The following is a 115,343-nucleotide window of genomic DNA, read 5'->3' on the forward strand; positions in this document are numbered from 1 at the left end:
TTTTAGGTAAGCTTAATACAGCCAAAGGAATTATGCTAGCACATGATGTTCTATCTAGTAATGAGAATACCATAGCTTTTGGAAATATTAAAGATGTAAAAACGGTTGTTATTGCTAAAATGAAAAAAATATACTCAGGCGATAAATTAACTGCAACTCAAAAAAACATTAAAGATGTTGTTGTTAATGAAATAAAACCAAATGATAACTTACTTGAAATAACTTGGTTAAATAAAGGCCAAAAATTCACATCATTTTGTGTTTACAGAGACTCAGGAATTGTATGGGATAATGTACTAAGTGGCTTAATAATTATGGATCCTAAAGGAAATACTGAGGTTTCTAATGAAGGTCAATCAAAAATTGCATCAAAATGGTACAAACAATGGTGGACAGCTACTTGGCTTTGGGGATCAGACCGTGGAGAAATTGGTTATCAAATAACAATTTACTATAGCGGTTCAACTGTATCTAATACAGATGTTAACGATTGGGGGTCAATGTCTTTAGGCTCAGCTAGAAGCGAAAGCAAAGTAACAAAAGAAACTGGTAGTTATGGTCAATGTAGATATGCACTAGGTTTATGTACTCCAACCGGTTCTTTAAGTTTTAGCTATAGTTCTTTTTCAGTATCTTTTTCAGGACTTGGAAGCAATATCATTGCTAACGGAAATAAATCTCTTTATCCTTGATTTGATTTCCAATAAAAGCAAAAAACTCCTGAATTATTCAGGAGTTTTTTTATATGATATTCATTTATATTCAGAATTAGAATATAGTAAGAGAAAATCTATACAATTTTGAGTAACATTCTTACGCTAAACACAATAACTAAAAAAGCTACTAGTAAAATAGCTGTTTTTTGCGGAAGTTTTCCTGCTAGCTTTGCGGCCAAAGGAGCTGCTAGAGAGCCTCCTAAAATTAAACCTACCACAATATACCAATGACTAACTCCTAAAGAAGCAAAAAAAGTAATTGATGCAGCCAAAGTCACAAAAAACTCAGCTAAGCTTACTGTTCCAATTACATATTTTGACTTTCTCCCTTTTGCCAAGAGTGTAGATGTAACAATAGGTCCCCAACCTCCTCCTCCAAAAGCATCAAAAAAACCTCCTGAAAAACCTAAAACACCAGTATGTTTCACTTGTTTTTTATCAATCTTTTCACGAAAAGCAATCACTATCAACCGAATGCCTATCAACATTGTGTAAGTCGCTAATACACCATAAGTAATTGTTTCATACTTATCTCCTAAGTAAATCAACAACAAAGCACCACTTACGGCTCCAATAGCACCAGGAATAGCCAACCAAAACAATAGTTTTTTATTTACGTTACCAAATTTATAATGCGAAAAACCACTGATACCGCTTGAAAACATTTCGGCTGTATGAATACTACCACTAATCGCTGGTAATTTTATACCAAAAAGCATCATACTTGTAGCACAAGTCACGCCATATCCCAATCCTACAGCACCATCTACAATTTGTGCAAAAAATCCAACAGCAATCATAGCAAAAAAAGCTTGAGGGATATTACTAGCTAAATGATTCAAATCGGTTACAGAAATTATTGTAGATAAACCATATCCAAAAAATACTGCTAAAAAAATACCTGCAATTTGAAAAACTAGTTTTTTATAATTTTGTTCCTTCTTAGTAGAATTTGTCTGATCTACTAAAACTGAAGTCACTTGATTCAAAGAAGCTAATTTACTCTGAAAATCACCTTTGTGTTTCTCTCTAAAAGCATTTAAATTTTCGATGCTTTCATTAATATTTTCTGGAATAGTATCTTCTAAATGTTCGCGCAATCTTCTGGCCAATACAGGTGACTTTCCATTGGTCGAAATGGCGATTTTAAGATGCCCTTTCTTTACAATTGATCCTAAATAAAAATCACATAAATCTGGCTGATCAGCAGAGTTAACCAATATCTTTAGTTGATTTGCTTTTTGTTTAATTTGTGTGTTTAAAACTTTATCATTCGTCGCTGTTATAACAAAATCAGTTTCTTTTAAATCATTCTCTTCAAAAGGACGCTCATGAAAAACAATATGCGGGTTTTGAGCTAAAACTTCCTTCACCTTTAAAGAAATCTCTATAGCAATTAATTTGATGCTAACATTAGGATTTTGGCGTAACAAAGTCTCTGTTTTTTCTAAACCCACATTGCCACCACCTACTATCAAAAAACGTGCTGTTTCAGTTTTTAAAAATATTGGAAATAGAGTATTAGTCATTGTTCTTTTTATTTAATTCGATTGTGTGAAAAATTGATAGTCTCAAAATGTCTCTATTATAAAAATCTGTTCCTGTATTTAACTGTTGGAACCAATTCATATAGCCAACTTCAAAAGCCAATGATTTATTCCATTTGTAATTTAGACCTAGATAAATTCGATTTTGGTCAAAAGTATTTTTAACAACTTTTTTACCCATGTTAAACATCACCTCATCTTTTACTTTTACGATTAGTTTTTCGTCTCCTTCATTTTTTAAAATTGGAAAATCAATTCCTAATTGATATCTAAATCTAAAATTAGAAAAACGATAACCTCCAACTAAACGATTGTTTTCAACATCGTGAAAAAAACGTGCCTCGGCTTTATAACGATGATTTATAGTTAAAAAACGTAGCTTTTGCTTATTGTTAAATCCAAAATCTGGTCTTAATTCTGGAACTGTGAGATTGCTTTCAGATTCAGGATCATTTGGGTTTTGTAAAAAATAAGTTATTCCTGCTGATGCATTCCAATTACCTGTCAACTTTCTTTCCAAATTTGATCGAAAAACCAACTGATGTTGCGCTGTTGGATTATAAAATTGGCGCTCTTGAATTTCACTCAACAAAGACCATTTTTCATTAAATTTTAATGTATTATAATATCCATACCAGATAAGCTGTTGTTTTTCTATATTTTTTTGTGCCAATAAAAGCTTTGGAAATAATAAAACTGTAAGCAAAATTATTTTTTTCATTTTTCTAAAATCACACGATAAGTATAATCGCCAAAAGTTTCTGAATCCAGTCTTTCTTCAACATATCTTCCTAATAAAACATCAACTTCTTCTAGAATCTGCGCTTCTGTTTGTTTCTCTTTATAAATTTTGTTTAATCTTTCCCCGAATCGGTCACCACCCAACATGAAATTATATTGCTCTGGCCCAGTGCCTACGAAACCTAATTCGGCTACATATGGACGACCACATCCATTAGGGCAACCCGTCATTCGAATTGTAATTTCATCATTAGTTAAACTATGCTTTTCTAACAAAGGCTCAATTTTAGTAACCAATTCCGGAAGGTAACGTTGTGCTTCCGCCAATGCTAGTGGACAAGTTGGTAATGCTACACAGGCCATCGAATTTTTACGCAAAGCACTTACCTGTTTTTCGATGTCATGCTCAACCAATAATGCTTCAACCTTAACTTTGTTCTTATCTTCAATTTCTCCTAGAATCAAATTTTGATTCCCTGAAAAAATAAAGTTGTTAATTTTCAATTGAGCCAATTCATATAAAAACTGTTTTTGATAAGGCTGTACAACTCCGTGCTCTACAAAAAGCGTATAAAACCATTTTCCTTGGTGATTTTGTTCCCAACCAAAACGGTCACTTCTTTCAGTAAACTTGTAAGCTCTTTCTGGTTCGAATTCAAATCCGATACGGCTTTCCAATTCCTTTTTAAAACCTTCAACAGTCAGTTTATCCACAGTATATTTCAAACGAGACAATTTTCTATCGACTCTGTTTCCAAAGTCACGCTGTACTGTTAGAATTTCATAAACTGCTTTTAATGTTTTTTCTTCAGTATCTGTAAAACCAATGATGGTAGCTAAGCGTGAATACGTATTAGGATTACCGTGGGTTGTTGCCAATCCGCCGCCAATAGCAATATTAAACCCTTTCAATTCATCATTTTCAATAATAGCAATTAAACCAATATCATTGGTAAACACATCGACATCATTACTTGGTGGAATGGCAATACCGATTTTAAATTTCCTAGGCAAATAACGGTCTTCATACAAAGGATCAGCTTCAGATGAACGCTCATAAATCTTTTCTCCATCAATAAACACTTCATAATACGATTGTGTTTTTGGTAGAAGTAAAGTCGAAATCTTGTCGGCATACTCATAAATCTGTTTATGGATAGGCGAAATTTGTGGATGCGAACTCACAATCACATTTCTATTCACATCACCACATGCTGCAATTGAATCCAGTTTTGCTGTATTGAACGCTTGAATAGTTGGTCGCAATTGATGTTTTAACAAACCATGCAATTGAACTGTTTGTCGTGTAGTAATTTTTAAAGTTCCAGTTCCATATTGTTCCGATATTTCGTGGGTTGCCAACCATTGATCAGCATTAATCACTCCTCCAGGAATACGAAGACGAATCATAAATGAATACAGTTTGTCTAATTTTTTTGCTGCTCTTTCTACTCTTCGGTCACGGTCATCCTGTACATACATTCCGTGGAATTTTACTAAGGTCTCATCATCCGGACGTACATTTCCTGTGTGGTTATCGATATCAATACTTTCTTTTAGCGTTCCTCTTAATCCGTCGCTGTTAATTTTTATATATTCTACTGGTGATAATTTCTCGCTCATTTTTTATTGGCTTTAGGCATTACGCTTTAAGCTTTAGGCATATTGCTTATAGCTTATAGTATATTGCATATTAATACACGTCTTTTTGATATTTACCTTGTTCTTCTAATTGATCTAAAACTTCTTTTGCTTTTTCTATAGATATGTTTCTTTGTGTAGCGATTACTTCAATAATCGTATTTTCAACATCCTTACTCATAGGGTCTTTTTGTCCGCAGATATAAATCGAGGCCCCGCTTTCCAACCAAGAATTGAATTCGGCTGCATTTTCTTTGATACGATCTTGCACATAAATTTTACGCTCCTGATCTCTAGAAAAAGCTGTACTTAACTTCGTTAATACACCGGTACTTAACCATTCCTGAATTTCAGTTTGGTAATAAAAGTCTAAAGCGAAATGTTGTTCACCAAAGAATAACCAATTTCTACCTTCAGCACCAGTTACGTCACGTTGTGCCAAGAAACTTCTAAACGGTGCAATACCCGTTCCTGGACCAATTAAAATGATATCACTATCATCAGCTGGGAGTCGGAAATTATTGTTTTTATGGATATAGAAATCATAATCAGTATCCAAAGGATAATCCGCTAAAAACTGAGAAGTCAAACCTGTTCTTAACTCATCACCCACTTTGAAACTATTCAAATTTACCGTCAAATGAACCTGCCCATCATGTGCTTCCGAAGCGGATGAAATAGAATACAATCTAGGCGCAATAGGATGCAGTACAGCCAATAAATCTTCAAGTGCTCCTTTCTCAGGTTGGTATTTTTTAATTACATCAACCAAATCTGCTTTCTCTTCTTCAATTGTAACATCCCAAATTTTCCCGAGGGCTTCCAGTGATTTTTTAGACAAACCACGAATGTTTTTATTTTGGAGTTGTGCTATATCGGATATACCAAAATGATTTGTAATAGCCAACAATTCAGTTTCATTATTTTTTGGAATTAATCCCAAAGCATCACCTGGTTCGTATGTCACTTCTTCATTCGGAGTAATCTCTAAATGATACGTTTCTTTATTGGAACCTCTATCATTTAATACAATCTTATGAGTGATTTGGCCTGTAAAATTTTGTTTGTGCGAAGAACTTGCTACTGCTGCTTTTACTACTGAAGCAGCTGTTGTTCCATTAGTATTGAAAGCATTTTGCAAATCACTTTCCCATGTAGGAATCAAATTTGCGTAATCTACATCTGCCTTTACTAAAGGCAATAAACGTTTTGCTCCTTTTTCAGCCAGAACCTCATCTAATAAAACTCCAGCATTACAGAACAGAGGATACGAAGAATCACCTAAACCAAATACTGCAAACGACAATTTATCCAACTTACCATTGAATGCTTTTACCGCTTCGTAAAACCCAACAGCATTCTGAGGAAACTCGCCTTCACCCTGTGTACTTATTACAAATAAAACATGTGTTTCTTTTTGCAGCTTTGTCAAATCGAACTGCGCTACATCGACACTTTTCGCTTGGATTTTATTCTTTTTGAAAGTTGCCTGAATTTGAGAAGCTACTTTTTTAGAATTTCCCGTTTCGGTACCATAAACAATTAACGGTTTAACCACTACTGCTGGAACATTATTTTGAATTACAGGGACATTTCCTGTTGTTTCGATTCCAAAATTCTTAGCTAAATAACCCGCTAAAAAACCCTTAGCATAGATAAGCTCTTCATTGGTCGCATTTTGCACCAATTGTTCTAATAAATTATGTTTTGTTTCAGATAGCATTTTGATAAATGGTTTTGTGATTATCGAAATAAGATTCGGTTACTGATTTTTCCTTGAACCAAGCAAACTCTTGATGTAGTGACACTACATTTCCTACAATGATTAAAGTTGGAACATATTCAAATTCAGGAATTGGACCATTTAATATTTCATTGAACGAAAACACTTTAGTCTTTTGGCTAGGCGTTGTTGCCTGCTGGATCACTGCAACTCCTTTTTTTGAGTCAATATTTTGAGCAATTAATTTTTGGGCTAATACATCTAATTTTTGGCCACTCATATAAAAAACTAAAGTATCATTTGTTGAAGCCCACTCAGCCCATTGCTTATTTTCAACATTTTCTAAATCATACAAAGTCAGGAATCGAAGTCCGCGGGAATATCCTCTAGCGGTTAACGGCATACCAGTATAAGCAGCAGCACCAAAAGCAGCTGAAATTCCAGGGATAATTTCGTAAGGAATGTTATTTTTAGCCAAAACCTGAAGTTCATCCAATATATTTGAGAACAAAGTCGAATCACCTCCTTTTAATCGAAGTACCAATTTTCCTTGTTGTGCAAAAAGAACAATTAACTCGTTTATATCTTGTTGCGGCGTCCAAACTCCCTTTGAACATTGTTTTCCCACATACACAATTTCAGCCTCTTTACGAGCATATTCATCAATAAGTTCAGGCGAAACTAGTCGGTCAGTCAAGACCACATCAGCTTTTTGCAAGTACTTCAACGCCTTGAGGCTGATGAGTTCAGGATCACCTGGACCTGCGCCTGCCAAGATTACTTTTCCTGTATGTTTTATACTTCTTTCCATTATTTTTAGGTATGAGTAGTCCCTGTCGAGCCAGTTAAGACACGATAAAACACTATTATTTAAATGATTATTTTTTAAGAATTAGAACAACCCTTCAATAGACAGATAACGCTCACCGGTATCGTAATTGAAAGTTAAAATCGTAGCATTATCAGGTAAAGTCGCCGCTTTTTTAGCCACAGCCGCCAATGAAGCCCCAGTAGAAATTCCTACTAAAATTCCTTCCTGTTTTGCGATGTTTCTTGCATATTCAAAAGCTTCGTCTTTACTTACCTGAATTACCTCGTCGATTAAATCACCTTGATATATTTCAGGTATAAAACCTGCTCCAATACCTTGAATTGGATGTGGAGACGGAGCACCACCACTTAAAACTGGTGACAATTCCGGTTCAACCGCAATGACTTTAACGTTTGGAAATTTCTCTTTAACTATTGAAGCAACACCAGTTATATGTCCACCTGTACCTACTCCAGTTATGATATAATCCAATCCGTCAGGGAAATCAGCAAGAATTTCCTGTGCTGTTGTTTTTTTATGTACTTCAACATTCGCTTGATTGGCAAACTGAGAAGGTGACCATGCATTTGGTGTTTGGCTTACCAATTCGTTAGCACGTTCAATAGCACCTTTCATACCTTTTTCACGAGGGGTTAAATCAAATTCGGCTCCGTAGATTTCCATTAATTTTCTACGTTCTATACTCATAGATTCAGGCATTACAAGGATTACTTTGTATCCTTTTACAGCTGCCACCAATGCTAAACCAATTCCGGTGTTTCCAGAAGTAGGTTCAATAATTACACTATCAGCATTTAAAATTCCTTTGGCTTCAGCATCTTCAATCATGGCTAGAGCAATACGGTCCTTGATACTGTTGCCTGGATTGTTTCTTTCTAATTTTAGAAAGACATTTTGGTTTTTATATAACTTATTAATTTTTACTACTGGAGTATTTCCGATTGTTTCTAAAATAGTATTTGCTTTCATGATATTAAATCTTTTATTGTGTTGTTATTATTTTTTAAATCACATAATTAAGTGGTTCAGGAAATTCGCTTTTTTTCTTAATCTCGATCTCGCTTTTATGATAAACCAAAGAGTTTTCTGGAACCGAATTCGTTAACCAAACATTCCCCCCTATGACTGAGTTTGCTCCAATTGTAGTTTTACCTCCTAAAATGGTTGCATTGGCATAAATGGTGACATTATTTTCAATGGTTGGGTGGCGTTTTTCTGAAGCGCTGTCTTTAGAAACCGATAAAGCTCCCAAGGTCACTCCTTGATAAATTTTTACGTTGTTACCAATTTTAGAAGTTTCACCTATCACAATCCCGGTTCCATGATCTATAAAAAACTTTTCTCCAATTTCTGCTCCTGGATGGATATCTATTCCTGTTTTTCCGTGTACATATTCCGAAATAACCCTTGGAATAATAGGCACATTTAATTTCCAAAACACATTTGCTATCCTATACGCCGTGATGGCAAAAAAACCAGGATAAGCAATTAACACTTCTTCTTTGGATTTAGCCGCAGGATCAAAATTCACTATGGTTTCCAAATCATTATCCAAAACATAATGTAATTGTTCAAGTTGTTCGAAAAAGTAATTGGAATACACTATTATTTGATTTGTATCTTCGACTGTTTTAGCCAAAATATTTTGAAGTTTGATTTGGAGTAATTTTTCTTTATTCTGAAAAAACCGATAATTATTGTACTCCTGATTGATATCAAACAACCAATTGATTAATTCATCCACCCAATCTTCAACATTTCGTTTATTGATTGGGTTTCTGACCCTTTCTTGATTTTTTAAGTAAATTGAATATGACATATTACAAAAACATTAAAGCACCAACGGTATTATAACTTGTTTCATCTATTAAAACCGCGTTACCTGATTTTGAATTTTTATCAAAAGCATCGTAAAACAACGGTTGATTTGTTCTCAGAGTTACTTGTGCGATATCATTTAACTGTATCGTATCGCCCTCTGTAAATTGCCATTGATTAACATTCCATTTACGGTTTACTTCTTGCACCTTAACCCTTACATTTTTAAATCGGTGTTGCAACAAGTATGTTTTTCCAACCTGTAAAGAAGCATTATCCAACCAAGAAATCCAAGTAGTGATTTGGTTTGATTCTAAAGGAAGCTGATTGCTTAAAACCACTGTATCACCACGGCTGATATCTACATCTTTTTCAAAATGCAAAACGACATTATCTCCTGCTACACCTTCATTAATTTCTTCTAAATTTTTCTCTATTTTGACAATTTTGGTTTCAATTTTAGAAGGTAGAATCGTCACTAAATCTCCCACTTTATATGTTCCGCTTAATACTAAACCTGCATAACCTCTGTAATCGTGATTCTTTTCATCTTTGGGACGAATTACCCATTGTACTTGAAAACGTGAAGCCAAATCTTTGGTAGTATTAATCTCTACAGATTCTAAAGTTTCTAAAAGAGCTTTACCGGTGTACCAAGGAGTATTTTCTGATTTTCTAACAATATTGTCCCCAACCAAAGCGCTCACAGGAATATAAATTACTTCATCATAATTCAATTCTTTTTTAATTGTTTCGAAATCCGATTGAATTTGATTGAAAGTTTGTTCTGAATAATTCAGCAAGTCAATCTTATTAATAGCTATAATAGCTTTTTTGATTCCCATTAATGAACCAACGCTTGCGTGACGTTTTGTTTGTTCTGTAATTCCATTTCGAGCATCGACTAAAATGATGATCAAATCGGAATTTGAAGCACCAGTAATCATGTTTCGAGTATACTGTTCATGTCCTGGAGCATCAGCAATGATGAATTTTCTTTTCTTAGTTGAAAAATATTTATAAGCTACATCAATAGTGATTCCTTGCTCGCGTTCTGCACGAAGGCCATCTGTGATTAATGACAAATCAATGTCAACTCCTTCTTGTTTCGTTTGCTTTTGTAAAACACCTAGTTGGTCTGTATGTATACTATCAGAGTCATAAAGTAAACGCCCTATTAAAGTACTTTTACCGTCGTCTACGTTTCCTGCTGTTATAAATCGTAATGTGTTCATTTTGAGTTATGAATTATAAGTTATGAATGATGAGTTGTTACTATTCTTTTCGTTTGTACAACTCCTTCACTTCTTTTCTTTTATCTTTTTTAAAAATATCCTTGTTTTTTTCTGTCTTCCATGGCAGCTTCCGAGAGTTGGTCGTCTAATCGTGTTTGACCTCTTTCACTAATTCTTGTTTGTATGATATCATCAATAATATCCTGAATCGTTGCTGCTTGAGAAGGAACTGCTGCTGTACAAGTCATATCTCCTACTGTTCTGTAACGTACTCTTTCAACTACTACTGTGTCTCCTTCTTGAGGTTGAATAAATTGTGAAGTAGCGACTAATTTATCTTGATGAACAATACATTCTCTATCATGAGCAAAATATAAACTTGGTAATTCTATGTTATATTTTTGAATGTAATTCCATACATCTAACTCGGTCCAATTGCTGATTGGAAAAACACGAACATTATGTCCTTTTTGAACTTTTCCGTTTAAGATATCCCACAACTCTGGACGTTGCAATTTGGGATCCCATTGACCAAAGTCATCGCGAACTGAAAAGATACGCTCTTTAGCTCTGGCTTTTTCTTCATCACGTCTTGCACCACCAATACATGCATCAAATTCATTTTCCTGAATTGTATCTAATAAAGTATATGTTTGTAATGCATTACGTGAAGGAAATCGTCCAGCAGTTTCTTTCAAATTGTATTTTTTGATACTTTCTTCAACATTACCCACTATCAATTTCTCTCCAATTTGATTCACCAATTTATCTCTGAATTCTATCGCTTCAGGAAAATTATGCCCCGTGTCTATGTGAACTAATGGGAAAGGGAATTTTCCAGGTCTAAAAGCTTTCAATGCTAAATGAACTAAAACAATAGAATCTTTTCCACCCGAAAACAACAATGCAGGTTTTTCAAATTGAGCAGCAGTTTCACGAAGAATATAAATTGCTTCGTTTTCTAATTGTTCCAAATAATCGTTAGTATGACTCATCTTTATTTTGTTTTTTATTTATGTAATCCACATTCTTTTTTTGATTGATCTTCCCACCACCAGCGGCCAGCTCTAAAATCTTCTCCCTCTCTCACCGCTCTGGTACAAGGAGCACAACCTATGCTAATGAAATTTTGATCGTGTAGGGTATTGTAAGGCACTCCTTTTTGTTTTAAATAATGCACTACTTCATCAGTTGTCCAATGTAGCAAAGGGTTGTATTTGTACAATTGATTTTGCTCATCCCTCTGAATAATTTTTAAATCATTACGATTATCAGATTGTTGTGCGCGTAATCCAGTAATCCAAATTTTAGCTCCTTTCAAAGCTTTTTTTAATGGTACTACTTTTCTAATATTACAGCACTCTTTTCTTAGTTCTACCGAATTATAAAATCCATTAATTCCGTTTGCATTTACATATTTTTCTAAATGATCTGCATCTGGATAATACACTCTAATAGGTTGATTGTATTGCAACAATGTTTTATCCCAAACTGCATATGTCTCTGGAAACAATCTTCCAGTGTCTAATGTAAAAGCCTCGATATTTTTTAATTTTTGACTAAAAATAGCATCAGTAATTACCTGATCTTCGATACCAAAACTTGTTGAAAAAACAATCTTATCTTCAAAATTGTCTGAAAGGAATTTTAATCCTTCCTCAAGACTCTTTTTTTGTTCTAATTGCTCTAAAAAATTATTCATTTGATTTTGTTTGTTATTTTAAAAATTGGGATAAAAAAAGCCTCTTGGAATCAAGAGGCTTCGTTTATGAATATATTATTTACTTTAAACAATACAATAGACGTCCTCTTGCGAAGTTTCGCATACAACAACACATCATCATACAAGCTGCAGATGTTAGTAAAGTCGTTATGATAATTATTGTATTCATTTAAATTTTATTGGTAATTATTTATTCAAAAAAAAAAACTCCTCAATTGCTTGAGGAGTTTTTTGCTTTTATATTGTAAATGTTTCAAACATTAACGTGTAGCATATAACCCCTCAGTTTCTGAGCAGCACATACACATCATCATATTTAAAACCTGATTTTTCATTATTTCTTTATTCTCTTTTGAATACTGCAAACGTATAACATTTTTATAATACACTCCAAACAAAAGATAATAATTTTTCAAAATAAAAAACATAAAACACTTAAAGACAACAACTTAGAATAATAAAAAAAATAACGAAATCAATTTTTAAATCGACAGTTTACTTTTCATTTTAAATAATTCATCTATTTTTTGATGAAACTTTTTTGGCGAAACTTTATACAATTCGTTTATTAAATCAGTTGATATTGGGTTCTTATTTGGAAATTTATTATTTAATAAAAATTGTTTTAAAGCCTGATTCACTTTTTCTTCACCAATCATTTCACTAAGAAGATACATTACCACAGTACCTTTTGAGTAAGAGATATGACGATCATCTGGTCTTACCTGATATAATGGTATTTCTTTATAAAAACCTTTTTCATTATTATAAATATCTAAATGCATTCTGACTCTATTGAGCATTTCTTCTTTACCATACATTTTTTTGAGAAGCATCATCTCAGTATACATGGCCAAAGTTTCAGTCAACATCACAGCTCCATCACGATTATCAGGATAAATTTGATTGCCTCCCCACCACAAATGGGCTAATTCATGACCTGCCAATTCATTAATTACATCTTGCTGTTTGTCTGCTTTTATATTACTGTGAAAAATCATATCCTCAGTCATGTAAATTGTTGCTGGATAAGCTGTAGCAGCAAAACCTTTTGTAAAACTTGAAACTTCAGCAAAACGAATAATTTTAAAAGGATATGACCCAAAATTCGTATCACAATAATCCATTGTTAACTTTGCATTTTTAATTAAGTGCTCTACATTTTCATAATGTGTTGGATGATAATACACCTCAAAACTCTTCCCTTTATAATGCTCTTTTTTTATAGAATATTTTGCAGATGAAACCGCAAAACGAAAAGGAATTTGGCTAACATGATATTCAAAATAATTTCGATTCCCTTTTTTCCATTGATTAACCAGTTCTCCCATCCCAATTGCTGTTTGATCATTAGAAGTACTAATTATCATATCCAAATTGATAAAATCATTATTAGGAGTTTTGGGAGCATTAAAAGCTTTTGAAACTGTCTTTTTACCCAATCCAAATTGCTTACGGATACTATCTTCTTGAATTTCATTATCCGAATCATAACCAAGCTGTGGATAATATCGACTGATTCGCATAAAAGATCCGTTTCCAACAATAGCATTAAACGATTGATGACCGTTTACTGGTTTCCAATGATAGGCTAATTTGAAACTAAAACTCGCTCTTTCTTTTGGTAGCATCGGTTGATTAAGTTTCAAAATTTGATGTTGATTTGTAACCAAATGAAGTTCATTTTTAAATTGAAAATCCGCTTTTTTAATTTCAAAACCATCTGAAAAACCGATAAGAACTTTATTAATTTTCGCTTCTGTTTTGTTTTCTAAAGTATAAGTTCCCTCAATCGTATAGCAATTTTCTTCAGGAAATAATTCAACTGTAGTTTTAACATCAGTGATTGTTGGCTGAGGCAAATTTTGATAACTCCTAAACTGTTTTTCATAATTGGCTTGAGCTTGCCATTCTAAATTTTCATTTTTAGAAATATATCCGTCATTTATTTTCTGGCTAAGTCCAAAAGCACTTAATCCTAACAATATAAGATATATATTACCTTTTTTAAAATGAAGTTTTCGAAGATGAATTAAGTAAAATGAGATAGATAACAATACAAAACCAAACAACAATCTATAAATAAACGCTTTTTCATAAGCTCCAAAACCATTCATATCGCTGTAATCGAAACTTATGCTATATAAAAACTTTAAAATAGGAAAAGTAACTAGCTTCTTTCCGAGAGGTGTTGCCATTAAAAAAGCAAATAAAGAAGCCAATCCAAGCGCAACATATTTATTAGAAATTATTCTTTGGATAACCAATAAAAAACCACTTAAAATAAATAACGGTAAAGAATTAAATAAAAACACTTTAGCATAAACACTCCATTGCAAAATAGAATAACCATATAAAAACTGAAAAGTAATTCCTTCTGCAATTAAAACCACTGAAAAACTCATTATTACAAACCACAGTGTAAACCAATGTGCCCAGAATTGCATTTTCACATTATAAGTACTCTCTTCAATAAGATTGAAATTAGCGTTCTTGCTTCTCCAAAAAACATCATGAGAATAAAATAAAACAACAATCACTCCCATTACATAAAAATTCTGAATAATCGTAGAAACCATTAAGCCTGAAGTGGCATACTTTTGAGGAATTCGGATGCCTTTCTCAATTTCTGCATACATCTCCATCCCAACAGCAAATAACAATGCTATGACAATTAACACGAATGGAATACTTTTAAAAATGTAAATCAGATTGATTTTAACGAACGTAAACAACGACTTGATTCTAAGATGCAAGCCTTCATTAATTTCGATAAAAGCAAAAGGAACGTTTTCTGAATCTTCATTTGTAGTGATCAAAACATTTTTTCTAAGCTTGGACTTTTTTGTTAAAGAAAATTTTTTGAAAGCAATAAAAAGTAACAATATTGAAATTAAAAGGATTCCTAATCGGTTCCAGATGAAAACGCCGTCAAAACCAATTATTTCAAAATTTCTTTGGCTTACCGTCCAATGCGCTGTTTGATTAAAAAAGGCTGACATTCCGAACGGATCCAAAATTCCTGAAATAAATTTTGTTTCTTCTGATTGTGGTAAACTTTGTGCCATGAATGGTGAACTTGAAAACAATAAAGCCACCATATACAAAATATAAAGTAACAAACCCCCAACATAAATCGACATCTTTGATTTTGAAAACCATGCTACTAAACACAAAACAGAAGTAACGAAAACTGTATTGACGACTGTGAAATAAAACATTGGAACAACATAATACATTAAATGAAATTCACCGCTTTCCATCATTTTTTTATTACTCATCTGTCCGATAAAAAAACTAATCGTCAAAACCAATGTCAATAAAAGACTCAAGCTTAAAACAGAAATAAAACGTCCAACTAAAAATTGCATTTTATCGATGGGAGTACTAAAATAGATTTGTTCAAAACGGTTATCGATTTCTTTAATTGCTAATTGTGCTGTAAAAAGAGTACTAAAAAAAATCGTAGTTAAACTAATAAATGCTGTAATAAAACTAACTTGATATGAAGAGTTGTAAAACACATTTTCACCTACTGAAAAACGAGCATTTTGTCCGCCAAAAACTCCAAAAATGAAAATGAAAAGTAGGACCAAGTAAAATCCCCATCTTTTGAAATAGGATTGCAAATCAAATTTAAAAACTGTTTTCATAGCACTAAAGATTTTTGATTCAACGTTGCAAAATATACGTCTTCCAAAGTCGGATTCACTTCTTGAAATCCTGACGGTTTATTATCCGAAAGCAAATGAATATTCATTTTCCCAGCTGTAAATTGTGAAGAGATAACCTGATACTTATTTTTATATGATATCAACTCCTCTTTTTGGATTTGTTTTCTCCAAATTTTCCCTTGCAAAGACTGAATAAGTTCTTCTGGATTACCTTGTAGAAGTACTTTTCCTTGGTTCATTATAGCCATGTTCGAACACAAATTACGAACGTCCTCCACCAAATGTGTTGAAAGAATTACGATACGTTCCTCTCCTATTTCACTCAATAAACTATTGAAACGGTTTCGTTCTTCTGGATCCAAACCTGCTGTGGGTTCGTCTACAATAATAATTTTTGGGTTACCCAATAAGGCTTGTGCCACACCAAAACGCTGACGCATCCCACCAGAAAACGTACTTAGTTCCTTTTTGCGATGCGATGACAAATTCACCTTTTCTAATAAGGAAAGAATCTGAATTTTTCGATCATTTATATTGGTGACACCTTTTAAAATAGCCAGATGATTTAATAAATCATACGCCGAAACCTTAGGATATACTCCAAAATCCTGTGGCAAAAAACCTAACTGCTTTTTAATGAATTCGGGGTTTTCTAAAACATTTACTTCGTTGAAGAAAATTTGCCCTTCATCTGCAGATTGCAAACCTACAATGGTTCGCATCAACGACGATTTCCCTGCTCCGTTTGGCCCTAACAAACCAAACATTCCATTGTCTATTTCAAGCGAAATGTTGTCAATGGCTTTTACTCCATTTTTATACTTTTTTTGGAGATTTTTGATGATTAAACTGTTCATTTTTGATTGATTTTTTTCCGATGCGCTCCAAAAAGTTTGGCTACGCCTCGGGTGATGATTATTGATTAAAAATTATATAATTCTGCTTTGAAAAATTGAGACAAAAGAAACCCTGTCGGTCAAAAAAACCGATAGTTAAAACTCTAATAAAATGATGCTTATTCGCTGATGTATTCTAACACATCTCCAGGCTGGCAATCCAAGGCTTTACAAATCGCTTCAAGCGTTTCAAATCGAATACCCTTTGCCTTTCCAGTCTTCAGAATAGATAAATTTGCAGGAGTAATCCCTAGAATTTCTGCCAATTCTTTAGACTGCATTTTACGCTTAGCTAGCATTACATCAACATTAACTATAATTGGCATATTTAAATATATAAATCTTGTTCGTTTTGTAAATTCAAACCTTGTTGAAAAATAGCAGCCATAAAAAATATAAAAATTCCCATTATTGCATGAGCTACAATCATGGCAAAAAATGGAAAATCTTCTACACTAAACAATGACCAAATAATTGCTGAAATTGGATACAAAATCAAATTGAACTGATAAAATTGTTTCAAGTTTTTCAATCCATCCACTGTAAATAATCGTTCTTGCTTAAAGGTCTTAAATACACTACTCAAAACCAAAAAAAACAAACCATAAATAGCCAAACCTAAGACCATTTCCGAAACATAAGCAACTGTATATTCAGACCCCAATAAAAAATGTTGCTTTGTAAAAGGAAAATTAATTGCATATCTGTTCTTTTCCATTATTTCGAAAAAAGGGCCTTCAAAAACACAATTAATCAAGGCATAAATAGCAACCAATAAATAAAAAAAAGCGACAATTTTAGTAACAACATATAAAAAAGAAGCTATTATTCGAACTACTTTCATAAATATCTTTTTAAATTCAACAAAGCAAATGTAACAATTAATTATCGTAAAACAATAATTTATTATCTTATTTTTATAATTTTAAAAAAATAATGTTTTAGAAATAAAATTTTTTACATAAAAAACTTGCGTATTCAAAAATCATTTCTATAACTTTGTAACGTTGTAAAACAATAACAGAAATGAACAATATTTTAAACAATACTTGGTGGTGGAATTACTTACGTCGAAAATCGTGAGCGAATCCTCCTATCTGTATTTTTAAAATCAAAATAGATAAAAAGGCTTGTCAATCACGACAAGCCTTTTTTTATTCTCAAAACCGAAGCATCATGAAATATAAATTACATACATATCACAAACAAATTCTTGCCGATACGATTACTCCGGTGAGTATTTATTTAAAAATTCGAGATAAATTCCCGAATAGCCTTTTGCTGGAAAGTAATGACTATCACAGCAATGAGAACAGTTTTTCTTACATTTGCTGCAATCCATTTGCAAGCATTAAAGTAGAAAACGAAAGTATCTCTGTAACACTTCCTGATGGAAGTACAACCAAAAAACTAATCGAAAACCAAACCTCTGTTACAGAAAGCATTCAGGAATTTGCTTCGCGTTTTGAATCGGAAAAAAACGCTTTTAAATTTATCACCAATGGATTATTTGGTTTTACCAGTTATGATGCTGTTCGTTATTTTGAAAAAGTAAGTATTACAAAAAGAACTAACGATTTACAAATTCCCGATCTGTATTATGCCGTTTATCAGAACATAATTGCCATTAATCATTTCAAAAATGAGGCTTATATTTTCTGCCATAGTATTGACAAGCAGAATAACATTCCCGAAATTGAACAATTAATTCAATCTAAAAATTTTGCTTCTTATTCGTTTAGCAAAGAAGGAGAATCCTTTTCCAACTTAACAGATGATGACTTCAAAAACAATGTAGTTTTGGCCAAAAAACATTGTCAGCGTGGTGATGTATTCCAGTTGGTTTTATCAAGAAGATTTACTCAAGGTTTCAAAGGCGATGAATTCAATGTATACAGAGCTTTACGTAGTATTAATCCGTCACCCTATTTATTCTTTTTCGATTATGGTAATTTTAAAATTATGGGGTCTTCTCCCGAAGCTCAATTAGTCATCAATAATAAAAAAGCGGAGATTCACCCAATAGCAGGGACTTTCAAACGTACAGGAAATGATGAACAGGATGCCATTTTAGCTAAACAATTATCTGAAGATCCAAAAGAAAATAGTGAACATATCATGCTCGTAGACTTAGCCAGAAATGATTTAAGTCGCAACGGACACCAAGTAAAAGTTGAGAAATACAGAGAAGTGCAATTCTTTTCCCATGTAATTCATTTGGTTTCCAAAGTTTCTGGACAATTACATGATAATGCAACTACAATGCAGGTTGTTGCCAATACATTCCCAGCTGGGACACTTTCAGGAGCACCAAAACATAAAGCTTTACAATTAATTGAATCTATAGAAAATACTAACCGAAATTTCTATGGAGGCGCTATTGGTTTTATGGATTTTGAAGGTAACTTTAACCATGCCATTATGATTAGAACTTTTTTGAGTAAAAATCATGAATTGCATTATCAAGCTGGAGCCGGAATTGTTGTCGATTCGAGTGAAGAAAACGAAATGCAAGAAGTATATAACAAATTAGGCGCTTTAAATAAAGCCTTAGAATTAGCCGAAACTATTTAGTTAACAAACAAAATTTAAAAAATGAAAAAAATAGTAGTCATAGATAATTACGATAGCTTCACCTATAATTTAGTTCACTATCTGGAAGATTTGAATTGTGAAGTAACTGTATTCCGAAATGACGAATTCTATATAGACGAATTGAAATCTTTTGATAAAATTTTGTTATCACCAGGACCGGGAATTCCTGATGAAGCAGGTTTACTTAAAGAAGTCATTAAAACCTACGCTCCTACTAAAAGTATCCTTGGTGTTTGTCTTGGCCAACAAGCAATTGGAGAAGTTTTTGGCGGAAGCTTAATCAACCTTGAAAAAGTATATCATGGTGTGGCTACAAAAGTTAGCATCACTGTTCACGATGAAGTCCTTTTCAAAGGTTTAGAAAAAGAAATCGAAGTGGGACGCTATCATTCGTGGGTAGTTTCCAAAGAGAATTTTCCAGAAACACTTGAAATCACTTCGGTTGATGGTAACGGAGAAATCATGTCGTTACGACACAAAACGTTCGATGTAAGGGGTGTTCAATATCATCCCGAAAGCGTTCTTACTCCCAATGGAAAGCAAATTCTTGAAAATTGGGTTAATTCTTGAGTGCATAGCTCTTAGTCCTTAGTAACTAGTATTTAGTACTTAGTCATATTGACTAGCAATTAGTGAAACATAATTAAAATAATATTTATGGATAGTAAAATTACTAGCCCTGGCCTTTTACATCCTTACACTAAACACCAAAACAAAGATGAAAACATTATTAAACCGATTGATACAACATGAAACGCTGACTAAGGAAGAAGCGAAGCAGACATTGGTCAACATTTCCAACGGGCAATACAATCCGGCGCAGATAGCCAGTTTTTTAACTGTCTATATGATGCGAAGTATTACCATTGATGAACTTGCCGGATTTAGAGAAGCCTTACTAGAACTTTGCGTTGCAATCAATTTGTCGGATTACGATACGATTGATTTATGCGGAACAGGTGGTGACGGAAAGAACACATTCAATATTTCGACACTAGCTTCATTTGTAGCTACTGGAGCTGGAATTCAGGTGGCTAAACATGGTAATTATGGAGTTTCTTCAATTTCTGGATCAAGTAATGTCATGGAGACTTTAGGTATAAAATTCAGTAACGATAGTGATTTTCTTAGAAAAAGTATGGACGAAGCAGGAATATGTGTTTTACACGCACCACTCTTCCATCCTGCCATGAAAAATGTAGCCCCTATTCGTAAAGAGTTGGCTGTAAAAACCTTTTTCAACATGTTAGGCCCAATGGTCAATCCAAGTTTCCCAAAACATCAGTTGGTAGGTGTATTCAGTTTAGAATTAGCTAGAATGTATGCGTATTTGTACCAAAACACTGAAACCAACTTTACCATTTTACACAGTTTAGATGGTTATGATGAAATCTCATTAACAGGCAATACTAAAATCATTTCCAAAAACTATGATCAAATACTAAAACCTGAAGATTTTCAGCTTCAAAAATTAAACGAAACAGAAATTGAAGGCGGAGTAACTGTAGAAAAATCAGCAGAAATTTTTATTGATATACTATCAGGAAAAGGAACAGAAGCCCAGAATAATGTGGTTTGTGCTAATGCTGGAATGGCGATTGCAACAGTTAAAAATCTAAATCCTATCCAAGGATTTGAATTAGCTAAAGAAAGTCTTTTAAGCGGAAAAGCATTTCAAAAACTAAAAAAACTACAAGAATTAAGTCGATAATCATGAATATTTTAGATAAAATAATACTTGACAAGAAAAGAGAAGTTGAACTCAAAAAAGCATTGATTCCAGTTTCTCAATTGGAAAATTCTGCATTGTTTGGGTCAAGAACTCAATCCTTAAGCAAAAACTTGCGTAACAATCTTATAGGAATCATTGCCGAGCACAAACGTCGTTCTCCTTCAAAATCAATCATTAATAATTCTTTTTCAGTTGAAGAAGTTGTTGTTGGTTATCAAAATGCTGGTGCCTCAGGGATTTCGGTGTTGACAGATGGAAAATATTTTGGTGGTTCGTTAGATGATTTACTATTGACGAAAGCCTCAACAACCATTCCGCTTTTGAGAAAAGAATTCATTATTGATGAATATCAGATTTTGGAAGCCAAAGCATTTGGAGCAGATACTATTTTACTAATTGCAGCGGTGTTGGATAGAACTGAAATCAAACAACTTTCTGAATTTGCACAGTCGCTTGGTCTAGAGGTTTTACTTGAAGTTCATAACCGTAAAGAATTGGACAAATCAATCATGCCAAGTATTGATATGATTGGCGTAAACAATCGCAATCTTAAAACTTTTGAAGTAACAATAGAATACAGCAAAGAATTAGCCATTCATATTCCAGATGAATTTGTTAAAGTTTCAGAAAGTGGTATCGATTCAACTGAAGCCATTTTAGAATTACAACAATATGGCTACCAAGGATTTTTAATTGGTGAACACTTTATGAAAACAGAAAACCCTGGTAAAGCTGCTAAAGAATTAATTAATATTTTAATTTCTTAGGCCATGAAACTAAAGATCTGTGGTATGAAATATGAAGAAAACATCAAGGATGTTGCTCAATTGCATCCTGATTATATGGGGTTCATTTTCTATGAAAAATCACCTAGATATTTTGATGGTAATCTTCCTATTTTGTCTAAATCTACTCAAAAAGTAGGTGTTTTTGTAAATGCCTTTTTAGATGACATCCTCGATAAAATTAGAAGATATAATCTACAATTTGTTCAGCTACACGGAAACGAAACACCAAGTTTCTGCAAAGCTTTTAAAAAAACAGGTGCTAAAGTAATCAAAGTATTTTCTGTCAACGAAAATTTCAATTTTGATACCATAGAGCCTTACGAATCGGTTTGTGATTACTTTTTATTTGATACAAAAGGAAAATATCATGGAGGTAACGGAGTTTCTTTTGATTGGAATCTTTTGAAAAATTATCCTTCTAAAAAACCATTCTTCTTAAGTGGAGGAATTGGTGTAGAGGAGATAGAAAAAATTAAAAAAATGAATTTACCCATTCACGCTATCGATGTGAATAGCAAATTTGAAATAGAACCAGGACTAAAAAACACACAATTAATAAAAGAATTACAAAATGAAATATCAAGTTAATGAAAATGGATTTTATGGTGAATTTGGAGGAGCATTCATTCCAGAAATGCTTTATCCTAATGTAGAAGAATTACGCAAGCAATACCTTGATATTATTGCAACAGCTGAATTTCAAAAAGAGTTCCATCAATTACTAAAAGATTATGTAGGAAGACCAACTCCTCTTTATTTTGCAGAGAGACTTTCGGCTAAATACAACACTAAAATCTATTTAAAAAGAGAAGATTTATGTCATACAGGAGCTCATAAAATCAACAATACAATTGGTCAAATTTTACTAGCTAAACGACTAAGAAAAACACGAATCATTGCCGAAACTGGAGCTGGTCAACACGGAGTGGCGACAGCAACTGTTTGTGCCTTAATGGGTTTAAAATGCATCGTTTATATGGGAGAAATAGACATTCAGCGTCAAGCTCCTAATGTAGCTCGAATGAAAATGCTTGGTGCAGAAGTTCGTCCAGCAACCTCAGGGTCCAAAACCTTAAAAGACGCTACAAATGAAGCCATAAGAGACTGGATTAATAACCCTATTGATACTTTTTATATTATTGGGTCTGTGGTTGGACCGCATCCTTATCCTGATATGGTTGCTAAATTTCAGAGTATTATTTCTGAAGAAATTAAAAAACAATTACATGAAAAAGAAGGCAAAGAAAATCCAGATTATGTAATAGCTTGTGTGGGCGGAGGAAGTAATGCCGCTGGAGCATTTTATCATTTTCTTGATGAAGAAAAGGTAAATTTAATTGCTGTGGAAGCAGCTGGAAAAGGAATCCATTCAGGAGAGAGTGCTGCAACTTCTGTTTTAGGCAAAATAGGCATCATTCACGGTAGTAAAACTTTATTAATGCAATCTGAAGACGGACAAATTACAGAGCCCTACTCTATTTCGGCTGGTTTAGATTATCCAGGTGTTGGACCATTACATGCGCATTTACATGACACTAAAAGAGCCGAATTTATAGCTATTACGGATGATGATGCCATGGCAGCAGGCTTAAATTTGTGCAAAACTGAAGGCATTATTCCTGCCATTGAAAGTTCACATGCCTTAGCAGTTTTAGACCAAAAGAAATTTAAAAAAGATGATATTGTTGTGATCAATTTATCAGGTCGTGGTGACAAGGATTTGAATACATACATCAACTATTTTGAGCTTTAATCAGTAATAAATTAGATTTAGAAAACATGAATAGAATAAACACAAAATTACAAGAAAACAAGAAGTTACTTTCTATCTATTTTACTGCTGGTTACCCAGAACTAAACAGCACTGTTTCCATTATACAAGAACTTGAAAAAAGTGGTGTCGATATGATTGAAATAGGCTTGCCTTTTAGTGATCCATTGGCCGATGGCCCAACAATTCAAGAAAGTTCAACTATAGCTTTGGAGAATGGAATGACTACAAAATTGCTTTTTGAACAACTTGAAAACATTCGAAAAACGGTTGAAATCCCTCTTATAATAATGGGGTATTTTAATCCAATTTTGCAGTTTGGTATAGAAGAATTTTGTAAAAAATGTGCTCAAGTTGGTATTGATGGATTGATTATACCTGACTTGCCTTTGGATGTTTTTGAACAAGATTATAAAACTATTTTTGAGCAATACAACTTAAAAAACATATGCTTAATTACACCTCAAACTTCAGACGAACGAATCCATAAAATAGACCAAATTTCAGATAGTTTCATTTATATGGTGAGTAGTTCGAGTACAACTGGTAGTCAAAATTCTTTTGGTGATGTTCAAAAAAATTACTTCAAAAAAATATCCGATTTGAAACTGAAGAACCCACAAATCGTAGGATTTGGAATTTCAAATTCAGAGACTTTTACTGAAGCTATCAAATATCAAAAAGGAGCAATTATTGGAAGCTCATTTATTAAATTTATAAAAGATCATCCTATTGAAAACATCTCAACTTTTATAAATAAATTAAGATAAAGATTACTTTTACACATTCTTAAAAATTAAACAAAACGAGCCTGTCTTACTTAATTGACGGGCTTTTTAGTAATTACCATTGATAAAAAATAGTTGTTAAAAAAAAGTTAAAATTAATTTAAACAAACGTTTAATTTAAACAAGTGTTTAATTTTGTACTCGAATTTAAGATTAAATTAAAATGACAGATTTTAACGAAAAGCAATTAGAAATTTTACAAGTAGCTGAAAAGCTATTTGCAGAAAAAGGCTATGACGGAACTTCTGTTCGTGATATTGCAAAAATTGCTAACATTAATATAGCAATGATTTCCTATTACTTTGGTTCAAAGGAAAAACTTCTTGAATCATTGATTGTATATCGTATTTCTGATATGCGATTACAAATGGAAAACTTATACCAACAAGATCTAAGTCCTCTTGAAAAAATTGATGGTCTAATTGAATTGTATATCAAACGAATCAATAAGAATAAAGGAATGTATCAAATCATTCATTTCGAAATTTCATCAGGAAAAAGGATAATTAATTGTGATTCATTCAACGAAATGAAAAAATACAATTTAGCTATTCTAAAAAACATGATTTCCGAAGGTCAAGAAAAAGGTTTATTTAGAACTGACATCAATATAGAATTAATCCCTACAACTATTATGGGGACTTATTTTCACTTCCAAATGAATAAACCCTTTTTTAAAGATATAATGAACCTGAATACCGAAGAAGAATTTGAAGCGTATATCAATTCAGAGCTTACTCGTCATATAAAACAAACAATAAAAGCCCTCTTAACCTATGAAATATAACAAAATAACAATCATTATTACCCTTTTGGTAATGTTCTCTGGGTATTCCCAAGAGAAAAAAAAGTTATCCCTAAAAGAAGCAATTAGCTTGGCGATTACAAAAAGTGATCAAACAACACTATCAAATTTAAAAGCCCAAACTGCAAAACTAGAGATGGAAACGATTAAAAACAATCAATATCCAACTGTTAAGATTTCTGGGCAATACATGCGTCTTACAAATGCTGATGTGACTTCTGCATTTAGTACTGGATCTGGTGGAAAAGGAATTGAAGTGAATCAACTTTTATTTGGACAAGCCAATGCTTCTATGCCATTATTTAACGGTTTCAAGTTAAAAAACTCAATCGATGCTTCAGAAAATATGTATAAGGCCGAAGCTTCAAATAGTATTCATGCAAAAGAAGAGATAGGTCTTTATGTTGTAGAACTTTTTGCAAAACTGTATCAATCACAAGAAATGATAGAGTTATTCAAAGAAAATCTTAAAAGTGCACAACAGCGAACTAAAGATTTTTCGGCTATGGTTGATAACGGATTAATGGCTAGAAATGACTTATTGAAAGCCCAATTACAAGAGTCTAATATCCAATTATCAATGGATAATGCTCAAAAGAATTTCAATGTCATTAATTATCAATTAGTAACTCTTTTAAAATTACCTGAAAATACCATAGTAGATATCGACATCGAAGCTGTTAAAAACGACATGGTTTTAAACAGAAATGCATATGTAGAAGCAAAAAGAAGTGATTTTGAAGCTTTAAGTTTCCAACAAAAAGCTGCTGAAGCAAATGTAAAAGCATCTCAAAGTGGCTATTATCCTTCAATTGCTTTAATGGGTGGTTACATTGCTTTTGATTTAAAAAATGTATTGACAGTAACTAACGCTATGAATTTTGGTGTAGGAGTAAACTATGATTTATCAAATATTTTCAAAAATGGAAAAGAAGTAAAACTAGCAAAATCGAAAGCTGAACAAGCTAAGACTGCTGTTTCTATGATGAATGATAAAATCAAAGAAGAAGTTCAACAAGCTCAAGAAAATTACAATCTTTCTGAAAAACAAAATGCAGTATACAAACAAGCGGTAGAACAAGCAGCTGAAAATTACCGTATTGTGAAAGACAAATACGATAATAGTTTATCTACAACAAACGACTTATTAGAAGCCGACACACAACAGTTACAAACTAAAATAAACTTAGCCTTATCACAAGCTGATATTGCTCTTAAATATTATCAATTACAATTTGCTTCTGGAAAGCTAATTAACTCATTCAATTTGACACAAAAATAAAATAGTACTATCATGAAAAATAAAAAACCATCAAATAAAAAGTTTGTCATTATCCTAACATGTTTAGTAACACTAGGAACAATTTATGGCGTATTTAAATACATGCATGCCCAAGCTCATGAAGAAACAGATGATGCTCAGATTGAACAAAATATGAGTCCAATTATCCCAAGAATTGCTGGATATATATCTGATGTAAAAGTTAAAGACAACGATTTTGTAAAAAAAGGTGACACATTATTAGTTATCGATAACAGTGATTTTATTGTTAAAGTTGAAGAAGCAAAAGCTGCTTTAGTTGCTGCAGAAAATACATTAGAAGTATCTAGAGCAGATGTAGGAGCAGCAGCAGCAAATATTTCTATTACTGATGCTACGATTCAATCAAACTCTGGTAGTATTGATGCTGCTAAAATTAGATTAGAAAGAGCTACAAATGATTTTGAACGTTATTCAAATTTGTATAAAAATCATTCCATTACAAAACAACAATTCGAACAAGCATTAGCTGCAAAACAAGAAGCAGAAAAGCAAGTAGAAATATTACAACAACAACGTAATGCAAACATTCACCAACGTGAAGCGGTGGCGTCAAAAACAAATGTCGCTAGTAAACAAACTGGTGTTGCATCGGCTAACATAAAAAGAGCAAAAGCTGTTCTAGAAGCAGCTCAATTAAACTTAAGTTATACAGTAATAACTGCTGCGACAGATGGTCAAGTTTCTAGCGTAAAAGTACAACCTGGTCAAATGATTCAACCTGGCCAATCTTTATTCTACATTGTAAACAGTAAAGACACTTGGATTGTAGCTAATTTTAAAGAAACTCAGTTAGACAAAATGGTTGTAGGACAAAAAGTTGGAATCAAAGTTGATGCTTATCCTGGAACTAAATTTGAAGGTGAAGTAAGTTCTTTCTCTCCAGCAACAGGAGCTAAATTTTCAATATTGCCTCCAGACAACGCAACAGGGAACTTCGTAAAAACAATTCAAAGATTACCTGTAAAAATTAAATTAACAGCTAATAATGATGTTGAAAAAGTAAAATTATTACGTCCTGGAATGAACGTAGAAGTTGATGTACATGTAAAATAATATGGCTGCTACACAAACAGATGATTTAGTAGAATATGGCTTTAGAAGAGTCATAATAACAATAACCGCAGTACTTTGCGCTCTTTTGGAAGTTGTTGATACCACCATTGTAAACGTGGCATTAAACGACATGAAAGGAAGTCTTGGTGCTACCTTAACAGATGTTGCTTGGGTAATTACTGCTTATGCAATCGCTAATGTAATTGTTATTCCAATGACGAGCTGGTTATCACAACAATTTGGAAGAAGAAATTACTTTGCTGCGTCAATTATAATCTTTACCGTTTCTTCCTTTTTATGTGGTAATGCAAGCAATATATGGGAGTTGGTAATTTTTAGATTCATTCAGGGTATGGGTGGTGGAGCTCTTTTAGTTACGGCACAAACCATTATAACCGAAAGTTATCCAACTGAAAAAAGAGGTATGGCGCAAGCCATTTACGGAATGGGTGTTATTATTGGTCCAACATTAGGTCCGCCATTAGGAGGTTATTTAGTAGATAATTTTTCATGGCCTTACATTTTTTATATCAACATTCCTTTAGGAATCATTGCAACGTTCTTAACACTGTCTTTTGTAAAAAGCCCTAAATACGGAGAAAAGCTGAAAGCAAACCAAGTTGACTGGTGGGGAATTGTTTTCCTAACAGCTTTCATTGGGTCATTACAATTCGTTTTAGAACATGGTCAGCAAGATGACTGGTTTGAAAACACAACTATTGTAATCTTAAGCATAGTTTCATTTTTTGGATTGATATTATTTCTCTGGCGACAACTCACCTATAAATATCCAATTGTAAACCTTAGAGTACTAAAAGACCAAAACTTGCGAATAGGAACTATCATGTGTTTCATTCTTGGTTTTGGATTATACGGAACAACATTTGTTGTGCCAATTTATACTCAGGCCATTTTAGGTTGGACAGCTACCGACGCTGGTTTGTTATTGATTCCAAGTTCTATTATGACAGGAATTATGATGCCTATTATTGGTAAATTAATTCAAAAAGGAGTCCCACAAGCCTATTTAGTTTCTTTAGGATTCTTGATTTTCTTCGGATTTACTTTTTGGATGCACAATGTAATGACACCTGATACTGGTGCCGAACACATGTTTTGGCCTCTAATTTTAAGAGGAATTGGATTAGGATTACTATTTGTACCAATAACAACTTTGGCACTTTCAACCCTTAAAGGAAAAGAAATCGGTGAAGGAGCCGCATTTACTGGAATGATGCGTCAACTAGGAGGATCATTTGGTATTGCATTAATTACAACATTTATTTCAAGATTTGGTCAGCAACATCGAGTAGATTTAATTTCTCACTTAGATGCTACAAAATTTGAAGTACAGCAAAGAATCCAGCAGTTACAAATGTCATTTATGTCAAAAGGCTTTACTGCAAATGAAGCTCTTGACAAAGCACATAAAGCAATCGAAGGTTCAGTTATCAAACAAAGTACTGTACTTTCATATATGGATGTATTTCTTTATTTAGGTATTTTATTTCTGCTTTGCATACCATTTATGTTGATGGTAAAAAAAGGCTCAGGAAAAGTAGATATGTCAAATGTACACTAATACATGACATACTTATGTTGGTTGGAACTCCGGCTTTAGGGTCGGAGTTTTTTTACTTTTAATAACATTTTATTATGACTCAAAACCAATCAATTTCGAAAGAATAAGTATATATTTGCAAAAAATTTCAAACATCATGAACTTACACAACATCCCTAACATCAAGCATTTAGATAGCGGGAACTTTTTTATATTAGCTGGTCCTTGTGCTATTGAAGGAGAAGAAATGGCTATGCGTATTGCTGAAAAATTAGTAGGCATCACAGATAATCTTAAAATACCATATGTTTTCAAAGGATCATTCAAAAAAGCGAATCGTTCAAGAATTGATAGCTTTTCTGGAATTGGAGACGAAAAAGCATTAAAAATATTACAAAAAGTTGGGAAGGAATTTGGAATTCCAACCGTAACTGATATTCATACAAATGAAGATGCAGCAAAAGCCGCAGAATATGTAGATGTTTTACAAATCCCTGCTTTTCTTGTACGTCAAACAGATTTAGTAGTTGCAGCTGCTAATACTGGAAAAACAGTTAACCTTAAAAAAGGGCAATTCATGAGTCCTGAAAGCATGAAACATGCTGTTCAAAAAGTATTAGATTGTCAAAACGAGAACGTTATGGTTACTGATAGAGGAACAATGTTTGGTTACCAAGATATGATTGTAGATTTCCGTGGAATTCCTACAATGCAAAATCTTGCAACAACTGTTCTAGATGTAACTCACTCTTTACAACAACCTAACCAAATGGCAGGTGTAACTGGTGGTCGTCCAGACATGATTGAAACTATTGCAAAAGCTGGTATCGCTGTAGGTGTTGATGGTATATTTATCGAAACACATTTTGATCCAGCAAATGCAAAAAGTGATGGTGCAAATATGCTTCATTTAGATTATTTTGAAGATTTAATGAAGAAACTTGTTGCTATACGTCAAACTGTAAATCAATTTTAATCTTTTTTAAGCAAAAATGAAACAACCATTTTTAATGGCTGTACTAACTTTTTGTGTTTTTTCACAGTACACCTTTTCGCAAGAAACAGTAGAAAATCCTGAAAAATACACAGCACACAACAAAGGAAAATTTTTTATTTCATGGGGTGGAAACAGAGATAGTTATAGTAGATCTGATGTAAACTTTAGAGGAAAAGATTACAACTTTACCGTTCATGATATGGTTGCTCATGATAAACCAAAAGGATGGCATATTGATTATATAAATCCTGTAAACATGACAATTCCTCAGACTAATTTTAGATTTGGATATTTCTTTAGTGATCACTACAGCGTTTCAATTGGGTGGGATCATATGAAGTATGTAATGAGTCAGTATCAAATTGCTAATGTTTCTGGTTATATTAATTTACCTTCAGATGCGCCTGGAAATATATATAATGGAAATTATAATAATACACCTGTAGATATGTCTCAAGGTGGTGCTCAAGAAGGAGGTTATGAAAATGGGGTTACACCAGTTGGTGGTCCTGCATTTTTAATGTATGAACATACAGATGGTTTAAACTATGTGAATACCGAGGTTTCTAGACATGATGATATTTCTAAATTGTTTGGTTTACCAAATACTGATAAAGTTCAAATTAATTTAACTGGAGGTTTAGGAGTAGGAATTTTATATCCTAAAACAAATGCTACACTTTTAGGAAAAGAGCGTCATGATGATTTTCATGTTTCCGGATATGGTTTCTCTGCAAAAGCCGGAATTAACTTTACTTTCTTTAAATATTTTTATGTACAAGGAGAGTTAAAAACTGGTTATATTGATATGAAAAACATCAGAACCACAGTAAGTAATGAAGATAAAGCTTCACAACATTTTACATTCGTACAGAGAATTATTGCTGTAGGAGGAATATTCAAAATATAATAAAAAAAGCCCTGATTCTTCAGGGCTTTTTTATTTTCGATTAAAATTAAAAAAAATCGACAACGAACAAAAACCAAAGTTATTATTTGTAAGAAAATATTTATTTTTGCATGATTTATAATTAAATGCAATCATGAAATTTTTATTCTCCACAATTTTAAGCTTAGTTCTAACTTTTTCAACTTTAGCACAAAGCCAACAATCAAAAAAAACAAAAAAGATTACACCTTCAGAAGAAGTTGCTCAACCAGCAAAATCAGCTGATTTCAATACTACAAGTGTAGATACCATACACATTTCAAAAGGAAAACCTACTTTACTTCTTATAAATGTATTAGGACAAAATACTGCTGGATATAAAGACATTCGAGAAGAAAAAGAACTTCAAAACAATTTTGATAAAAACAAAGTTCAAATCATAAATATATCCAGACATTCTTTCATTGTTTTTGAAAACAATCAAACATTAGATGTAAGTGATTTTAAAAACAATTATGAATCGAAAGCTTTTTGGAATGGAAAAATAAAGGAGCAAATTCAAACCGAATCTGGTCTTCAAAAATCAACAGAATTTTTTGCCAAACAACTAAAAGTAAAAAAAGAATCGTCTTACATTATAAATGCAAGAAAAAATAAAAAAGAATTTGAATCTATTCTGAAAAAGAACATCATTACTGACAATTCGAAAACAGTAATGAATACATTTCTTAAAATCTATTCAAATCCTATTGTAAATGAAGTTCGTGAATTAAAGTTTTTCGAACAAGATAATTCCAAGGTCAAAACAATCAATGTTTTCTTTTCAGAAAAAAAAGGAAAGAAAATTTTATTCAGATCTTATGAATTTAATGAGGCAGAGCAACCTTTATCCCTAAAGCTGTTTAAAGAAAATGGAAAATTAGAAGGGGAAATACTGTTTAATTATGAAAACGGAATACTAAAAGATATAACTGAAGGCATCGTAGTTAAAAAAGTAAGCTACAATAATGACAAAATGATTATCACTTCAAAAAAAGATGATGGTGAAGAAACAAAATTATATTGGATAGAAAATAATGAACTTCTTGAGAAAAAATTTACTTTAACTAATGATGACAATTTAGCATATCACAATACTGTTGTGGAAACTAAATTTGAAAACAATTGCAAATCGACCATTTACAACGACGAAATAATACGAAAAGAATGCTACTCAAAAAAAGAAGATAACCCTTTTATTTATGAGTTTATCTCCTACCAAAAAGAAGAAGTTTTACAACATTACAAGATAAAAGTCATCAAAAAGAATGACAAGTTATATGAAAGATTCACTTCAGAATCAAATGATGCAAAAGACTACAAAGACAACTTTAAATTATCTGGTAGTTATCAACTAAATGATAAAAAACAGTTAAGTACATTCAAATTCATTAAAGACAAAACTGAAAAAACTATCAAAATAGAATACAACTACTTTCAATAATTCTTTCTTAAAAAAATTAAAATTTATTTGTTCTGCATTAAATTTTTAATTTACTTTGTAATTCAAAGTTCTTTCTAAAAATAAAATTATGCTAAACAAAAATCAACTTTATGTAATAGGAGCAACATTGCTGTTATTACTTATTCCGCTTATTGGAATGCAATTTACATCTGAAATTAATTGGAGTATTGGAGACTTTATCATTATGGGGACATTAATACTTAGTTTAGGTTTTGCAACCGAATTTATTTCTAGAAAAATTTCTAACAAAACATACAAATTAGCAATGATAGCAATATTTGTTATTGTATTTTTGCTGATATGGATTGAATTGGCTGTAGGTATTTTCAACAGTCCGTTTGCTGGCTCATAAGTTAAATCAGAAAACAAAAATCTGTTATTACATGGATTCTAACAATTATTTAAAAGACATAAAAGACATCAAAAACATGATGTCACAATCGTCACAATTTATTTCTTTGAGTGGATTATCTGGAGTTCTTGCAGGGATTTATGCCATTTTAGGAGCAATTTATGTAAATGGTCTACTATTAAACCATTATGAAACATATGTAACACTAGAAAGCGATACATTCAAAAAAATTGTGATTACGGCATTAGTTGTATTAACAGCTTCTTTGCTTACAGCTTATGTAATGACTGTTAGAAAAGCTAAAAAATTAGAAGAAAGCGTTTGGAACCCTTCATCAAGAAGACTTTTAATAAATTTTTTGATTCCGTTAGTAACAGGAGGGATTTTTGCGCTACTCCTACTTCGTCATGGACATTACGGCTTGGTGGCACCTATAACATTATTGTTCTATGGATTGGCTTGTTTAAATGCTAGTAAATATACTTTGCGTGATGTACGATATTTAGGCATTACTGAGATCATTTTAGGATTATTAGCCGTTGAATTTTCAGGATTTGGTTTGTATTTTTGGGCGATCGGATTTGGTTTGTGTCATATTATTTATGGTGGAATGATGCATTTTAAATATGATAGGAAATGAAAAAAGTAGTAATTGGAGTTTTAGTATTTTTAGCAATAATTTATGCCTATGGATATTACTGTGCAAGAGAAGTTGATAAAGCTTTCTCTACAATAAATAAAAATATTTCTAAGGACTTAAAAGATGGAGATATAATTTTTCAAACATCGGAATCTGCGCAATGTGAAGCTGTCAGATTAGCAACGAATTCTAAATTTTCACATTGTGGGATTATTTTCAAAATGGATGGAAAAAGTCATGTTCTTGAAGCTGTTCAACCAGTAAAGATAACTCCATTAACAGATTGGATTTCGCATGGAAAGAATTTCGAATATTTAATTAAAAGATTAAAAAAACCTAATTCTTTAGACACTACTAAAGTTAAAAACATGAAAGATTATGGCTTTCAAATGCTTAATGCTGATTATGATTTGTATTTTGAATGGTCTGATGAAAAAATATATTGTTCAGAATTAGTTTGGAAAGTATATAAAAATGGAGCTGGAATAGAAATCTGTCCATTTAAAAAACTAAAAGATTTTAATTTATCAGACCCAAAAGTAATTAAAATCATGAAAGAAAGATATGGTAATAACATACCTTTAGAAGAGAATGTTGTTGCACCATCACAATTAGCAGATTCTAATATTTTAGAAACTGTCGTTGACACATATAAAAATTGAAAAACATAATTCAAAATATCAACAAAGCCTTTGATCACCGAATTCGTTTAGGTATCATGTCTGTACTTATGGTTAATGAAAGTGCCGACTTTACCACATTAAAAGAATTACTTGGTGTTACTGATGGAAATTTAGCCAGCCATGCAAAAGCATTGGAAGGTGAAAAGTATATTGTTGTAGAAAAACAGTTCATTGGTAAAAAACCAAACACAAGTTACAAAGCCACAAAAGAAGGTCGTAAAGCATTTCAGGAGCATATCGATGCCCTTGAAAAATTAATATCTAAAACCTAATCTATTTTTTAACTATATACTTTGAATTTCAAAGTTCTTTTAAATATGTAAAATGAAAACAATTAAAAACATTCCCTTTTCAACCATATTTGCTTTAGGCTCATTTGGTATTGGCACATTACTCTTTATTTCTTATATGATTTTTCAAAATTTTAACATTATAGTAATTGGTTTTTTCTATGTATATGCAGCAGTAATTTTAAACATATTAGTACTACTCAATTTACTATACCAATTATATTCAAAATCAAATAAAGAAGATATTCTTATCAGGATACTAATCCTTGTAAGCAATATTCCAATAGCATACTTCTATTATATAATAGTCGATAATAAATTCAACAGTTTACACCCTTTTAATCAATAACAATGGAAACACAATTCAATCAACAAAAAAACAGTTTTTTTCAGTCAACAACAGTAAAAATGGCTATGGTAGGCTTTCTAACCTTAATTCTACTTATCCCATTAGCATTTGTAAAAGATTTGATTTCAGAGCGTTCAAATCGTAAAAAAGAAGTCGTAGAAGAAGTATCAAACCTTTGGGGAAAAGACATTTATTTTTATGGACCAATTTTAAAAATTCCATACAAATCGTATGACGAATACAATATTACCAATCCTAAAACTGGAACAGTAACTATTGAAAAGAAAGTAACAACTAAAAATGCATATTTCTTTCCGGAAAACTTTAGCAACAAAACAAACACGAAGAAGAACACATCTTTAAAACGTGGGATTTACAACAATGTAGTTTTTACTGCCAATATGAATTTTCAAGGAAACTTTGGTAAACTAAATTTTGAAAAGCTTGGTATCAAAGCCGAAGATTTACTTTGGAATCAAGCTTCGATAGTAGTAAAAACAACAAACTTAAAAAGTTTAAAAAGCGATTTAAACATTGCATTGAACAATCAAAAAATGAATTTTGAATCTAAATCAGATGAAGATAATTTCTATGGTACTTTAGAATCAGATAAATTCGATTACAATACTTTAAGTAAGAACAATGCTTTAAACTTCAAATTTGCCATGGAATACAACGGAAGTAAGAGTATCAAGTTTATTCCAATTGGTAAAAAAAGTACGGTTAGTATAGATTCTGATTGGGATTCACCGAGTTTTGAAGGTGCTTTTGCTGCAAATGACACTACAAAAACGATTAACAAAAAAGGCTTTCATGCTGATTGGAAGATTCTTGATATAAACAGAGCTTTTTCACAACAACATCTTGAAAAAATTCCGAACCTAAATGAATATGCTTTTGGAGCAAAATTCATCGAAACCGTTGATGAATACCAACAAAACGAACGTGCATCAAAATATGGTTTTTTAGTTATAGGGCTAACATTCTTAATATTCTTTTTAATTCAATCTATTAGTAAAATAAGTATACATATTTTTCAATACTCGATGATTGGATTGGCCTTAATTATGTTCTACACTTTACTAATTTCAATTACTGAACATTCGAGTTTTACATTAGCTTATATAATTGCTGGATTAGCTGTAGTTGTTATGATTGGATTGTATTCAAGATCGATGCTCAACAATAAATTTGCTGGTTTTATTGCGATTGCATTAACTGCCTTATATACTTTTATCTATGTAATTATTCAGTTAGAAAGCTATGCATTGTTAGTAGGAAGCATAGGATTATTTGCAATCCTGGGTGCAGTAATGTATTTCTCTAGAAAAATTGAGTGGAAGTAATTTATTAAAGAAAAGCGCCGTTTGGCGCTTTTCTTTTTGAACAATAGTATATTACAAATACATCAGATTAACAGTTTTTTCTCATCTTTGTGTAAACTTACTATTTATGCTCAATAAACTACTTTTAACGATATTCATCTTAATTTTCAATCAAAACCTTTTTAGCCAAACCTATACTTTTAAAAAAAAGTTTAATTCTGATGATCGTATAGAATTCTTGGGCTTAACAAAAGAAATCTTTGAAATAAACAAAAATATTTCATATAATGTTGGAAATTACGATACTGCACAATTTGAACAAATAAAACCAGTTCAATACAATGATGATTATTTAAAAAAAATACAAACAGAATTAGCCAAAGACTCACTTAACGCAATAACACTAAGCAATTTTGCAAATTATTATTCTAACACCGGAAACGGTTCTTTGGCTAAAATTTATTTTACAAAATCACTCAAAAATTGGTCACTAAAAGCCAAAACAAAAAAAGATAGTGCCTTCTATTATTCTTTCAAAGGAATTTTAGAAATGAATTTAGAAAAAGAGAATGCAATTGAAGACATAGAAAAAGCATTAGAAATAAATCCTAAAGATTCTATTGCACTAAATTTTTATCCAATATTCTTGATACAAAAAAAAGAGTTTTCTAAAGCAAAAAAAGTATGTTCAACAGCTTTAGAAGATCCAAAAAATGAAAACCCAGAAATAGCTTATTTATTTTTTAGCTTGGGAGTAATATTCGAAAACATGGAAAAAGTTTTTGATGAATCAAAAAAAATAGAGAATAGAAAAAAAAGTTACACTGAGTTATTTGATTACAAAAGCATTGAAAATGCATCTGCTCTACATCAAAAAAACCAAAGAATACTATATCTAAAAAAAATGATGGATATTTTAGGGTTGACTGTAAAAATGCTAACCTTTGAGACAACACCCGACAACAATGTAATTAGGGATTATGACAAATTTGAAATTAAAAAAATCAATCAATTAAAATTAGATTTTCAAGAGTTATTAATTAAAAAGAAAATAAATCCGTACTCAGCAAACAAAAGCCTTGCAATGCTATATTTCTTTACTAATGAAAACGAAAAAGCTATTGAACACGCAAAAAAAGCAATTACTATTTTCCCTGATTCAAAAAGAACAAGCTATTTTAATTCTGATGAAGTTTATGAATTATTACAAACTTTATATTTAACCAAAAAAGATGATATTAATTTTGAAAAAACATTGAAAGAAAAAATAGAAAAAACCTCTAAGCATCAAAAATCAATAAATGATTATACCAACATGGCATATCTCTATTTATATAAAAATGATTTTGAAGAAGCCGAAAATTGGTGTAATAAGGCCCGTGAAATTGATCCTGACAACTTTAAAGCACTTTCACTATTAGCACATCTAAAACTAATGAAAAATGGTTTAGAAAGTGGCATAGGCCAATTTTATTTAGGACAATCTTCAAAACAAATAAAAGATGAGAGTGATAATTTCAATCTTTCTATCCAAGCAGCGACATATATGATACTTTATGGTAATAATGCGAATGCTAAATCAGCCTATGATAATATCGAAGCCTGCAAAAAATTAGTCCCTAAAAAAACTGGATTTTGCGATGAGTTAATTAATTCTTATATTCAAATAAACCCATAAAAAAAGTCTGACATAGTAGTCAGACTTTTTTATATCTAAATCCCATACTTATCTATTAAATAAATCAACGAAGTCATTGTAGCTGCACCAAGTTCTAACTCTCTTTTATTGACCGCATCAAATTTATCATTAGCTGCATGATGATAATCAAAATAACGCTGAGAATCTGGTCGCAATCCTGCTTTTACAATTCTTTTTGAAGTTAAATCCTGAATATCTGAACCTCCGTGGCCTTTGATAAAACTATGAATCAAATAAGGCTCAAAAAGTGTTTTCCAATCTTGAATTTTGTTAAAACTTGTATCATCTGCTTCTAATGAGAACCCTCTTGGTGTAAATCCACCTGAATCACTTTCCATGGCAAAAATGTGATTCTCATTATTTTTTAAAGACAACTCTTGATACTTATCTCCTCCTCGCCCCCCATTCTCCTCATTCATAAACATCACTACTCTAATAGTGTTTTTAGGTTTATAGCTTAGATTTTTAAAGACATTTGCAACCTCTAAACTCTGTACACAACCAGCACCGTCATCATGAGAACCATCGGCTAAATCCCATGAATCTAAATGACCTCCAACAACTATGATGTTTTCTGGCGTTACAGTTCCTGTAATTTCTCCAATTACATTAAATGATAAAACATCACTCTCTTGATAACATGATTGTTTAAAATAAAATGTCAAATTTGGATTTTGTTTTAACTGCTTACTCAATATTTCAGCACCATTTGTGCTAATAGCAGCAGTCGGGATTCGTTGTTCTTTGGGTATGTCTCCATAACTGGTGCCGCCTGCATGTGGAAAATCATCCAATCTAAAATTTAACGATCTAACAATTGCCCCTACAGCTCCATATTTTGAAGCTTCTTTTGCTCCAGATCTTCTCTGATCACCAGCATCACGATAGGAATGAAATGCTTCTACATTAGCTGGATTCATAGGTCTATTAAAAAAAACTATTTTCCCTTTTATTTTTTCTGCGCCTAATTGTTCTAATTCTTTTAAGGATTGTACTTCTATAATTTCTGCTGTAACTCCACTTTTTGATGTAGCTATGCTTCCTCCTAGAGCGCAAATAGGAACTTGAATCTTTTTCCCTTTAATTTTAATATATGCCTCTTCCTTTTCTCCTCTAACCCATTTTGGAACCATTACTTCTTGCAAATACACTTTATCAAAAGCACCAGATTCTTCCATTTGCTGCTTAGTATATTTAACTGCTTTTTCAGCACCAATTGATCCAGACAATCTATGACCAATAGAGTTTGACAAATACTCTAATTGAGCATAACATTTAGAATTAGTTAAGGCTTGATTGTAAATGGCTTTTAACTGTTCTTCATCTGAAGTTTGTGAAAATCCTAAAGAAGAAACTAATATCGATAAAAGGGTTATTCTTTTCATTTGGGTTGTTTGTTTTCTCAAAAATAATTCAGTTTTAACTGATGACCTACTATTTTAGACAGATTTTTTATCAATGTCAAAAGAAATAAAAAAGCCTCAAAAATTGAGGCTTTAAAGTTTAGTTTTAGTATTTTGATTATCGATTTTTTATAAATCTTATTCTTTACCATCAACATAATTTTGAAGGTATTTAAACTTGTCTGTTAGTTTACCATCTTTACAAATTACGGCTCTTGATAAAATCCCATCTTTATCATTGTTATAAAAAGCAGGAATTACATGTTCCAAAAACATCTCTCCAAATCCTTCACTAGCATCTTTAGGCAATTCACAAGGTAAATTATCAACCGCCATAACCACAATTGCTGCAGGGTGATTAACATCTACTTCTTTATCTTCGCTAGGATAATAACCATACAATGGTTCTGCAATAGTTGATGCTCTTAATGTACAAGCTATTGGACCTGCCACATCACAAGAAATATCTGCGACAACTTTAATTTTATTGTCAGCAGCATTCAACATATCACGAGTTAAAATTACTGGAGCTCCATTTCCATAAAAATGTCCAGCCATAAAAACATCAGACACTTTTGTAAAACGTTCAAAATCTGAAATATAATCTTGTGGATTTGTATAAAAATCGTTTTTATCAGAAGGTTTACCATCTTTACGTTTGTTGTAATCTAATACATCAATTTGAGTGTAAACTGGTTGAGTATATGTTTTTGTCAAATAATCTTCAATAGAAACCTGCTTGATCTTCATATCATCAAGTATTTCCTTAGCCCCCATCCCTACTTTACCATGACCAGTTAAAACAATTTTAATGGGTGGCAACATAGGACGACGTAAACGTTCTACAAGAGCTACTTTATCTGGTAAAGTTTCTGCTTTAGGTAAATTAAACAATTCATATTTAATTCCAAAAGCTCTAAAACCATTATATGCGCCTACAATTCCAGCATATCGTCCAAAACCAATCAAACGGTGGTTAGAGGCATTTACAATAGTTTCATGATCAATTAACTCAATGTTTTTCTCTAAACAAGCCACTAATAGCTTTCTATTGTATGGCTGCTTTTTGATGGTATGAGAAAAGAAAAAATATTTCTTATTTGGGATTAAAGCCTCTACTGGTACTTCTTTTACACCAATTAGAACATCACAATCAGAAACATCTTCACTAACTTCAAATCCTAATTTTGAATATTCGGCATCAGGAAAAATTCTAATATCTGAAGATTCTACTTTTATTTCAGCCATAGGAAACTGATTTTTAAGTTTTACTAATTCCTCAGGTGTAAAAACTACTCTTCTATCTGGAGGGTTTTTTCTTTCTTTAATTAAACCGAATTTCATATAAGTATTTGATTTTAAGACAACTGATTATTATAACTAATAATATATCAATTGTTACAAATATAACACTTTAAAAATCTTTTACAACCCTAAATAAAATTGTTTACCGTATTTTATTTCCTTCATACTTTATATATATTTGCTTCTTACCCTTTGAAAAATGACTAATAAATATACTGTAAATATTATCCTACTATCGTTTTTTTTAATTATCTCATCTTCATGTAGTGAGAAAAAAAAGGAAATTAAATTAAAAAAAGAGAAAACTAAAGTTGGATCCGTTTATGCGATGCTCCCTTTTGAAAACAATCTTCCCAAGATTAACAAAACAGAAGAAAAAAGATTACAAAATACAATTCAAGAGTTTTATAAGAAAGTTTATATCCCTAATAATTTTTCAGGAAGTATGCTCGTTGCAAAAAATGGACATATAATTTACGAAAGTTATAGAGGCATGTCTAACTTTGAAGAAAAGAAACCAATAACAGCAGAAACTCCAATACATATAGCTTCTCTAAGTAAAGTGTTAACAGCTACTGCCATAATGCTTCTTATTGATTCTAAACAAATCAAACTAGACCAAAAAGTAAATACCATTCTTGATGATTTACCATATGAAGATGTGACTGTTAGAACTTTACTAAACCACAGAAGCGGCATTAGAAATTACAGCTATTTTACAGATAAGAGTAGTGAATGGAGTAAACGAGATACTTTACGAAATAGTGATTTAATCCCTTTTATAAATAAATTTAATGTAAACCTAGAATTTAAGACCAATTCTAGATTTAGTTATTGCAATACAAATTATGCTTTACTGGCCTTGATTATTGAAAAAGTAACTAAAATGGATTATCGCACAGCCATGAAAGAATTAATTTTTGAGCCTCTTGATATGAAGAACACCTTTGTTTTTGATTTAAAGAAAGATTCAAAAACAGCTAGTCATTCATATAAAGGGAATAAAATAAGATATGCCTACAATTACTTGGATGATATTTATGGTGACAAAAATATTTACTCAACTCCAAGAGATATACTAAAATTTGATATGGCTACTTATAGTCCCTCTTTCTTGAACAAAGAATTACTTTCGGAAATATTTAAAGGTTACAGTTATGAAAGTAAAGGAACAAGAAATTATGGTTTAGGCATTAGACTTTTTGAATGGGAAGATGGAAAAAAAATGTTTTATCATAATGGTTGGTGGCATGGCAACACTTCTGCATACATCAAATTAAAAGATGAAAAAGCAACACTTATCTGTCTATCAAACAAATACACCAGATGTACTTATCGATTAAAACTTCTTTCTTCATTATTTGGTAATTATCCTTTTGAAATAAAAAGCAGGGAAGAAAGTTTGGAATAAAATTTGATATAAATTTAGTACTTTTGCAGAATACTGGGGTCGACTGGTTTTGACAGCGAGTGGAATTAATCAGTAAGCATGTTGAGCATTGAGGTGTTGCTCATTAATATAATGTCTCAAACTTTTAAACGGCGAAAATAATTACGCTTTAGCTGCTTAATCCGAATTATAGTACGATTTGCCTAGTCCCGACCAGGTCGGGAAGCTAGATTCTCCTCAAAAGCCTTGGTTTATGGCGGTTGATTTAGGGGAACCGTAAAAGTAAACCTAGAGAAGGTAATGCTTTAAATCCTTCTTGACACTTATAAAGCTAAGCATGAGGTTGCTGTTCTTGGCATCGCCTTTTGTCGAAAATCTAATCAAGAACTAAACATGTAGAAAGCTTTTTGATTGCTTGTTTGGACGAGAGTTCGATTCTCTCCGACTCCACAAAAAACCCTGTAAAAAATTAATTTTACAGGGTTTTTATTTTTAGAATATTATTAAAAACCTTCAGCTATAATAGATAATAATTTAGTGTCAATAATTTCTATAGAACGTCCATTATTTTCTAAAATCCCTTGAGATTCAAAAAAACCAATTACTCTAACCACTGTTTCTTCTGATGTTTCTGAGTATCTCGCAATATCAGATTTTGTAATGGTTATTTCAGATTTTTCATTTTCGTCTCTATATTTTTCATTTAAAATCAATAAAATGAGTGCTATTTTTTCTTTAGCAGATTTATGAGATAAGGAAGATATTATGTTTACCCAAACATTAAACTCAAAGCTTAAAATTTTAACCAAATTAAAAGATAAATTGGGAGCCCTTTTTGATATATCAATAAATTTTTCTCCTTCATAAATTTCAATTTCACTTTCTTCCAAAAAAATTGCTGTTACCGGATGTTTTTCATTACTGAGCAATGGTCTGAAACCAAAAAATTCTCCCTGTGTATATATATATACTATTCTTGTTTTACCATCTTGATTAAGCTGTTCAATTTTAACCTTTCCTTTAGTAAGTCTATAAACTGCTTTAGGCTCACTTCCTTCTTCGTATAAAATATCATTTTTGGAAAACGATTCTAAGCTTTTAATTTCTTCCAATTCCAACATAGATTCTGGCTTAACATTATCTAAAAGTTCATTACTCTTAAATGAATATTTTGAAAGTATAAAAGTCATAGGTAAATATTTTTTATTTATTGACCGTCGTCAATATTTAGTAGTTAAAGGTAATCTAACTTTGTAACAAAGTAAAATACAATTCACAAAATTATTACACAGAACATCTAATTTTCGCTGATTTAAAAAACTATTACTGGCAAGGTATGGCTTATTATTAAGATCTATTATGCAACAGTACTGGTTTTTATTTTTTTAAATCAAATAGAAAATTTTAAAAAATTAATCTGATAACATGAAAAAAATTATTTTTTTATCATTACTAATTGCTATCCCTACATGCACTATTAATGCACAAAGCAAAACTATTTCAAAAAGTATAATTAGCCCTTCAGCAGTACTTAAAAAATATCACGAAAAAGGTGAACTTGACGGTATGCAAAAAGGTGATTTAGTTGATTTGTATGTTGAAAGAATAAAAGTTATAACTAATAAACTACCTTTCATCGCCTTAACAAATAAAAGAGGTGTTACGATTAACGATGTAGGAATTCCTGATAGTCCAGAAAACAACAAAATATTAGACAAGCAACAACAAACAATAAGAACTTTTCTTTCAGAAACAGAAACTTTTGAAAGAACATTAACTCCTTTTGCAGATAAATCTGATATAGTTGATGCTATCTTGTTTTGCGAAAACATACTAAAAGAATTAATGTTAATAAGAGAGTAATTAACACAAATAGCCTAGAAAAGCTAAACCCTGGACTAAAATAAAATTCAGACATCTTACTCTTTATAACTAAGTATAATTATTTATTCAATAAAAATCCCGCTTTAAAGCGGGATTTTATTATTTATAACGATTTATTAAATATTATTCTATAATAATTCTTCTCGCTTCTTTTTTACCAGCACTTTCTATATTTAAAATATATACACCAGAAGATATTGTATTTAAATCTATTTCTTTATTGAAAACAGCTCCGTCAGATTGATATGACTTATTATAAACCGAGCGTCCTCTAATATCAAAAACCTCTACTTTAACCTCATCAGAGCTAGAAAGAACTACATTAAATTTGCCTTTAGAAGGATTTGGATAAACTACAAATTGTTCAAAACTATTTTCTTCTCTAGACAATGTACCTTGAACAACAAAATTATCAATTATTACACCTTCTTGATTTGCAGCATCATCTGATACAAAAGTAAATCTAAAAATTGCATTTGAAGGATTCCCTAATGAAGTTAAACTATGTGAATAGTTACGCTTATTACCATTAACTCCAGTACCACCAGAAGGAGCAGTAGCATAGTCGCCAGTCCATTGTTTACCTATACAATTAAAACAATCTGTTCCATTAGGTAAACGAGAACTATTATACCAATTTGAATCTGCTGAAGTACCAAGAACATTCCAACTTACTCCTGAATCTGTAGAATACTCGAAATAAATGATGTCCCAATTTGATTCTAAATCAAAAGCCATGTCAAAACTTACCGATGGATTTACAACATTAGATAAATTATAACACTGTGATACAAGATAAGATGTTGTTTTATCAGGATAATTTCCAGTTAACTTAGTAGCATACACCTTTGATCCATCAACTGCATTTGTTAATAATGTTTTATTAACATTCCCTCTTTCCCAAACAGAATTAGTTTTACCATTTTGATCAATCGAAACTAATGCATCTGAAGTATTTTCAAAAGTGTTCGTTGCACTAATTACTCCGTTGTCATTAACCGTTACATAAGCTGTTTTAGAATTATTATTTAAATATGTATCACCCGCTAAGGTTACAGTAACTAATATAACATGAGTTCCTCTTGATAAAGTTCCCAATGCAACTGTGTAGTTTTGAATTGGATTGGTACAAACAGATAAAGCAGAACCTGTCCAAGGAATTGATATTTGAGTACCACCATCAACAGAATATGTAATAGCTGCTGAAGATATCGATGGTGAGTTAAAATTTTGCAAATCAAATGAAAATGAATGAGATGCACCACAAGCAACATTAGAATCTCCGGTAATAGAACTTAAATTTAAATCCAAATCTGTATATTTAGAACCAAGATTTACTGCAAACCATGAATTTACAGTAGCTATATGTTCTGCTGAACCACAACCAAATAAGTTTTTAGCAACCGTTGATGAAAGATCACGAGCATCAAAATAAGTTGAATTTGGTGTTAAATAATCCCTCTCAGTAAAATAAGCAATTTGAGCTGCTTTTAACATACCTATACCTGTAACAGAATACGTATCTCTTTCAGCTATTGGGGCATTATTTGTACCTGAACCTCCAACTGTTAATAAATAAAACCAATAATTTAGAACACCACTATTTTTATGAACTCCTCCATTGTCACCTGTACCCGTGTACCAATTTGTACCATTATAACAGTTTGGATCACCTTTACTATTTGGATTAGACATTGATCTTAAACCACCTGTTGTAATATCTTCACCAACAATCCAAACATTCGAATTAATTGTTCCTCCCATAGAACCAGTTCTTCCATAATGTTCAATGCATGCTCCCCATATATCAGAAAAACCCTCATTCATTGCACCAGATTGGTTAGCATAAACTAAATCAGCTGTATAGCTACAAACTGCATGTCCTATCTCATGCCCACAAATATCTAATCCCGTAAATGGCTTTGTAGAACTTTCTCCGTAATCCATTGTACTACCATTCCAATGAGCATTTGCCCATGGTCCTGGAGTAGCTGGCGCATCATCATAATGTACGTAACTTCTTATTTGTGCATTATTGTCATCAAAACTATTTCTATTAAAAATATTTTTCCAAAAATCATATGTCTTTTCAGCTCCCCAATGTGCATCTAGTGCCGCATTATCTTTAGTTGATGAATTTGTTGCATAATTACCCGTATTCCAAGTATTATTTGTGTCTGTAAAATGAGTAGTACCATGACTATTTGTTCCTCCTGCATTATATGTCACAATACCATTACCTCTTGTATTATCCTGAAGTACATATTTGTTTAATCCCGCATTAAAAGTAGTTTCAATAGATTGATTACCACTATATCTCGTAGGTACAGTAGTTGCAACCATTTGCTCAAATTGATCAGTAACTTTATTTACTTTAATATTTGAATTTTCACTTTCCAAACTTAGATGTTTGATTATAGGGTTCTTAAAGAGAATTTCTCCAGTATGAGCATCTACATAAACCTCATTTCTTGAAGTAGGTGAAATAGCAAAAATATCATATTTATAGGCTAATCTAATTTCATCTGAATTTATTTTTGGAAAAATAACCAACTCTCCCTTAGGCATTTCATAATTTAACTCTTTAGCAGATTCCGCTTCTTCCCATAAATACTTTTCAGCATTTACATTCTTTTTTGCTAAAATTAATCCTTGAGCTGGAGTTATTGAAGGTTCAATTTTTAAACCTTTAGCATTATACAACTCTCCATTAATACTTTCAACTATACCATTGCGAGAATGTGTAATAAGTGTTCCATATTCAACTTTTAATCCATTGAAGTATTGCTGATGTCTCTGATGACTCATTCCTGAAATATCTACTGTTTCTTTTTTGGGAAGAAAAGTGGTATTTGCATCAAGCCCATAAGAATCCATGAATTTTAAAACCGCTTCATCTTTTGTAGTGTTGTAATACGCAATTTTATTTTGATTTTTTTGAGCGTAAACCCCAAATGATAAAAAAGCAAAAAAAACTATGTAGTTATTTCTCATTATTTATGGTTTTTGGTTTTTTTTGCGAATATATTAAAAACAAATCATTTAAACATATAATTTCTTAAATTTGAATTAACATTAAAACAACACTTAACTATGTCTAAAACAAAACTTTATTTATTAGGCATTATAATAACTATAGTTATTGGATGTTTTTTATATCCTCGCTTTTGTTGTGAAAAATGCAAAATGACTGACTCTAAAGAAAACAAGATTGTAACTCCTAAATCAATCAATAGTTTTGAAAAGAAATTCGAGTTTTCTGATGAAACCTTAGAATATTCGTGTGAAACGAACTTCAACTTTGAAAAAGATAGATTCAATTATTCTCCTCCCACTGACTCTTGCATAAATATTGGAATTGAAAAATTAAAATCATATCTATCTAAAAACAAAGAAATTAGATTAGAGATTACGGGATACACAAACATTACTGAAAAAAACACTTCTGCATTTCCAAACCTTGGTTTTGCGAGAGCAAACGATGTAAAAAATTATTTTATATCTAAAGGAATTCCGTCCAACAGATTTGAAATTAATGGAGAAATAAAAAATAATTTAAAAATAGTCGAAAAAAGAGTCATTGGCCCTATCAGTTTTAAATTAAGCAAAACACAATCTTTTGTCAAAGCTGAAAATTGGAACGAAATTAAAGACAAATACTCATCTACTCCTTTAGTGTTGAATTTTGATTCAAATCAAACTGAAATTTCATTATCTGATTCTGAGAGAGAAAGCATGGCCGAAATTGTAAAATATATTGACAATGTCGCTAATTCTAAAATAATTTGTACTGGTCATACTGACAATAGTGGTAATAGAATACGAAATATTGAATTGGGACTTGAAAGAGCCAATTTTGCTAAATATTATCTTATAAAAAATGGAATGTCTGAATCTAAAATAGAAACTTACTCAAAAGGGCAAGACGAACCTATTTCTGATAATTTGACTCCAGAAGGAAAAGCAAAAAACAGAAGAACTGTTATAACATTAAAATAGCAATATTATGAGTATACCTTGTTTTTTAATACCAGTATTAGTAGGCCTTATTAGCGCCTTTCTAGGTTATTTATTAGGTAAGATGACAGCAGGTGGTAGTGATCTTAATCTAAAATCTAAGCTAAAAGATTATGAAGATGAAAATGAAAAACTAAACAATCAATTGTATTTACTACAAAAAGAAGAATCAAGAGCTAATTCTACTAATTTACAAATTGAACTAAACGAATGCATTTCTAAAAATAACAAATTACAAGCTGAAATTGAAAACTTAAAAAACAAACACATAAGTCATTCATTTGTAAGTACCCCTGAATTTATCATTCCTTTTGATGCTGAATTAGCTGCTTCGGTTTATGGCAAGAAAATAAAACATGATGATTTAAAGATAGTTGAAGGCATAGGCCCTAAAATAGAAGAACTATATCATAATGCTGGAATAAAGACTTGGAAAGCGTTATCTGAAACTCCTATAGAAAAATCTAAAGAAATATTAATTGAAGCTGGCGAAAGGTTTTTTATTCATAACCCTTCTACATGGGCTAAACAAGCATTACTAGCTTATCAAGGAAAATGGCAGGACTTGAAAGACTGGCAAGACAGCTTAAATGCTGGAAAAGAGTAGTTATTTCAAAAAGCTCTGAACATCAATATTCCAAGGTATAGAGGTTGAATATCGTAATTTACCATCTACAACTTCTAATGGAGATTCAAAATTATTAGTAAAAAGTGAACCAGTACCAAGCCCTTGGGGCATATTAGTATCTTTTGTAAAAGTATACTGCGCTATGGCATTAAGTCCAATATTGGATTCTAATGCTGAAGTTATCCACCATCCAATATTATATTTTTCTGCTAGAGCGATCCATTCGTCAGTTCCTTTAATCCCTCCAACAAAACTTGGTTTTAAAATTATATATTGAGGTTGTATCTTTTTTAGTAGATTTTCTTTGTTCTCAAAGCTAAAAACACCTATTAGTTCCTCATCCAATGCAATGGGTAATTTTGTTTCATGGCATAATTTTGTCATTACTTCAATTTGTTTTTTAGCGATAGGCTGTTCAATACTATGAATACTTAACTCTGAGAGCAAATCTAATTTATCCATCGCTTCTTCTGGTTTGAAAGCACCATTTGCATCTACTCGTATTTCTATTTGGTTTGAAGTGAAGTTTTGCCTGATAAACTTCAGAAGTTCTAACTCTTTTTCAAAATCTATAGCACCAATTTTAAGTTTAATACAGGTAAAGTTTTGATCTATTTTTTCTTGAATTTGCTGCTTCATAAAAGACTGCTCTCCCATCCATATAAGACCATTGATTGGGATAACTTTATTACCAGAAGTAAACTCTGATGGAAATAAAACAAAAGTATCATCATTTTCTAACGATAAAAAAGCCATTTCTACACCAAACTGGATAGATGGAAACTCTATTAATGATTCCCAAAGCAAATCTTTACCCAATGAAATATTCTCACAAACCCATTGTAGCTTCTCTTCATAATCTGGTCTATCATCTACTGAAAGTCCTCTCAGAATTCCGCATTCTCCTATTCCATACTTACCTTGATTTTCAATTATAAGAAACCAAGTTTCTTTTTGGTTTAAAATACCTCTAGAAGTTCCTGAAGGTCTTTTAAAATCTAAAACATATTTCTTATATGAAGCTTTCATTTTATGAAAAACTAGTTATAAAGTCTCCAAATCTTTTGAATATTGTCCTGTGGAAGATTCGTTTTTTTGAATTTATCCAAATCGTTCACAGCCTTGTTTTTCCATGTTTGTTTTGCAGAAACATTTTGGTTCATGTATTTTTTATGAATTTCCTTGGCTTTAGAAACCTCATCCATAAACATGTAAACATGAGCCAAATTCATTTGAACTTTTAATTCACTTGAGTCTAAATTTTCAGCGGTTTTAAGAGCTTTTAATGCTTTATCAAATTGATTCGACTGAATATATAATTCCGCCAAAGTATTATAATTTAAAGCAGTTGCACTAGGCTTTGCAATAATTTTATTATTGATCAAGTCAATACCTTCTTCTGTTTTACCTTCTTTAGCCAGTTTTAAGGCCATTTTACATATGATATCGTTAAAAACAGACGAAATCCCTAAAGCATTGAATGCTTTTTCTTCTGATTCTTGAATGACTATTTTCTTTTCTTCTGAAGCCAATTTTTGAAAATCTTCAAAACGGTATGCTTTCGAAATTAAATCAACTGTTTTGTATCCTATTTCAGACTTTTTAGAGTCATTCATTGTTTGTAAAACCCCAATAGAATAAACTGAAGTTAAAACCACTTGCTTATTCTTTTGTGACCATCCGCGGCTTGCTACATTATCTACCCATGGCACGATTTCAAGAACAATTTTTTCGTTCATCAGCCAGTTTTTATTTTCGAATGCAAACCAAACATTTTTAGTTTCTTCTTTAATACAAGTTGATTTTGAAGAAACTACTTTAGCGTCTTTACTTACTGGATTGGGTTGATACAAACAAGCTGTTTTAAAATCAGAATTTTTAGAAAATTCATTTGCTTTTGCTTCATCAGTAAAAACGGCATAAATACATTTATCTGAACCAGAAATAGACGATACTAATGACAAGGCTCCTCCTGTTCCTTTACCTATAAAATAAGGATCTGGAATGGCTTTAAGTGTTGATGCCAAATCATCAACCATTTTTTGATTTTCGTCTAAAAGTGTAATGCGATAGACGAATTCGGTAGTTCCAACAGGAAAATCTTCAGATTTGATAATGATTTTATCTCCCGCTGATAGTTTTATTTCTTTATTCGTTATTCGTTGGTTGTCCCAATATCCGTTTACATCTTGTGATTGAGCAACACCAACTGAAAAAAGTATAAAAATTGAAAATAATTTAAATTTCATTGTTTTGTTTTTGGTATTTACCAGCAATTTAAATGCCAGTTTGCAATAATTTACTAGCCCCGATGGAAACGGCATCCTTTTTTAAGTTCATTGTGCGTAGTCGAAATGAACAAAAAAGATACAGTGGACAGCGGGAAATAGCTCCTATAAATCAATACTCTGTCCTATATCAAGCAACATAAGATCTTTGCCCGCATCAAAAAACTTTTTGATGGCTTCTTCATGGTTAATTTCGATAAAACCAAAAGTGTCGTAATGGTAACCAAGCACTTTATCACAATCAAGGAAATCTGATGCTACAATAGCATCATCTATATCCATTGTAAAATTATCACCTATTGGTAAAATTGCTAAATCAAGTTTGGTTCGCATAGGAATAAGTTTCATATCGAAAGTCAATGCGGTATCTCCTGCGATGTAAATGTTTTTATGTTCTCCTTCGATTACAAAACCTCCAGGATTACCTCCATAAGTTCCATCAGCAAATGAACTTGTATGAATTGCATTTACATATTTTACATTTCCAAAATCAAAATCCCAACTTCCTCCATGATTCATTGGATGGTATTTAAGACCCTTTGCGGCATAATGCATTGCAATTTCATAATTGGAAACCACTACAGCATTAGTTCTTTTACCAATTACCTCAACATCGAGTACGTGATCATTGTGTGCATGAGTAACAAGAATATAATCGGCCTTAATCGAATTGATATCTATATGAGAAGCTTTAGGATTTCCTGTAATAAAAGGATCAACTAGAATATGTTTACCAGACACCTCAATTCCTAAACATGCATGACCGTAGAAAGTGATTTTCATAATTTTTGATTTAAAAAATTAAAACCATTGCTAATATGATAGATAGTAAAAATGTGCTTATTGCCAACTTTTTAAGTTGTGGGTCCAATCTACGATTATCATCACAATAATACACCGTTTTTAAATGGCTTAACAAAGGAAAATAAGCCACTAAAAAAGCATATTGATCCCATCTAAAACCTATTCCGTTATATATAGCAGCAAAAACAAGAACTAATAACATGGCTCCTCCTACAAGAAAATAGTGGTAGAACTTAGCATTCTTCCCTCCCATTTTTACTACTAGTGTATTTTTACCTGAGTTCTTATCTGAAATCTCATCACGCATGTTGTTCAAGTTTAAAACCCCTGTACTCAACATACCAATTGCAGCTGCTGGTAAAACCAATTGCCAATCGAATTGTTTAGAATATAAAAAATTTACACCAAGAGTACTTACTAACCCAAAAAAAACAAAAACAAAAACATCTCCAAACCCTTTATAGCCATAAGCAGAATCTCCAACTGTATATCTAATTGCTGAAGCAATAGCTACTATTCCTAAAATTAAAAAGAATAATGAATATAATAGATATTTATCATGAAACGAAACATATATTAGAAGCACTGCCGAAATAAAGGTTAGCAATGCTGTAATGTACATTGCTTTTTTCATTGCTTGCGGTGATATAGCACCACTTTGTATAGCTCTTTGCGGTCCTACTCTTTCATCGTTGTCAGTTCCTTTTACACCGTCACCATAATCATTGGCAAAATTTGACAATACCTGAAAACCAATAGTAGTTAATATTGAAAGACCAAAAATCTTCCAGTTAAAAACTTGGGTAGGAGTTAAAATATCATTTGTAGGGTTTGCTAAAGCATATAAACTGCCTACTAATATTCCCGATACAGACAATGGTAACGTACGTAATCGAGCTGCTTCAATATAAGATTTTATCATTTTTTATAAAATTCCATAGATTATTAATATTCCCATTATAATAGAAATTGGCGCAAAAAAACTTAAATATATTGGCTTCAATTTTTGGGATGCATAGACTGAAAATTTATTGTGCTTTTTAATAGGAACTAGCATTAAAATTAGAGCAGAAATAATTAAAAAATACCCAACATACGTATAAACAAAATCGTATTTTGTTTTTACAAACACAAAAGAAATTCCTATAATTAATCTAGTTATTAATTCGGCATAATTGATGAACAATGTACTTCCTGCTAAAGCTATAATTCTTTTAACCTTTTCAGGATTAACGAACATCATAAAACCAGACCAAACAAGGAATAAAGCAAAGACTGTTAAAATAACAAAATATAAAATGTTCATACTTTAAAAAATTATGGCAACCATTTTTTCTCGAAGTTAGGTTTTCTTTTCTCAAGGAAAGCATCTCTACCTTCTTTTGCTTCTTCAGTCATATAGGCTAAACGTGTTGCTTCACCAGCAAAAACTTGTTGACCCACCATACCGTCGTCAGTTAAGTTCATGGCAAATTTTAGCATTTTAATAGACGTTGGTGATTTTGCCAAAACTTCTTGTGCCCATTCGTAAGCAGTGTCTTCTAATTCATCGTGAGGAATTACAGCATTTACCATTCCCATTTCGAAAGCTTCCTGAGCCGAATAGTTTCTTCCTAGAAAGAAAATTTCACGAGCTTTTTTCTGTCCAACCATTTTAGCTAAATAAGCAGAACCATATCCTCCATCAAAACTAGTTACATCAGCATCTGTTTGTTTAAAAATAGCGTGTTCTTTACTTGCTAGAGTCATATCACAAACTACATGAAGAGAATGTCCTCCTCCTACAGCCCATCCTGGAACTACACAAATAACTGCTTTTGGCATAAAACGAATTAATCGTTGCACTTCAAGAATATTTAATCGGTGGTAACCATCATCACCTACATAACCTTGATGCCCTCTCGCTTTTTGATCGCCTCCACTACAAAACGACCAAACACCATCTTTACTAGATGGTCCTTCTGCAGATAACAAAACCACTCCTATCGAAGTGTCTTCTTGTGCATCATGAAATGCTACTAATAATTCGGCAGTTGTTTTAGGTCTAAAAGCATTTCTAACATCTGGTCTGTTAAATGCAATTCTAGCAACACCATTACATTTTTTATAGGTAATGTCTTCAAACTCTCTAGCGGTTTTCCACTCTATTTTACTCATTTTTTATATTATTTGGGCGTTCCCACGTCTTTGTCGTGGTCGGGCTTTTTGCAGTGCAAGGCACTTAGCTGCAATCCCTAACGCATATTCAACTTTAATTCAATTTCATGGTAAAATTAAATTATTTACGCTAACTAAAATAGTGTTATAAAAAGAAATCTTACAAGTTTTAATCGAAATGTTAAAATTGAAAAAAAACGAAGAATATTTACTTTTATGATTTAAAAAATGACTATTTTTATATAACTGAAAATCAACAAATTGCAAGTTGATTTTATAAGTTCACTGATTTATTAATTTAAAACGAAATTATTGAGAAAATCTGTTTTAATTGTCGCTCTTACATTTGGTGCATTGCTTACAAGTTGTAACAAAAAAGTAGAAGAAACTACTCAAGAACAAATGCCCACTGAGGAAATAACACAAGAGGTTGTAGATAGTACTCAAGTTGATACAGTAGCAACTATGGTTGAACCAAAGGATTCGATTAGTAAACCATAATTAAGACTTCAGTCCTTAAAATTATTAATAAACCACAGTTAATAAAGCGAATATTGATTTTGTACTAGACAATCCCCCCAAGTTGTTTTAAGACAAGAACAAAAAAATGGAATAAGAAGAAGGTTAATGTTAACGATTACCTTTAGTGAAAGAAATTATTCCGAAAAGTTTATTTAATTTTTTGATTAGTAAAGATGTTATTATCACTTTACGTATGTTATCGGTTACTTCAAAGAGTAAAATTGAGGTAATTTGAGAAAAATGCCAACTGGTTAAAGGTTGGCATTTTTTGTTATTATTCTTGAATTAAATAAATTCCGTCTTCTTTTATATCAATAAGCTTTTGCTTGTAAAGTGTACCTATTGCTTTTTTGAATGTTTTTTTACTCATTTTAAGTACTGTCTTGATATCCTCAGGGTGTGAGTCATCATTTAAACGTAAAAAACCTCTACTTGCTTTAAGTTCATCTAAAATGTATTGAGCACTTGGTTCTACTTTATCAAAACCTAACTTAGTTGCAGAAACATCTATTTTCCCATCTGGTCTAATATTTTTTATGTAACCAATAATACGATCACCTGTTCTCAAATCATCATATACTTCATTTTTATACAAGAGACCTTTATGCTTTTCGTTTATGATTACATTGATACCAACTTCGGTAATATGAGAAACAATTAAATCTACCTCTTCACCTACTTCAACAGAAATTTCTTTGTTATCTAAAAACTGATTAGTTTTACTGGAAGCTACTAATCTTTTGGTTTTCTCATCAATATACATGTAAACCAAATAGCGTTTTCCTTGCTCCATAGGTCGTGCCTGCTCTTTAAACGGAACGAATAAATCTTTTTCCATTCCCCAATCCATAAAAGCACCAAATTGGTTGGTATAATTCACTCTTAACAACGCAAATTCATTCAAGAAAATATATGGCTCTAATGTTGTAGCAACTGGTCTTTCTTCATGATCTAAATACACAAAAACTTCAAGTTCATCACCTACTTCGTATGTTTTTGGCACATACTTGTTGGGCAATAAAACATCATTCTCACCATCTGTTAAATACAAACCTACTTTTGTTGTTCGTGCTATTTTAAGAACATTAAATTTTCCTATATCAATCATTTTCCAAATATAAAGCGACAAAGGTACAAACTTAAATCAATAAAAAAACCACGCTAACGCGTGGCTTCTATATAAAACATTACTATCACTTGTAAACACTTTCCTTTTTAAAGTGAACAGCTAGTAAATAATAAACAACTGCCCTATATTTATTTTTATTAGACCTTCCATATTTTTCAATAACAGCATCAATCGCTTTGTCAAGATCAGGTCCATCCTTTAAACCCAACTTTTTAATCAAAAAATTGTTTTTTACAGTATCTAATTCAGATTGCTGAGTACCTGAAACTGTCGCGGCATCAGGATTGTAAATTGATGGTCCGCATCCTACTACAACTTTAGTCAATAAACCCATGTCTGGGGTAACACCACATTTCTCTTTCAAGTCTGCGGCGTATTTTAGAATTAATTCATCTTTTTTACTCATAATTGTATAGTTTTTTATTTTATGTATTTCAAATTTAACATTTAAAAAACTAATAATGAATTATTTAAAAAAAAAAAAAAAAAACAACTTATCTACTTTAACTTTTTAAAATAGTTCAATAAAATTTGATCGTTGATTTTTGTTGGAGTAAAAACCTCTAAAATGGATTTTGATTTTCGATTAAAAAAATCACTCAAATTTTCTTCCAAAGAAATATTGTCTGAAGCAGTATGATATTCAAAATGGAACATTTTCGCTAAATGCTCTGCAGTTAAACAATGAGAAGTTTCAAAATATCTATTAAAAGTATTCGTTTCTTGGTGACCTGGTAAAATTCTAAAAATACCTCCGCCTCCATTATTAATCAAAATGATTTTAAAATTCTCTGGAATGTATTCGTTCCACAATGCATTACTGTCATACAAAAAACTTATATCTCCTGTAATTAGTATCGTTTGCTTATTATTCACAACAGAAGCTCCAATTGCAGTTGATGTACTCCCATCGATACCACTTGTCCCTCTATTACAAAAAACCGAAATGTTTTTATCTATAGGGAATAATTGTGCGTAACGAATAGGAGAACTATTACTTATTTGTAATTGTGCATTTACTGGAATTGCCAACAAAATTTTCTCAAACACTTTTAAATCCGAAAACTCAATTGATTTTAGGTAATCTGAGTGCTTAAAAGCCCTTTCATTCCTAATTGACAGTGCATTAGTTTGATAGTTTGATGAAGATGTAATTGTTTTAGGCAAAAATTCTTCAAAAAAACTATTTGGAGATACTTCAAAATGTTGAGTCAAACTATCAAAGGTATTGTAAGCACGTAATTCATCTATATGCCAATGTTCCTGCGGTTTGTACTTTCTTAAAAAAGCTTTCACTCTTTTTGATACAATCATTCCGCCAAAAGTGATTAAAATTTCTGGCCGAAATGCTTTAAAATCCTCATCCGTAAATGGCGTTATTATAGTATCAATATTGGTGATAAAATTATCATGATGCGCATTTGAAGTCACTTCGGTCATTACCACAACTGAAGAATCCTTTCCTAAAACATCTAAATACTTTTGGTCAACAGATTCAGGATCATTACCTCCAACCAGAATCATTTTTTTAGATGATTGATTCCATAGAGCAGCAAACTCATCTAAATTAGGTTTTTCTTTCTTTTCTGGAACCAAATTAACCAAACTAGGCTTTACCAAAAGCTCTTCGACAACTTCATATAAAGGCTCTTCAAAAGGAACATTAATATGAACCGGTCCTTTTTTTGAAGTTGCTAAAAATAAAGCTTCCTGAATTTTTAAATCGTTTTCTTCAGATGCTTCTTCCAGCAAATTAGCATTGTACAAAATATGATTGGCATATACGTTTTCCTGACGTATGGTTTGTCCGTCGCCAATGTCAATTTTATCATGAGGTCTATCTGCCGATATAACAATCAAAGGAATTTGATTATAAAAAGCTTCAGCAACTGCGGGATAATAATTAAGTAAAGCCGATCCCGACGTACAAACTACTGCTACAGGCTTTTGCAATTGTTGTGCGATTCCTAGAGCAAAAAAAGCGGCACATCGTTCATCAGCGATACTATAACAAGTAAAAGACGAATTATTTGTAAAACCAATTGTTAACGGTGCGTTTCTGGATCCTGGAGAAATTACTATATGTTCAATTCCTTTAGACTTAAAAATTTGAATAATGCTTTGTGCTAAAGGTATTTTTGGGTAAATCATTCTTTAAATAATAGGTTCACAAATATACAAAGTAATCTATTAAACAAATTGTTAATTGTTGTGATAAGGAATGCGTTCATACTCCTTTATTACTAAAAACTTATAAAAAGTAAAATGAGAAACACCATAAGAAAGTATTACGATTTGATAAATAGCTTCATTCTTAACATAAAACTTATTTACAAAAAAAGCAGCAATTTGAATTACAAAAAGAATAGCACTAATAAGCAACCAATATCCTTTTTTGTCAGAATTATTGATATAATAAATTACTGCTATACCAACAATAAAAGAAGTCAGAAGTGTATTTAGTATCCAAATAATGTATGTGTCTCCTAAACTCAAAACAACAAAATCAATAACATAAAGAAATAACACAAAAAAGGGAATCATAGCAACTGCAACAGCTATCTTAATTTTTTTTGTTACTAAATCTACTACAAGAAAACAAAGGCAAACTTTAAAACACAAAGAACTAATACTTGCCCATGTAAAAAATGCAGGATTGCTTGTCGCAAATAAAATGGAAGCTAATTGATATAGAATTAATGCTAAAAAATATAACGTTTGTTTTTTCATTGAAGTTGTATAATACAAAACAACCAATATGGGAATTCTTATAAACCAAAATATTTTTTCGAAATAATCAAATGAAAAGATTGAAGAAAAACTGTATAATAACAGATTTCCAAAGTATATAATTATTAGTACTTTTGAAATATTATGTAATTTCAAACCCATTTAGTGCAGTTAACACCTTAAATTTACTAAAATTAATCTACACTTCCAATTTTTATAATTATGTCAATTACAATCAGAAAAGCATCCATAGCAGACATGTCTTCAGTTTTAGAAATTGTAAACTATGAAATATTAAACACAACAGCTATTTGGGATTATGACATTAGAACTTTATCTGAACAAGAAACTATTTTCAATGAAAAAGTTCAAAAAGATTTTCCATTCTTAGTGGCCGAAATGGAAAATAAAATTGTTGGCTTTGGAACGTATGGGACTTTTAGATACAAAATTGGCTATCGTTTTACTGTAGAACATTCAGTTTATATACACAAAGATTTTCATGGTAAAGGCATTGGTAAATTACTTTTACAAGAGTTAATTGAAATTGCAAGAAATCAAAAACTTCATACAATGATTGGCGTAATAGATTCTGAAAATATTGGAAGCATTGCTTTTCATAAAAAACTAGGTTTTCAAGAAGTGGGAAATATTAAAGAAACTGGATTTAAATTTAATAGATGGCTAGATTCTGTTTTTGTACAAATTTTACTATAAGTAAACATGGTAACTTAAACATAAACTTTGGTTAATTTTTTAATATTCACAACTTAAACCTAACTTAATATACAACACTGACTTTTGTTTGAAATTAACAAACCAAACAATATGTCTAAAATTTACTTTTTTCTAATCAAATCAATAACTTTTGTTATACTAACATTAGCAATAAGTGTTCAAGCCCAAACTCAAATCGCTTTTGCTTCAACTTTCATTGTAACCAATGAAAACCAAGGGAATTTGAATGTAACTTTAAACCTTACCAATCCTTCTACTTCATCTGTTCAACTGGTTGTAAAAGGAGCTCCTTTTAGTACTGCTAATTCAAGTGACTTTACATTAAGCACCCAAACATTAAACTTTTCTGCAGCAAGTAGTACTACACAAACAATCACCATCCCAATAATTGATGATGCCATTGTTGAGCAACATGCTGAATATTTTGTTTTAACGTTAGAAAATCCAACTGGATTAACCGTAGGAACAAACGGATATACTACAATTTATATTAAAGACAATGAAACCACAGCTCCCATTGCAAACAACAATATAACGCTAGATTACGTTGGAAGTTTTGACCCATCTGGTTCGAGTTCAAGCACATGCGAAATTGTTGCTCACGATCCCATTTCTCAACGTTTATTTACTATTAGTTCTGTTACAAAAAAACTTGACATTATAAACTTTTCTAATCCAACAAATTTAAGTTTAGTTAATTCGATAGATATGACTCCTTATGGTGGAATCACTAGTGTTGCTGTAAAAAATGGAATTGTAGCTATTGCTTCACCTAATGCAAACGAACAATTAAATGGTTCAGTTGTATTTTTTGACACTAATGGAATATTTTTAAAACAAGTTACAGTAGGAGCTCTGCCAGACATGATTACTTTTACACCTGATGGAAATAAAGTCATGACTGCAAACGAAGGTCAGCCAAGTAACGACTATACTGTTGACCCAGAAGGAACAATTTCTATTATAGACATAACAGGAGGAATTCCATCATTGTCTCAAGCTAATGTAACAACACTAGACTTTACAGCTTATAATTCAACAGAAAGTACACTTATTGCTTCTGGAATACGTAAAGTAAAGTCTTCAAGTACATTATCTCAAGATTTCGAGCCTGAATACATAACTATTAGCTCTGATTCTCAAAAAGCATGGGTAAGCATTCAAGAAAACAATGCTATTGCCGAAATTAACTTGAATACAAACACCATTACAGATATATGGCCATTAGGAACAAAGGATGTTAGTATTCCAGGAAACGGAATGGATATTTCAGATAATAACAATCAAACTTTAATAGCCAACTGGCCAATAAAAGCTTACTATACTCCAGATGGAGTTGCAAACTATATTGTTGATGGAACTAATTATTTAGTTACTGCAAATGAAGGTGATGAAAAAGAATATACAGCTTTTACTGAAAGAACAACTATAAGCGCTGTTGCTCTTGATGCAACTAGTTTTCCTAATTCGACTATGCTTAAAGCAAACAATAATGCAGGTAGAATGAGAATTACAAATGCTAATGGAAACACAGATGCAGATGCTGCTTATGAAGAATTATACTGTTTGGGTACTCGTTCTTTTTCAATATTTAATACTCAAACAAAAACATTAGTCTATGATAGTGGTGATGATTTTGAAAGATATACTGCTTTGAACACTTCAATTTCTAATTTATTTAATGCTGATCATAGCGACAATGTAAAAAAAGGAAGAAGTAGAGCAAAAGGTCCTGAACCAGAAGGAATTACTTTAGCAGAACTTAACGGAAATACTTTTGCATTCATAACACTTGAAAGAGTTGGTGGTGTTATGGTTTATGATATTACTAACCCCAATGATGTCAAATTTGTTGATTATAAAAACAGTAGAAATGTATCTGCGTATGGTGGTGATAATGGTCCTGAAGGTGTTATTTTTATAAAAGCTGAAAACACAACAACTGGTAAAAACTATGTCGCTGTTGCTAATGAAATTAGCGGAACTATATCTTTATTTGAAGTAAACACTACAAATCTTTCAAACAATACATTTAATATAGAACCTAAGACCTTTGTGATTTTCCCAAACCCAAGTCAAAAAGGAATAGTATATTTTAATAGGATTGCCGATTATAAAATGTACGATTTTACAGGAAAACTAATTAAATCAGATAAAAATGCATTAACAATAAACACTTCTCAACTTAATTCAGGAATATATTTGGTTGAAACATCTGAAGGAGTTATAAAAAAAGTAATTATTGATTAATTCGTTGTGTGTTTTTTATTTAAAACCAGAGCAAATGTTCTGGCTTTTGCGTTTAATTAAATCTGAAGTAATCACTACATTTGCAAAAAAATAAATCAATGCAAAACTTATATATAGGCTACCATTTTCAAGTAGAACCAAAAGATTTAGGATCAGAAATTTTAATTGCTGAATTAGGAGAACTTCCCTTTGATAGTTTTATTGAAACTGAAAATGGATTTTCGGCTTATATTCCAAAGGAAAATTGGAACGAAAATATTCTGGAAGATATTTACATCCTAAACAATCCTGAATTTAAAATCAGTTATACAATCGAGGAAATTGAGCAAAAAAATTGGAATGCTGAATGGGAAAAAAACTTTGACCCCATTGATGTAGATGGTCTATGCCATGTTCGTGCTCCTTTTCACCCTAAAACAGATGCCCAATACGATATTGTAATTGAGCCAAAAATGAGTTTTGGAACTGGACATCATGAAACAACTCACATGATGATACAACATTTATTAGAAATGGAAGTAGCAGGTTTAAAAACACTCGATATGGGATGCGGAACAGCAATTTTAGCAATTTTAGCAGAAATGAAAGGTGCTCAACCTATTGACGCTATAGACATTGATAACTGGTGTTATTTAAATTCTATCGAAAACGCAGAACGTAATAATTGCAAACACATTTCTGTTTACGAAGGAGATGCTTCTCTTTTAAAAGGCAAGAAATATGATTTAATTATTGCCAACATTAACAGAAACATACTGTTAAACGATATGCAAACTTATGTAGATTGTTTAAACCCTAATGGTGTAATTTTATTTAGTGGATTTTACGAACAAGATATCCCTCACATAGATGCTTCTTGTACAGAAAAAGGGTTAACTTTTGTTAAAAAAATAAACCGAAACAACTGGGTATCATTAAAATATGTAAATTAGTAATACTGTAAATACAACCAAATTCAAATGGGAACGATTGAAAAAACACAAGAAGAATTAGAAGTATTAGAGTTAGTTGCTACTAACCACGAGATTATTTTATACAACGACGATGTAAACACCTTTGATCATGTAATAGATACCTTAATTAAGGTATGCAACCATGAAGAACTTCAAGCAGAACAATGCGCTCTATTAGTACATTACACAGGTAAATGTGGTGTTAAAACTGGATCATTTGATGAATTAAAACCACAATGCACAGCTCTTCTTGATGCTGGTTTAAGTGCCGAAATTATTTAACAAATAATTTGTTAAAAGTTAAATTCTCCATATCTTTCACTTTTAAATTGTAAAGTAAATATGGAAGTCTACGGAAAAATACTCATCATTGCAATGCCATGTTTTTTGGCCCTCATTATTATTGAAAAACTTTATGGCTATTTCAAAGGAGTTGATCATGCTCCACTAATGGATAGTGTTTCGAGTATAAGTTCCGGAGTTACTAATGCTACTAAAGATGTTTTAGGTTTAAGCATTACCATTTTAACATATGAGTGGATGGTTTCAAAAATGGCTTTATTCACTATTCAAGAATCAGCTTTAGCATATATTGTAGCATTTATAGCCATAGATTTTCAAGGGTATTGGACGCACAGATGGGCACATCAAATAAACATTTTTTGGAATAAGCACGCAATTCACCACAGTAGTGAAGAGTTTAACTTATCATGTGCTTTACGCCAATCGGTTTCTCAATTTTTCAATTTATTTACTTTCCTTTTATTACCAGCAGCCTTATTAGGAGTTCCTGCTAAAGTAATTGCTATTACACTTCCTATTCAATTTTTTGTTCAGTTTTGGTACCATACCAGATACATCAACAAAATGGGGTTTTTAGAAAAAATCATTGTAACTCCTTCACATCATAGAGTACACCATGCGATTAACCCTGAATATATGGACAAAAACCATTCACAGGTTTTTATAATTTGGGATAAGCTATTTGGTACTTTTCAAGAAGAATTATCTGAAGTTCCAGCTGTATTTGGAATTACTCGACCAGCAGAAACATGGAATCCTTTTAAAATCAACTTTCAACATTTATGGGTTTTAATTAGAGATGCTTGGCGTGCAGAAAAATTTTCGGATAAATTAAGAATATGGTTTATGCCTACTGGGTGGCGTCCTGAAGGATTTGATGAAAAATATCCAATTCATAAAATTGACAATGTTTACAACTTTCAAAAATTTGGAACTAATAATAGTAAAACATTGATTGGTTGGTCAATTGCTCAATTACTTCTTACTTTATTACTTATTAGTTACTTTTTCGACAATATTGCTATAATTGGAATTCCAGGCATCTTTATTTATGGTTTATTCGTCTTTGTAACGGTTTACAGCTATTCTGAATTGATGGATAAAAATAAATACGCTTTTGTCTATGAAGGAATTCGTTATGCTTTTGCAATTGCGATAGTTTATTTAACAGGAAGCTGGTTTAAAATTGACGATCTAATTCCGTATGGAACAATTATTGTCATGAGTTATTTGACTTTATGCCTTTTAATAAGCATCTATTTTGTAACTGTAGAATTTAAAGAAACCCAGAACCAACCTGCCTTAAGCTAATTTTATGAGTAATTTTTTAAAGATTTTTACTGGAATAAGTGTGTTTTATCTTATTCTATTATTTATTGGCCAAGATGAAATTGCTTGGTATTTGAAGCCTGTTTTACTTCCTTTTTTAATTTTAGAAACCTATTCATCTGAAAATTTTAAAACCAAAAACCTATTGCTTTCGGCTTTGGTTTTTTCATGGATTGGAGATATAATTTTAATGTTTACGGATAAAGGCGAATTGTATTTTATTTTTGGTTTGGTTTCATTCCTGGTTGCACATATTATATTCATATTATTATTTACAAAACAAGAAAAAGAAAATACCTCAACAAACAAATTGTTTTGGATAGGATTAGTAATTGTTGGAATCTATCTTTTTGGGATGTTATCACTTCTCTACCCTAGTTTGGGAGATTTAAAAATTCCGGTTACTGTTTATGCAATTACAATCTCAACTATGCTTTTAATGGCTATAAAAGGATATTTTAATTGGAAAAAACCTAATAATCTTACAGTTCTATTGGGTGCTTTAATTTTTGTTTCTTCTGATAGTATTTTAGCAATAAATAAATTTCATTCAGAACTACCAAAATCAGGCTTTTTAATTATGATAACTTATATTGTTGCACAATTTTTAATCACTAAAGGAATTTTGAGTTTAAATAAAAAATAAAAAAAGGCTTGTCAATGACAAGCCTTTTTTTAATCTATAAAATTATTAATGAGGTAATTTATCTTTTAAAACTCCATATAAAAAAGTTCCTAATAAAGCTCCAATTAAAATAACTCCAACACTCATAAATCCTGCTCCAATAAGGATAAATATGGGACCTGGACAAGAGCCTACAAGAGCCCATCCTAAACCAAAAAGAGTACCTCCAAGCCAATATCTAATTGATCCTTTTTCTTTATCTAAGATTTCGATTGGCAAACCATCAACATCTTTAAGATTTTTTCTTTTTATAATTTGAATTCCAATAACTCCTGTAAAAATCGCCACTCCAATTATCCCAAACATATGAAATGATTGAAACTGAAACATTTCATAAATTCTGTACCATGAAACCGCCTCGCATTTTGTTAGAACAATTCCAAAGAAAAAACCAACAAGTAAAAATTTGATTAACTTCATGATTAATTAAAAATTAAAGGTAAAACAAAATGAGAAACTATCAATCCGCCAATAAAAAAACCAATTACTGCCTTTAATGATGGTAATTGCAAATTACTTAATCCAGAAATTGCATGTCCAGACGTACATCCACCTGCGTAGCGAGAACCGAAACCTATTAATAAACCTCCAATTAATAAAATCGCAATCATTTTAGGTGAACTAAAAATTTCCATTCCAAATAAGGCATCAGGAGCTAATTTTCCATGTGGCGCATCGATACCCATTGCTGCTAATTGACTTATTGTAGTTGTATTAATTGATACATTTGATGGATCAGATAAAAAATGAGTAGCAACATAGCCACCTAACATAGCACCTACAACAACTACTAAGTTCCAGCGCTGAGATTTCCAATCCCAATTAAAAAAAGAAACAAATTTTCCAGCACCTGCCATAGAACATAAGCTTCTTAGATTAGAAGACATTCCGAAAGCTTTTCCGAAATATGTTAATGCTAACATTACCATACCAATCAAAAAACCGGATATAGACCAATGCCATGTTTGAGTAATAAAATCCATGCTAATATTTTTTACAAAAGTAAAAGAATGTTGCTATATTTGTTATGAGTCTATCAAATTCTATTAAAGAAAAGCAATTAATGAAATTTCGAATTCTAATTTTACTACTTATTTCTATCTCTTTTACATCGTGTATAAGTACTAGATCAACCATTAAAAATATAGATGACTCTATTCCTGGGCCAGCTTTAAACGAAACCTTTAATAGTTTTATAATTACCAAAAAAGCAACAAGTAAAAAGTATGCTTATAATGAAGATTATCCTGTTAATGTAGGTTTTACTACACTAGAAGACGCAAATAACAATCAAATTAGATTTTTAAATGCATTGGCAGGACCTAATGGTGAAAAAATTACTTTTGTAAAAAAGGATCCATGTTGTCCTTTTCCAACCAAAAGATCTGATATGGGAGCAGGAATGATCGATACTTTTGAAATTACTTGGGAAGGCCAAAAACAACCAGTGCTTCTCTATATAAATAAATTTGAAAAAGGAGAGTTAATGATTCCGATAGGATTTACAGCAAGAAAATAAAAAAAGCCCTTAATGGGCTTTTTTTATTTTATGTTATAAGTTAGCAACAAGATAATTGTAAATTGATGCTTTCTGTTCATCAGTAATTTTAGCTTTCTTAGCCATTCTGTCTAATGTAGGAACCCAGTCTTCTTTTGTATGTTTTGTTGGCTCAAATAATTTGTGACACTTACCACAATTATTTTCATACAATGACTTTCCTTCAGCTAATTCAGGAGTTAATTCTATTTTTTTAACTTCAGATGTTTGTGCAGTAGTTGCTACTTTTGGAGAACATGCATAAACAAATGCTCCTACAACAGCAATTACTAATAAAACTTTACTTTTCATATCTTTTTGTTTGGATTGAGGAGTAAATATAACAAACTTTTTTATTCATTTTAAACCCTTGAAAAATTCTCTTCAAGAACTGGAGTATATCTCCTATAAACATTCCCTAGAAGAACTTTCGAAATTTGCTCAGAAATTGCTCCGTCAATTAGCCTATCTAACCAAAAGAACTCACCTGCCGAGTTAATTTCAAGGAAGTAATATTCATCATCTGGAGTAACAATAATATCAATAGCTCCATAATTAACCTGATAAATATCCATCATTTGAAGCAACTTTTCTTTAATTTCTAATGGCAATTCATAAGGAACCCAATCTGCAATCATTGCATTCCCTTCTTTCCTCCAATCTACTTTTGCATTTTCAGATTTCTGTGAATCAATTGCAAAAGTAAATACCTCATCACCTACTATAGTTACTCGAAGTTCAAGTTTCTTTTCTAACTTTTCCTGAAACTGCATTGGGCAAAATTGTAAAGAATCAATACTGTCAAGATCTTCTTCTTTTACAACATTTGTAAATACAACATTCTCAATTCCATCTTTTACAATTGCAAAAGAACTTTGCATTTTAGAAATTACTCCATTAGGTCTTTCCTGTACAAATCTTTTAGCCTCTTGTGGATTGTTTGTAATGCAAGTCTCAGGAACTTTCAAGCCTAAGTGAGTTGCAATTTTCATTTGTTCCTCTTTACTATCTAATCGTCTATACTGACTGAATTTACTTATCTGAAAGCAATTTAAACTTTCTAGCATTCCAAATAATGTAGTTCTAATTTCTCCATAGGCACTACTCACAAATTCTTTATCTAAAACATTTGATAGTCCAGCACCTAAATTATGACTACGTCTATACCAAACTGCTTCAACATCATTAATAGACACTCTAACTCCTTGATAGTCTAAATACACTTTCCACTCGTTATTTTCATAACATGAACTTATACTATATTTTAAAGGATATTCATCAACATTAAAACGTATAGGTAAACCATTTAACTCTTTAATTTTTTTTGAAACTACTTCAATACATTCATTATCTTGAGTATGGGTAATAATTAATACTTTTTTCATTATGCAGTAATACTATGTTTTTTATTGTTTATTTCAAGTTCATTTTTTGCAATTCTATTTGCCATTTTTATAGCTATTGCTTCCCCAATGGGCAAACCTAAATCTCTTTGAAGCATTCCCCATTCCCCTTGAGGGTTAACTTCTAAAAATATATATTCTCCATTTTTTTGACGAATCATATCAATTGCACCAAAAAAAAGATTCATTGTATTCATCATTTTTTTTATTGAATTCCCTATCTCTAAGGGCAATTCATATTTTTCCCATGTAGGACGAGTATCATTAGCAGCTCTCCAATCTGTTGACCCTGCTATTGAATTTTGTGCGTTTATTTTTCCTGTGAAAAAATCACCATCTACATAAATAATTCTTAATTCATATTCCTTTTCGATTTTCTCTTGAAAAATCATTGGACAATAAATTAAAGAATCTAAATTTTCTAAATCCTCTTCATGAATAAGCGTTGTTGGAAAAAAAGGTGTATTTCCAAACATACTCCTTGATAAAGCCCCATGAAGTTTTGCAATCATTTGTTTATTACATTCTGAGTAAAAAAAATCTCTAACTGCTTCTGAATTATTCGTAAATAAACTCTTTGGCACAAGCAAACCAGCTTCTGAAGCCAACTTTAATTGCTCTAATTTATTATCAGCAATTTCATGATCTATTTGAATGGGATTTATCCAAGGCACATTTTTTAAAGATTCAAAAAAAATGCTTCTCATTGTGTTGTATTCCTGATAATAAATTTTTTTATAGTTATCATCAAGATTTTCAGGAATTGAAACATTCCAAAGTTTTCTATACCAAACTGCTTTTATTTTATCAGAAGTTATTTCAAAATCTGAACCTTTCAATTTTAGTATTTGTTGTCCTGAAAAGTTATTATACTCAAAACTGATTTTATATGAAAAATCATCAGAGTTAAAACGCAATACTTCTACCCCCAATTCTTTTAGTTTATTAATAACTATATCTATCGTATAAAAGTCATTGCTGTGAGTAATACATAAAATCATAAGTAAAAAATAGTTGAGCAGTACTAAAGCACTGCTCAACATTTATAAATTAAATTTCAGAGTAATCCTCATCACTATCAGAAGGATACTTCATAGTTTGTGCAGTATCATAAATTGGTTTAGTTGGATTCCCTGGTCCATCTTCGCTATCAGAAGGATATTTCATAGTTTGAACATTGTCAGTTAAAACACTTGTTGCCCCACCTTGAACCGCATTTTGCTCGTCTTTTGAAATTTGATTTTCTAAGAAATTAGCAAAAAATGGCTTTTTTGAATTTTCATTTTTTTTCATGATTCTCATTTTAAATTTTAAAGTTTGTTGTCTTTTTTATTTGCAAATATTTGACTTGCTAAAAATAGAAAAAAAATATTTTGTAGGTTATTTATTACGCAAAAATTAACATTAAATGCAAAAAAAGCCGCCTAACTGGCAGCTTTGTCAAAACTTATATAGAAAATAATAGATTATTTTACATCCATTAATTCAACATCAAAAACTAAAGTTGCATTTGGAGGGATAACTCCACCTGCTCCTCTATCTCCATAACCTAAATAAGCTGGAATTACAAAACGTGCTTTATCACCTACTTGAAGTAAAGCAATACCTTCATCCCAACCTTCAATTACATGACCTTTTCCTAAAGGAAATTCAATTGGCTTTTTACGAGCATATGAACTATCAAATGTTTTTCCATTTTCTAACGAACCTTGATAATGCACCGATACAGTTTTACCAGCTTCAGCTTGTTTACCATTACCTTTTTGAATAATCTTATATCTCAAGCCGCTTTCTGTTTTTTCAAAACCAGCCGCTAATTTTTCCATAGCTTCTTCTGCTTGGCGTTTTGCCTCTTCTATTCTTTTCAAACGAGAACCTTCAAAAGTACGGAAAGCCTCAATAGCATTCCAATTTTCGGCATCAGCCCCAACTCTTATAATTTCAACACTTTCTAAAGCATCGCCCTGCGCAACAGCATCAACCACATCTTGTCCTTCAACAACATGTCCAAAAACAGAATGTTTACCATCTAACCATGGCGTAGCAACGTGTGTAATAAAAAATTGAGAACCATTTGTCCCAGGACCAGCATTAGCCATAGATAAAATCCCAGGCTTATCATGTCTTAATGATGGATGAAACTCATCATCAAATTTATAACCTGCATCGCCAGTTCCAGTTCCAAGAGGACATCCTCCTTGAATCATAAAATCCGGAATAACACGGTGAAATTTTAAACCATCGTAATATTTTTGTCCTTGTGGTTTTACTGAATTTTCTAAATTCCCTTCAGCTAAACCTACAAAGTTTCCTACCGTACCGGGTGTTAAATCGTGAGTTAATTTTACTAAAATCGACCCTTTTGAAGTATTAAATTTTGCGTAAATACCGTCTTGCATCGTAATTATAATTAAATTTGAATGACAAAATTACGATTTTATATTCAAATGGAAATTAAAATAATTGGTTACAATTCACAATATAAAAATGACTTTATAAGATTAAATAAAGCTTGGCTCGAAGAATACTTTTATGTGGAACCACATGATTTAGAAACGTTCAATAACATCGAAAATGACATTATTGAAAAAGAAGGGGAAATATTCTTTTGCCTTATAGATAATGAAATAGCCGGAACAGTTGCTATGATAAAAACTAATGAAGAAACTTATGAACTAGCTAAAATGGCTGTAGACAAAAAGTTTCAAGGAATGAAGTTGAGTAATTTATTAATGGAAGCTTGTATTGAATTTGCCCAACAGAATAATGCAAAAAAAATATTTTTGGTTTCCAACAGAAAATTAAAACCTGCTTTAAACTTATATTCTAAATTTAACTTTATTGAAGTCCCAATGGACGAAACAGATTACGAAAGAGCAGACATACAAATGGAATACACATTATAATGAATGATTTAAATTACCTAGAGATAAATAAGAAAACATGGAACGAAAAGACAGACTTTCATGTAGATTCGGAATTTTACCGAAATGATGAGTTTTTAAAAGGGAGAACTTCTCTAAATGACATCGAACTAAATCTCCTTGGAGATATAAAAGGAAAATCTATTTTACACCTACAATGTCATTTTGGACAAGACACACTTTCTTTTACTAGAATGGGCGCTCATGCCACTGGTGTTGATTTATCAGACAAAGCAATCGTAAAAGCAAAAGAATTCAACAAGCAGTTAAATTTAGATGCAAAATTTATTTGTTGCGATATTTATAATTTACCAAATCATTTAGATGAACAATTTGACATTATATTTACAAGTTACGGAACAATAGGCTGGCTTCCAGATTTAGATAAATGGGCAAATGTTATTTCTCGTTTTCTAAAACCTCAAGGAAAATTCATTTTAGCTGATTTTCATCCCATTGTTTGGATGTTTGACAATGATTTTAAAGAAGTCTTTTACAGCTATTTTAATGTTGAACCTATTATTGAAGAAGAAACAGGAACTTATGCCAATAAAGATGCTTCTTTAGAAACCAAGACCATAACTTGGAATCATCCAACAAGTGAAGTTTTAAATGCTCTTATTCAATCGGGATTAGAAATCAATTCATTTAATGAATATGATTATTCGCCTTACAATTGTTTTAATCAAACAGAAGAGTTTGAACCTAGAAGATATCGAATCAAACATTTACAAAATAAAATCCCAATGGTATTTTCATTAACCGCAACCAAAATATAAATTATGCCGAGTATCTTTAATCTAAATGATAACCAAGAATTAATTAATCGAATTGAAAAATTAACTCCAACCACAGCTGCTCAATGGGGTAAAATGTCTGTCGACCAAATGCTAAAACACACCATTGCTCCTATAGATGTAGTTTTTGGAGATTTAGTACTAAAAATGCCTTTTTATTTGGGTTGGCTTGGACGTTTATTCAAAAAATCTGTTTTAAACAATGAATTCAAAAAAGGTAGTCCAACTGCTAAAGAATTTATTTTTACTGGAAGTTATGATTTTGAAAAATCAAAGCAAGAGTTAATTGAAAAAACAAGAAAATTTCAAGACGGCACAAAAGTTATAAAATTAGAAAAACATCCATTTTGGGGAAAAATGACTACTCAGGAGTGGGACACCTTAATGTGGAAACACCTTGATCATCATTTAAAACAGTTTGGAGTATAATTCTATCTCTTAGACTTATCATAATCTTCCATATTTAAATCTTTATCGAAAGGACTTTTTGTAAAGGGATAAACCGCTTGTTTTACATACCCTTTAGGAAAATCTATTTCGAGTAAACCTGTGTCTTCTGGCCAAACATTATTTGGTAAATAGTAAGTTCCAAATAATTTATCGATAAACGGAAAGATAGTAGCAAAATTTTTTCCATAATATTCAGAATCCTTACAGTGATGCCAATGATGATATTGAGGTGTAGCAAAAATATACTTTAAAACACCAAAATTGATTCGCGTATTTGAATGAATAAGAACTGCATGAATAGCCATAAAAATCACATAAATATTAAAGGTAATTGTTGAAAAGCCTAAAATATAAAGTGGAACAAAAGCCATAGACCTAGTCACGAAAATATCAACAAAATGTGTTCTTGATCCTGCTAGCCAATCCATATTTTCTGTTGAATGATGTATGGAATGGAATCGCCATAAAAAAGTATGTCTATGAAAAATACGATGTGTCCAATATTGAAATAAATCGGAAATAAAAAAGGCAAAAAACAATTGTATTAAAATAGGTTGATTCTGAACAAAATTTTGAATTCCATCTAATCCCATCCATCCGAAAAATAATTTTGCTGGTTGCTGGGTAATTACACCAAAGAATTGCACTAATAAATGACTAACAATAAAATACATTAAATCTGTTCTCCACTCTTCGTGAAAAGTAGGTTGATTTTTACGTTTCGGAAAAACAATCTCTATTGGAACAAATATGATTGCCATTAAAAACAAATCTAAAATTAGCCAATCCAAGCCTAAATGAACTTTAGTCATATTAACACTTCTAGGATTAACATCAAAACCTCCTAAAACAATTGCTAAAACACAAAATACCATTCCGTATAAAGCCCATTTCTTTTGGTTACTTCTAATAAGACTTATTACACCAAAAAAAAGAGAAGCTATAATTACTGCTGTTAATAGTATCTTCATCGATTCACCAGTATAAACATTTCTAAATTCAGGCGTTGTAAGCCATTCTGGGTATTTAAAACAAAAAACTCCTAAAAAAGAGAGAACACCAAAAAAAATAGAAGTATATCCACTAATAACTCCTTCTCCAAACTTTACATTTTCTTTGATATCCATAGGTAAGTGCAACGGTTTTAACTGTAATTTGTCCAAAATTAGTTTTTTATATTATCTAAACAATTTTATCCAATTAAACTTTTAAACTATTTTTGCTCAAATTTTGAATCATGCGCATCGATATTATTACCGTTTTACCAGAATTAATGCGTAGTCCTTTTGAAGGCTCAATCATGAAAAGAGCAATTGAAAAAGGACTAGTTGAAGTTCATTTTCACAACCTAAGAGACTATGCATACGATAAACGACGTAGTATTGATGATTATCAGTTTGGAGGTGGTGCAGGAATGGTTATGATGATTCAGCCAATAGATGAATGTATAACGAAGTTGAAATCTGAAAGAGATTACGATGAAATCATATACATGACACCTGATGGAGAAACATTAAATCAACCTATGGCTAATAAAATGTCTTTGTATGAAAACATTATCATTTTGTGTGGACATTATAAAGGAGTGGATCAACGTGTTAGAGATTTACATATTACTAAAGAAATTTCGATAGGAGATTATGTTTTGTCAGGAGGAGAAATTGGCGCTATAGTATTTTGCGATGCCTTAATTCGTCTAATACCAGGAGTTCTAAGTGATGAAACATCTGCCCTAACTGATAGCTTTCAAGACAATTTACTTTCCCCTCCTATCTACACTCGTCCAGCTGAATATAAAGGAATGAAAGTTCCTGATGTATTACTAAGTGGTCATTTTGCCAATATTGAAAAATGGCGTGAAGAAAAAGCTTATGAACACACAAAAAATAGACGACCTGACCTTCTAGAAGAATAAATAAAAATTGAATCATAAGTTTATTCTCATATAACTCAATGATATCCTTTAATTTAGCTTTTGAAAAAAATATTAAAAAAACTCAAAACTAATAACTCACAATTCATAATTATTTATTAATTTTGCATCCACATTTGACCAACCTCTGGCGAAAACCGTGAATGTTGCTCAGAATTTAACTTTAATAAGCAAAGAAATGGCAAGTTTATTAGATTTCGTTAATAACGAATTAACTGCAAAAAAAGATTTCCCTGTATTTGGTGCTGGAGATACTATCACAGTATACTACGAAATTAAAGAGGGTGAAAAAACAAGAACTCAGTTCTTCAAAGGAGTAGTTATCCAAAGAAGAGGTACTGGTGCAACTGAAACTTTTACAATCCGTAAAATGTCAGGAGCTGTAGGTGTAGAGCGTATCTTCCCTATCAACATGCCAGCATTACAAAAAATTGAATTGAACCAAAGAGGTAAAGTACGTAGAGCTCGTATCTTCTACTTTAGAGATCTTACTGGTAAAAAAGCAAAAATCAAAGAAAGAAGAAGATAATCTTTTTTCTAAAATGCATAAAAAAAGCCTCGATATCCTCGAGGCTTTTTTATTTCATAAAAATTCAACCACAAAATTGACAATTCCTCATTACAACTTTGTCAAAAAAATCAATCTTGCAAAACGGTCTTTTACAATTTCTTTTTCATCATTTTCAGACTGATTTTCTTATATTTGCAATGCTTCAAAAAAAAGCAATTGTTTTTAAAACATCAATTTATTCATACGAAAAAAGATAACGATGAGTCAAAAATCAAAAATTCATTACACACTTACAGATGAAGCGCCAATGCTGGCAACACATTCATTTTTACCAATAGTACAAGCTTTTACTGCTCCGGCAAACATAGATATAGAACTTAGAGACATCTCTTTAGCAGGGCGTATCCTAGCGAATTTCCCTGAATTTTTAAAAGAAGATCAAAAAATACCAGATGCGTTAACCGAATTAGGGAACTTAGCAACAACTCCAGAAGCTAACATTATAAAATTACCTAATATCTCTGCTTCAATTGTTCAATTAAAAGAAGCTATTGCCGAATTACAATCTCATGGTTTTGCAGTTCCTAACTTTCCTGAAGAGCCACAAAACGAAGACGAAAAAAACATCAAAGCTAAATATTCAAGAGTATTAGGTTCTGCCGTAAATCCGGTTTTACGTGAAGGAAATTCTGATCGTCGCGCTCCAAAAGCAGTAAAAAACTACGCAAAAGAAAACCCGCACAAAATGGGTACTTGGGCTTCAGACAGTAAAACTTCTGTTGCTCATATGAATACTGGTGATTTCTACGGAACAGAAAACTCAACAACAGTAGAAAAAGAAAGCAAATTCAGAATTGTTTTTACTAGCAATGATGGAACAACAAAAGTGTTTAAAGATTTTTCAAACTTAAAAGCTGGTGAAGTTATTGACTCATCTGTAATGAGCCTATCATCACTAAAATCTTTTGTAAAAGAAGCTATTGCTGAAGCTAAAGAAAAAAACGTATTGCTTTCTGCCCACTTGAAAGCTACTATGATGAAGGTTTCTGATCCAATTATTTTTGGAGCAATTGTTGAGACTTTCTTTTTAGATGTTTTCACTAAATATTCAGATTTATTCAAATCTTTAGATATCAATCCAAATAATGGATTACAAGACTTATACGAAAAATTATCAGGAAACGCTCAAGAAGCTGAAGTTAAAGCTGCAATTAATGCTGTTTTAGCTAACGGACCAAGAGTTGCAATGGTAAACTCTGACAAAGGTATCACAAACTTCCATGTTTCTTCAGATGTGATTGTTGATGCTTCTATGGCAGCTTTAGCTAGAAATGGTGGTAAAATGTGGAATACTGAAGGTAAAGAAGAAGATACTGTTTGTATTATTCCAGATCGCACCTATGCTGGTTTCTACCAAGCGGTTGTTGACGATATGATTGCAAATGGAGCATTAGACCCTAAAACAATGGGAACAGTACCGAATGTAGGTTTAATGGCTCAAAAAGCTGAAGAATATGGCTCACATGATAAGACTTTCCAAGTCTCAGCTGCTGGAACTGTAAAAATTGAAGATGAAAACGGCACAGTCTTATTATCTCAAAAAGTAGAAGCAGGTGACATTTTCAGAATGTGTCAAACAAAAGACGCTCCTATTCAAGACTGGGTAAAACTAGCAGTTACTAGAGCTCGTTTATCAGATACTCCTGCTATTTTTTGGTTAGACAAAGGTCGTGCTCATGACAGAGAAATGATTAAAAAAGTAGAGAAATATTTAAAAGATTACGACACAACTGGTCTTGACATTCGTATTATGGATGTAAAAGATGCAATGACAGAAACTTTAAAAAGAATTAGAGAAGGAAAAGACACTATCTCAGTTTCTGGAAACGTATTACGTGATTATTTAACAGATTTATTCCCAATCCTAGAATTAGGGACTTCTGCTAAAATGTTATCTATTGTTCCTTTAATGAACGGTGGTGGTTTATTTGAAACTGGCGCTGGAGGTTCTGCTCCTAAACACGTTGAACAATTTGTTGAAGAAGGTTATTTACGTTGGGATTCATTAGGTGAATTTTTAGCATTACAAGCCTCTTTAGAGCATTTAGCACAAACACAAAATAATCCTAAAGCTCAAATATTAGCTGATACTTTAGACGAGGCTAACGCTAAATTTTTAGCAAATGACAAATCTCCAGCCCGTAAAGTAGGCCAAATAGACAATAGAGGCTCACACTTCTACTTAGCTTTATATTGGGCGCAAGCTTTAGCGAATCAAACTAAAGATGCTGAGTTACAAACTAAATTTGCTCCAATAGCTGAAGAAATGACAGCAAATGAAGTAAAAATTGACGCTGAATTAATTGGAGCACAAGGAAAGCCTCAAAATATTGGAGGTTATTACCATCCATCTGAAAGTGCTACAGAAATTGCAATGAGACCGAGCAGCACTTTTAATTCTATTTTATCTAAATTGAATTAATTATTTTATAAAAAATAAAAAAGGCAGCCTTTGGCTGCCTTTTTTATTAACCCTATTTTAACAAATGTTTTTGTAAGAAATTCGGATATTTGTACAACATCTTCAATAAAATAAAATGTCCACATTTCAAAAAATAAGTCTTCTATTCATCCTTATCCTAGGAACATTTAATGGCTTTTCACAAGAAAAATTTACTTTGAGTGGTATAATAACCGACTCAAAAAGTAACGAAACACTTATTGGGGTATCTGTCTACATTAATGAAGCAAAGACATCTGTTTTAACCAATGAATATGGCTTTTATTCTATAACACTTCCTTATGGAAATTATAATATCTCAGTAGATTATTCTGGATTTATAACTATCAATGAAAAAATTAGTTTAACCGAAAACGTTAATAAAAATTTTGCGTTAATCGAAGAAAACAGGAATGTAAAACAACTAGAAGAAGTTACTATTGTTCAAAAAAATATTGCGAACATTAGGAAACCAGAAATGAGTGTAAACAAACTCAGCATTCAAACCATAAAAAAAATGCCTGTTGTATTGGGTGAAGTAGATGTTATAAAGTCACTTCTTTTCCTACCGGGAGTTACAAATGCTGGTGAAGGTCAATCAGGATTTAATGTTCGTGGTGGTGGTGCTGATCAAAACTTAGTATTACTTGACGAAGCAACAATTTACAACACTTCACATTTATTTGGGTTATTCTCTGTATTTAACCCTGACGCAATTAAAGATTTAAAATTATATAAAGGAGGAATTCCATCAAAATTTGGTGGTAGAGCATCTTCGGTATTAGACATTTACCAAAAAGATGGAAATAGCAATAACTTTAGTGTTAATGGAGGAGTTGGAGTTGTTTCGACTAGAATTTTGGCCGAAGGCCCAATTGTTAAAGAAAAAGGCTCTTTCCTTATTGGTGGTAGAGCTTCTTATGCCCATTTGTTCTTAAAACTGACTGACAATCAAAACTCGGCTTATTTTTACGATTTGAATACTAAAATGAACTATAAGCTTAATAAAAACAATAATATTTACCTTTCTGGATATTTTGGTAGAGATGTTTTTACTTTGAGCGACAGCTTTACCAACACTTATGGAAATTCAACATTTAATTTACGTTGGAATCATCTTTTTTCTGATAAATTATTTTCAAACCTATCAGTTATTTATAGCAATTACTATTATGGCTTAGTTTTAGACTTTGTTGATTTTAATTGGGAATCAGGAATTGAAAGTTATAATTTCAAATATGATTTTAAACATTATCTTTCTGATAAATTGAAACTTAGCTACGGTGTTAATTCTATTTATTACAAGTTTAATCCTGGAACAATAGAACCTTTAAGCGAAAATTCATCAATTAATTACAGACAATTAGATAGAAAATATGCGTTTGAACCTGCTGTTTATCTAGATGCAGAACAAAAACTATCAAAAATATTCTCGATAAATTATGGCTTACGTTATAGTTTATTTTATCGTTTAGGAGAATCTACTATCAACTATTATGAGAATAACCAACCTGTAGTTTATGATGCCGATTTAAAAGTTTATGACAAAGCAAAACCAATTTCAACGCAATACTTTGGTAAAAACAAAAAAATAGCCAACTACAGTAATTTTGAACCTAGAATTTCATTAGCCATGGAGATCGATGAAAATCAATCTGTTAAAGTTAGTTATAATCGAATGGTGCAATACTTACAACTGATTTCAAACACAGCATCTCCCACTCCTCTTGATGTTTGGACTCCTAGTGATAATTATATAAAACCACAGCTGGCAGATCAAGTCGCTGTTGGATATTTCAAAAACTTCAATGATGACAATTACACACTCGAACTTGAGAGTTTTTATAAAACAGTTAAAAACAGACTAGACTATATTGATGGTGCTGATTTAATAGCAAATGAAGCCATTGAACAAGTAATCCTAAATGGCGAGATGAGATCACATGGTTTAGAAGTTCTTGTTAGAAAAAACACAGGAGATTTTAGCGGTTGGATTGCCTATACTTTATCAAAATCAGAACAAAGAACACCCGGAAGAACTCCAGAAGAAATTGGTATAAACAATGGGCAATGGTACCGTTCTGCCTATGACAAAAGACATAATGTAGCCGTTACAGCAAGTTACAAACTGAACAAGCGTTTGAGCTTTGCAGCAAATTTTACTCTTCAATCAGGACAACCTGTTACTTTTCCAAAATCATATTATACTTTTCAAGGCGCAACTGTTCCAAGCTATGGGTTACGTAATGAAAATAGGCTTCCAACCTATCATCATCTTGATATTGCTGCAACACTTACAACCAAACAAAAAAGAGAAAAGAAATTTAAAAGCGAATGGGTTTTCAGTATTTACAATTTATACAATAGAAAAAATGCTGCCTCAATTAGTTTTGGCAAAAACAATGAAACAGGGGTTAATGAAGCCACCCGACTTTCAATTTTTGGCATAATCCCATCAGTATCCTACAATTTTAAATATTAAATCATGAAAAGATACATTCAATATATACTACTATTATTACTTACATTTTCGCAATTGAGTTGTGAAGACACAATAAATGTTGATTTAAATAACGAAGACCCAAAATTAGTAATTGATGCTGTTCTAAAATGGCCTAAAGGAACTAATGGAGAAAATCAAACTATTAAACTTACTAAAACCAGTGATTTTTACAATAATGAAGTACCGCCAGCTTCTGGTGCTATAGTAACAGTTACCAATAGTAGCAATGTAGTTTTTAACTTTATTGAAGATGCAAATACTGGGATTTATAATTGTACTAATTTTGTACCTGTAATTAATGAATTATACACTCTACACATAACTTACGAAGGACAAACCTATACAGCAACCGATAAACTATATGCTACTCCTGCAATTCAATACGTAGAACAAACTAATCTTCCTCCAATTGGCGGAGGAGAAGAAATAGTTCAAATCAAATTCTTCTTCCAAGACAATGGCTCAGAAGATAATTTTTATTTGGTTGGAGCTCAAAATCCTAATTATGTAACTCCTGATTATGGTGTTATAAGTGATGAATTTTTTCAAGGAAATGTAATGTTTGGTTTCTATGCAAACGACAACCTTAAACCTGGACAAAATTTAAAACTATATTTACAAGGAGTCTCAAATCCTTATTACAATTACATGAACAAATTAATTGCAATAAGCGGAACAAATAACGGAAATCCTTTTGCAACACCTCCAGCAACATTAAGGGGAAATATTACAAATCAAACCAACAAAGATAATTATCCCTTAGGATATTTTAGTTTGGGAGAAACTGACAGTAGAGATTATTTGATTCAATAAGACCATAAATTCTCATACATTTGTATTTTATATACTCATCTTAAATGTCATCACATCATATTGTTCGAGACGATCAGGAGCCTGCTCTAATTATTGCTAATGGTGCCGAATGTTCTCAAGAATTATTAGGTCAATTATTAGAATGGTCTCCTTATGTGGTTGTCCTTGATTCGGCCATAGAAAGAGTTTTTAATTTAGGAATAAAAGTAGATGTACTTTTAGGAGATTTTGATCGTGGATTTGATCCAGAATACTTTAAAGAACAACAATATCCTTTAGACATTGTCTATGCTCCAGATCAAAATAAAACAGATTTAGAAAAAGCTTTCGAATTTCTTATAGAAAAAGGTCATAAAGCTGTAAATGTTGTCTGGGCAACTGGAAAAAGAGCTGATCATACTATAACCAACATAACAAATATCATTCGTTATAAAGACCAATTAAAAATTGTAATTATTGATGACCATTCTAAAATTTTTTTACTTCCAAAAAAATTCGAAAAATGGTATACTAAGGACAGTATTATTTCCTTAATCCCAATTGGAGAAGTCACAGGTATACATTCAAAAAATTTGTTTTATCCGCTAGAAAATGATACCTTAACCATAGGTTTTAGAACTGGAAGTAGCAATCATGTGGCTGAAGATGGTATGGTTGTTGTAAGTTATGAAACTGGTAATTTATTATTAATTGAATCTTTTGACCAAATATGAAAAATCTATTTAAAATTTTAATCCTACTTGCTACATTTTCTGTAAGCGCACAAGAAAAACTAACTTTTGATCAATCCCTTACAAAAGCTCAAAACGAGCATAAAAATGTTTTTTTATTCTTTTCGGGTTCAGACTGGTGTGCGCCATGTGTAAAATTTAAAAAATTCTATGTCGACACTGAGCAATTTAAAACCTTCAGTGATGAAAAACTGGTAGTTTACAATGCAGATTTTCCTCGTCAAAAGAAAAATCAGCTTGCAAAAGAAATAGCTGCCGAAAATGGAAAATTAGCTGACAAATACAATTCTAAAGGACAATTCCCTATGATTTTATTATTAAATGACAAAGGAGAGGTTATCAAAAAATGGGAACAACTTCCAAGTGAAACTTTAGAGCAGTTTATCGAAAAACTTAAATCTTAATGCTTTTAAAAAAGGTTGAAAAATTAATGGGAAATCGATTTGAGATTTCAGTAATTGGACCTGATGAAAATTGGTGTACCAATAAAATTAATTTAGCAATAGAAGAAATAAGACGCATTGAAAGATTATTAACTACTTTTTCAAACGAAAGCATAACGTATCAGATTAATGAAAATGCAGGAATAAAACCAATTGAAGTTCCTGACGAAGTTTTTAATCTAATACAGCGTTGCCAAATGATTTCTCAAATGACTCAAGGAGCTTTCGATATTAGCTACGGAGGATTAGATAAAAAATTCTGGAATTTTGACACAAAAATGACATCACTTCCAGATCCAGAGTTAGCTAAAAAATCGGTTGAGTTAATCAATTACAAAAACATAATTCTGGATAGCGAAACAAAAACTGTTTTTCTGAAAAAAGCAGGTATGCGTATTGGTTTTGGAGGTATTGGAAAAGGATACGCCGCCGAAATGGCTAAAAAAATTCTTAAAGAAAATGAAGTAAAAAGCGGTATTGTAAATGCTTCAGGAGACTTATCAGCATGGGGCCATCAAGAAAATGGTAATCCATGGACAATTGGTGTTGCAGACCCTAACCATCGTAACGAAATTTTTTCTACATTTAATATCACAAATACGGCAGTAGCTACATCAGGTAATTATGAAAAATTTGTAATGATTGGTAATAAAAAATATTCCCACACTATAGACCCAAAAACGGGTTTCCCGGTTAGAGGAATAAAAAGTGTTACTATCATTGCTCAAAATGCAGAAATTGCAGATGCATTAGCTACACCTGTAACAGTCATGGGAATTGAAGTTGGGATGGATTTTATAAATCAACTTAAAAATATTGGCTGCATAATTATTGACGATAACGATAAAAAATATTTTTCAAAAAATATCAACCTAACCTAAACACTATGAAACCTATAATATGCCTTCTGTTTTTACTTGGTGTCAGTTGCACATCTGTAAAAGAGTATGAAAAATCAAAAATAAACGATGCCGAAATGGCGCTTTCATCAAAAAAATCTGAAAAGTTCGAAAATACTTTTGAGTTATATCGTGAAGCGAGTTCTGGTGCTAATGGAGGTAAAACAGGTGGTGGCTGCGGCTGTAATTAATTTATATTTTTTATGAAAAAAAGAGTCATTACAGCTTCTCTGCTTGCTTTTATTTTTGGAAACTTAAAAGCACAAGAAACAGTTCAAGATAGTTCAGCTTATAAAAAGCAAAAGTTAAAAATTGAAGAAGTAAATTTTATTTCTAGTTATTATTCACAAGACGGAAATAACTCGGCAGTCACTGGGGGGTTAGGTACAGAAAAATTAACAGATATTGCGACAACTATTGATGTTCATGTTTCTAAGTACGATAAGAACAACAACAAACATAGTCTTGTAGCAGAAATAGGTGTAGACAGTTACACATCAGCATCTTCAGACAAAATTGACCCTAATACTGTAACCTCTGCATCTTATCAAGATGTGAGAGTGTATCCGTCATTTAATTATGCTTTTGATAACGAAGAAAAAAACTATAGCTTAAATGCTGGAATTTCTGGTTCTGCAGAATTTGATTATACATCGTTTGGTTTTAATGCAGGATTTACAAAACTCTCAAAGGATAAAAACAGAGAATTCTCGGTCAAAGGAATGGCATTTTTCGATACTTGGAAAGTAATTTTGCCTATTGAACTAAGGAATAACCCCTCTGACAATGATGCCAAACACTTAGATAGTAAACCTAGAACATCGTATAATTTAGGCTTGGCGTTTTCACAAGTAGTCAATAAAAACTTTCAAACATCATTTTTATTAGATTTAGGTTATCAACAAGGACTTTTGGCAACAAAATTCAATCGTGTATATTTCATGGAAGACCCTTCAATTGTAAAATCTGAAAAACTTCCTGACACAAGAATTAAAATTCCTTTTGGAGTTCGTGCAAACTATTTTCTTGGAGACAATATAGTTTTAAGAAGTTATTACAGATATTATTGGGACGACTGGGGAATTAATTCTCACACAATAAGTTTAGAACCAAGTTATAAGATAACTCCTTTTACTTCAATATCGATACCTTATCGTTTTTATACACAAACAGCAGCTGATTATTTCAAACCTTTTCAAAAGCATAGTGTTTTAGACGAATTGTATACTAGTGATTATGATTTATCTAAGTTTAATAGCCATATGATAGGTGCAAGCTATAGAGTTCTGGATTCAGGAAATGGAATTTTTCATATAAAAAGAATTAATTCATTAGAATTGAGATACGGCTTTTACACTCGAGACAATGGTCTTGACTCCCATATAATTACATTAGCTTTACGTTTTAAATAATTTAGGGCTGATTAAACTTTAAAAATAAGACTTTTAAAAGTCTTATTTTTTTTATAATTTACTTTTTGTTGTAATACTTAATTAACGAATGAATATGAAAAATCTATTTGAATACTTGAACTTAGAAAAAGAACTAGATGATTTTGATATAATTCATGAAAAAGTTGAAAAAGATATTACCTTCAAAGGAACAAATCTTTGGATCTTAGTTTTTGCCATTTTTGTAGCATCAATAGGGTTAAACACAAACTCCACTGCAGTTATAATTGGTGCCATGTTAATATCTCCTTTAATGGGACCAATAAACGGTATGGGATATAGCGTTGCAACCTATGATTTTCCTTTGTTTAAAATGGCGCTTAAAAACTTTGGCTTTGCAGTATTAGCAAGTTTGATTGCTTCTTCTTTATATTTTACAATAAGCCCTTTATCAACAGCACATTCGGAATTATTAGCAAGAACGAGTCCAACAATCTATGATGTTTTAATTGCTTTTTTTGGTGGTTTAGCCGGAATAGTAGCAATTAGTAGCAAACAAAAAGGGAACATCTTACCTGGCGTAGCAATTGCAACAGCCTTAATGCCTCCTTTATGTACCGCAGGTTATGGATTAGCTACAGGAAATCTTAACTATTTTTTTGGAGCATTTTATTTATTTACAATTAACACTGTTTTCATAGCCCTTTCTTCTGCTTTAGTTTGCCAATTTTTAAAATTTCCTATTCGTGCACAAATTGATGAAAAGAAGAAAAGACGTGTAAATCAAATATTGTCACTAATAATTTTTGTAACAATTGTACCAAGTATTTATTTTGGTTATGGATTAGTGCAAAATGAAAAATTCACTGAAAACTCTAAAAAATTCATAGAAACTATTTCTGTATTTGAAGATAATTACCTTTTAAAAAACAGTATTGATCCCTCAAAAAAAACAATAACTTTAGGTTTTGCAGGTAATATCTTAAATCAAGATTATAAAAATAAAATTTATGCTAAAGCCAAAGATTTTGGCATATCTAAAGAAAACATTATATTTCAAAAAGCACTTACTTTCGGAAAAGAAAACATTTTGTCTAAATCAGAAAATCTACAAACTGAGGTTAACAAACTACAAGCACATATACAAAAGGAAATTAGAAAAAATGACAGTATAAACAATATTGGCAAACAATTACTTAAAGAGATAAATACTTTATATCCAGAATTTGAAGAATGTTCATTTTCAAAAACAAAGAATTACACATTAAATGACAGTATAACATCAATAAACTTAATATCACTAAGCAGTAATAAAATCATTGATATAAAAGAAAAAGAAAAAATTAAAGCTTGGTTGTCTTCAAGGCTAAAAAACAAAGACATAAAAGTATTTTTCGAAGAAAATAACAAATAATTAATACCTCAAAATTTCATACAAATTTTAGAATACTATAAATACAATTTTTAAAAGGCAATTAATTTTCAAGATTGAAATTATAATACATTTTTCTAAAATAGTATTACAATATATTTTAGACCCCTAAGTAATTTTAAAACACTATAAAAACAATTGTTTTATGATAAAATTACTATTAAAAATAAGTTTATGTTTTTTATTTATAAACTGCGCAACTATTCGTGAAAAAGAATATGTTTTCAAAAGTAAGAACCATAAAAAGGCATATATAAAAAGCTATAATAAATCCTTAAAACTTTGGAATGTACCTTATCAGGAAGAAGACATTTCAACAAGTTTTGGTAAAGCGCACATCATTATTACTGGACCAAACAAAGGCACTCCTTTAGTACTACTTCATGGAATGGATGCCACATCAACCATGTGGTTTCCCAACATTGAAGCACTCTCAAAAAAACATCGTGTCTATGCTATAGATTTTATAAATGAAGCAGGAAAATCAAAACCTTTTGAAAAATCTCTCTCTAAAGATGAAATCATAAAATGGTACAATGAAATCTTTGATCATTACAAGCTAGAAAGAATTACTTTAATTGGAGCATCAAAAGGTGGGTGGATAGCCACTTTACTTGCGATTCAAAAAGATGAAAAAATAGAAAAAATAGTATTATTAAGTCCAGCACAAACATTTAAAGGAATTGATCAAGTTGGCAAATCTTCATCTGCTTTGTTTCTAAAATTTTTCCCATCTAGAAAAAAACTAAACAAAACACTAAATGCTTTTTCATTTTATCCTAAAAAAATAAATGCAACATATAAAGAACAGCTTTATTTATCTTATAAACACACAAAATCCAATTCCAGTTTTTTGCAATTACAACCATTTTCAAACGAAGATTTAAAAAAAATAGCCATTCCAGTTTTATTGCTTATTGGAGATAATGATGTTATTAATTCTGAAAATAGTTTAAAAAATGCAGAGGAAAACTTATCTAATTGCAAAGCAGAAATCGTAAAAAATGCTGGTCATTTTTTAAGTATTGACCAAGCAGAAAAAGTAAATGATGCAATCGTTAATTTTATCGAATAATAAAAAAGGATAATTCAATTTTCAGATTTTACTTTGTAACTTTACGCTCCTGCCAAAAAATGGAAAGGTAAAATAACACAAGACACTCCGTTTATTAAAATGAAATTCCAAGTTGTATCTGAATTTGCTCCCATGGGAGACCAACCTCAAGCAATTGAAAAATTAGCTAAAGGAATTCTTAATGGTGAAAAATACCAAACTCTACTTGGTGTTACAGGATCTGGTAAAACATTTACTGTTGCCAATGTGGTTCAAGAGGTTCAAAAACCAACTTTAGTCTTAGCCCATAATAAAACACTTGCGGCACAATTATATTCAGAATTCAAACAGTTTTTTCCAAACAACTCGGTACAGTATTTTGTTTCTTACTATGATTATTACCAACCAGAAGCTTTCATACCAGTTACAGGAACTTATATTGAAAAGGATTTATCAATTAATGATGAACTGGAAAAACTTCGTTTAAGCACCACTTCTGCCCTTTTATCTGGACGCAGAGATATTATTGTAATTTCTTCTGTGTCTTGTTTATATGGTATTGGAAATCCTGTAGAATTTCAAAAAAACGTAGTTTCTATTGAAAGGGACCTAACAATTTCTAGAACCAAGTTTCTACATCGATTAGTACAAAGTTTATATGCTCGTACCGAAGCCGATTTTACACCGGGAACATTTAGAATAAAAGGTGACACAGTAGAAGTTTTCCCAAGTTATGCTGATGAACCTTTCCGTATTCACTTTTTTGGTGATGATATAGAGGAAATTGAAGCTTTTGACGCAAAGACTTCTAAAGTAATTGAGAAGTATGAAAAATTAAATATATATCCTGCCAATATGTTTGTGACTTCTCCAGACGTACTTCAAAATGCTATTTGGGCAATTCAACAGGATTTGGTCAAACAAGTAGATTATTTTAAAGAAATTGGTAAACATCTCGAGGCAAAACGGTTAGAAGAACGCACCAACTTTGACTTAGAAATGATTCGTGAATTAGGCTATTGTTCAGGTATTGAAAACTATTCAAGATATCTGGACGGACGTGATGCTGGTACTCGCCCATTCTGCTTGCTAGATTATTTTCCTGATGATTATTTAATGGTTGTTGATGAGAGTCACGTTACTATCTCGCAAGTTCATGCTATGTATGGTGGTGATAGAAGTCGTAAAGAAAATTTAGTTGAATATGGTTTTAGACTTCCTGCTGCAATGGACAACCGTCCATTAAAGTTTGAAGAATTTGAAGCCTTACAAAATCAAGTAGTGTATGTTTCTGCTACGCCTGCCGATTATGAATTACAAAAATCTGAAGGTATTTATGTAGAACAAGTGATACGTCCTACTGGTTTATTAGATCCAATTATTGAAGTACGACCAAGCGTTAATCAAATTGATGATTTAATTGAAGAAATTCAACAACGTTGTGAAGTGGACGAACGTGTTTTAGTTACTACTTTGACCAAAAGAATGGCTGAAGAATTAACTAAATACCTAACAAAAGTATCTATACGTTGTCGTTATATTCATTCTGATGTAGATACATTGGAACGCGTAGAAATTATGCAAGATTTACGCAAAGGTTTATTTGATGTTTTGATTGGCGTTAATTTACTTCGAGAAGGTCTTGATTTGCCCGAAGTTTCTTTAGTTGCTATTTTAGATGCTGATAAAGAAGGTTTTTTACGCAGTCATCGTTCGTTAACTCAAACTGTTGGACGTGCGGCTCGTAACGTTAATGGTAAGGCTATTATGTATGCTGATAAAATTACAGCATCGATGCAAAAAACTATAGATGAAACCAATTATCGTCGAGAGAAACAAATCAATTTTAATACAAAACACGGATTATCACCCAAAGCTCTAAATAAAAGTTTAGGAAATGCTTTAAGCGGAAATTCTGTTTCTACAAAATATTATGAAAATCAGGTTTTAAAAGCTGCTGAACCCGAAAGTGAATACCTATCTAAACCCGAAATAGAAAAGAAAATTCGCGAAAAACGTAAAGCTATGGAGAAAGCTGCTAAAGACCTAGATTTTATGCAAGCTGCAAAGCTTCGTGATGAAATTAAAATTTTACAGGAAAAAATTTAATTTAACTGTTCGTGAAAAGCACCCAATAGTATTTGTGCATCTACCATTTGATCAGGAGATTTCTCCATCAAATGCAACACTCTTTTCATGGCATTAGGGTTTAGCCCCATGTTGATACCAATTTGATTAATTGCAATTTTTTCTCTTTCATGCAAAAAACCATCGCAATGCATTAACAAAGCCAATCGATAAAAATGTAATATCCTATGAAATTCATCCTTTATCACTTTAAGTTCACTTCTTTTATCAAACAAACTCAAAAATGTTTCTTTATCAATTTGCAATTCTTCTGAAACCATCTTTAAAAAATCATACTCACGATCATGTAATTCTCCATCGATCACAGCAAAAGCAATCATTTCAGACAGTAAACTAATTTTCTCTTCGTATGAATCCATAAAATACTTATTTTTAGCAAAACTATACTTTTTAATGTAAATCTGAAATATGTTGAAGCAAATAATCTTTTTTGTAACTTTTCTCTTCCCATTCCTTAATACTATTTCTCAGGAAAGTACTGCCAGCAAACAAGTTTCTACTTTCTCCATTGAAGCACCGCAACTCAATACCTCAAAAAAAATATGGGTCTATTTACCTAAAAACTACTCTGAATCGAAAAAAAAATATCCTGTTATTTACATGCACGATGCTCAAAATTTGTTTGACAAGTCTACTTCCTTTGCTGGTGAATGGAATATCGATGAGACTCTTGATAGTCTAAATGCTGAAGTAATTGTAGTGGGAATAGAACATGGAAACGAAAAAAGAATCGAAGAGTTAACGCCATTTAAAAATGAAAAATACGGGGGTGGAAATGCTGATAATTATCTAGATTTTCTTGTCAAAACTCTAAAACCTCAAATTGACAAAACCTATAGAACAAATAAAAAAGTAGAAGTAACAACTATTGCTGGAAGTTCATTGGGTGGCTTAGTTTCATATTATGCACTATTAAAATATCCTGATGTTTTTGGAAAAGCAATAATTTTCTCCCCTTCTTTTTGGTTAAGTAACGAAATCTATACTCTAACCGAAAATAGCCCTAAAATAAATACTAAAATGTATTTTTTATGTGGTGATAATGAAGATGAAGCCATGGTTAATGACCTAAATAAAATGACTGATTTATTAAAAAGAAAGGTTAATTCTTTTAGTCAAATTGAAATTCAAGTAATTGAAGGAGGCCAACATAATGAAAAATTATGGCGAGAAGCATTTCCAAAAGCGTACCTTTGGCTTTTAAAATAATAGCATATGAATAACAACGAAATATTCAAAAAACTAAGAGTAGCGCTTCAATTACGTGATGATCAAATTGTAGAAATCATGCAATTAGTAGATTTCAGAATGTCGAAAGGTGAAGTAGGAAATTTTTTCCGTAATGATGATCATCCAAAGTATATGGAATGTGGTGACCAAGTGCTTCGTAATTTTTTGAATGGTTTAGTTATTCATTTAAGAGGCACGAAAGATAATCCTAAAAACCCTACTGAAGTATTAAAGAAAAATCAGGCAGAAGCTAAATCATTTTCAAAAAGCAATCCTAAAACAGACAAACCAAAATCAGACAAGCCTAAAACAGGAAGCTTTAAAAAGAATTTTAATTCTAAATCATCTTCAACTCAAAAAAAAGAGCCAGTTGTTCAGAACGTAAAATTCAAAAATGGTAAAAATAAGACTAATAAAAACTAATTTCTAAGTTTAAATAAAATCAAAAGGGTGTCAATTGACACCCTTTTTTGTAAAAAAAATAACCACTTTATTTATTGAGGTGAATTTGCAGCTGTATTTGGCAAAATACATCCTAACCAATTGAATGCACCTCTAGCAATATTATCATAAGTCACATAAAAGTAGCCACTTCTTCCCCAGCCAGATCCCCAAGAGTTTTGAACTTTAAACTGTCTTGTAGCATCATTGTACCCAACGATACAAACACAGTGTCCTCCTTGTCTTGATCCATAAAGCGAAGACCAAACATAATTATAGTTTCTTGCGTCATAAAAGCTCTGATTTACATCAAAACAAGCAGCTACTGGATAATTTTGACTTAAATAATATTTAATATCATCTACAGACGTAGTATTTACATAAAACCATCCATTCGACTTTCTTCCTGCTGCCCATGTTCTTTGTTGTGTTGTTGGTTGCGTATAACAGCCTCCTGCTACATAAGGCATTTGTGAATTACTACATTGCCCTTGATTTTTAATTAAATTCATTGCGTCATTAGGATATGAGCCTGAGCCACAGTTTGAAATTTTAATCTGATTGTAAACATAAGCAGCACTTCTTGAAGCTCCACCCCAATTACTTTGATGAACAGTATTATTAATATAACGTGTAATTCCGTGAGCAGCATACCCTACACCCCAACCAACACATGACCCTTCTGATCCTTGATCCCCAATTGGTTGAGCAGGTAAATTATAACTTGTAGGTAATACCGTTGTATTTGCAATACTTTTTTGTGAAGCTGTTAAATCTGGACGCAATACAGATAATTGTGCTCTATATTCGTTTGGAGTTGTAAAATCGATAGATTTTAAATACTCAGGAGAAAATTCGGCGCAACCATACCTTCCTGGATCGAGAAGATTGACTTTACCATCCATCAATTTTCCATCTTGTGAGTTATCACTTACATCTTTATCACAAGAAACAAATACTAAAATAGCGAAAAGAAAAAATCCTAACTTTTTAATTGCTGATTTGATTGTTTTTTTCATAAAATACTTTGGTTTACGTAGTTAATTAATTAATATTGCAAAAATATTAACTCTTTAACTAAACATTTGACAGAAAAATACTCATAAAAAAACCTTAACTTAATCACAATAATAAATTAAGCTTAAGTTATAACAACCAAAAACCAAATCTACTATGAAAGCGATAATTGATTTGCTTAAGATGAGTATTTGCAATTGCGAAATTGTAAAAAATAGTTCTATAGGTGTTTGTACAAAATGGAAGAGAGCACAGTTTATAACACTTTCTGAAATCATAGCTGAAACTCTTTCAAATTCAGAACATCTTCAAGGAAAGAAAAGAAATGAGCTAGGTACAACTATATCTAGTATTACGCTTCAACGAATTTTTAATGACGACTATTCTGCAAAAGAAAATCCAGACTTACGTTTTCTAAAAACATTAGATAAACTAGCCATTTTTTTAGGATATTCTTCATTAAATAATTACTTAAAAAATCAATCAAAATCGGAAATCATCAATGAGGTGACAAACAAAAAAAATGTTATTGAAGAAGAAATAAATGATCTTTTTTTTCAAGACATAATCTACAATTATTGTCATTCTGAGTTTCTTTGCATGCAAAAACTTCCAATTGTAGATTTGACACCTATAACAGAATATGTTTTTGAAGATGCACCTTTCAAAAAAAGAATTTCAGATTATTTAGAAAGGCATGCTAAACTAAATTACAAAGTAAACAGTGAGGACAATAGATCAAATTTTGAAGTTTTTGATTTCAAAACCAAACATCTAGATAATGACTTAGTAGTCGCGCAAGTCAATGAATTTTGGAATATAGAATGGTTGGACGAGAACAACAAAATTGCCAAAAACTACAACAAACTAAACAAACAAACCTATTTTATAAAAAAAAGACAAGGTGTTTGGAAAATTTGGGACAATCATAATCCAGATTACAATTATCTTTCGGCTGAAGTCAAAGAACCTCAAGAACAAAACACAATATAAAAAAGGGCTCAAAAAGCCCTTTAATTTTTATCTAAGTCAGAGAACTATTCTGGTTTAAAAGTAACCACAAAAGAATACAACTTTCCTGCAGTCATAATTCCCTTTTCAATTTTTTGATAGCTTAACTTTTGAACAAGGTAGTTTTTAAAAGCTTCATTTTTTGTATTCACTTGTAAAACAACAAGCTCATCATTGTTGTTTACCATTGCAGTAAATCGTATAGTTTCAGCTTTTTCAAATTCTTCAGTAATAGTTAATGAACCAAGTAACTTAGTAATGTTTTTTACAGCTTTTGGATAGTCATCAACAGGCAATACATCATTTGCTTTCGCAAACGTAACATTCAATAATAAAACACCTAATAATAGCATTAATTTTTTCATGTTTTCTTTTTTTTATTTGTTTAAGATTACATTTCAAAATTACTCCAGATATCCATGCAAAAAAGTGTTAATCAATATCTTAACTTACTTTTAATCTTATAAAATGACACATTATCAATCTGTTTAAGAAATTCAAAAAACTTTGACAACCTTACAAATAAGAGAGAAATTTATTACAAAAAATACAATTATAAATTACAATTTAAGAAGCATTATCTTAACTCATCATAAAGGAAACTTAAAAATTTACAATGAGGTAACAAAAAAGCCTTAGTTTTCACTAAGGCTTTTTCTATTATTTTGACAAAAAGTGTCTTTTATTAGCTTAATGCAGCTTTAACTTGATCAGCAGCTTCTTGGAATTGTACTGCAGATAAGATTGGCATACCAGAATTATCGATTAATTCTTTAGCGATTTCTGCATTAGTTCCTTGTAAACGCACAATGATAGGCACTTTAATATCGTCACCCATATTTTTGTAAGCATCAACAACACCTTGAGCAACACGGTCACAACGAACGATACCACCAAAGATATTGATTAAGATAGCTTTTACGTTAGGATCTTTTAAGATAATACGGAAAGCTGTTTCTACACGTTTAGCATCAGCAGTTCCTCCTACGTCAAGGAAGTTTGCAGGTTCGAAACCTGCATATTTAATTAAGTCCATAGTCGCCATTGCTAAACCAGCACCGTTAACCATACAACCAACAGTTCCGTCTAGGTCAACATAATTTAATCCAGCTTCTTTAGCTTCAACTTCAATTGGACGCTCTTCTGTAATATCTCTCATTTCAGCTAAATCAGCGTGACGGTATAAAGCATTGTCATCTAACGATACTTTAGCATCAACTGCCATGATTTTGTTATCAGAAGTTTTTAATACTGGGTTGATTTCAAACATTGAAGAGTCTGAACCAATATAAGCTTTGTATAAAGCATCAACAAATTTTACCATTTCTTTGAATGCTTCACCAGATAAACCTAAGTTGAAAGCAATTCTTCTAGCTTGGAAACCTTGTAAACCTACAGCAGGATCAATTTCTTCAGTAAAGATTTTCTCTGGAGTGTGCTCTGCCACTTCTTCAATATCCATACCACCTTCAGTAGAATACATGATCATGTTACGACCTTTACCACGATTTAATAAAACCGACATGTAAAACTCTTTAGTTTCACTTTCACCTGGATAATATACATCCTCAGCTACTAATACTTTATGAACTCTTTTACCAGTTGGAGATGTTTGAGGCGTAATCAAATCCATTCCAATGATTTGACCAGCGATTTCCTGAACTTGCTCTAAATTTTTAGCCAACTTCACTCCTCCTCCTTTTCCACGACCACCAGCGTGAATTTGAGCTTTAATTACGTGCCAACCTGTTCCAGTTTCTGCCGTAAGTTGTTTTGCTTTTGCAACCGCTTCCTCAGCGTTATTCGCCACATAACCACGTTGAACACGCACTCCGTAGCTTGCTAATATCTGTTTTCCTTGATATTCGTGTAAATTCATAATGTATCTTTTGACTTTAATAAAGTGCAACAAAAATAATAAATTCCTAAACAATTTTACACTTAAAATCACTTTCTTTTTTGTGTGATTTTTTAAATATATTTTTTATCAATTGTCTTAAATATAACTTTTTGTTATTTTTTTATATTATTTGTTTAATAATTTTATTCTAAATTTATATAAACCTATTTTTGCCAAAAATTAAAAGAAATGGAAACGCAACAACTTTTACAAATTGCAAATGAATTTGGAGCTCCTATTTATGTATATGATGCCCACAAAATTGAATCACAGTATCATAGATTAACTTCAGCTTTTTCTAAGGTTGAAAAACTTCGTATAAATTATGCTGTTAAAGCTTTGTCTAACATTTCTATCTTAAAACTTTTTAAACAACTAGGTTCAGGATTGGACACAGTTTCTATTCAAGAAGTACAATTAGGACTTCGCGCTGGTTTTTCACCAGAAAGCATTATTTATACACCTAATGGTGTTTCTATGGATGAAATTGAAGAAGTAGCTGCTTTAGGAGCACAAATCAACATCGATAACTTGTCAATATTAGAGCAATTCGGAGCAAAACATCCCAAAACCCCAGTTTGTATCCGAATAAATCCTCATGTCATGGCCGGCGGAAATTCGAACATATCCGTAGGCCATATTGATAGTAAATTTGGCATTTCGATACACCAATTACCACACATCCTTCGCATTGTAGAAAACACCGGAATGCACATTAACGGAATTCACATGCATACAGGATCTGATATTTTAGATATTGAAGTGTTTTTATATGCTGCCGAAATTTTATTTGATACAGCAAAACATTTCAAAGAACTAGATTTTATCGATTTTGGAAGCGGATTTAAAGTGCCCTACAAAAAAGGTGATATTGAAACCAATGTGGAAGAATTAGGCAGAAAACTAACAAAACGATTCTTGGCTTTTGAGAAAGAATATGGTCGTGAACTTACATTGGCCTTTGAACCAGGTAAATTTTTAGTAAGTGAAGCAGGATTCTTTTTGGCGAAAGTAAATGTGGTAAAACAAACGACATCGACAGTTTTTGCAGGAATTGATAGCGGATTTAACCATTTAATTCGTCCTATGTTTTATGGTTCTGAGCACTATATAGAAAACATTACACATCCTAAAGGAAAAGAACGATTCTATTCTGTAGTAGGATATATTTGTGAGACCGATACTTTTGCCACCAACAGACGCATTGCTGAAATTAAAGAAGGTGATATTTTAAGTTTTAGAAATGCTGGAGCCTATTGTTTTAGCATGTCCTCTAATTACAATTCACGATACAAACCGGCAGAAGTACTTTGGAAAGATGGAAAAGCCCATTTGATACGACAAAAAGAAAACTTCAATGATTTACTACTAAACCAAATAGAACTTGAGTTCTAGCAACAAATCCCTAATCAATGATTAGGGATTTTTGTTTTTATAGAAGTTGAGATTAATAGTAGTTACGTATATTTGATTATAAAGTTTAAATAAAATGATTAATTTCTCAGAAATCAAAACAGAAAATTTAAAAGACACCTTCTATTTGTTTGGTATATTTTCAACTTTTATTATTAGTATTGTAACCTTAAGTATTGCTATTAAAAATAGAAAAAACTCTTTGCGAGAGAATTTATATAAAGAACAATTTAATTTTGTTTCAAAATTAACATCTGAATTTTATCATCTTCATTCAGAATTAACTAAAATCAATAACGGTAAAGAGATCGCAATAAATGAAATTGAAGAAAAAATTGAAAATATTTTTAGTGTAATGTTTTCAAACACTCATCTCGGTTGCGATAATGTATTAATTAAAGCTTCTACAACTTTAGATTCCGTAAATGTTTTTTTAAAAAGCTCTGAAACTAAAAAAGAAACATTTGAAAATTATTTTAAAAATTTCGGGGAGTTAACCAATATAATTAGAAATCAAATGGGAGTTCATCCATTATCTAAAGAAAATGAAAAATTATTTAGATAAAATCAAGCTACATTTTTATGTTTAACATTGCAATAAGTCAAAAAATGAATTAACCCTATTGTACGGAAATATTTTCAGTACTCAGAAAAGTGATATAAAGACGAAAATGCATTTACTAAAGACCTTGAAAAATATTAAATGAAGAAAATATTAATTGGAACGGTTTACTCAATCATTGCTTTTGCTATAATATCATATATTACAGTAATGTGTTCTTTATTATCCACTACTCTCGGTGATTTAGGTAAACCTGTAACAAATATTGGTTTCCCTTTAAAGTATTATTACCAGTTTTGGTGTCGAGGTTCTGACTCACCAAATTGCGGCTGGAAATTAGAATATTTCATTTATGACTGTTTAATCACTTGGGTAATTACTCTTGTTATTTATTTTCTTTTAACGAGGAACAAAAAGCATAACTGTAAGTAGAATGGTTAGCAATAATTACTAAACAATCTATTTTGAAAAACACTTAAGAATCTTAAATTCTCGAATTATGATTTGAATTTAAACAACAAATTAAAAATTATTGCTTTAAAAGAAATGTGTAAAAAAGAAATCAAAAAAAGATTTTGAACAATTATAAATCCTAAATTGAACTACTTACAAACTAGATAAAAACATAATATGAAGATACATTTAACATTAGCAATTTCATTATTATTTTCTATAAATAATTTTAGTCAAAACAACAGAAAAGCGTTTACACTAGAAATTGCTGCAAATGAAACTCAACAATATAAAGCTGAAATACCTGAAAGCCCTTATTTTGTTAAGGAAAAAATACTTCAAATATATTGTGGAGAAAAAGTTTTTATCGAATGTGAAATTGCAAAAGATACAATTTCAACGATGAAAATAGTTGAGAAAAATATCAATCCAAAAAAGACAATTGAAATTGAATTTACTCAGGACAGTAAAGATAGAAAAGACATAAGCACGATGCTTGTAGTTAAAAATCCTTTTGATAAAAAACTAAATTACAATGCAATTATGTATACACCAATAAGTCAAACATGGAAACCAACCAGTATAATTCCAATTAGACCTAAACTACAGAATTTTGAAACTTGGCCACATGCAATTATAACTCTTGTTCTGGAAGGGTGGCGCTTTGAAAATTAAGCATAAAATATAACACAGATTAAATTCAATATCAGAACTATGGCAAAAAACAAAACAACAGCTACAGAAATCAACGTCATCGACTTTATCAATTCGTATGTTAATAATGAGCAAGAATTTTTAAAAAACAAACCAAACGATAAATTATGGATAATGAATTAGTTGTAAAAAGGAATTGGTGGAATTGAAACTGGAAATGGTTTGTTCCGCTTTCAGGATTTATATTAATAATTTTTATAATCCTTATTTCTAGTATAAATGATTTATCTGATTTTGCACAGACTTATGCTGATCCATCAATTTATCAAAACGCTATAAATCAGGCTAACAAAAACGAAAATGTTATTCTAAGTTTAGGAGAATTGCAACCAATCGATAATTTAGCTATTTTAGAAGGTAATTCTTCTTACTCAAATGACAATAAAACTGCAAGTATAAGTGTGCGTGTGAATGGAACAAATGGAAAAGCAAAAATGGATATTGTTGCGAATAAGATTGAGAATAAATGGGAATATCAAAAAATTAGAATTAGGATTAAAAAATCAAACAAAGAAATTGAAGTAATAAACTAACACAACTATGGCCAAAAACAAAACCACAGCTACAGAAGTTCATGTCATCGACTTTATCAATTCGTATGTAGATACTGAGCAAAAAAAGGCAGATAGCTTACAACTTATTGCATTAATGAGTGAATGGTCAGGTTTTGAGCCTAAAATGTGGGGGCCAACTATCATTGGATTTGGGAGTTATCATTATAAATACGCCAGCGGTCATGAAGGTGACGCGCCGTTAATTGGATTTTCACCACGAAAAGCGGAGTTTTCGTTGTATGTTTTTTCAGCCACAGAAGAGAACAAACATTTGTTAGACAATCTTGGCAAATTCAAAATGGGTAAAGCCTGCATATACATAAAAAAACTATCAGACATCAACATTGATGCTTTAAAAAAGATATGCGAAGCAACTTTTGACTATCTTGAAAAACTTCATGAATGCGCTTGCAGACAAAAATAAACATGAACAAATACTTTAAAATTTTCGTTTTAGCTTTTTCATTATTAGCAACTGGAGAATCATTCTGTCAGCAAGTAAAAAACAATTATACTAAAACTATCTACTCTATTGAAGGTGATTTAAATCGTGATGGAATTGCTGATTTAGTTACAGTAAAACAAGACTCTGCAAGTAAATACAAACCACATTTATTGGAAATTAAGTTTAAAAAAAGTGATGGTCAATACGAAATCGTATTTACATCTGAAAAAACGTTATGGGAAATTTACCCAGATGGCGACTATAATACAGCTGCTCATTTAGAAGATTTGCAAATAAAAAAAGGGTAATAATATTCACCAATCAATATATAAGAGGTAACACTAAGCATAAATTTAGATATCAAAACGGAAATTTTGAATTGATTGGCTATACTGCAAATGGAGGCGGGCCTGGTCTGGTAGATTATGTAGACTACAATTTGATAACAGGAACAAAAATTACACATTACAACCCGTCTGATGATCCTAAAATTAAGAAAAAGACAACTATAGAAAAAATATCTCCGCTTCCTAAGTTACAAGATTTAAAACCACTTTCATTTGATTACTAAATCAAATTTTAAAAACCTTTCTTTAAAAAAAAATAATAATCTTCCTTACTTTTGCACAAAATGTCGCTACAAAATATCTAAGATTTGAGTATCCAAAAGCTACATTATTAAATTAATTATCACTTAAGGATAGACATCTAAATGCTTTTTAACTCATTAAATTTTGCAATTTTCTTACCAATAGTTTTTATTCTCTATTGGTTTGTAGCAAAAAATAATGTAAAATTTCAAAATGTCTTATTACTTATAGCAAGTTACTTTTTCTATGCTTGTTGGGATTGGCGTTTTATGTTTTTACTGATGTTTTCTACTTTGTTGGATTATGTAACTGGGTTAAAAATGCAAAATGCAGAGAATCAAAAAGGAAAGCGTTTTTGGTTTTGGCTTAGTATCATTACAAACCTTGGTTTTCTGGCTGTTTTTAAATATTACAATTTTTTTGCTGAATCTTTTACTAAAGTAGTATCACAAATTGGCTGGGAAATTAGTCCAATGCTAATAAATGTAATTTTACCTGTTGGAATTTCATTTTACACATTTCATGGATTATCTTATGTAATTGATATTTACAATAACAAAATCAAAGCTGAAAAAAACATTATTGACTATGCAGTATTTGTAAGTTTCTTTCCTTTACTCGTAGCTGGACCAATTGAAAGAGCCACGCACCTACTTCCTCAAATCAAAAAAGAAAGAAAGTTTGATTACACAAAATCTGTAGATGGATTAAGACAGATTCTTTGGGGATTATTCAAAAAAATAGTTATTGCAGATAGTTGTGCTGAATATGTTAATTTAACTTTTAACAGTTCTATTGAAGTTTCAGGAATTGACTTACTTATTGGAGCATTCTTTTTTTCTTTTCAGATTTATGGAGATTTTTCTGGTTACTCTGATATCGCCTTAGGAACTGCCAGATTGTTTGGGATTGATTTATTAAGAAATTTTGCTTTCCCATACTTTTCTAGAGATATCGCTGAATTTTGGAGACGTTGGCACATTTCATTATCATCTTGGTTTAAAGACTATTTATACATACCACTAGGCGGTAGTAAGGGTGGAAATTGGATGCGAATAAGAAATACTTTCATCATTTTTATTGTAAGTGGATTTTGGCATGGAGCCAATTGGACATTCATTGCTTGGGGCATTTTAAATGCTCTTTTTATCATGCCCTCAATTCTATTTAAAAGCAATAGAAACAATATTGAAATTGTTGCCAAAGGAAAATATCTACCTTCATTAAAAGATTTTATTCAAATTAGTATCACTTTTACTTTGGTCACTTTTTTATGGATATTTTTTAGAGCTGAAAATATTACTCATGCCTTTAACTATATTTATAATATCTTTTCAATATCATTTTTCACAATACCAACTATTCTTTCTAAAAGATTAGCATTATTAATTACATTTTTAATGTTTATTGAGTGGGTTGGAAGAGATGAACAATATGCTATCGCTAAAATAGGCTTGCAATGGAATAAGATTATGAGATGGAGTTTTTATCTTGCTATAGCTTACACGGTTATGCTTCATTTTGGGTCAAAAGAAGAATTTATTTACTTCCAATTTTAAAGCTATGAAAAAATTAATTAAACAAGTATTTATTTTCACCTTTATTATTACTGTTCTTTTTACAATAACTCTTTTAAGAGCAAATAATGGTTATAGTGATCCTTTCTATAAAAGATTTACATCTCCTAAACAGGAAAGTTTAATAATTGGAACTTCAAAGGCAGCACAAGGACTACAACCTAGTGCTTTTAAAAAATATTTCAGTAAAAACATTTATAACTATTCATTCACTATAGTCCACAGCCCATATGGAATAGTATATTACAACAGTATAAAAAAGAAGCTTAAAGAAAATACAAAAAATGGTTTGTTTATTCTAACAGTTGATCCATGGAGTATTTCGAGTAATACCAAAAATCCGAACGATTCAAAAAATTTTACTGAAAATGATTTATGTTTAGCTTACACCTCAAGTGTGAATATCAATCCAAATTTAGAATACATATTTGAAAAATTTTCCGGCAAATATTACAAACTATTTAGTCAAACAGACAAAAGCATGTTCTTACATGATGATGGATGGCTTGAAGTAACTGCAGAAATGGATTCATTATCAGTTACTAAAAGGAAAAATGAAAAAATAAATACTTATAAAAAAGAAAATCTTCCAAACTTTAAACTTTCAGAATTCAGATTAAAATATTTGAAAAAAACCATTCAATTTTTAAAATTACATGGGGATGTATATTTGCTTAGAATGCCTATACATCCAGATTTTTTTAAATTAGAACAAAAATTAATGCCTCAGTTTAACGAGGTAATTTCAGAAATAGTTCCTTTAACAAACGGGTACTTAGATTTAACTACTACAAATTCTAAATACACATATATTGATGGAATCCACTTATGGAAAGAATCTGGCTTATTAGTTTCTGAAGTGGTTGCAAATTGGGTTGCTAAAAAGGAAAAATCAGAATAATTCTAATAAATAATTCCTTCTAATCTTTAAAAAAAATTATTACTCTTTCAATTTCAAAAAATAAAAAAACTTAAAAACATTTGCGCAACCGAATAGTTTCATTTATATTTGCAACTGAATGGTTTCGTAATTTAATTTTAAACCAATGAGAAGAGATGTTTTTCAGGCGATAGCAGATCCCACAAGAAGAGCCATTATCGCCTTAATAGCAATAGAGGCAATGACTCCTAATGCTATAGCAGATAATTTTAATACGACAAGGCAAGCGGTTTCAAAACACTTACGTATTTTGACTGAATGTGAACTGGTAAAACAAGAACACCAAGGCCGAGAAATTTATTATTCTCTCCAGATTGATAAAATGAAAGAAATAGACAACTGGCTGGAACAATACCGAAAAATTTGGGAAACCAGTTTTAATCAACTTGATAATCTATTAACAACTATTAAAAAAAATAACAATGGAAAATAACTTATTATTCGATTTCATCGTTGACAAAGAGGCGAAAACAATAATCATTAAAAGAGAATTCGCTGCAGAGCTTTCATTAGTTTGGGATGCCTTTACTACTGCAGAACTGCTTGATCAATGGGTAGCTCCAAAACCTTGGACAGCTAGAACGAAATACATGAATTTTAAAGAAGGCGGTAAAAGATTTTACGCTATGGTAAGTCCAGATGGTCAGGAATTTTGGGCCATTCAAGAATTTAGTGCTATAAAGCCAAAAACAAATTTTAAAATGTTCAATGCTTTTGCAGATGAAAATGAAAACCCGCAATTACCAGGTTCAGACTGGGATTATGTTTTTACTGAACTAGAAGGCAAAACGAATGTATGCATTACAATCTTCAATGAATCACGTGAACGCATGGAAAAAATGATTGAAATGGGCTTCAAAGAAGGATTTACAGCATCGATCGACAATTTAGAAACTTTGTTAGAAAGCCTGAAATAATCAAAACTTTATAGCTCACTTATTTATATTTGCACCTATTAATAATAACAAATCTCATGAAAAGTGAGGTAATAACATTTATCTAAAAATGAAAAAAAACCTATTAACCCTGACCTTTTTATTACTAAGTTACATTGGATTTAGCCAAGACATAAAATTCAAAGATGACTTTGTTTTAATAGATGGCAAAGAATGCCTTAAAATTAATGATTCAGATCCTAATAATGTATCAATACTTGATTTACAAGGAAATGAAATAGTATTCTTAAAATTCATACACAACAGTAGATACGCAAGACTTTATACCAAAATAACATTTTTAGATCAAAAACTCACATTCACTTCAGCTTCATATATTTTCACTAAAAAATTATTGATTAAAAAATTATTAGCTGATAACACTTTAGAAAACTGTGCATTGAACAATGAAAAAGTGGAAAAATTTGTTCTAAAATATGATGAAAATGTAGAACGAAATTAAACTACACAACAAATCATCATTGTAAATATATTGAGATATGAAAATAGAAAAGTTTTTAGTGTTTTTTATTATGGTTTTTTACTCATGTGATAAACCATACAAAATAATCAACGATGAAGACTTTACAAAACTTAGTATCCAAAAGAAACTAATCAAAAATTCTAAATACTCAGTGTACATAGCTGGTGATTCTGCATCAGACCCTTATCCAAATTTATTAGTAAAGTCTAACAAATTATATCTTTTTGATAATGATTGTGAGTTAGTAAATGACTCAATAATTCATTATAATAACCTAGAGTTTATAATTGACGAGTATAGTGATTACAGAAAAGAAGGTATTTGGGTTTATACAGACTTCTATACAGAAGGAAATTTTATTTTTAAAACTAATGGAATGAAATTCAATTCAGATTCAATCCCTAGAAATTGGAAAGGAAAATTACCAAAACAAGAAGGAATATATTATTTTGAAAACAATAAGCTAAAATTGATTTCAAAAGTCCAATCAGAAGAAGAGTTTAAGAAAAACGGAAAAGACGGATTTTATTACATCCCAAATAATGGAAAACTTTTCAAAAAGATTAACCTAGCTAAATTAGATTAGAGTTTTAATAGCCATCAAAAAATATTAAATCATGATTAATGTATCTGTCTACTACCAAGTGAAACCTGAATTTGTAGCAACAAATAAAGTAAACATTGAAAAGTTCTTAAATGACTTTAAAAATCTAGATAGTAATAAATTTAGCTATAGTATTTTTTTAAAAGATGATGGAGTAACTTTTGTTCACAATTCAAGCTATACTGATGCTGAAATCCAAAAAGAAGTTTTAAATGTTCCATCATTTTTAGAATTTCAAAAACAAAGAGATGATAGTGGATTAAACAATTCTCACAAAGTTGAAGTCTTAGAATTCATTGGTTCTTCAAAAAAGATTTTATAATAAAAAAGCCCCTTTAAAGAGGCTTTTTTTACTTATTAAATATTTCTGTCATCACCTTTGCTTCGGTAGCATTTGGGAAAGTGATTTTTAATTTTTGTGCTAATGTTGGAGCAATTTGAGTTATTTCTTTTTTCTCATGAGATTCTCCTTTTTTAATATCCCAACCAAAGAAAATACAAGGTACGTGTGTATCATAACTGTAAGGCGTACCGTGTGAAGTACCTGTTCCAATATATTCAATATAACCTGGTTTATCAAGAATAATTAAATCTCCGTTTTGATTAGGGTCATACCCTTTAAACATAAAGTTTAAATAATAATCGTTTGCAGAAGGCGAAAGAATTTCTTCTTCAGTATACACTCTACGAACATGTTTTTGAGACATTAAAAACTCTTTGAATGCTTGCTTTACCCTAACCAATTCCAAGCCTTTAGCTTTAATTTTTTCTTTATCAAAAAATACATTATAATTAGAGTAATTTAGCAACAAATCGTCTCCAAAATAAGTTTTAGAAAATTCGGCCATAGCCATTTCTAAATTCTTTTCACTTATGTTTTCTACTTCGTATTTGTTGTCTTTTAAATGGTTTACGTTCTCTGCTCCAGCGTGATCTGCAGTTAAGAAAACTAAGTAATTTCCTTTCCCAACCTTAACATCTAAGTATTGTAAAAATGAACCTATCGTTTGATCTAAACGTAAATAAGTATCTTGAAGCTCAATTGAACGTGGCCCAAATGTATGTCCCACATAATCTGTAGATGAGAAACTAACCGTTAAAAAATCTGTAATATTATCTGCTCCCAAACCTTCGTTATCGATTGCTCTTACCGCAAAGTCTGCCAATAAATTATTACCATATGGACTTGTACGTAAAACACCTGCATCGTTAGCATCCATCATTTCTTTCATGTTATAAGGAAAAAAAGCAGCTTTTTTGTACATTTTACCTTCATAAGGATTATCATCTGGAAGACTTTCATTATAAACTTCTTTTGGTTTTAAAAGTCCCCAACCTTGATTAATATATCTTTCGTAATTTTTTTCATTATTAAAAGTAGTCACCCATGATGGTAATTCTTTTCCATAAAAAGTACTTGAAATAAAAGATCCAGTTTTACTATACCAAAAAGCAAAATTTGCAAAATGTCCTGCTGGCAATATTGCCCCACGATCTTTTATACTGATCCCGATTACTTTCCCTTTAAAATTTGTTGCCAAACGAAGTTCATCAGTAATAGTAGTTGCTTGCAAATTCTTGGGAGACATTTGACCTTCCTTTTCTGTACCATTACCAATTGTTTGTACCGAAGCATCATCAGTACAATATACGTCTTTACCTAAGGTTCTGTGAAACCATTCATTACCTACAATACCATGACTAGCCGGAGTTGTTCCAGTGTAAACCGAAGCATGCCCAGGAGCTGTATAAGTGGGCATATAATTGTAATGCATATTATGAAATGTGAATCCGTTATTCAACAAACGTTTGAATCCATTCTCTGTAAAATCATCAGCAAAACGATATAGATATTCCATTTTCATTTGATCAACCACAATTCCAACCACAAGTTTTGGTCTATTAAGAGTTTGAGTTGAATTTTGTTGTGTCTGTTGTTGCGCAAACAAAACAACACTAAATAAAATATTTATAGCCAGTAGTATTTTTTTCATTTTTATCTATTAAGATTAATTTATTCAAACAAATAGTATGCCTGAGCACAAAGGTAAAAAAATCCCCTCACTTATGAGGGGAACTTCTATTTTGTATATTTCATGTTATAGACCAAAATTCTTCCTTGGTGCCTAACATATAATTGATTGGTATTATTTGATTTTCTGGTATGAATTTCTACACGACATTTTTCTCCGTCTTGATCAGTACAATTAAATGAAACAATATCTTTTCCATCTACAGTTACTTTGTCATTATACTCATATATTCTGTAAAACTGAACCAATTCAGAATATACCGCAATTAGATTTTTTTTAGAATCTAAAGTAGCTACAATCTTTGCTTCTCTAAATGGTGTAAAAGGACTCCATTTTCCGTCTTGCTTTACAGACATTGCTACTTCTGAAATTTCAAATCTATAATTTTGGCTAAATGCTTTTGTAGTAAATAGAATCGAAAATAAAAAAACGATTAAAATTGATTTTTTCATATTATAATTGAGGAATATTATTTTTTGCGTTTTCAAATTCAGTAACCATATCATTTATAATTTCGGCTACTGGTTTAATATCTTTTATTAGGCTTGCAATTTGACCAATTTCTAATTCTCCTTCCACCAAATCTCCTTCAAACATCCCTCTTTTCGCTCTAGCTCTTCCTAGAAGTGTTTTTAGATCATCAACCGATGGACATTTAGAATACAATTCTTGTACATCGTTATAAAATTTATTTTTGATCAGTCGCACAGGTGCCAATTCTTTCAAAGTCAGCTGCGTCCCTCCTTCTTCTAAATCAACTATAGTTTTCTTGAAATCATCATGAGCAGAACTTTCTATAGAAGCAGCAAAACGAGATCCTAGCTGAACCCCATCGGCTCCTAAAACCATAGCAGCTAACATTCCTCTTCCTGTAGCAATACCTCCAGCAGCAATCAATGGAATATTGATTTTCTCTTTAACCATAGGAATTAATGTCAAAGTCGTGGTTTCTTCACGTCCATTATGTCCTCCAGCTTCAAATCCTTCAGCAACAATTGCATCGACACCAGCTTCTTGAGCTTTTAATGCAAATTTTGAACTACTAACTACATGAACAACAGTGATTCCTTTTTCTTTTAAAAAACTTGTCCATGTTTTAGGATTTCCAGCAGAAGTAAAAACGATTTTTACACCTTCTTCAACTATAATATCCATTATTTCTTCAATGTTTGGATACAACATTGGCACATTTACTCCAAAAGGCTTGTTGGTTGCTTTTTTACATTTCTGTATATGCTCTCTTAAAACATCTGGATACATTGATCCAGCTCCTATTAGACCTAATCCTCCTGCATTACTAACTGCACTTGCTAGTTTATAGCCACTATTCCAAATCATTCCTCCTTGAACGATTGGATATTCAATATTAAAAAGTTGTGATATTTTATTCATTCATTATTGTTTGATTAGCTTTCCAGAAACTTTATTTTGATCGTTAGAAAGCGTATAAAAGTACATTCCTGAGTTTAGATTTTGAACGTCTAATAATTGTTTTTGTTGCAGAATTTTTTCTGTTTTTACTCTTTGACCAACAGAATTAAAAAGTTCAAATTGCGAATTAAGTAAATTTTCAGGTAGTGAGACTACAAAAGAATCATTTACTGGATTAGGATACAAGGCAATTTTTTCTTTTTCAAAATCATTTAGAGATAAAGCATTATTAAGTGCTAGCTGAAAATCTGGAATACCAAATCCGTAATTATTGTTAGGTGTAACAATTGAAGTAGCATACCTATCAGCAGAAGCTTTGACTAATTGTACAATTTCTGAATTCTTTTTATTTGGAAAAGCTGACCAAAAAGAAGCAATCGCCCCAGCTAAAATAGGTGAAGAAAATGAAGTACCATTTGCTGTTGTAATTGTGCCTGAAGTACTTGATATAACTGATGATGTACCCATAGCCATTAAATCAGGTTTCATCCTTCCGTCTCCAGTTGGACCTATTGAACTAAAACCAGATTTTGTTTCAGTTGAAGTAACAGAACCTACTGTAATCGCATGAAGTGCATCTGCAGGAGTGCCAACATGAGGCTCGGCAGTTCCTCCTTCATTTCCAGCAGAAATAACACATATCATACCTCTAGAAAAAGCTATATCAACGGCCCTAGAAGCTACTGATGTTTGACCATTCATCATTGCATATGTATAACTATAGGCAGAATTATCAAAACCAAAATAACCTAAAGATGAATTTACAACATCTACACCAAGTCTATCAGCTTCTTCAACAGCTTCTACCCAATTTGACAACTCTAATGGAGTCTCACTAGCAACATCTTCTGTAATAAACAAATAATAAGAAGCATCTGGTGCAGTACCTATTAAGTTAGTTGCATTTGCCCCTATAGTTGATAATACATTTGTTCCATGAGAATTACCTGTGTAGAAATTTGTTGAATTATTTACAAAATCATATCCTCCAAGAATCAAACCTCTATTGCGCAAACTAGCAAATGGAGCTGCGGTATTTACTCCAGGAAATCCTGCATCCAAAATTGCTACAACTTTACCTTGCCCCGTATAATTTTGTTGATGCAAAATATGACAATTTAACATTTGCACTTGTATAGCAGAATTACCGTAATTATAATTTGTTTGAGTATTTTTTATATCCAACCATTTGTTTATATAACTAGTCTTATTTGATTGATCAGAAACTTTGCCAGTTGGATTCAAAGAATGATTTGCATATTGGACATGATCAACAAAAGATAAACCTGACAATGCTGCAATATTAGCTTGTGTCCCTCTGATATGAAGCATATTTAACCACTTAGATTTTGCTAATACTGTAATACCATTAGATGCCGCAATCTGATTTACATAAGGTTGATGTAATGGAGCATCCTTGATGTCTAATGCTATGTTTTGAACTGTTCTCCTATCTAAAGAACGTTGCGATAACTCAGATAAGGGGTTTGAAAAAAAAGCACTAGCATTAGGCTTATCATTAAAGAAAACCCAAGCATCTTCTTGTGAAAAGGATGCAATAGATATAAAGCAAAATAGGATAAGTAATTTAGTTTTCATTGGGTATGGTTTTGATTTTCAAATATACACAACAAGCTTCTTAAAAAACAACATTTTAAGAAATTACTCCAGAACCTATTAGCTCTTCTCCTATATGCCATGAAACAAATTGACCTTCTGTGATTGCAGATTGAGGTTGCTCAAACTCAACATACATACCATTATCAAATTGATGAAGTGTTGCTTGTTGCAATTCTTGACGGTATCTAATTCTTGCTTTAACCTTAAGTGTTTCGCCTGATTTCAAACACAAATCAGGTCTAATCCAATGAACTTCATCATTCGCTACAAACAGTGCTTTTTTGAATAATCCAGGATGATTATGTCCTTGACCAGTATATATTGCGTTCGTTTCAATGTCTGTTGCAATGATAAATAAAGGCTCTTTAGTCCCTCCTACATTTAATCCTTTACGTTGACCAATTGTATAATAATGAGCTCCTTGATGTTTACCTACTAACTTAGCAACATCTGGAGTGTAATGAATATTTGAAGCTTCATATTTCAATTTTTCTTCAACTGAATCAAAGTTAATTTGATTTTCTTGATACAGTTCATTTTGAGCAGAAACTTCGTAAATCAAACCTTCTTTAGGTTGTAATTGTTGTTGCAAAAATTCTGGCAAACGTACTTTTCCAATAAAACAAAGTCCTTGAGAATCTTTCTTTTCGGCAGTTACCAATTCCATTTTGGCAGCTATTTCTCTTACTTCAGGCTTAGTTAGTTCGCCAATTGGAAATAGTGCTTTCGCCAATTGATCTTGAGATAATTGACAAAGAAAATAAGATTGATCTTTATTTCCGTCGATACCAGCTAAAAGTTGATACATTGGTTTACCATCAATTTCTATTTCTCCTTTACGACAATAGTGTCCAGTAGCCACATAATCTGCACCAAGAGATAAAGCAATTTTCATGAAAACATCAAACTTAATTTCACGATTGCACAATACATCGGGATTAGGAGTACGACCTTTCTCATACTCACTGAACATGTAATCAACTATCTTTTCTTTGTAATGTTCACTTAAATCAACTGTTTGAAAAGGTATTCCTAATTTTTGAGCTACTAACAAAGCATCATTACTATCCTCTAACCATGGACATTCATTCGAAATAGTCACAGAATCATCATGCCAGTTCTTCATAAAAAGGCCAATTACTTCATAGCCCTGCTCTTTTAATAAATAAGCAGCAACACTAGAATCTACACCTCCTGATAAACCAACGACAACTCTTTTCATGAAATTAATTTTAAGGGTGCAAAGTTAAAAATATTTATTGTTACTATTTCATTACAAATATAAAAGCCACCTATTCAGATGGCTTTTTAACAAAAGTTTAAAACACTTTAAGTTTTTATCGTTATTTTTTCTTTTTTGCTTCACTAGGCTTTTTATAACCATTTATTGTATCAGCATTCATTTGACGAACCAATTTTCCTTTTTCATAATACTTCCAGATTCCTTTTTTCTTATCTGCTTTAAACGCACCTACAACCACTAAATTTCCATACTCGTCATATACCTTATAAGGACCTTGCATTACCCCATTTACAAAAACAGATTCTTCAATAAGTTTACCTTCTTTATTATATTTTTTTGAAGTGCCATGTTTTAGACCGTTTTTGTATTCCACTTCTTCTCCCAGAATACCATTAGTATAAAAAACTTTTCGAATACCTTCAATTTTATCTTTTATATAATTTTCTGTAGTCATAATTGTTTTTGCTCCTTTATGATAGTATTTCCAAACACCATCTCTAAGCTTACCAATCACATTTCCTTCACTAACTTTGTTTCCTTTTTCATCAAAGAATGTTGTATAAGCATTTCCTTTTTCATCAAAGTTTCTGGTTGCCATTACAATTTTTTTGTCACTATTGGCATAATAGGTAAAAACTCCTTGTTCCTTACCATCAATAAAGTTTCCTTCATAACGTAATAACTTTGATCCTTCATAATACCCTTTCCATAAACCTTGGCGCTCTCCTTTTTCATTTGTTTGATTCTCTTTAGTTTGAGCAAAAGCTAATGAATTTAAAATTAGAGATGCTATAATTAATGTTAATCGTTTCATTTTATCTGTTTTTCAAAAATAAACTCAAAAGTATTGGATTTATTTTTCGGTTACAAAAATTAAGCCAATTACTTAGAAAAGTTTAACAAGCACAATAGCTAACTTTTTGATTCAATGAAGTTTATTGTTAATAAAATTATAAATTTTATTTTTTTTGTTTAACTTTTTTTAATTTTAGTTAAACAAAAAATAAAACTATTGTTTAATAAACTAAAAATCAATATTATGAAATTATCTAAAAAATTAAATTTTTTTATGTCATTAATCCTTGGAGGATTAGTAATTACTTCATGTAGCGATGATGACAATTTTAACACACCACCAGTAGACAATAACAACATAACTGCTATTGCTTACAAAACAGAAAATTTATCAATACTTGCACAAGCTTTAACTAAAACAAATTTAGATGGAACATTAAGAGCTAAAGGTTCATACACTGTTTTTGCACCAACAAACACAGCATTCACAACCTTTTTAAACGCAAATGGTTTTGCTAATTTAGATGCGGTACCTACGCCAGTCTTAAAAGAAATTTTACTAAATCATGTTGTCTCAGGAGCGTTACAATCATCATCTTTGACTACTGGATATGTAAAAACTTTAGCTAAAGGAAATGCGTCCTCTACCAACACTTTAAGTATGTTTATTAATACATCTAGCGGAGTTAGGTTAAACGGTGTAGCATCTGTAACAACTGCAAATGTTTTAGCTACTAATGGAGTTATACATGTTGTCGATGCAGTTATTGGATTACCAACTATTGTTACTCATGCAACTGCAAATCCTAACTTTTCTACTCTAGTAGAAACATTAACAAGTGCTGGACAACCAGATTTTGTCTCAATCTTATCTGGCACAGGACCTTTTACTGTATTCGCTCCAACAAATACAGCATTTTCAAATCTAAACACGGAACTAGCTCCAGGAGGTATTGCAGGAGTATCTTCTTCAAATTTAACCAAGGTCTTACAATACCACGTAGTAAGTCCTGCCAATGTGCTTTCTAGTACATTAACTAATAATTTATCTGTAACAACTATTCTTGATCAAAATTTCACTGTAAATCTTAACCCTGCTAGAATTACAGATGTAAATGCAAGAGTAAGTAATATTACTGCGGTTGATGTTCAATGTAGTAATGGTGTCATACATGTACTCGACAAAGTTTTATTACCAAATTTCTAAAAAAAAGCCCTCATATGAGGGCTTTTAAATTCTTACTCATTCTGTATAATGAGTATAACCATTGTCTTATTAAGAACCTAATTCAATAGCCCTTTGATTTGCTGCTTGCATTGCTTTTTCAATAATTTTATTTATTGATTGAGACTCAAAAACTTTTAAAGCACTTTCTGTCGTTCCTCCTTTTGAAGCCACTTTCATAATTAATTCTTCATTAGATAAATCACTGGCACTTTGAAGATTTATAGCACCTAGAAAAGTTTGATGCACTAAAACTTCTGCTTCCGAGGAAGAAAATCCAAATTTTTCAGCTGCTTTAATCATTGCATTCATAAAATAAAACACATAGGCAGGTCCGCTACCTGAAACCGCTGTAGCTGGATTAATCAGAGATTCATCTTCAACATAGATTGACTTTCCTGTTGTATTAATTAGATTTTGTACGATGAACAAATCTTTTCTATCTGTTTCCACAGAGGCAGAAAAAACCGTCATTCCCAAACCAATTTGAGTCCCTAAATTTGGCATTGAACGAATTACTTTCTTAACTGCCAGTTTCTCTTTAATTTTTTCAATTGAAACTCCAGCCATTACAGATAAAATAACTTGCTCATTGTTAAGTAATCCATTAAATACAGAAACTACCGAATCAAAATCTTGAGGTTTAGTTGACAAAATTACTATATCTACATTTTCAATTTTTGAATTTGGACTTGTTTGAAAATTGTCCATGGGTATACCAAAAGTCATTTCCGGTTTGGGGAGTGTTCTTGTCACAACATAAATATCATCACTTTTAATAAAGCGTGACTTAATAAAGCTACTGGCAAATGTTTTGCCAAGATTTCCAAAACCGACAATGGCAATTTTCATTATTACTTTTTTTAAAAATTAAACAAAGAAAAAATCCCTGCTTTGAGACTTTACAAGAATCAAAGCAGGGACTGTATTTTAAGGAATCTAATATATATTATTTATTTCCTTTCGCTTTTTTTTGCGCTTCAGCTTGTTCCATGGCTTCTTGTAATTTTTGCTGGAACTTGCTGGGCTTTTTAGGCTCTTTTAATTTATTTTCTTGAATTTGAGCATGAATTTTTTCTTCATTCACTACATAGTTTTTGATGTAGAACATAATTCCTAATGTCATAATATTAGAAAATAAGTTATACAAACTTAAACCAGAACCGTAGTTGTTGAAGAAAATTAACATCATTACAGGAGAAATATAAATCATCATTTTCATGATTTTACTCATGTCTGGCATACCTTCTTGTTGTGGGGCTGCCATTTGTTGATCTCCAGTAGTATATTTCATGTAGAAGAAAATCGCAATTGCTGCTAAAATTGGGAACAAACTCACGTGATCTCCATATAATGGAATATTAAATGGTAATTTTAAAACCGAGTCATACGATGATAAATCTTTTGCCCATAAGAAACCTTCTTGTCTTAACTGTAAAGCCGATGGGAAGAACTGGAATGATGCATACATAAACGGCAACTGAATAAGTGCTGGAATACAACCTGCCATTGGGTTAACCCCTGCTTTATTGTATAACTTCATTGTTTCTTGCTGACGTTTTACAGGATCTTTAAATTTTTCGTTTAATTCGTTTAACTCAGGACGTAATACTTTCATTTTTGCTTGAGACAAAAACGACTTATAAGTAATAGGTGCCATTGCTAATTTTATTAAAATAGTAAATAAAATAATAGCAATACCATAAGAAATATATTTGCTTAGAAATCCGAATAATGGAACGAAAATAAATTTATTAATCCATCCAAAAATTCCCCATCCTAAGGGAATAATTTCGTCTAAATTTTTATCGTAACTATTTAAGATTTTATAATCTGAAGGTCCATAAAACCAATTCATCTTATAATCAATCTCTCCGTTTTTAAACGCTAATGGTAAAGTAGCTTTAAAATCTTTTGTATAAACAGTATCAACTTTTACATCCTTAACTAAATTATCTGTAGCTAATTTTGCTGTTTTAAAAGGTGTATCTGTTAATAATATTGATGTGAAGAAATGTTGTTTGAAAGCTACATAAGTAACATCTTCAATTTCTTCTTCCTCTTTTGATTGATTTAGATAATTATCTTTTCCCCCATCATGCTCATAGATAACTTCTGTATAACGGTTTTCATAAGCAACGCTTTTTTCATTGCGAAACGTTTTCAAGTTCCACTCTAAATTAGCAGCATTTGAAGTATTTAAAACCGAAGCCAATCCATGTGAACGAACATCAAAATCTAACATATAATCGTTAGCCTTCAAAACATATTTGTATTCTAAAAATTGGTTTTCTCCAGCTTTTAATTTCATAGAAAGCACTTGATTACCATCAACTTTTGTAAGTGTTGGTTCAAAAAACACATCTTTAGTATTAACAGTTTTACCTTCTTTAGTCTGTAAAGCAATATTTAACCCCGCATTATTATCTTTAATTAGCTGAACTAACTTGCCATCCTTATCAATTGACTTGTATTTTTTTAATGTTGCATCAACGATATAACCACCCTTGTTAGCAATTTTTAAAGTCACTAATTCATTTTCGATAGTAGTGAACTCATTTTTTGCTGATGGCAACGATGCTGAATAAGCAAAGCTTCCTAAAGTGGCTTGCATAGCAACCGAAACTTTTGTAGAATCTGCTGTTGCTATTGTAGTTGCAGCAACTGTTTTTTGAGATTGTTCTTTGGCTTTAGCAGCTTGTTCTTTCTTGGCTTTTTCAGCATTAATTTCAGCTTGAGTAGGCTGATTTTGATACATGATCCACATCATAATACCAAAGATTAATGCAAATCCGATGATTGAATTAAGGTCTAATTTTTTTTGTTCCATTTTAATTTCGGCCTAAAGCATTAGGCTTTAAGCTGTAAGCTATATTTGTTTTAATTTTTCAAAAAAAGTTACAGTAAAAAAAGACTCTTCGCCAAGCTTAGAGCAATTTTACTTTTTATTTTTTACAGCTGCTTCCACAAATTTTACAAAAATTGGATGCGGATTAGCTACTGTACTTTTATATTCTGGATGGTATTGAACACCAATAAAGAAAGGATGATTATCCAATTCTATTACTTCAACCAAACCAGTATCAGGATTTATACCTGATGCTTTTAAACCAGCATTTTGCAATGCTTCTAAATAATCTCCATTAAATTCATAACGATGACGGTGACGCTCCAAAACATCTTGTTTTCCATAAATTTTGTGTGCCAATGTATTTTCTTCCAAATGACATTTCCATGCACCTAAACGCATAGTTCCTCCTTTGTCTGTAATACTTTTTTGTTCTTCCATCAAGTTGATAACCGGATTAGAAGTATTTTGATTCATTTCTGTAGAATTCGCATCAGCATGTCCTAAAACATTACGCGAATATTCAATTACAGCCATTTGCATTCCTAAACAGATTCCAAAGAAAGGAATTTTGTTCTCTCGTGCATAACGTACAGTTTCAATTTTACCTTCGATTCCTCGTTCGCCAAATCCCGGTGCAACAAGTATACCATCCAATCCTTTTAACTGATTTTCTGCCGTTTTGGCATCTAAATGTTCAGAATGAATAGAAACTACGTTTACTTTTGTCTCATTTGCAGCACCCGCGTGAATGAAAGCTTCTAAAATAGATTTATATGAATCCTGTAATTCAACGTACTTTCCTATCAAACCAATGTTGATTTCATGCTTAGGATTTTTAAATCTATGTAAAAACTCATTCCATTGTTTTAAATCTGGAGTAGCTTTTTCTGGTAAATCAAGCTTTTTCAAAGCAACTTTATCCAAGCCTTCTTCCAACATTAAATTAGGAACGTCATATATGGTTGAAGCATCAATAGATTGAATTACTGCTTCTTTCTTTACGTTACAAAACAAAGCTAACTTTTGACGTAAATCCTGAGACAACTCATGCTCTGTACGACAAACTAAAATATCTGCTTTGATTCCGCTTTCCATCAACGTTTTAACCGAGTGTTGCGTAGGTTTTGTTTTTAATTCCCCAGCAGCAGCTAAAAATGGCACTAAAGTCAAGTGAATTACAATTCCGTTGTTTTCACCTAATTCCCAAACCAATTGACGAACAGATTCTATATATGGTAACGATTCAATATCACCAACAGTCCCCCCAATTTCCGTAATAACAATGTCATAGTCACCACTTTGACCAAGCAACTGCATACGTTCCTTGATTTCGTTAGTGATATGTGGTACTACCTGAACTGTTTTTCCTAAGAATTCTCCTCTTCTTTCCTTTTCAATAACCGAAAGATATACTCTTCCTGTCGTTACATTATTTGCTTGTGAAGTAGGAACATTCAAAAAGCGCTCGTAGTGTCCTAAATCTAAATCGGTTTCCGCTCCATCATCAGTTACATAACATTCTCCGTGTTCATAAGGATTTAGTGTTCCTGGATCCACATTAATATACGGATCGAACTTTTGAATAGTCGTTCGGTAACCT

General features: G+C 31.4%; 118 protein-coding genes and 1 other RNA gene (2 of these 119 cut by a window edge). 70 read left to right on the forward strand and 49 right to left on the reverse strand.

Features of this window, described 5'->3' with window-relative positions; genetic code table 11:
• Positions 1-692 carry the 3' portion of a hypothetical protein gene (locus BUC09_RS12145; RefSeq protein WP_073311871.1) on the forward strand. The gene continues 256 nt to the left of window position 1, outside the view, so only the last 692 of its 948 coding nucleotides appear in the window; its start codon lies beyond the left edge, outside the window; the stop codon is at positions 690-692.
• A gap of 98 nt (positions 693-790) precedes the next feature.
• On the opposite strand, the gene BUC09_RS12150 is transcribed toward BUC09_RS12145, so the two are convergent.
• From BUC09_RS12150 to BUC09_RS12215, 14 genes are all read right to left on the reverse strand, one after another.
• Positions 791-2,245 (reverse strand): TSUP family transporter, encoded by a 1,455-nt coding sequence (locus BUC09_RS12150; protein ID WP_073311872.1) that lies wholly within the window; start codon positions 2,243-2,245, stop codon positions 791-793.
• The gene (locus BUC09_RS12155) at positions 2,238-2,984 is read right to left on the reverse strand and encodes a DUF2490 domain-containing protein (protein ID WP_073311873.1); all 747 of its coding nucleotides are present in this window, start codon (positions 2,982-2,984) and stop codon (positions 2,238-2,240) included. Before BUC09_RS12155 ends, BUC09_RS12150 begins: the two co-directional genes overlap by 8 nt.
• A complete protein-coding gene (locus tag BUC09_RS12160; protein ID WP_073311874.1) occupies positions 2,981-4,627 on the reverse strand; it encodes an NADPH-dependent assimilatory sulfite reductase hemoprotein subunit in 1,647 nt (548 codons plus the stop codon). Before BUC09_RS12160 ends, BUC09_RS12155 begins: the two co-directional genes overlap by 4 nt.
• A gap of 70 nt (positions 4,628-4,697) precedes the next feature.
• On the reverse strand, positions 4,698-6,368 hold the full coding sequence (locus BUC09_RS12165; RefSeq protein WP_073311875.1) for a diflavin oxidoreductase: 1,671 nt from the start codon (positions 6,366-6,368) through the stop codon (positions 4,698-4,700).
• Positions 6,358-7,179: a uroporphyrinogen-III C-methyltransferase gene (gene cobA, locus BUC09_RS12170; protein ID WP_073311876.1), complete on the reverse strand. Its 822-nt coding sequence runs from the start codon at positions 7,177-7,179 to the stop codon at positions 6,358-6,360. Before cobA ends, BUC09_RS12165 begins: the two co-directional genes overlap by 11 nt.
• 81 nt (positions 7,180-7,260) lie before the next feature.
• Positions 7,261-8,169 carry a cysteine synthase A gene (gene cysK, locus BUC09_RS12175; protein WP_073311877.1) on the reverse strand — a complete coding sequence of 303 codons (909 nt, stop codon included), beginning with the start codon at positions 8,167-8,169 and terminating at the stop codon, positions 7,261-7,263.
• 34 nt (positions 8,170-8,203) lie between these two features.
• The gene (gene epsC / locus BUC09_RS12180) at positions 8,204-9,019 is read right to left on the reverse strand and encodes a serine O-acetyltransferase EpsC (RefSeq protein WP_073311878.1); all 816 of its coding nucleotides are present in this window, start codon (positions 9,017-9,019) and stop codon (positions 8,204-8,206) included.
• Position 9,020: 1 nt separating this feature from the next.
• Positions 9,021-10,253 (reverse strand): sulfate adenylyltransferase subunit 1, encoded by a 1,233-nt coding sequence (locus tag BUC09_RS12185; protein WP_073311879.1) that lies wholly within the window; start codon positions 10,251-10,253, stop codon positions 9,021-9,023.
• An 89-nt stretch (positions 10,254-10,342) separates the two neighbouring features.
• Positions 10,343-11,248, reverse strand: a complete 906-nt coding sequence (gene cysD / locus BUC09_RS12190) for a sulfate adenylyltransferase subunit CysD (RefSeq protein ID WP_073311880.1) — start codon at positions 11,246-11,248, stop codon at positions 10,343-10,345.
• A 14-nt stretch (positions 11,249-11,262) separates the two neighbouring features.
• Entirely contained in the window at positions 11,263-11,955 is a 693-nt protein-coding gene (locus tag BUC09_RS12195; RefSeq protein ID WP_073311881.1) for a phosphoadenylyl-sulfate reductase, read from the reverse strand.
• A 503-nt stretch (positions 11,956-12,458) separates the two neighbouring features.
• Entirely contained in the window at positions 12,459-15,629 is a 3,171-nt protein-coding gene (locus BUC09_RS12200) for a M1 family aminopeptidase (RefSeq protein WP_073311882.1), read from the reverse strand.
• Positions 15,626-16,507 carry an ABC transporter ATP-binding protein gene (locus BUC09_RS12205; RefSeq protein ID WP_073311883.1) on the reverse strand — a complete coding sequence of 294 codons (882 nt, stop codon included), beginning with the start codon at positions 16,505-16,507 and terminating at the stop codon, positions 15,626-15,628. Before BUC09_RS12205 ends, BUC09_RS12200 begins: the two co-directional genes overlap by 4 nt.
• A 158-nt stretch (positions 16,508-16,665) precedes the next feature.
• Positions 16,666-16,872, reverse strand: coding sequence for a helix-turn-helix domain-containing protein (locus BUC09_RS12210; RefSeq protein ID WP_073311884.1), 207 nt, complete (start codon positions 16,870-16,872; stop codon positions 16,666-16,668).
• A 2-nt stretch (positions 16,873-16,874) separates the two neighbouring features.
• The gene (locus tag BUC09_RS12215) at positions 16,875-17,390 is read right to left on the reverse strand and encodes a DUF2975 domain-containing protein (RefSeq protein WP_073311885.1); all 516 of its coding nucleotides are present in this window, start codon (positions 17,388-17,390) and stop codon (positions 16,875-16,877) included.
• 332 nt (positions 17,391-17,722) lie between these two features.
• Here BUC09_RS12215 and BUC09_RS12220 point away from each other — a divergent pair, with 332 nt between their 5' ends.
• The 21 genes from BUC09_RS12220 (at position 17,723) to BUC09_RS12320 (ending at position 37,670) form a co-directional block, all read left to right on the forward strand.
• On the forward strand, positions 17,723-19,120 hold the full coding sequence (locus tag BUC09_RS12220; RefSeq protein ID WP_073311886.1) for an anthranilate synthase component I family protein: 1,398 nt from the start codon (positions 17,723-17,725) through the stop codon (positions 19,118-19,120).
• 21 nt (positions 19,121-19,141) lie between these two features.
• Positions 19,142-19,711 carry an anthranilate synthase component II gene (locus BUC09_RS12225; RefSeq protein ID WP_073311887.1) on the forward strand — a complete coding sequence of 190 codons (570 nt, stop codon included), beginning with the start codon at positions 19,142-19,144 and terminating at the stop codon, positions 19,709-19,711.
• A gap of 148 nt (positions 19,712-19,859) precedes the next feature.
• Entirely contained in the window at positions 19,860-20,852 is a 993-nt protein-coding gene (gene trpD, locus BUC09_RS12230) for an anthranilate phosphoribosyltransferase (RefSeq protein WP_073311888.1), read from the forward strand.
• A gap of 2 nt (positions 20,853-20,854) precedes the next feature.
• Positions 20,855-21,640 (forward strand): indole-3-glycerol phosphate synthase TrpC, encoded by a 786-nt coding sequence (trpC, locus tag BUC09_RS12235; protein ID WP_073311889.1) that lies wholly within the window; start codon positions 20,855-20,857, stop codon positions 21,638-21,640.
• Between the two features lie 3 nt (positions 21,641-21,643).
• Positions 21,644-22,249: a phosphoribosylanthranilate isomerase gene (locus BUC09_RS12240; RefSeq protein ID WP_073311890.1), complete on the forward strand. Its 606-nt coding sequence runs from the start codon at positions 21,644-21,646 to the stop codon at positions 22,247-22,249.
• The gene (gene trpB, locus BUC09_RS12245) at positions 22,233-23,414 is read left to right on the forward strand and encodes a tryptophan synthase subunit beta (protein ID WP_073311891.1); all 1,182 of its coding nucleotides are present in this window, start codon (positions 22,233-22,235) and stop codon (positions 23,412-23,414) included. Before BUC09_RS12240 ends, trpB begins: the two co-directional genes overlap by 17 nt.
• A 26-nt stretch (positions 23,415-23,440) precedes the next feature.
• Positions 23,441-24,202, forward strand: coding sequence for a tryptophan synthase subunit alpha (gene trpA, locus BUC09_RS12250; protein ID WP_073311892.1), 762 nt, complete (start codon positions 23,441-23,443; stop codon positions 24,200-24,202).
• 181 nt (positions 24,203-24,383) lie between these two features.
• Positions 24,384-25,007: a TetR/AcrR family transcriptional regulator gene (locus tag BUC09_RS12255; RefSeq protein ID WP_073311893.1), complete on the forward strand. Its 624-nt coding sequence runs from the start codon at positions 24,384-24,386 to the stop codon at positions 25,005-25,007.
• Positions 24,997-26,307, forward strand: coding sequence for a TolC family protein (locus BUC09_RS12260; RefSeq protein WP_073311894.1), 1,311 nt, complete (start codon positions 24,997-24,999; stop codon positions 26,305-26,307). The genes BUC09_RS12255 and BUC09_RS12260 overlap by 11 nt, the downstream gene beginning before the upstream one ends.
• 12 nt (positions 26,308-26,319) lie before the next feature.
• On the forward strand, positions 26,320-27,402 hold the full coding sequence (locus BUC09_RS12265) for an HlyD family secretion protein (protein WP_073311895.1): 1,083 nt from the start codon (positions 26,320-26,322) through the stop codon (positions 27,400-27,402).
• A 1-nt stretch (position 27,403) separates the two neighbouring features.
• Complete coding sequence (locus tag BUC09_RS12270) at positions 27,404-28,984, forward strand: MDR family MFS transporter (protein WP_073311896.1); 1,581 nt, start codon at positions 27,404-27,406, stop codon at positions 28,982-28,984.
• A gap of 136 nt (positions 28,985-29,120) precedes the next feature.
• Positions 29,121-29,939, forward strand: a complete 819-nt coding sequence (gene kdsA / locus BUC09_RS12275; RefSeq protein ID WP_073311897.1) for a 3-deoxy-8-phosphooctulonate synthase — start codon at positions 29,121-29,123, stop codon at positions 29,937-29,939.
• A gap of 16 nt (positions 29,940-29,955) precedes the next feature.
• Positions 29,956-30,870, forward strand: coding sequence for a hypothetical protein (locus tag BUC09_RS12280; RefSeq protein ID WP_073311898.1), 915 nt, complete (start codon positions 29,956-29,958; stop codon positions 30,868-30,870).
• Between the two features lie 133 nt (positions 30,871-31,003).
• Positions 31,004-32,332, forward strand: a complete 1,329-nt coding sequence (locus BUC09_RS12285) for a hypothetical protein (protein ID WP_073311899.1) — start codon at positions 31,004-31,006, stop codon at positions 32,330-32,332.
• Between the two features lie 88 nt (positions 32,333-32,420).
• Entirely contained in the window at positions 32,421-32,705 is a 285-nt protein-coding gene (locus tag BUC09_RS12290) for a hypothetical protein (RefSeq protein ID WP_073311900.1), read from the forward strand.
• A gap of 31 nt (positions 32,706-32,736) precedes the next feature.
• Positions 32,737-33,345: a hypothetical protein gene (locus BUC09_RS12295; protein ID WP_073311901.1), complete on the forward strand. Its 609-nt coding sequence runs from the start codon at positions 32,737-32,739 to the stop codon at positions 33,343-33,345.
• Positions 33,342-34,007: a YiiX family permuted papain-like enzyme gene (locus tag BUC09_RS12300; RefSeq protein ID WP_073311902.1), complete on the forward strand. Its 666-nt coding sequence runs from the start codon at positions 33,342-33,344 to the stop codon at positions 34,005-34,007. The genes BUC09_RS12295 and BUC09_RS12300 overlap by 4 nt, the downstream gene beginning before the upstream one ends.
• Positions 34,004-34,300 (forward strand): winged helix-turn-helix domain-containing protein, encoded by a 297-nt coding sequence (locus BUC09_RS12305; protein ID WP_073311903.1) that lies wholly within the window; start codon positions 34,004-34,006, stop codon positions 34,298-34,300. The genes BUC09_RS12300 and BUC09_RS12305 overlap by 4 nt, the downstream gene beginning before the upstream one ends.
• Before the next feature lie 52 nt (positions 34,301-34,352).
• Positions 34,353-34,667: a hypothetical protein gene (locus tag BUC09_RS12310; RefSeq protein WP_073311904.1), complete on the forward strand. Its 315-nt coding sequence runs from the start codon at positions 34,353-34,355 to the stop codon at positions 34,665-34,667.
• A gap of 2 nt (positions 34,668-34,669) precedes the next feature.
• Positions 34,670-36,013, forward strand: a complete 1,344-nt coding sequence (gene creD, locus BUC09_RS12315; RefSeq protein WP_073311905.1) for a cell envelope integrity protein CreD — start codon at positions 34,670-34,672, stop codon at positions 36,011-36,013.
• 106 nt (positions 36,014-36,119) lie between these two features.
• Entirely contained in the window at positions 36,120-37,670 is a 1,551-nt protein-coding gene (locus BUC09_RS12320) for a tetratricopeptide repeat protein (RefSeq protein WP_073311906.1), read from the forward strand.
• A gap of 35 nt (positions 37,671-37,705) precedes the next feature.
• Here BUC09_RS12320 and BUC09_RS12325 read toward each other — a convergent pair whose 3' ends face one another.
• Positions 37,706-39,076, reverse strand: a complete 1,371-nt coding sequence (locus BUC09_RS12325; RefSeq protein WP_073311907.1) for a M28 family peptidase — start codon at positions 39,074-39,076, stop codon at positions 37,706-37,708.
• A 156-nt stretch (positions 39,077-39,232) separates the two neighbouring features.
• Positions 39,233-40,438 (reverse strand): NAD(P)-dependent oxidoreductase, encoded by a 1,206-nt coding sequence (locus BUC09_RS12330; RefSeq protein ID WP_073311908.1) that lies wholly within the window; start codon positions 40,436-40,438, stop codon positions 39,233-39,235.
• A 160-nt stretch (positions 40,439-40,598) separates the two neighbouring features.
• Here BUC09_RS12330 and BUC09_RS12335 point away from each other — a divergent pair, with 160 nt between their 5' ends.
• Both BUC09_RS12335 and ssrA read left to right on the forward strand, forming a co-directional pair.
• Positions 40,599-41,810, forward strand: coding sequence for a serine hydrolase domain-containing protein (locus tag BUC09_RS12335; RefSeq protein WP_073311909.1), 1,212 nt, complete (start codon positions 40,599-40,601; stop codon positions 41,808-41,810).
• Positions 41,811-41,845: 35 nt separating this feature from the next.
• Positions 41,846-42,242, forward strand: a transfer-messenger RNA (tmRNA) gene (gene ssrA / locus BUC09_RS12340).
• Between the two features lie 50 nt (positions 42,243-42,292).
• Here the strand turns inward: ssrA and BUC09_RS12345 are convergent.
• Positions 42,293-42,979 (reverse strand): Crp/Fnr family transcriptional regulator, encoded by a 687-nt coding sequence (locus BUC09_RS12345; protein WP_073311910.1) that lies wholly within the window; start codon positions 42,977-42,979, stop codon positions 42,293-42,295.
• A gap of 235 nt (positions 42,980-43,214) precedes the next feature.
• On the opposite strand from BUC09_RS12345, the gene BUC09_RS12350 reads away from it, so the two are divergent.
• Positions 43,215-43,652, forward strand: coding sequence for a hypothetical protein (locus BUC09_RS12350; RefSeq protein ID WP_073311911.1), 438 nt, complete (start codon positions 43,215-43,217; stop codon positions 43,650-43,652).
• A 144-nt stretch (positions 43,653-43,796) separates the two neighbouring features.
• Here BUC09_RS12350 and BUC09_RS12355 read toward each other — a convergent pair whose 3' ends face one another.
• Positions 43,797-46,667: a M4 family metallopeptidase gene (locus tag BUC09_RS12355; protein ID WP_073311912.1), complete on the reverse strand. Its 2,871-nt coding sequence runs from the start codon at positions 46,665-46,667 to the stop codon at positions 43,797-43,799.
• A 192-nt stretch (positions 46,668-46,859) separates the two neighbouring features.
• Here BUC09_RS12355 and BUC09_RS12360 point away from each other — a divergent pair, with 192 nt between their 5' ends.
• Positions 46,860-47,672, forward strand: a complete 813-nt coding sequence (locus BUC09_RS12360) for an OmpA family protein (RefSeq protein ID WP_159432951.1) — start codon at positions 46,860-46,862, stop codon at positions 47,670-47,672.
• 7 nt (positions 47,673-47,679) lie between these two features.
• The gene (locus BUC09_RS12365; RefSeq protein ID WP_073311914.1) at positions 47,680-48,297 is read left to right on the forward strand and encodes a hypothetical protein; all 618 of its coding nucleotides are present in this window, start codon (positions 47,680-47,682) and stop codon (positions 48,295-48,297) included.
• On the opposite strand, the gene BUC09_RS12370 is transcribed toward BUC09_RS12365, so the two are convergent.
• The 6 genes from BUC09_RS12370 to BUC09_RS12395 form a co-directional block, all read right to left on the reverse strand.
• Positions 48,298-49,347: an o-succinylbenzoate synthase gene (locus BUC09_RS12370; protein ID WP_073311915.1), complete on the reverse strand. Its 1,050-nt coding sequence runs from the start codon at positions 49,345-49,347 to the stop codon at positions 48,298-48,300.
• 11 nt (positions 49,348-49,358) lie between these two features.
• The gene (locus BUC09_RS12375; RefSeq protein WP_073312051.1) at positions 49,359-50,567 is read right to left on the reverse strand and encodes a tetratricopeptide repeat protein; all 1,209 of its coding nucleotides are present in this window, start codon (positions 50,565-50,567) and stop codon (positions 49,359-49,361) included.
• Between the two features lie 144 nt (positions 50,568-50,711).
• Positions 50,712-51,389: a metal-dependent hydrolase gene (locus BUC09_RS12380; RefSeq protein ID WP_073311916.1), complete on the reverse strand. Its 678-nt coding sequence runs from the start codon at positions 51,387-51,389 to the stop codon at positions 50,712-50,714.
• 10 nt (positions 51,390-51,399) lie between these two features.
• A complete protein-coding gene (gene menA / locus BUC09_RS12385) occupies positions 51,400-52,329 on the reverse strand; it encodes a 1,4-dihydroxy-2-naphthoate octaprenyltransferase (RefSeq protein WP_084127253.1) in 930 nt (309 codons plus the stop codon).
• Positions 52,330-52,335: 6 nt separating this feature from the next.
• Positions 52,336-52,716, reverse strand: a complete 381-nt coding sequence (locus BUC09_RS12390; RefSeq protein ID WP_073311918.1) for a hypothetical protein — start codon at positions 52,714-52,716, stop codon at positions 52,336-52,338.
• Positions 52,717-52,727: 11 nt separating this feature from the next.
• Positions 52,728-53,567 (reverse strand): 1,4-dihydroxy-2-naphthoyl-CoA synthase, encoded by an 840-nt coding sequence (locus BUC09_RS12395; RefSeq protein WP_073311919.1) that lies wholly within the window; start codon positions 53,565-53,567, stop codon positions 52,728-52,730.
• A 312-nt stretch (positions 53,568-53,879) separates the two neighbouring features.
• Here BUC09_RS12395 and BUC09_RS12400 point away from each other — a divergent pair, with 312 nt between their 5' ends.
• Positions 53,880-54,068 carry a hypothetical protein gene (locus BUC09_RS12400; protein WP_073311920.1) on the forward strand — a complete coding sequence of 63 codons (189 nt, stop codon included), beginning with the start codon at positions 53,880-53,882 and terminating at the stop codon, positions 54,066-54,068.
• A 295-nt stretch (positions 54,069-54,363) separates the two neighbouring features.
• Here the strand turns inward: BUC09_RS12400 and BUC09_RS12405 are convergent, their stop codons facing one another.
• The 4 genes from BUC09_RS12405 to BUC09_RS12420 all read right to left on the reverse strand — a co-directional run bounded on the left by BUC09_RS12405 (position 54,364) and on the right by BUC09_RS12420 (position 57,948).
• Entirely contained in the window at positions 54,364-55,197 is an 834-nt protein-coding gene (locus tag BUC09_RS12405) for a CvfB family protein (RefSeq protein WP_073311921.1), read from the reverse strand.
• Positions 55,198-55,282: 85 nt separating this feature from the next.
• Positions 55,283-55,624, reverse strand: a complete 342-nt coding sequence (locus BUC09_RS12410; protein WP_073311922.1) for a DUF2853 family protein — start codon at positions 55,622-55,624, stop codon at positions 55,283-55,285.
• A gap of 92 nt (positions 55,625-55,716) precedes the next feature.
• Positions 55,717-57,369: a 2-succinyl-5-enolpyruvyl-6-hydroxy-3-cyclohexene-1-carboxylic-acid synthase gene (menD, locus tag BUC09_RS12415; protein WP_073311923.1), complete on the reverse strand. Its 1,653-nt coding sequence runs from the start codon at positions 57,367-57,369 to the stop codon at positions 55,717-55,719.
• A gap of 51 nt (positions 57,370-57,420) precedes the next feature.
• On the reverse strand, positions 57,421-57,948 hold the full coding sequence (locus BUC09_RS12420) for a hypothetical protein (RefSeq protein WP_143161927.1): 528 nt from the start codon (positions 57,946-57,948) through the stop codon (positions 57,421-57,423).
• Between the two features lie 222 nt (positions 57,949-58,170).
• On the opposite strand from BUC09_RS12420, the gene BUC09_RS12425 reads away from it, so the two are divergent.
• The 6 genes from BUC09_RS12425 to BUC09_RS12450 all read left to right on the forward strand — a co-directional run bounded on the left by BUC09_RS12425 (position 58,171) and on the right by BUC09_RS12450 (position 64,167).
• Positions 58,171-58,665 carry a GNAT family N-acetyltransferase gene (locus tag BUC09_RS12425; RefSeq protein WP_073311925.1) on the forward strand — a complete coding sequence of 165 codons (495 nt, stop codon included), beginning with the start codon at positions 58,171-58,173 and terminating at the stop codon, positions 58,663-58,665.
• 111 nt (positions 58,666-58,776) lie between these two features.
• Complete coding sequence (locus BUC09_RS12430) at positions 58,777-60,936, forward strand: choice-of-anchor I family protein (RefSeq protein ID WP_073311926.1); 2,160 nt, start codon at positions 58,777-58,779, stop codon at positions 60,934-60,936.
• Positions 60,937-61,034: 98 nt separating this feature from the next.
• On the forward strand, positions 61,035-61,868 hold the full coding sequence (gene prmA / locus BUC09_RS12435; RefSeq protein ID WP_073311927.1) for a 50S ribosomal protein L11 methyltransferase: 834 nt from the start codon (positions 61,035-61,037) through the stop codon (positions 61,866-61,868).
• A gap of 27 nt (positions 61,869-61,895) precedes the next feature.
• Positions 61,896-62,171 (forward strand): ATP-dependent Clp protease adaptor ClpS, encoded by a 276-nt coding sequence (locus tag BUC09_RS12440; protein ID WP_073311928.1) that lies wholly within the window; start codon positions 61,896-61,898, stop codon positions 62,169-62,171.
• Between the two features lie 60 nt (positions 62,172-62,231).
• The gene (locus BUC09_RS12445; protein WP_073311929.1) at positions 62,232-63,503 is read left to right on the forward strand and encodes a sterol desaturase family protein; all 1,272 of its coding nucleotides are present in this window, start codon (positions 62,232-62,234) and stop codon (positions 63,501-63,503) included.
• A 4-nt stretch (positions 63,504-63,507) separates the two neighbouring features.
• The gene (locus BUC09_RS12450) at positions 63,508-64,167 is read left to right on the forward strand and encodes a lysoplasmalogenase (RefSeq protein ID WP_073311930.1); all 660 of its coding nucleotides are present in this window, start codon (positions 63,508-63,510) and stop codon (positions 64,165-64,167) included.
• 45 nt (positions 64,168-64,212) lie between these two features.
• On the opposite strand, the gene BUC09_RS12455 is transcribed toward BUC09_RS12450, so the two are convergent.
• Positions 64,213-64,626: a DUF6691 family protein gene (locus BUC09_RS12455; protein WP_073311931.1), complete on the reverse strand. Its 414-nt coding sequence runs from the start codon at positions 64,624-64,626 to the stop codon at positions 64,213-64,215.
• 2 nt (positions 64,627-64,628) lie between these two features.
• Positions 64,629-65,189 (reverse strand): YeeE/YedE family protein, encoded by a 561-nt coding sequence (locus tag BUC09_RS12460; protein WP_073311932.1) that lies wholly within the window; start codon positions 65,187-65,189, stop codon positions 64,629-64,631.
• A gap of 80 nt (positions 65,190-65,269) precedes the next feature.
• On the opposite strand from BUC09_RS12460, the gene BUC09_RS12465 reads away from it, so the two are divergent.
• Positions 65,270-65,725 carry a 2-dehydro-3-deoxyphosphooctonate aldolase gene (locus tag BUC09_RS12465; RefSeq protein WP_073312052.1) on the forward strand — a complete coding sequence of 152 codons (456 nt, stop codon included), beginning with the start codon at positions 65,270-65,272 and terminating at the stop codon, positions 65,723-65,725.
• Between the two features lie 33 nt (positions 65,726-65,758).
• Here BUC09_RS12465 and BUC09_RS12470 read toward each other — a convergent pair whose 3' ends face one another.
• From BUC09_RS12470 to BUC09_RS12490, 5 genes are all read right to left on the reverse strand, one after another.
• The gene (locus BUC09_RS12470; protein WP_073311933.1) at positions 65,759-66,055 is read right to left on the reverse strand and encodes a c-type cytochrome; all 297 of its coding nucleotides are present in this window, start codon (positions 66,053-66,055) and stop codon (positions 65,759-65,761) included.
• Between the two features lie 50 nt (positions 66,056-66,105).
• Positions 66,106-67,128: an MvdC/MvdD family ATP grasp protein gene (locus BUC09_RS12475; protein ID WP_073311934.1), complete on the reverse strand. Its 1,023-nt coding sequence runs from the start codon at positions 67,126-67,128 to the stop codon at positions 66,106-66,108.
• The gene (locus tag BUC09_RS12480; RefSeq protein WP_073311935.1) at positions 67,128-68,147 is read right to left on the reverse strand and encodes an MvdC/MvdD family ATP grasp protein; all 1,020 of its coding nucleotides are present in this window, start codon (positions 68,145-68,147) and stop codon (positions 67,128-67,130) included. Before BUC09_RS12480 ends, BUC09_RS12475 begins: the two co-directional genes overlap by 1 nt.
• Before the next feature lie 49 nt (positions 68,148-68,196).
• Entirely contained in the window at positions 68,197-68,439 is a 243-nt protein-coding gene (locus tag BUC09_RS12485) for a microviridin/marinostatin family tricyclic proteinase inhibitor (protein WP_073312053.1), read from the reverse strand.
• Between the two features lie 173 nt (positions 68,440-68,612).
• A complete protein-coding gene (locus BUC09_RS12490) occupies positions 68,613-69,545 on the reverse strand; it encodes a peptidylprolyl isomerase (RefSeq protein WP_073311936.1) in 933 nt (310 codons plus the stop codon).
• 21 nt (positions 69,546-69,566) lie between these two features.
• Between BUC09_RS12490 and BUC09_RS12495 the strand changes: the two genes are divergently transcribed.
• The 3 genes from BUC09_RS12495 to BUC09_RS12505 are packed head-to-tail and all read left to right on the forward strand — an operon-like array spanning position 69,567 to position 71,296.
• Entirely contained in the window at positions 69,567-70,052 is a 486-nt protein-coding gene (locus BUC09_RS12495; RefSeq protein ID WP_084127247.1) for a GNAT family N-acetyltransferase, read from the forward strand.
• Complete coding sequence (locus BUC09_RS12500; protein ID WP_073311938.1) at positions 70,052-70,849, forward strand: class I SAM-dependent methyltransferase; 798 nt, start codon at positions 70,052-70,054, stop codon at positions 70,847-70,849. The genes BUC09_RS12495 and BUC09_RS12500 overlap by 1 nt, the downstream gene beginning before the upstream one ends.
• Before the next feature lie 3 nt (positions 70,850-70,852).
• The gene (locus tag BUC09_RS12505; RefSeq protein ID WP_073311939.1) at positions 70,853-71,296 is read left to right on the forward strand and encodes a DUF1569 domain-containing protein; all 444 of its coding nucleotides are present in this window, start codon (positions 70,853-70,855) and stop codon (positions 71,294-71,296) included.
• 2 nt (positions 71,297-71,298) lie between these two features.
• Here the strand turns inward: BUC09_RS12505 and BUC09_RS12510 are convergent, their stop codons facing one another.
• Complete coding sequence (locus tag BUC09_RS12510) at positions 71,299-72,444, reverse strand: sterol desaturase family protein (protein WP_073311940.1); 1,146 nt, start codon at positions 72,442-72,444, stop codon at positions 71,299-71,301.
• Positions 72,445-72,554: 110 nt separating this feature from the next.
• On the opposite strand from BUC09_RS12510, the gene trmD reads away from it, so the two are divergent.
• From trmD to uvrB, 13 genes are all read left to right on the forward strand, one after another.
• Positions 72,555-73,232 (forward strand): tRNA (guanosine(37)-N1)-methyltransferase TrmD, encoded by a 678-nt coding sequence (gene trmD, locus BUC09_RS12515; protein ID WP_073311941.1) that lies wholly within the window; start codon positions 72,555-72,557, stop codon positions 73,230-73,232.
• A 196-nt stretch (positions 73,233-73,428) separates the two neighbouring features.
• Positions 73,429-73,779, forward strand: a complete 351-nt coding sequence (gene rplS / locus BUC09_RS12520) for a 50S ribosomal protein L19 (RefSeq protein WP_073312054.1) — start codon at positions 73,429-73,431, stop codon at positions 73,777-73,779.
• Between the two features lie 241 nt (positions 73,780-74,020).
• Positions 74,021-76,243 (forward strand): NADP-dependent isocitrate dehydrogenase, encoded by a 2,223-nt coding sequence (locus tag BUC09_RS12525; protein WP_073311942.1) that lies wholly within the window; start codon positions 74,021-74,023, stop codon positions 76,241-76,243.
• A gap of 115 nt (positions 76,244-76,358) precedes the next feature.
• Positions 76,359-78,743, forward strand: a complete 2,385-nt coding sequence (locus BUC09_RS12530; protein ID WP_073311943.1) for a TonB-dependent receptor — start codon at positions 76,359-76,361, stop codon at positions 78,741-78,743.
• A gap of 3 nt (positions 78,744-78,746) precedes the next feature.
• A complete protein-coding gene (locus BUC09_RS12535; RefSeq protein ID WP_073311944.1) occupies positions 78,747-79,577 on the forward strand; it encodes a DUF4249 domain-containing protein in 831 nt (276 codons plus the stop codon).
• Between the two features lie 44 nt (positions 79,578-79,621).
• Positions 79,622-80,290: a thiamine diphosphokinase gene (locus tag BUC09_RS12540; RefSeq protein ID WP_073311945.1), complete on the forward strand. Its 669-nt coding sequence runs from the start codon at positions 79,622-79,624 to the stop codon at positions 80,288-80,290.
• Complete coding sequence (locus BUC09_RS12545; RefSeq protein WP_073311946.1) at positions 80,287-80,712, forward strand: thioredoxin family protein; 426 nt, start codon at positions 80,287-80,289, stop codon at positions 80,710-80,712. The genes BUC09_RS12540 and BUC09_RS12545 overlap by 4 nt, the downstream gene beginning before the upstream one ends.
• Entirely contained in the window at positions 80,712-81,632 is a 921-nt protein-coding gene (locus BUC09_RS12550) for an FAD:protein FMN transferase (protein ID WP_317041205.1), read from the forward strand. Before BUC09_RS12545 ends, BUC09_RS12550 begins: the two co-directional genes overlap by 1 nt.
• Positions 81,633-81,637: 5 nt before the next feature.
• Positions 81,638-81,841, forward strand: a complete 204-nt coding sequence (locus tag BUC09_RS12555; protein WP_073311948.1) for a DUF4266 domain-containing protein — start codon at positions 81,638-81,640, stop codon at positions 81,839-81,841.
• Between the two features lie 12 nt (positions 81,842-81,853).
• Positions 81,854-83,062 carry a DUF3570 domain-containing protein gene (locus tag BUC09_RS12560; RefSeq protein WP_073311949.1) on the forward strand — a complete coding sequence of 403 codons (1,209 nt, stop codon included), beginning with the start codon at positions 81,854-81,856 and terminating at the stop codon, positions 83,060-83,062.
• A gap of 94 nt (positions 83,063-83,156) precedes the next feature.
• A complete protein-coding gene (locus BUC09_RS12565) occupies positions 83,157-84,455 on the forward strand; it encodes a DUF389 domain-containing protein (protein WP_200778494.1) in 1,299 nt (432 codons plus the stop codon).
• A 163-nt stretch (positions 84,456-84,618) separates the two neighbouring features.
• Positions 84,619-85,548: an alpha/beta fold hydrolase gene (locus BUC09_RS12570; RefSeq protein WP_073311951.1), complete on the forward strand. Its 930-nt coding sequence runs from the start codon at positions 84,619-84,621 to the stop codon at positions 85,546-85,548.
• Positions 85,549-85,647: 99 nt separating this feature from the next.
• A complete protein-coding gene (gene uvrB, locus BUC09_RS12575; protein ID WP_073311952.1) occupies positions 85,648-87,636 on the forward strand; it encodes an excinuclease ABC subunit UvrB in 1,989 nt (662 codons plus the stop codon).
• Here the strand turns inward: uvrB and BUC09_RS12580 are convergent.
• Positions 87,633-88,034, reverse strand: a complete 402-nt coding sequence (locus BUC09_RS12580; protein WP_073311953.1) for a tellurite resistance TerB family protein — start codon at positions 88,032-88,034, stop codon at positions 87,633-87,635. The two genes, uvrB and BUC09_RS12580, sit on opposite strands and share 4 nt — an antisense overlap.
• Before the next feature lie 49 nt (positions 88,035-88,083).
• On the opposite strand from BUC09_RS12580, the gene BUC09_RS12585 reads away from it, so the two are divergent.
• Positions 88,084-88,884, forward strand: coding sequence for an alpha/beta hydrolase (locus BUC09_RS12585; protein WP_073311954.1), 801 nt, complete (start codon positions 88,084-88,086; stop codon positions 88,882-88,884).
• A gap of 6 nt (positions 88,885-88,890) precedes the next feature.
• Entirely contained in the window at positions 88,891-89,328 is a 438-nt protein-coding gene (locus BUC09_RS12590; protein ID WP_073311955.1) for a DUF1456 family protein, read from the forward strand.
• Between the two features lie 71 nt (positions 89,329-89,399).
• Here BUC09_RS12590 and BUC09_RS12595 read toward each other — a convergent pair whose 3' ends face one another.
• The gene (locus BUC09_RS12595) at positions 89,400-90,365 is read right to left on the reverse strand and encodes a C1 family peptidase (RefSeq protein WP_073311956.1); all 966 of its coding nucleotides are present in this window, start codon (positions 90,363-90,365) and stop codon (positions 89,400-89,402) included.
• A gap of 154 nt (positions 90,366-90,519) precedes the next feature.
• On the opposite strand from BUC09_RS12595, the gene BUC09_RS12600 reads away from it, so the two are divergent.
• Positions 90,520-91,356 carry a hypothetical protein gene (locus tag BUC09_RS12600; protein WP_143161928.1) on the forward strand — a complete coding sequence of 279 codons (837 nt, stop codon included), beginning with the start codon at positions 90,520-90,522 and terminating at the stop codon, positions 91,354-91,356.
• Positions 91,357-91,400: 44 nt separating this feature from the next.
• Here BUC09_RS12600 and BUC09_RS12605 read toward each other — a convergent pair whose 3' ends face one another.
• Both BUC09_RS12605 and sucC read right to left on the reverse strand, forming a co-directional pair.
• Positions 91,401-91,739, reverse strand: a complete 339-nt coding sequence (locus tag BUC09_RS12605) for a hypothetical protein (protein ID WP_073311958.1) — start codon at positions 91,737-91,739, stop codon at positions 91,401-91,403.
• A gap of 320 nt (positions 91,740-92,059) precedes the next feature.
• A complete protein-coding gene (gene sucC, locus BUC09_RS12610) occupies positions 92,060-93,253 on the reverse strand; it encodes an ADP-forming succinate--CoA ligase subunit beta (protein WP_073311959.1) in 1,194 nt (397 codons plus the stop codon).
• Between the two features lie 210 nt (positions 93,254-93,463).
• Here sucC and lysA point away from each other — a divergent pair, with 210 nt between their 5' ends.
• The 15 genes from lysA (at position 93,464) to BUC09_RS12680 (ending at position 102,867) form a co-directional block, all read left to right on the forward strand.
• The gene (gene lysA, locus BUC09_RS12615) at positions 93,464-94,669 is read left to right on the forward strand and encodes a diaminopimelate decarboxylase (protein WP_073311960.1); all 1,206 of its coding nucleotides are present in this window, start codon (positions 93,464-93,466) and stop codon (positions 94,667-94,669) included.
• A 94-nt stretch (positions 94,670-94,763) separates the two neighbouring features.
• A complete protein-coding gene (locus BUC09_RS12620) occupies positions 94,764-95,252 on the forward strand; it encodes a hypothetical protein (protein ID WP_073311961.1) in 489 nt (162 codons plus the stop codon).
• 627 nt (positions 95,253-95,879) lie between these two features.
• The gene (locus BUC09_RS12625) at positions 95,880-96,377 is read left to right on the forward strand and encodes a hypothetical protein (RefSeq protein ID WP_073311962.1); all 498 of its coding nucleotides are present in this window, start codon (positions 95,880-95,882) and stop codon (positions 96,375-96,377) included.
• Positions 96,378-96,416: 39 nt separating this feature from the next.
• Entirely contained in the window at positions 96,417-96,539 is a 123-nt protein-coding gene (locus tag BUC09_RS14980) for a hypothetical protein (RefSeq protein WP_262487725.1), read from the forward strand.
• Between the two features lie 92 nt (positions 96,540-96,631).
• Positions 96,632-96,949 (forward strand): cytochrome c oxidase assembly factor Coa1 family protein, encoded by a 318-nt coding sequence (locus tag BUC09_RS14930; RefSeq protein WP_262487726.1) that lies wholly within the window; start codon positions 96,632-96,634, stop codon positions 96,947-96,949.
• A 7-nt stretch (positions 96,950-96,956) separates the two neighbouring features.
• Complete coding sequence (locus BUC09_RS12635) at positions 96,957-97,394, forward strand: DUF1801 domain-containing protein (RefSeq protein WP_073311963.1); 438 nt, start codon at positions 96,957-96,959, stop codon at positions 97,392-97,394.
• Positions 97,395-97,396: 2 nt separating this feature from the next.
• Positions 97,397-97,723 (forward strand): hypothetical protein, encoded by a 327-nt coding sequence (locus tag BUC09_RS12640; RefSeq protein ID WP_143161929.1) that lies wholly within the window; start codon positions 97,397-97,399, stop codon positions 97,721-97,723.
• 71 nt (positions 97,724-97,794) lie between these two features.
• Entirely contained in the window at positions 97,795-97,986 is a 192-nt protein-coding gene (locus BUC09_RS12645; protein WP_073311965.1) for a hypothetical protein, read from the forward strand.
• Positions 97,987-98,127: 141 nt separating this feature from the next.
• Positions 98,128-99,564: an MBOAT family O-acyltransferase gene (locus BUC09_RS12650; protein ID WP_073311966.1), complete on the forward strand. Its 1,437-nt coding sequence runs from the start codon at positions 98,128-98,130 to the stop codon at positions 99,562-99,564.
• 4 nt (positions 99,565-99,568) lie between these two features.
• Positions 99,569-100,483 (forward strand): hypothetical protein, encoded by a 915-nt coding sequence (locus BUC09_RS12655; RefSeq protein ID WP_143161930.1) that lies wholly within the window; start codon positions 99,569-99,571, stop codon positions 100,481-100,483.
• A 145-nt stretch (positions 100,484-100,628) separates the two neighbouring features.
• A complete protein-coding gene (locus BUC09_RS12660; protein ID WP_073311968.1) occupies positions 100,629-100,955 on the forward strand; it encodes an ArsR/SmtB family transcription factor in 327 nt (108 codons plus the stop codon).
• The gene (locus BUC09_RS12665; RefSeq protein ID WP_073311969.1) at positions 100,945-101,439 is read left to right on the forward strand and encodes an SRPBCC family protein; all 495 of its coding nucleotides are present in this window, start codon (positions 100,945-100,947) and stop codon (positions 101,437-101,439) included. The genes BUC09_RS12660 and BUC09_RS12665 overlap by 11 nt, the downstream gene beginning before the upstream one ends.
• Positions 101,440-101,527: 88 nt before the next feature.
• Positions 101,528-101,920 carry a hypothetical protein gene (locus tag BUC09_RS12670; protein WP_073311970.1) on the forward strand — a complete coding sequence of 131 codons (393 nt, stop codon included), beginning with the start codon at positions 101,528-101,530 and terminating at the stop codon, positions 101,918-101,920.
• Positions 101,921-101,957: 37 nt separating this feature from the next.
• Positions 101,958-102,527, forward strand: a complete 570-nt coding sequence (locus BUC09_RS12675; RefSeq protein WP_143161931.1) for a hypothetical protein — start codon at positions 101,958-101,960, stop codon at positions 102,525-102,527.
• 31 nt (positions 102,528-102,558) lie between these two features.
• Positions 102,559-102,867, forward strand: coding sequence for a hypothetical protein (locus tag BUC09_RS12680; RefSeq protein ID WP_073311972.1), 309 nt, complete (start codon positions 102,559-102,561; stop codon positions 102,865-102,867).
• A gap of 28 nt (positions 102,868-102,895) precedes the next feature.
• Here BUC09_RS12680 and pafA read toward each other — a convergent pair whose 3' ends face one another.
• The 6 genes from pafA to BUC09_RS12710 form a co-directional block, all read right to left on the reverse strand.
• Entirely contained in the window at positions 102,896-104,539 is a 1,644-nt protein-coding gene (gene pafA, locus BUC09_RS12685; protein WP_073311973.1) for an alkaline phosphatase PafA, read from the reverse strand.
• Positions 104,540-104,625: 86 nt separating this feature from the next.
• The gene (locus tag BUC09_RS12690; protein ID WP_073311974.1) at positions 104,626-105,030 is read right to left on the reverse strand and encodes a hypothetical protein; all 405 of its coding nucleotides are present in this window, start codon (positions 105,028-105,030) and stop codon (positions 104,626-104,628) included.
• Position 105,031: 1 nt separating this feature from the next.
• Positions 105,032-105,970 carry an NAD(P)H-dependent flavin oxidoreductase gene (locus BUC09_RS12695; protein WP_073311975.1) on the reverse strand — a complete coding sequence of 313 codons (939 nt, stop codon included), beginning with the start codon at positions 105,968-105,970 and terminating at the stop codon, positions 105,032-105,034.
• Positions 105,971-105,973: 3 nt separating this feature from the next.
• Complete coding sequence (locus BUC09_RS12700; protein WP_073311976.1) at positions 105,974-107,608, reverse strand: S8 family serine peptidase; 1,635 nt, start codon at positions 107,606-107,608, stop codon at positions 105,974-105,976.
• Positions 107,609-107,663: 55 nt separating this feature from the next.
• Positions 107,664-108,851 carry a tRNA 2-thiouridine(34) synthase MnmA gene (gene mnmA, locus BUC09_RS12705; protein ID WP_073311977.1) on the reverse strand — a complete coding sequence of 396 codons (1,188 nt, stop codon included), beginning with the start codon at positions 108,849-108,851 and terminating at the stop codon, positions 107,664-107,666.
• A 121-nt stretch (positions 108,852-108,972) separates the two neighbouring features.
• On the reverse strand, positions 108,973-109,686 hold the full coding sequence (locus tag BUC09_RS12710; RefSeq protein WP_073311978.1) for a toxin-antitoxin system YwqK family antitoxin: 714 nt from the start codon (positions 109,684-109,686) through the stop codon (positions 108,973-108,975).
• A 255-nt stretch (positions 109,687-109,941) separates the two neighbouring features.
• On the opposite strand from BUC09_RS12710, the gene BUC09_RS12715 reads away from it, so the two are divergent.
• Positions 109,942-110,874, forward strand: coding sequence for a fasciclin domain-containing protein (locus tag BUC09_RS12715; RefSeq protein WP_234972630.1), 933 nt, complete (start codon positions 109,942-109,944; stop codon positions 110,872-110,874).
• A gap of 69 nt (positions 110,875-110,943) precedes the next feature.
• Here BUC09_RS12715 and proC read toward each other — a convergent pair whose 3' ends face one another.
• The 3 genes from proC to BUC09_RS12730 form a co-directional block, all read right to left on the reverse strand.
• Positions 110,944-111,744 (reverse strand): pyrroline-5-carboxylate reductase, encoded by an 801-nt coding sequence (gene proC, locus BUC09_RS12720; RefSeq protein ID WP_073311980.1) that lies wholly within the window; start codon positions 111,742-111,744, stop codon positions 110,944-110,946.
• 97 nt (positions 111,745-111,841) lie between these two features.
• Positions 111,842-113,722, reverse strand: a complete 1,881-nt coding sequence (gene yidC, locus BUC09_RS12725; protein WP_073311981.1) for a membrane protein insertase YidC — start codon at positions 113,720-113,722, stop codon at positions 111,842-111,844.
• A gap of 108 nt (positions 113,723-113,830) precedes the next feature.
• Positions 113,831-115,343, reverse strand: the 3' portion of a protein-coding gene (locus BUC09_RS12730) for a CTP synthase (protein WP_073311982.1). The gene runs 98 nt beyond the window's last position; only the last 1,513 of its 1,611 coding nucleotides appear in the window; the start codon falls outside the window, past its right edge — the gene reads right to left on this strand; it ends in the stop codon at positions 113,831-113,833.

Origin of the sequence: Flavobacterium terrae (genome assembly GCF_900142035.1) — a bacterium.
In the GTDB taxonomy this organism is placed as follows: Bacteria; Bacteroidota; Bacteroidia; order Flavobacteriales; family Flavobacteriaceae; genus Flavobacterium; species Flavobacterium terrae.

Coding starts and splice junctions, on each gene's coding strand:
- BUC09_RS12150 (WP_073311872.1), bottom strand. CDS start 2,245: ATGACTAATACTCTATTTCCAATATTTTTAAAAACTGAAACAGCACGT.
- BUC09_RS12155 (WP_073311873.1), bottom strand. CDS start 2,984: ATGAAAAAAATAATTTTGCTTACAGTTTTATTATTTCCAAAGCTTTTA.
- BUC09_RS12160 (WP_073311874.1), bottom strand. CDS start 4,627: ATGAGCGAGAAATTATCACCAGTAGAATATATAAAAATTAACAGCGAC.
- BUC09_RS12165 (WP_073311875.1), bottom strand. CDS start 6,368: ATGCTATCTGAAACAAAACATAATTTATTAGAACAATTGGTGCAAAAT.
- cobA (WP_073311876.1), bottom strand. CDS start 7,179: ATGGAAAGAAGTATAAAACATACAGGAAAAGTAATCTTGGCAGGCGCA.
- cysK (WP_073311877.1), bottom strand. CDS start 8,169: ATGAAAGCAAATACTATTTTAGAAACAATCGGAAATACTCCAGTAGTA.
- epsC (WP_073311878.1), bottom strand. CDS start 9,019: ATGTCATATTCAATTTACTTAAAAAATCAAGAAAGGGTCAGAAACCCA.
- BUC09_RS12185 (WP_073311879.1), bottom strand. CDS start 10,253: ATGAACACATTACGATTTATAACAGCAGGAAACGTAGACGACGGTAAA.
- cysD (WP_073311880.1), bottom strand. CDS start 11,248: ATGAGTCATACTAACGATTATTTGGAACAATTAGAAAACGAAGCAATT.
- BUC09_RS12195 (WP_073311881.1), bottom strand. CDS start 11,955: ATGAATAATTTTTTAGAGCAATTAGAACAAAAAAAGAGTCTTGAGGAA.
- BUC09_RS12200 (WP_073311882.1), bottom strand. CDS start 15,629: ATGAAAACAGTTTTTAAATTTGATTTGCAATCCTATTTCAAAAGATGG.
- BUC09_RS12205 (WP_073311883.1), bottom strand. CDS start 16,507: ATGAACAGTTTAATCATCAAAAATCTCCAAAAAAAGTATAAAAATGGA.
- BUC09_RS12210 (WP_073311884.1), bottom strand. CDS start 16,872: ATGCCAATTATAGTTAATGTTGATGTAATGCTAGCTAAGCGTAAAATG.
- BUC09_RS12215 (WP_073311885.1), bottom strand. CDS start 17,390: ATGAAAGTAGTTCGAATAATAGCTTCTTTTTTATATGTTGTTACTAAA.
- BUC09_RS12220 (WP_073311886.1), top strand. CDS start 17,723: ATGAAATATAAATTACATACATATCACAAACAAATTCTTGCCGATACG.
- BUC09_RS12225 (WP_073311887.1), top strand. CDS start 19,142: ATGAAAAAAATAGTAGTCATAGATAATTACGATAGCTTCACCTATAAT.
- trpD (WP_073311888.1), top strand. CDS start 19,860: ATGAAAACATTATTAAACCGATTGATACAACATGAAACGCTGACTAAG.
- trpC (WP_073311889.1), top strand. CDS start 20,855: ATGAATATTTTAGATAAAATAATACTTGACAAGAAAAGAGAAGTTGAA.
- BUC09_RS12240 (WP_073311890.1), top strand. CDS start 21,644: ATGAAACTAAAGATCTGTGGTATGAAATATGAAGAAAACATCAAGGAT.
- trpB (WP_073311891.1), top strand. CDS start 22,233: ATGAAATATCAAGTTAATGAAAATGGATTTTATGGTGAATTTGGAGGA.
- trpA (WP_073311892.1), top strand. CDS start 23,441: ATGAATAGAATAAACACAAAATTACAAGAAAACAAGAAGTTACTTTCT.
- BUC09_RS12255 (WP_073311893.1), top strand. CDS start 24,384: ATGACAGATTTTAACGAAAAGCAATTAGAAATTTTACAAGTAGCTGAA.
- BUC09_RS12260 (WP_073311894.1), top strand. CDS start 24,997: ATGAAATATAACAAAATAACAATCATTATTACCCTTTTGGTAATGTTC.
- BUC09_RS12265 (WP_073311895.1), top strand. CDS start 26,320: ATGAAAAATAAAAAACCATCAAATAAAAAGTTTGTCATTATCCTAACA.
- BUC09_RS12270 (WP_073311896.1), top strand. CDS start 27,404: ATGGCTGCTACACAAACAGATGATTTAGTAGAATATGGCTTTAGAAGA.
- kdsA (WP_073311897.1), top strand. CDS start 29,121: ATGAACTTACACAACATCCCTAACATCAAGCATTTAGATAGCGGGAAC.
- BUC09_RS12280 (WP_073311898.1), top strand. CDS start 29,956: ATGAAACAACCATTTTTAATGGCTGTACTAACTTTTTGTGTTTTTTCA.
- BUC09_RS12285 (WP_073311899.1), top strand. CDS start 31,004: ATGAAATTTTTATTCTCCACAATTTTAAGCTTAGTTCTAACTTTTTCA.
- BUC09_RS12290 (WP_073311900.1), top strand. CDS start 32,421: ATGCTAAACAAAAATCAACTTTATGTAATAGGAGCAACATTGCTGTTA.
- BUC09_RS12295 (WP_073311901.1), top strand. CDS start 32,737: ATGGATTCTAACAATTATTTAAAAGACATAAAAGACATCAAAAACATG.
- BUC09_RS12300 (WP_073311902.1), top strand. CDS start 33,342: ATGAAAAAAGTAGTAATTGGAGTTTTAGTATTTTTAGCAATAATTTAT.
- BUC09_RS12310 (WP_073311904.1), top strand. CDS start 34,353: ATGAAAACAATTAAAAACATTCCCTTTTCAACCATATTTGCTTTAGGC.
- creD (WP_073311905.1), top strand. CDS start 34,670: ATGGAAACACAATTCAATCAACAAAAAAACAGTTTTTTTCAGTCAACA.
- BUC09_RS12320 (WP_073311906.1), top strand. CDS start 36,120: ATGCTCAATAAACTACTTTTAACGATATTCATCTTAATTTTCAATCAA.
- BUC09_RS12325 (WP_073311907.1), bottom strand. CDS start 39,076: ATGAAAAGAATAACCCTTTTATCGATATTAGTTTCTTCTTTAGGATTT.
- BUC09_RS12330 (WP_073311908.1), bottom strand. CDS start 40,438: ATGAAATTCGGTTTAATTAAAGAAAGAAAAAACCCTCCAGATAGAAGA.
- BUC09_RS12335 (WP_073311909.1), top strand. CDS start 40,599: ATGACTAATAAATATACTGTAAATATTATCCTACTATCGTTTTTTTTA.
- BUC09_RS12345 (WP_073311910.1), bottom strand. CDS start 42,979: ATGACTTTTATACTTTCAAAATATTCATTTAAGAGTAATGAACTTTTA.
- BUC09_RS12350 (WP_073311911.1), top strand. CDS start 43,215: ATGAAAAAAATTATTTTTTTATCATTACTAATTGCTATCCCTACATGC.
- BUC09_RS12355 (WP_073311912.1), bottom strand. CDS start 46,667: ATGAGAAATAACTACATAGTTTTTTTTGCTTTTTTATCATTTGGGGTT.
- BUC09_RS12360 (WP_159432951.1), top strand. CDS start 46,860: ATGACTGACTCTAAAGAAAACAAGATTGTAACTCCTAAATCAATCAAT.
- BUC09_RS12365 (WP_073311914.1), top strand. CDS start 47,680: ATGAGTATACCTTGTTTTTTAATACCAGTATTAGTAGGCCTTATTAGC.
- BUC09_RS12370 (WP_073311915.1), bottom strand. CDS start 49,347: ATGAAAGCTTCATATAAGAAATATGTTTTAGATTTTAAAAGACCTTCA.
- BUC09_RS12375 (WP_073312051.1), bottom strand. CDS start 50,567: ATGAAATTTAAATTATTTTCAATTTTTATACTTTTTTCAGTTGGTGTT.
- BUC09_RS12380 (WP_073311916.1), bottom strand. CDS start 51,389: ATGAAAATCACTTTCTACGGTCATGCATGTTTAGGAATTGAGGTGTCT.
- BUC09_RS12390 (WP_073311918.1), bottom strand. CDS start 52,716: ATGAACATTTTATATTTTGTTATTTTAACAGTCTTTGCTTTATTCCTT.
- BUC09_RS12395 (WP_073311919.1), bottom strand. CDS start 53,567: ATGAGTAAAATAGAGTGGAAAACCGCTAGAGAGTTTGAAGACATTACC.
- BUC09_RS12405 (WP_073311921.1), bottom strand. CDS start 55,197: ATGATTGATATAGGAAAATTTAATGTTCTTAAAATAGCACGAACAACA.
- BUC09_RS12410 (WP_073311922.1), bottom strand. CDS start 55,624: ATGAGTAAAAAAGATGAATTAATTCTAAAATACGCCGCAGACTTGAAA.
- menD (WP_073311923.1), bottom strand. CDS start 57,369: ATGATTTACCCAAAAATACCTTTAGCACAAAGCATTATTCAAATTTTT.
- BUC09_RS12420 (WP_143161927.1), bottom strand. CDS start 57,948: ATGAAAAAACAAACGTTATATTTTTTAGCATTAATTCTATATCAATTA.
- BUC09_RS12425 (WP_073311925.1), top strand. CDS start 58,171: ATGTCAATTACAATCAGAAAAGCATCCATAGCAGACATGTCTTCAGTT.
- BUC09_RS12430 (WP_073311926.1), top strand. CDS start 58,777: ATGTCTAAAATTTACTTTTTTCTAATCAAATCAATAACTTTTGTTATA.
- prmA (WP_073311927.1), top strand. CDS start 61,035: ATGCAAAACTTATATATAGGCTACCATTTTCAAGTAGAACCAAAAGAT.
- BUC09_RS12440 (WP_073311928.1), top strand. CDS start 61,896: ATGGGAACGATTGAAAAAACACAAGAAGAATTAGAAGTATTAGAGTTA.
- BUC09_RS12445 (WP_073311929.1), top strand. CDS start 62,232: ATGGAAGTCTACGGAAAAATACTCATCATTGCAATGCCATGTTTTTTG.
- BUC09_RS12450 (WP_073311930.1), top strand. CDS start 63,508: ATGAGTAATTTTTTAAAGATTTTTACTGGAATAAGTGTGTTTTATCTT.
- BUC09_RS12455 (WP_073311931.1), bottom strand. CDS start 64,626: ATGAAGTTAATCAAATTTTTACTTGTTGGTTTTTTCTTTGGAATTGTT.
- BUC09_RS12460 (WP_073311932.1), bottom strand. CDS start 65,189: ATGGATTTTATTACTCAAACATGGCATTGGTCTATATCCGGTTTTTTG.
- BUC09_RS12465 (WP_073312052.1), top strand. CDS start 65,270: ATGAAATTTCGAATTCTAATTTTACTACTTATTTCTATCTCTTTTACA.
- BUC09_RS12470 (WP_073311933.1), bottom strand. CDS start 66,055: ATGAAAAGTAAAGTTTTATTAGTAATTGCTGTTGTAGGAGCATTTGTT.
- BUC09_RS12475 (WP_073311934.1), bottom strand. CDS start 67,128: ATGAAAAAAGTATTAATTATTACCCATACTCAAGATAATGAATGTATT.
- BUC09_RS12480 (WP_073311935.1), bottom strand. CDS start 68,147: ATGATTTTATGTATTACTCACAGCAATGACTTTTATACGATAGATATA.
- BUC09_RS12485 (WP_073312053.1), bottom strand. CDS start 68,439: ATGAAAAAAAATGAAAATTCAAAAAAGCCATTTTTTGCTAATTTCTTA.
- BUC09_RS12490 (WP_073311936.1), bottom strand. CDS start 69,545: ATGCAAGACGGTATTTACGCAAAATTTAATACTTCAAAAGGGTCGATT.
- BUC09_RS12495 (WP_084127247.1), top strand. CDS start 69,567: ATGACAAAATTACGATTTTATATTCAAATGGAAATTAAAATAATTGGT.
- BUC09_RS12500 (WP_073311938.1), top strand. CDS start 70,052: ATGAATGATTTAAATTACCTAGAGATAAATAAGAAAACATGGAACGAA.
- BUC09_RS12505 (WP_073311939.1), top strand. CDS start 70,853: ATGCCGAGTATCTTTAATCTAAATGATAACCAAGAATTAATTAATCGA.
- BUC09_RS12510 (WP_073311940.1), bottom strand. CDS start 72,444: ATGGATATCAAAGAAAATGTAAAGTTTGGAGAAGGAGTTATTAGTGGA.
- trmD (WP_073311941.1), top strand. CDS start 72,555: ATGCGCATCGATATTATTACCGTTTTACCAGAATTAATGCGTAGTCCT.
- rplS (WP_073312054.1), top strand. CDS start 73,429: ATGGCAAGTTTATTAGATTTCGTTAATAACGAATTAACTGCAAAAAAA.
- BUC09_RS12525 (WP_073311942.1), top strand. CDS start 74,021: ATGAGTCAAAAATCAAAAATTCATTACACACTTACAGATGAAGCGCCA.
- BUC09_RS12530 (WP_073311943.1), top strand. CDS start 76,359: ATGTCCACATTTCAAAAAATAAGTCTTCTATTCATCCTTATCCTAGGA.
- BUC09_RS12535 (WP_073311944.1), top strand. CDS start 78,747: ATGAAAAGATACATTCAATATATACTACTATTATTACTTACATTTTCG.
- BUC09_RS12540 (WP_073311945.1), top strand. CDS start 79,622: ATGTCATCACATCATATTGTTCGAGACGATCAGGAGCCTGCTCTAATT.
- BUC09_RS12545 (WP_073311946.1), top strand. CDS start 80,287: ATGAAAAATCTATTTAAAATTTTAATCCTACTTGCTACATTTTCTGTA.
- BUC09_RS12550 (WP_317041205.1), top strand. CDS start 80,712: ATGCTTTTAAAAAAGGTTGAAAAATTAATGGGAAATCGATTTGAGATT.
- BUC09_RS12555 (WP_073311948.1), top strand. CDS start 81,638: ATGAAACCTATAATATGCCTTCTGTTTTTACTTGGTGTCAGTTGCACA.
- BUC09_RS12560 (WP_073311949.1), top strand. CDS start 81,854: ATGAAAAAAAGAGTCATTACAGCTTCTCTGCTTGCTTTTATTTTTGGA.
- BUC09_RS12565 (WP_200778494.1), top strand. CDS start 83,157: ATGAAAAATCTATTTGAATACTTGAACTTAGAAAAAGAACTAGATGAT.
- BUC09_RS12570 (WP_073311951.1), top strand. CDS start 84,619: ATGATAAAATTACTATTAAAAATAAGTTTATGTTTTTTATTTATAAAC.
- uvrB (WP_073311952.1), top strand. CDS start 85,648: ATGAAATTCCAAGTTGTATCTGAATTTGCTCCCATGGGAGACCAACCT.
- BUC09_RS12580 (WP_073311953.1), bottom strand. CDS start 88,034: ATGGATTCATACGAAGAGAAAATTAGTTTACTGTCTGAAATGATTGCT.
- BUC09_RS12585 (WP_073311954.1), top strand. CDS start 88,084: ATGTTGAAGCAAATAATCTTTTTTGTAACTTTTCTCTTCCCATTCCTT.
- BUC09_RS12590 (WP_073311955.1), top strand. CDS start 88,891: ATGAATAACAACGAAATATTCAAAAAACTAAGAGTAGCGCTTCAATTA.
- BUC09_RS12595 (WP_073311956.1), bottom strand. CDS start 90,365: ATGAAAAAAACAATCAAATCAGCAATTAAAAAGTTAGGATTTTTTCTT.
- BUC09_RS12600 (WP_143161928.1), top strand. CDS start 90,520: ATGAAAGCGATAATTGATTTGCTTAAGATGAGTATTTGCAATTGCGAA.
- BUC09_RS12605 (WP_073311958.1), bottom strand. CDS start 91,739: ATGAAAAAATTAATGCTATTATTAGGTGTTTTATTATTGAATGTTACG.
- sucC (WP_073311959.1), bottom strand. CDS start 93,253: ATGAATTTACACGAATATCAAGGAAAACAGATATTAGCAAGCTACGGA.
- lysA (WP_073311960.1), top strand. CDS start 93,464: ATGGAAACGCAACAACTTTTACAAATTGCAAATGAATTTGGAGCTCCT.
- BUC09_RS12620 (WP_073311961.1), top strand. CDS start 94,764: ATGATTAATTTCTCAGAAATCAAAACAGAAAATTTAAAAGACACCTTC.
- BUC09_RS12625 (WP_073311962.1), top strand. CDS start 95,880: ATGAAGATACATTTAACATTAGCAATTTCATTATTATTTTCTATAAAT.
- BUC09_RS14980 (WP_262487725.1), top strand. CDS start 96,417: ATGGCAAAAAACAAAACAACAGCTACAGAAATCAACGTCATCGACTTT.
- BUC09_RS12635 (WP_073311963.1), top strand. CDS start 96,957: ATGGCCAAAAACAAAACCACAGCTACAGAAGTTCATGTCATCGACTTT.
- BUC09_RS12640 (WP_143161929.1), top strand. CDS start 97,397: ATGAACAAATACTTTAAAATTTTCGTTTTAGCTTTTTCATTATTAGCA.
- BUC09_RS12650 (WP_073311966.1), top strand. CDS start 98,128: ATGCTTTTTAACTCATTAAATTTTGCAATTTTCTTACCAATAGTTTTT.
- BUC09_RS12655 (WP_143161930.1), top strand. CDS start 99,569: ATGAAAAAATTAATTAAACAAGTATTTATTTTCACCTTTATTATTACT.
- BUC09_RS12660 (WP_073311968.1), top strand. CDS start 100,629: ATGAGAAGAGATGTTTTTCAGGCGATAGCAGATCCCACAAGAAGAGCC.
- BUC09_RS12665 (WP_073311969.1), top strand. CDS start 100,945: ATGGAAAATAACTTATTATTCGATTTCATCGTTGACAAAGAGGCGAAA.
- BUC09_RS12670 (WP_073311970.1), top strand. CDS start 101,528: ATGAAAAAAAACCTATTAACCCTGACCTTTTTATTACTAAGTTACATT.
- BUC09_RS12675 (WP_143161931.1), top strand. CDS start 101,958: ATGAAAATAGAAAAGTTTTTAGTGTTTTTTATTATGGTTTTTTACTCA.
- BUC09_RS12680 (WP_073311972.1), top strand. CDS start 102,559: ATGATTAATGTATCTGTCTACTACCAAGTGAAACCTGAATTTGTAGCA.
- pafA (WP_073311973.1), bottom strand. CDS start 104,539: ATGAAAAAAATACTACTGGCTATAAATATTTTATTTAGTGTTGTTTTG.
- BUC09_RS12690 (WP_073311974.1), bottom strand. CDS start 105,030: ATGAAAAAATCAATTTTAATCGTTTTTTTATTTTCGATTCTATTTACT.
- BUC09_RS12695 (WP_073311975.1), bottom strand. CDS start 105,970: ATGAATAAAATATCACAACTTTTTAATATTGAATATCCAATCGTTCAA.
- BUC09_RS12700 (WP_073311976.1), bottom strand. CDS start 107,608: ATGAAAACTAAATTACTTATCCTATTTTGCTTTATATCTATTGCATCC.
- mnmA (WP_073311977.1), bottom strand. CDS start 108,851: ATGAAAAGAGTTGTCGTTGGTTTATCAGGAGGTGTAGATTCTAGTGTT.
- BUC09_RS12710 (WP_073311978.1), bottom strand. CDS start 109,686: ATGAAACGATTAACATTAATTATAGCATCTCTAATTTTAAATTCATTA.
- BUC09_RS12715 (WP_234972630.1), top strand. CDS start 109,942: ATGTCATTAATCCTTGGAGGATTAGTAATTACTTCATGTAGCGATGAT.
- proC (WP_073311980.1), bottom strand. CDS start 111,744: ATGAAAATTGCCATTGTCGGTTTTGGAAATCTTGGCAAAACATTTGCC.
- yidC (WP_073311981.1), bottom strand. CDS start 113,722: ATGGAACAAAAAAAATTAGACCTTAATTCAATCATCGGATTTGCATTA.